Annotated in this window: 72 protein-coding genes and 1 tRNA gene (1 of these 73 cut by a window edge); 12 read left to right on the forward strand and 61 right to left on the reverse strand. The window is 36.7% G+C overall.

Features of this window, described 5'->3' with window-relative positions; all coding sequences use genetic code 11:
- From J7E16_RS00565 to J7E16_RS00615, 11 genes are all read right to left on the reverse strand, one after another.
- On the reverse strand, positions 1 to 978 hold the 5' portion of the coding sequence (locus J7E16_RS00565; protein WP_214887460.1) for an LTA synthase family protein. It extends 912 nt beyond the left edge of the window; only the first 978 of its 1,890 coding nucleotides appear in the window; it begins with the start codon at positions 976 to 978; its stop codon lies off the left edge, out of view.
- 72 nt (positions 979 to 1,050) lie between these two features.
- On the reverse strand, positions 1,051 to 2,172 hold the full coding sequence (locus J7E16_RS00570; protein WP_214887462.1) for a glycosyltransferase: 1,122 nt from the start codon (positions 2,170 to 2,172) through the stop codon (positions 1,051 to 1,053).
- Between the two features lie 19 nt (positions 2,173 to 2,191).
- Positions 2,192 to 3,067: a glycosyltransferase family 2 protein gene (locus J7E16_RS00575; RefSeq protein WP_214887464.1), complete on the reverse strand. Its 876-nt coding sequence runs from the start codon at positions 3,065 to 3,067 to the stop codon at positions 2,192 to 2,194.
- 107 nt (positions 3,068 to 3,174) lie between these two features.
- Positions 3,175 to 3,927 carry a glycosyltransferase family 2 protein gene (locus J7E16_RS00580; RefSeq protein ID WP_214887465.1) on the reverse strand — a complete coding sequence of 251 codons (753 nt, stop codon included), beginning with the start codon at positions 3,925 to 3,927 and terminating at the stop codon, positions 3,175 to 3,177.
- Positions 3,928 to 3,946: 19 nt separating this feature from the next.
- Positions 3,947 to 4,726, reverse strand: a complete 780-nt coding sequence (locus tag J7E16_RS00585) for a glycosyltransferase (protein ID WP_214887467.1) — start codon at positions 4,724 to 4,726, stop codon at positions 3,947 to 3,949.
- A 99-nt stretch (positions 4,727 to 4,825) separates the two neighbouring features.
- A complete protein-coding gene (locus J7E16_RS00590; RefSeq protein ID WP_214887469.1) occupies positions 4,826 to 6,034 on the reverse strand; it encodes a hypothetical protein in 1,209 nt (402 codons plus the stop codon).
- Positions 6,035 to 6,130: 96 nt separating this feature from the next.
- On the reverse strand, positions 6,131 to 7,513 hold the full coding sequence (locus J7E16_RS00595; RefSeq protein ID WP_214887471.1) for a sugar transferase: 1,383 nt from the start codon (positions 7,511 to 7,513) through the stop codon (positions 6,131 to 6,133).
- 95 nt (positions 7,514 to 7,608) lie between these two features.
- On the reverse strand, positions 7,609 to 8,757 hold the full coding sequence (gene wecB / locus J7E16_RS00600) for a non-hydrolyzing UDP-N-acetylglucosamine 2-epimerase (RefSeq protein ID WP_214887473.1): 1,149 nt from the start codon (positions 8,755 to 8,757) through the stop codon (positions 7,609 to 7,611).
- A 32-nt stretch (positions 8,758 to 8,789) separates the two neighbouring features.
- The gene (locus tag J7E16_RS00605; RefSeq protein WP_214887475.1) at positions 8,790 to 9,722 is read right to left on the reverse strand and encodes a glycosyltransferase; all 933 of its coding nucleotides are present in this window, start codon (positions 9,720 to 9,722) and stop codon (positions 8,790 to 8,792) included.
- Between the two features lie 29 nt (positions 9,723 to 9,751).
- Positions 9,752 to 11,173: a lipopolysaccharide biosynthesis protein gene (locus J7E16_RS00610; protein WP_251005993.1), complete on the reverse strand. Its 1,422-nt coding sequence runs from the start codon at positions 11,171 to 11,173 to the stop codon at positions 9,752 to 9,754.
- A gap of 39 nt (positions 11,174 to 11,212) precedes the next feature.
- Positions 11,213 to 12,271 carry a glycosyltransferase gene (locus tag J7E16_RS00615; RefSeq protein WP_214887478.1) on the reverse strand — a complete coding sequence of 353 codons (1,059 nt, stop codon included), beginning with the start codon at positions 12,269 to 12,271 and terminating at the stop codon, positions 11,213 to 11,215.
- 222 nt (positions 12,272 to 12,493) lie between these two features.
- Between J7E16_RS00615 and galE the strand changes: the two genes are divergently transcribed.
- A complete protein-coding gene (gene galE, locus J7E16_RS00620; RefSeq protein WP_214887481.1) occupies positions 12,494 to 13,504 on the forward strand; it encodes a UDP-glucose 4-epimerase GalE in 1,011 nt (336 codons plus the stop codon).
- Between the two features lie 593 nt (positions 13,505 to 14,097).
- Here galE and J7E16_RS00625 read toward each other — a convergent pair.
- The 4 genes from J7E16_RS00625 to map all read right to left on the reverse strand — a co-directional run bounded on the left by J7E16_RS00625 (position 14,098) and on the right by map (position 18,237).
- On the reverse strand, positions 14,098 to 15,030 hold the full coding sequence (locus J7E16_RS00625) for a YihY/virulence factor BrkB family protein (RefSeq protein ID WP_214887483.1): 933 nt from the start codon (positions 15,028 to 15,030) through the stop codon (positions 14,098 to 14,100).
- A gap of 85 nt (positions 15,031 to 15,115) precedes the next feature.
- Positions 15,116 to 16,159, reverse strand: a complete 1,044-nt coding sequence (locus tag J7E16_RS00630) for an acyltransferase (protein WP_214887485.1) — start codon at positions 16,157 to 16,159, stop codon at positions 15,116 to 15,118.
- 146 nt (positions 16,160 to 16,305) lie between these two features.
- Positions 16,306 to 17,316, reverse strand: a complete 1,011-nt coding sequence (locus J7E16_RS00635) for a serine hydrolase (protein ID WP_214887487.1) — start codon at positions 17,314 to 17,316, stop codon at positions 16,306 to 16,308.
- Positions 17,317 to 17,481: 165 nt separating this feature from the next.
- Positions 17,482 to 18,237, reverse strand: a complete 756-nt coding sequence (map, locus tag J7E16_RS00640) for a type I methionyl aminopeptidase (RefSeq protein WP_214887489.1) — start codon at positions 18,235 to 18,237, stop codon at positions 17,482 to 17,484.
- A 271-nt stretch (positions 18,238 to 18,508) separates the two neighbouring features.
- Between map and J7E16_RS00645 the strand changes: the two genes are divergently transcribed.
- The 4 genes from J7E16_RS00645 (at position 18,509) to J7E16_RS00660 (ending at position 21,972) form a co-directional block, all read left to right on the forward strand.
- Positions 18,509 to 19,417, forward strand: a complete 909-nt coding sequence (locus J7E16_RS00645) for an RluA family pseudouridine synthase (RefSeq protein WP_214887491.1) — start codon at positions 18,509 to 18,511, stop codon at positions 19,415 to 19,417.
- Positions 19,418 to 19,497: 80 nt separating this feature from the next.
- Positions 19,498 to 20,238, forward strand: coding sequence for a WecB/TagA/CpsF family glycosyltransferase (locus J7E16_RS00650; protein WP_214887493.1), 741 nt, complete (start codon positions 19,498 to 19,500; stop codon positions 20,236 to 20,238).
- An 84-nt stretch (positions 20,239 to 20,322) separates the two neighbouring features.
- Positions 20,323 to 21,411 (forward strand): glycosyltransferase family 4 protein, encoded by a 1,089-nt coding sequence (locus tag J7E16_RS00655; RefSeq protein ID WP_214887495.1) that lies wholly within the window; start codon positions 20,323 to 20,325, stop codon positions 21,409 to 21,411.
- A 105-nt stretch (positions 21,412 to 21,516) separates the two neighbouring features.
- Positions 21,517 to 21,972, forward strand: a complete 456-nt coding sequence (locus tag J7E16_RS00660; protein WP_214887497.1) for a flavodoxin — start codon at positions 21,517 to 21,519, stop codon at positions 21,970 to 21,972.
- Between the two features lie 877 nt (positions 21,973 to 22,849).
- Here the strand turns inward: J7E16_RS00660 and J7E16_RS00665 are convergent.
- Positions 22,850 to 23,410, reverse strand: coding sequence for a TetR/AcrR family transcriptional regulator (locus tag J7E16_RS00665; RefSeq protein WP_214887499.1), 561 nt, complete (start codon positions 23,408 to 23,410; stop codon positions 22,850 to 22,852).
- Between the two features lie 546 nt (positions 23,411 to 23,956).
- On the opposite strand from J7E16_RS00665, the gene J7E16_RS00670 reads away from it, so the two are divergent.
- Positions 23,957 to 25,195, forward strand: coding sequence for an aminopeptidase (locus J7E16_RS00670; protein ID WP_214887501.1), 1,239 nt, complete (start codon positions 23,957 to 23,959; stop codon positions 25,193 to 25,195).
- Positions 25,196 to 25,321: 126 nt separating this feature from the next.
- On the opposite strand, the gene J7E16_RS00675 is transcribed toward J7E16_RS00670, so the two are convergent.
- Positions 25,322 to 26,203, reverse strand: a complete 882-nt coding sequence (locus J7E16_RS00675; RefSeq protein WP_214887503.1) for a hypothetical protein — start codon at positions 26,201 to 26,203, stop codon at positions 25,322 to 25,324.
- A 320-nt stretch (positions 26,204 to 26,523) separates the two neighbouring features.
- On the opposite strand from J7E16_RS00675, the gene J7E16_RS00680 reads away from it, so the two are divergent.
- Positions 26,524 to 27,156 carry a TetR/AcrR family transcriptional regulator gene (locus J7E16_RS00680; RefSeq protein WP_214887505.1) on the forward strand — a complete coding sequence of 211 codons (633 nt, stop codon included), beginning with the start codon at positions 26,524 to 26,526 and terminating at the stop codon, positions 27,154 to 27,156.
- Positions 27,157 to 27,237: 81 nt separating this feature from the next.
- Positions 27,238 to 27,311 (forward strand) — tRNA-Arg (locus J7E16_RS00685).
- A gap of 120 nt (positions 27,312 to 27,431) precedes the next feature.
- Here the strand turns inward: J7E16_RS00685 and J7E16_RS00690 are convergent.
- The 5 genes from J7E16_RS00690 to J7E16_RS00710 all read right to left on the reverse strand — a co-directional run bounded on the left by J7E16_RS00690 (position 27,432) and on the right by J7E16_RS00710 (position 31,035).
- A complete protein-coding gene (locus J7E16_RS00690) occupies positions 27,432 to 28,685 on the reverse strand; it encodes a hypothetical protein (protein ID WP_214887507.1) in 1,254 nt (417 codons plus the stop codon).
- Between the two features lie 15 nt (positions 28,686 to 28,700).
- A complete protein-coding gene (locus tag J7E16_RS00695; protein WP_214887509.1) occupies positions 28,701 to 29,534 on the reverse strand; it encodes a hypothetical protein in 834 nt (277 codons plus the stop codon).
- Positions 29,531 to 30,220, reverse strand: a complete 690-nt coding sequence (locus J7E16_RS00700; RefSeq protein WP_214887511.1) for an ABC transporter ATP-binding protein — start codon at positions 30,218 to 30,220, stop codon at positions 29,531 to 29,533. The genes J7E16_RS00695 and J7E16_RS00700 overlap by 4 nt, the downstream gene beginning before the upstream one ends.
- A 1-nt stretch (position 30,221) precedes the next feature.
- Positions 30,222 to 30,608 (reverse strand): GntR family transcriptional regulator, encoded by a 387-nt coding sequence (locus tag J7E16_RS00705; RefSeq protein ID WP_214887513.1) that lies wholly within the window; start codon positions 30,606 to 30,608, stop codon positions 30,222 to 30,224.
- Between the two features lie 265 nt (positions 30,609 to 30,873).
- Positions 30,874 to 31,035, reverse strand: a complete 162-nt coding sequence (locus J7E16_RS00710; protein ID WP_214887515.1) for a DUF3188 domain-containing protein — start codon at positions 31,033 to 31,035, stop codon at positions 30,874 to 30,876.
- 316 nt (positions 31,036 to 31,351) lie between these two features.
- Here J7E16_RS00710 and J7E16_RS00715 point away from each other — a divergent pair, with 316 nt between their 5' ends.
- Positions 31,352 to 31,945, forward strand: coding sequence for a hypothetical protein (locus tag J7E16_RS00715; protein WP_214887517.1), 594 nt, complete (start codon positions 31,352 to 31,354; stop codon positions 31,943 to 31,945).
- A gap of 1,799 nt (positions 31,946 to 33,744) precedes the next feature.
- On the opposite strand, the gene J7E16_RS00720 is transcribed toward J7E16_RS00715, so the two are convergent.
- From J7E16_RS00720 to J7E16_RS00785, 14 genes are all read right to left on the reverse strand, one after another.
- Positions 33,745 to 35,082, reverse strand: coding sequence for a DEAD/DEAH box helicase (locus tag J7E16_RS00720; protein ID WP_214887519.1), 1,338 nt, complete (start codon positions 35,080 to 35,082; stop codon positions 33,745 to 33,747).
- A gap of 153 nt (positions 35,083 to 35,235) precedes the next feature.
- Positions 35,236 to 36,240 carry a Gfo/Idh/MocA family protein gene (locus tag J7E16_RS00725; RefSeq protein WP_214887521.1) on the reverse strand — a complete coding sequence of 335 codons (1,005 nt, stop codon included), beginning with the start codon at positions 36,238 to 36,240 and terminating at the stop codon, positions 35,236 to 35,238.
- Between the two features lie 103 nt (positions 36,241 to 36,343).
- Complete coding sequence (locus J7E16_RS00730) at positions 36,344 to 37,810, reverse strand: AcpB/EbpR/MafR family transcriptional regulator (protein ID WP_214887523.1); 1,467 nt, start codon at positions 37,808 to 37,810, stop codon at positions 36,344 to 36,346.
- Positions 37,811 to 38,507: 697 nt separating this feature from the next.
- Positions 38,508 to 39,404 carry an aldo/keto reductase gene (locus tag J7E16_RS00735; protein ID WP_214887525.1) on the reverse strand — a complete coding sequence of 299 codons (897 nt, stop codon included), beginning with the start codon at positions 39,402 to 39,404 and terminating at the stop codon, positions 38,508 to 38,510.
- A 155-nt stretch (positions 39,405 to 39,559) separates the two neighbouring features.
- Positions 39,560 to 40,405, reverse strand: a complete 846-nt coding sequence (locus J7E16_RS00740) for a metallophosphoesterase (RefSeq protein ID WP_214887527.1) — start codon at positions 40,403 to 40,405, stop codon at positions 39,560 to 39,562.
- A 175-nt stretch (positions 40,406 to 40,580) separates the two neighbouring features.
- The gene (locus tag J7E16_RS00745) at positions 40,581 to 41,273 is read right to left on the reverse strand and encodes a hypothetical protein (protein WP_214887529.1); all 693 of its coding nucleotides are present in this window, start codon (positions 41,271 to 41,273) and stop codon (positions 40,581 to 40,583) included.
- Between the two features lie 284 nt (positions 41,274 to 41,557).
- Positions 41,558 to 43,387 carry a hypothetical protein gene (locus J7E16_RS00750; protein WP_214887531.1) on the reverse strand — a complete coding sequence of 610 codons (1,830 nt, stop codon included), beginning with the start codon at positions 43,385 to 43,387 and terminating at the stop codon, positions 41,558 to 41,560.
- 116 nt (positions 43,388 to 43,503) lie between these two features.
- Positions 43,504 to 44,118 carry a TasA family protein gene (locus J7E16_RS00755; RefSeq protein WP_214887532.1) on the reverse strand — a complete coding sequence of 205 codons (615 nt, stop codon included), beginning with the start codon at positions 44,116 to 44,118 and terminating at the stop codon, positions 43,504 to 43,506.
- A gap of 594 nt (positions 44,119 to 44,712) precedes the next feature.
- The gene (locus J7E16_RS00760) at positions 44,713 to 45,219 is read right to left on the reverse strand and encodes a signal peptidase I (protein ID WP_214887534.1); all 507 of its coding nucleotides are present in this window, start codon (positions 45,217 to 45,219) and stop codon (positions 44,713 to 44,715) included.
- Positions 45,220 to 45,315: 96 nt separating this feature from the next.
- Positions 45,316 to 46,443: a carbohydrate kinase gene (locus J7E16_RS00765; protein WP_214887536.1), complete on the reverse strand. Its 1,128-nt coding sequence runs from the start codon at positions 46,441 to 46,443 to the stop codon at positions 45,316 to 45,318.
- A 244-nt stretch (positions 46,444 to 46,687) separates the two neighbouring features.
- Positions 46,688 to 46,939, reverse strand: coding sequence for a hypothetical protein (locus J7E16_RS00770; RefSeq protein WP_214887538.1), 252 nt, complete (start codon positions 46,937 to 46,939; stop codon positions 46,688 to 46,690).
- Between the two features lie 247 nt (positions 46,940 to 47,186).
- Positions 47,187 to 47,855, reverse strand: coding sequence for a P-II family nitrogen regulator (locus tag J7E16_RS00775; RefSeq protein WP_034545539.1), 669 nt, complete (start codon positions 47,853 to 47,855; stop codon positions 47,187 to 47,189).
- Positions 47,848 to 49,338, reverse strand: a complete 1,491-nt coding sequence (locus J7E16_RS00780) for a DUF1538 domain-containing protein (RefSeq protein ID WP_214887541.1) — start codon at positions 49,336 to 49,338, stop codon at positions 47,848 to 47,850. The genes J7E16_RS00775 and J7E16_RS00780 overlap by 8 nt, the downstream gene beginning before the upstream one ends.
- Positions 49,339 to 50,611: 1,273 nt before the next feature.
- On the reverse strand, positions 50,612 to 51,877 hold the full coding sequence (locus tag J7E16_RS00785; RefSeq protein WP_214887544.1) for a mechanosensitive ion channel: 1,266 nt from the start codon (positions 51,875 to 51,877) through the stop codon (positions 50,612 to 50,614).
- Between the two features lie 261 nt (positions 51,878 to 52,138).
- Between J7E16_RS00785 and J7E16_RS00790 the strand changes: the two genes are divergently transcribed.
- Positions 52,139 to 53,452 carry an MATE family efflux transporter gene (locus J7E16_RS00790; protein WP_353049845.1) on the forward strand — a complete coding sequence of 438 codons (1,314 nt, stop codon included), beginning with the start codon at positions 52,139 to 52,141 and terminating at the stop codon, positions 53,450 to 53,452.
- Positions 53,453 to 53,903: 451 nt separating this feature from the next.
- On the opposite strand, the gene J7E16_RS00795 is transcribed toward J7E16_RS00790, so the two are convergent.
- From J7E16_RS00795 to J7E16_RS00810, 4 genes are all read right to left on the reverse strand, one after another.
- Positions 53,904 to 54,773 carry a DegV family protein gene (locus tag J7E16_RS00795; protein ID WP_214887547.1) on the reverse strand — a complete coding sequence of 290 codons (870 nt, stop codon included), beginning with the start codon at positions 54,771 to 54,773 and terminating at the stop codon, positions 53,904 to 53,906.
- 56 nt (positions 54,774 to 54,829) lie between these two features.
- Positions 54,830 to 55,264, reverse strand: a complete 435-nt coding sequence (locus J7E16_RS00800) for a DUF1801 domain-containing protein (protein WP_214887550.1) — start codon at positions 55,262 to 55,264, stop codon at positions 54,830 to 54,832.
- A gap of 38 nt (positions 55,265 to 55,302) precedes the next feature.
- Positions 55,303 to 55,851, reverse strand: coding sequence for a hypothetical protein (locus J7E16_RS00805; RefSeq protein ID WP_214887552.1), 549 nt, complete (start codon positions 55,849 to 55,851; stop codon positions 55,303 to 55,305).
- Between the two features lie 122 nt (positions 55,852 to 55,973).
- Positions 55,974 to 56,396, reverse strand: coding sequence for a VOC family protein (locus J7E16_RS00810; RefSeq protein ID WP_214887555.1), 423 nt, complete (start codon positions 56,394 to 56,396; stop codon positions 55,974 to 55,976).
- A 237-nt stretch (positions 56,397 to 56,633) separates the two neighbouring features.
- Here J7E16_RS00810 and J7E16_RS00815 point away from each other — a divergent pair, with 237 nt between their 5' ends.
- A complete protein-coding gene (locus J7E16_RS00815; protein ID WP_214887558.1) occupies positions 56,634 to 57,479 on the forward strand; it encodes a glycosyltransferase family 8 protein in 846 nt (281 codons plus the stop codon).
- 47 nt (positions 57,480 to 57,526) lie between these two features.
- On the opposite strand, the gene J7E16_RS00820 is transcribed toward J7E16_RS00815, so the two are convergent.
- From J7E16_RS00820 to gatC, 9 genes are all read right to left on the reverse strand, one after another.
- A complete protein-coding gene (locus tag J7E16_RS00820) occupies positions 57,527 to 57,808 on the reverse strand; it encodes a DUF503 domain-containing protein (RefSeq protein ID WP_214887643.1) in 282 nt (93 codons plus the stop codon).
- Positions 57,809 to 58,167: 359 nt separating this feature from the next.
- Complete coding sequence (locus J7E16_RS00825) at positions 58,168 to 58,887, reverse strand: pseudouridine synthase (protein ID WP_214887561.1); 720 nt, start codon at positions 58,885 to 58,887, stop codon at positions 58,168 to 58,170.
- Positions 58,888 to 58,930: 43 nt separating this feature from the next.
- On the reverse strand, positions 58,931 to 60,010 hold the full coding sequence (locus tag J7E16_RS00830; protein ID WP_214887564.1) for a S66 family peptidase: 1,080 nt from the start codon (positions 60,008 to 60,010) through the stop codon (positions 58,931 to 58,933).
- Positions 60,011 to 60,553: 543 nt separating this feature from the next.
- Positions 60,554 to 61,810, reverse strand: coding sequence for a PQQ-dependent sugar dehydrogenase (locus tag J7E16_RS00835; protein ID WP_251005995.1), 1,257 nt, complete (start codon positions 61,808 to 61,810; stop codon positions 60,554 to 60,556).
- A 409-nt stretch (positions 61,811 to 62,219) separates the two neighbouring features.
- Positions 62,220 to 63,596, reverse strand: a complete 1,377-nt coding sequence (rlmD, locus tag J7E16_RS00840; protein ID WP_214887567.1) for a 23S rRNA (uracil(1939)-C(5))-methyltransferase RlmD — start codon at positions 63,594 to 63,596, stop codon at positions 62,220 to 62,222.
- A gap of 425 nt (positions 63,597 to 64,021) precedes the next feature.
- Entirely contained in the window at positions 64,022 to 65,077 is a 1,056-nt protein-coding gene (locus J7E16_RS00845) for a diacylglycerol kinase (RefSeq protein WP_214887570.1), read from the reverse strand.
- 29 nt (positions 65,078 to 65,106) lie between these two features.
- Positions 65,107 to 66,537: an Asp-tRNA(Asn)/Glu-tRNA(Gln) amidotransferase subunit GatB gene (gatB, locus tag J7E16_RS00850; RefSeq protein ID WP_214887573.1), complete on the reverse strand. Its 1,431-nt coding sequence runs from the start codon at positions 66,535 to 66,537 to the stop codon at positions 65,107 to 65,109.
- Between the two features lie 15 nt (positions 66,538 to 66,552).
- On the reverse strand, positions 66,553 to 68,007 hold the full coding sequence (gene gatA, locus J7E16_RS00855; protein WP_214887576.1) for an Asp-tRNA(Asn)/Glu-tRNA(Gln) amidotransferase subunit GatA: 1,455 nt from the start codon (positions 68,005 to 68,007) through the stop codon (positions 66,553 to 66,555).
- 1 nt (position 68,008) lies between these two features.
- Complete coding sequence (gene gatC, locus J7E16_RS00860; RefSeq protein ID WP_214887578.1) at positions 68,009 to 68,314, reverse strand: Asp-tRNA(Asn)/Glu-tRNA(Gln) amidotransferase subunit GatC; 306 nt, start codon at positions 68,312 to 68,314, stop codon at positions 68,009 to 68,011.
- Positions 68,315 to 68,525: 211 nt separating this feature from the next.
- On the opposite strand from gatC, the gene J7E16_RS00865 reads away from it, so the two are divergent.
- Positions 68,526 to 69,266, forward strand: a complete 741-nt coding sequence (locus tag J7E16_RS00865) for an alpha/beta fold hydrolase (protein WP_214887581.1) — start codon at positions 68,526 to 68,528, stop codon at positions 69,264 to 69,266.
- Positions 69,267 to 69,777: 511 nt separating this feature from the next.
- On the opposite strand, the gene J7E16_RS00870 is transcribed toward J7E16_RS00865, so the two are convergent.
- The 12 genes from J7E16_RS00870 to J7E16_RS00925 all read right to left on the reverse strand — a co-directional run bounded on the left by J7E16_RS00870 (position 69,778) and on the right by J7E16_RS00925 (position 88,093).
- Positions 69,778 to 70,203, reverse strand: a complete 426-nt coding sequence (locus tag J7E16_RS00870; protein ID WP_214887584.1) for a PaaI family thioesterase — start codon at positions 70,201 to 70,203, stop codon at positions 69,778 to 69,780.
- Between the two features lie 15 nt (positions 70,204 to 70,218).
- Positions 70,219 to 71,340 carry an acyl-CoA dehydrogenase family protein gene (locus J7E16_RS00875; protein WP_214887587.1) on the reverse strand — a complete coding sequence of 374 codons (1,122 nt, stop codon included), beginning with the start codon at positions 71,338 to 71,340 and terminating at the stop codon, positions 70,219 to 70,221.
- 16 nt (positions 71,341 to 71,356) lie between these two features.
- The gene (locus tag J7E16_RS00880; protein ID WP_214887590.1) at positions 71,357 to 72,268 is read right to left on the reverse strand and encodes a LysR family transcriptional regulator; all 912 of its coding nucleotides are present in this window, start codon (positions 72,266 to 72,268) and stop codon (positions 71,357 to 71,359) included.
- 144 nt (positions 72,269 to 72,412) lie between these two features.
- On the reverse strand, positions 72,413 to 73,600 hold the full coding sequence (locus tag J7E16_RS00885; protein ID WP_214887593.1) for a thiolase family protein: 1,188 nt from the start codon (positions 73,598 to 73,600) through the stop codon (positions 72,413 to 72,415).
- 64 nt (positions 73,601 to 73,664) lie between these two features.
- Complete coding sequence (gene fadB / locus J7E16_RS00890; protein WP_214887596.1) at positions 73,665 to 75,923, reverse strand: 3-hydroxyacyl-CoA dehydrogenase/crotonase FadB; 2,259 nt, start codon at positions 75,921 to 75,923, stop codon at positions 73,665 to 73,667.
- A gap of 38 nt (positions 75,924 to 75,961) precedes the next feature.
- On the reverse strand, positions 75,962 to 77,257 hold the full coding sequence (locus tag J7E16_RS00895) for an acetyl-CoA hydrolase/transferase family protein (RefSeq protein WP_214887598.1): 1,296 nt from the start codon (positions 77,255 to 77,257) through the stop codon (positions 75,962 to 75,964).
- 36 nt (positions 77,258 to 77,293) lie between these two features.
- Positions 77,294 to 78,499 (reverse strand): acyl-CoA dehydrogenase FadE, encoded by a 1,206-nt coding sequence (gene fadE / locus J7E16_RS00900; protein WP_214887649.1) that lies wholly within the window; start codon positions 78,497 to 78,499, stop codon positions 77,294 to 77,296.
- A 339-nt stretch (positions 78,500 to 78,838) separates the two neighbouring features.
- Positions 78,839 to 80,350 (reverse strand): long-chain-fatty-acid--CoA ligase FadD, encoded by a 1,512-nt coding sequence (gene fadD / locus J7E16_RS00905; RefSeq protein ID WP_214887601.1) that lies wholly within the window; start codon positions 80,348 to 80,350, stop codon positions 78,839 to 78,841.
- A gap of 958 nt (positions 80,351 to 81,308) precedes the next feature.
- Positions 81,309 to 82,418, reverse strand: a complete 1,110-nt coding sequence (locus tag J7E16_RS00910) for a CamS family sex pheromone protein (protein ID WP_214887604.1) — start codon at positions 82,416 to 82,418, stop codon at positions 81,309 to 81,311.
- Positions 82,415 to 84,445, reverse strand: a complete 2,031-nt coding sequence (gene ligA / locus J7E16_RS00915; RefSeq protein ID WP_214887607.1) for an NAD-dependent DNA ligase LigA — start codon at positions 84,443 to 84,445, stop codon at positions 82,415 to 82,417. The genes J7E16_RS00910 and ligA overlap by 4 nt, the downstream gene beginning before the upstream one ends.
- 513 nt (positions 84,446 to 84,958) lie before the next feature.
- A complete protein-coding gene (pcrA, locus tag J7E16_RS00920; protein WP_502756786.1) occupies positions 84,959 to 87,175 on the reverse strand; it encodes a DNA helicase PcrA in 2,217 nt (738 codons plus the stop codon).
- A 267-nt stretch (positions 87,176 to 87,442) separates the two neighbouring features.
- Complete coding sequence (locus J7E16_RS00925; RefSeq protein ID WP_214887613.1) at positions 87,443 to 88,093, reverse strand: GntR family transcriptional regulator; 651 nt, start codon at positions 88,091 to 88,093, stop codon at positions 87,443 to 87,445.
- Between the last annotated feature and the right edge of the window lie 236 nt (positions 88,094 to 88,329).

Here is an 88,329-nt window from a genome sequence, read left to right on the forward strand (position 1 = left end):
TATTCCAGTTAATGCCTCAAATTCAGCATTAGCAGTTCCACCCCCAAAACCTTGTGCTAAACTTTGACCGCTCCAACTAACTTTTGAGACCTGTTTATGATTTACGATAGGGTCCGGAGTAACTGAAAGACCTTCAAATGAATTAGGATCAGAAAGACTTTCGTTCATAATATATACTAGATTTACATCATCTAATGATCCTTTACGCGTCGTATTTATTTCTTTCGCTTCATTTTTATATTTATTTGCTAATTCTTGCATTTTTTTTCTTGAATATTCAGGTGGCTCGTTTATTGCTTGCCCGCCTAAATTATATAAGAATCCTGCAACGACACCATTTTTTTCATAATTTTTCACTTGGTTAAATGATATCCATTGGACCTCCGCAAATTTCTCAAAACTTGTTTTTACTATATAATCAGTTTTATTAAATAAGATAAGTGGGATGAATAAAACTAAAGATACAATAAAGGAAATAACTCTTATATAACCTTTATTGATAATATTTGCTTTTTTTACATATGTTGATTTACTTAAGAAAAATAATGAAACTAGAAACGTTATAATGACGAATATAATCGATATTTGCACTATTCTTTCAACTGAAAAAAACAAGAAATTTATATCTTTTAACATAATCACATCTGATGGATAAATTGGCTCAGGTCGATAAAGCATTTTTTGATAATTACCAATACCAAATAAAATCATAAAAAATAAAAATACAAAAGAGCTCCTTATAGTATTTCCTAATAATAATATAAAAGGCCACTGGGCTATCCATAATACAAAAATATTCATAACTGTTAACGTTATATTTCCAAGAACAAAATCCATTAACAATGATATGCTTAAGTTAAACTGTAATAATTGTATGAATATAAAACTTATTGTCGCTACTAAAATGGTCAAAATTATACTCAATAATAATGTTATTGCTTTTTCTTTTTTTTTTTCCCTTAATCTACTTCTCCTCATCTACTTCTTGGCTCCTTTAAAATTAAACATTAAACATCTGTGAATAATTCTAATTTATCAATCACTATTAGGTTATCTTTCTTTTATAAAAGAGATAATTTGATTCATCGATTTCGACATATCACATACTTCAAAAGCATATGCTCTTATTTCTTGTATCACTTCTTCTTTTGTATCGTCTGTTAAGTATACTTTATGATGAAATTCTATAATTTTATTGAAATCAATGCTTGATGAATCACTTGAAAATTCATAATAATAAGGAAATGACGTATCAACTATATCAACTTTACTTCCTGATACAATAGGAATACCTTTCGCAAGATATTCTCGACTTTTTAAAGATGTAGAAAATTCGTTCTTCGTCTTATATCTTCCGAATGAGTCTAAAGCAATATCAGATTTCGAGTAAATACTTTCCAGTTTTCCACCACTTAAGAAACCTTCGAAATGGATATGATCATTCAATTGAAGATCATTTACCATCTTCTCATAGTTTTGTTTCTCTTTTCCTTCACCTACTAAATGGATGTTTATATTTTCAAGGCCATCATTTTTATAATATTGGGATAATCCTAAAATGACTCTTTCGTAGCCTTGCCAAGGCTCCATTGAGGCAACTGCACAAATTGTAATACCCTCTGTTTCAATGGGCTCACGAGGTTCAATTTCTTTCACACGAATTCCATTGGTAAACTGTAATGTCGGTATCTTAAAAATTTCATTTATATTATTTTGAACAGCAATACGATCTATTAAGCCCTGTAATTTTTTTCTATTATATTTATCTTTAATGTATCTTGGATAATCCTTTAGGTTAGCTTTAAGCTCATCATCATATGGATAAGTCGGAATTTCCATTATAATTTTAATTTTAGGATTGCTTTTTTTTATTTTACGTAATACTTTAAGCATAGGATAATTAAGCGCAGTAGGTCGACGTAAGTAGATAAAATCAACTTTCTCAAACTCTTCACTATACTTCCATGTAGGATCAGAATTACCATATGGCAATCTGCAAGTAATAGTATTATACAATTTATGCCACAAATCTTCTTTATTACTCTTCATTACTACAATTTCACAATTAACTCCAGCATCTTTTAATGTCTTTATTTGTGCTATCACTTTTTTATCGATACCATTTAAATTACCATAATCAATATCTCTATAGAAGATAAAAAATCCATTCATTTTATCACCTTTTCTATTTTTATCTATTTCTAAAATCTTTTATTTTGAAGATAACTCTGTTTTCAAAATAAGCAAGCTTAAAAAAATTACTTATTATTTTTTCTTGAAATTTTGTAATCTTATAATAATTTTTTATTAAATAGAATCGACTATCTAAATTCATTTTTTTCTGTTTAATTGCTTTCGGAAATGATTTAGAAATGCTTACAGAGTGCTCATGAATATATGTCTCATTTAATAATAACACAGTTTTTAAATGCTTTTTCCTGAATTTTAATGCAAGAGTTTCTTCCTCACCGTATAGAAAAATTCCATTATCATACATTCCATACTTCATCATATATTCAGCATTTACCATCAATAAAGATCCTGGAACAACATCGACTTCAACTTTTTTCTTGTTTTTAAATTGATTAAGATCATAATACTTCTTGCTAAAGAATTTTATATAAATCATACTTGCTGATAAAGTATAATCTAAAAGGTTTTGCACCTTCCACGCAATCAACGTTTGATTTTCTCCGTTGGGCTTCAAAGCTTTAGGAGCAACTATACATGTTTCTTTATCTTTATTAAGTTGTTCGGCCATTGCTTCAATATTTTTTTCTGTAAAATGAACATCTGGATTAGCAATAATAATATAGCTTGAATGGAACTCATTGTAAGCTTTCCTTATACCCAAGTTATTCCCATAACCATATCCTCCATTTTTATCTGAAAGAAGAACTGTTACTTTACCTGATTCTTTTTTCTTCAACTTCTCATAAGAATTATCTGTAGATAAATTATCTACAATTATAATGTGGTCTAAATTGGAGTAATCTTTTATTTCTTCTATAAGGCTGATTGTTTTATTTGCATCATTGTAATTTAGTATCACACAGCTAATATCCATTATAAATACCTCACTTTTAATATTATTCTATTATCACAAGCTAGTGTTATTTGTCTAAAAATATAACTGTGAAACACTCTTTAAAGTAAGTGCTCCACAGTTACATTTTATAACCTCTTTTTTATAGCATTAAATGTATAGAATGAAAAATAATAAAGAGCTTTAAAAAATGGAAGCTTTTCAATATTGTAGTATGTGTTCCAAGTTCGCTTTAAAGCTTCAATTTTGTTACTTGAAATTGATCCAGCAACTTTACGGTAAGAAGATAGAACTTCATCATAACCATAAGCGTAGTCAATTTTTTTTAGCAATTGTAGCCAAGTAGCCGTATCTTGCCCTTTACGCACCAAAGGCATATAAAAATCTCCAGTAAATTTCTTATCAATTACTACTGTTGAACAAGCAATCGCTGTGTTTTTAAGTAAAGATGAATAGTTTATCTTATTTGGAATGTGGATGTGATTATTTTGAGTAATTCCATCTTCTGCTAGTGTTTCATAAGCCGTATAAGTAAAACCGACCTTTTTGTCTTTCATAAATTTTATTTGTTGATTCAACTTATCTTTTTTCCACATATCATCACTATCAATAAAAGCAACAAATTGACCTTTAGCTGTTTCTAAGCCTTTATTTCTTGCTACAGCAGCTCCTGAATTTTCAGCTAACTTCACATATTTCACACGTTTGTCTTTTTTTTGTATACGAGAAATAATCTCTTTACTGCTATCTGTTGAACAATCATCTACTAAAATCAATTCTAAATTAGTATAAGTTTGGTTCAATACAGATGAGATTGTTTTTTCAATATATTTTTCTGAATTATACACTGGCGTGACAACAGATACTAAATTCTCAATCATTTTTTTCTCCTTAAACATATTATAAATTTTTAAATTCTTTAGCGCCGGTATTCATAATTTTTAATATTTCAAAGATAGTTTTTTCTGATCCATATTCTTTTCTCTTACGAATGGCCAATTGTAAGTTTAATAATAGATGCCATTTTGGTTCTAGCGCTTTAAACAAAGCCCCTTTATCCTTATAAAATTTTTCGTTGTATCCTTTGAACCAACTTGATTCATAGTTATAGACGTCTGCGATTACTGTTTCTTCAGCATATACCTTTAAACCTTTTTTTAAGCACGTCCATAGAAATAAAGTATCTTCTCCGGAGCTGAATTTTGCTCCTCCTCCAAATAAAAGCGAAAAGAAAACATTTTCTCTTATTATTGCATTTCTATAAAAGGAAAAAGTTACCGTTCCATATTTCAAACTATTAAAAAACCTTACTCTCCCAGGTTTTGAAACTCTTTCTACAGTCCGGTCAGGGTAATGCACCCGGACATTGAACACTATAAAATCTGCGTCCTTATATTTTTCATATGCTTTTTCAACAATTTCTTCATAGTTATCTACATAAACCATATCATCATCTGCCATTAAACAAATATCTCCTGTTGCTCTTAGCAAAGCGCTATTTCGACTTTTTCCTACGCCTCTTTCTGGATAAGAATACATTTCAACTCTTTGTTCATTTGAGTACCCAAATTCATCGGTTTGATTAATAATAGTAGCTTTTGTTTGTATATTCATTTTTTTTGCCAATGATAAATCAGTAATTTTTTGATTCATTGTTGATACTAAAACTTCAATATTCATAAATTAAACAGTCCCTCACTAATACTCTACGATTAGTTTACTCATCTAGTTACTAATCAATACAAACTTTATAATAGCATAAAGTTTTTTTTTTTCATATTACAGTCTTATATCACTTTTCTTTTTATAAGCAAAAATAAAAATTAATACTATTAATATATAAAATGGAGCTGCTAGATATCCACCTTTTTGAAAATTTAATGCGATAAATAGGATACCTAATTTATAATTTATTTTAACTAAATACCCGCTAAATAATACTAATCCTAAAAAAGCTGCTACTCCTAAATCTGACAAGAAATATGCATAAACATTCCAAATATCAGGTGTATGACCAATACCGTTTCCACTTATCAAATGATTTGTATTGATATACTGCCAACTTTCTAATAAACGTGCAGAGGCAGAACTATCTTTTCCAGCTAGGATATCTGAAGTACGATCGATCAATGTAACTTGGATAATATCTTTAGTAATAAAAATTAGGATCCCTAAAGCTATTAAAGTTAGTACAATGTAGAAATAATCGAGCTTTTTATGCTTCATATTTTTAAAAGTTTCAACACTGAAGAATTGAAGTACAAGAATTAACATCATAATTCCAATAGAACTATAAGAAAATGTTGAAATTATCGTCAATATTAAAAGTAATAAAAATAATATATTTGTTTTTATATTTTGTTTATTGAATAAATTAACACCTAGAATAATTGTTAAATAATAACCGAGGTATGATGGTTCTGAAAATAAACTTCTTATCCTGTAAAGATTCTCTGAACCTTCAAAAAGATAACTTATAGAATCGGTTCTAGTAAAGTGCCAGAAAAACTCATATGGTAAATTCCCGTTAGTATACAATGCTAAAGAAATATAAAACCCTATCAGACATACAATTAAAGCCGTTATATTCATGCTTTTCATTAATTTTTCTTCTAAACTATGACGATCAATAAAATTATAGAAACTAGTTATAACTACAGCATAAGTAGTTATTTTGAATAAGCCAGCTAATCCTGTTTTCAGAATAAATGCATCATTAATAAAATAATTTTGTAAAATATTAAACACTATAATGGTCAAAACTATAATCAGCCATTTATATTGTTTTGGTCTAATTTTAAAATTATTGCTAAGCACCATCATTAAAAAAAGGGCTCCAAAAAGGTAGTCACTAAAAGAAAAAATGCCTATCATCCAATCTGACAAAACGAATGCTAGGCACATTATCATTATAAAAACATTTTCCCAAACTTGATAGAATGCATAATTAAAATCCACCCATTTTTTTTTCATAGAAAGTTGTTGCATGTTATAACCTACCCTCAATATTTTGTAAATCAAATAGCATAGAAACTAAGCAATGCTTTATTTCCTATGCCATTCTTTTACATTTTGTAATATACTTTATTTCAATATTTTTATATCATTCGGAATTTCTTTATTTTGAATTTCTTCTTCATCTAAACCCGCTGAAGAGATTTTATCAAATAAAATCTTAATTGTTTGTAACATTATTTTCACATCTAATAGCAGTGTGTATTTTTTTATATATAGTAAGTCAAAATTTAATTTGCTATTAAAATCAGTTGCATACTTACCATATACTTGAGCATATCCAGTAATTCCAGCTCTTACATTATGTCTTAAGTAATATGAGGGGTTCTGTTCCATAAATTGTTCTACAAAAAATGGACGCTCAGGACGAGGTCCTACTACAGACATATCCCCTATTAATACATTTATCAGTTGTGGCAACTCGTCAATTCTTAAAGATCTTAAATATTTACCAAGAGGAGTCACCCTACTGTCATTTGATGTAGCCAATACTGGTCCGGATTCTTTTTCAGCCGTGGCACTCATTGTTCTAAATTTAAAAATATTAAATTCTTTTCCATCTTTTGTAATTCTAACTTGTTTATATAACACTGGTCCTGGTGAAGTTACTTTTACTAATAAAGCAGTAATTAACAATATTGGAGAAGTAATCACTATTAGAACAATAGAAAAAAGAATATCAACAATTCTTTTAATTAGTCCATCTTCTGAAGATATTTTAAAATCAGAAATTTCAATAATACTTTCATCTTCAATATTCATTATATTCGGATTAACCAATATAAGATTTTCAAAATTAGTATTTATAAATAATTTTTTATTTTCTTTTATCAATAAATCATATATTTTTATTTTTTCTTCATTATCAATTTTACTAGCTACATAAACTATGTCTACTTTATTAAAATTATCAGCTATATTTTTATAGAAATCAGACAATACTGCTATAGTAACTTTATGTCTTTTGCTTTTTGAATTCTCAAAATTAAAAATAGCAGAAGCAACTTGTTCCTTTGTTCCTACAACCATTACTTTCTTGCTGCCGCTAATTTTTTCATATATTTTATATACTAAGATTCTCCATAAAAATAATACTATTATACTAACTAAGAGATTAATTAATAAAACAGACCTAGGAAAAGCAAACCATCTTCCAAAAAACGTTACTGCCATTATTGCGATTGTCATTATAATTTGAATGATTATGGTTATATACAGAAAATCAGCAGTTGATTTATTATATAAAATATAAACACCAAAAAGTATATTTAACAAGACAAATGCTATCATAATATATACAATCGCATTTCGATATGCTTCAAAATTTCTCATTGGAACACTATTTTCAAATTGGATATAAAAGGATATGAGAATTGAGAAATGAAATAGTATAATATCTATTGTACCTATGAACAGCTTTCTCGTTTTACTAAATCTTTCTCCTTGATTCATAAAAAAACCTCCGTTAATTAACTAAAAATCTTGTTTTATAAATAATACCATATTAATAAACAAAATCCCATATTTGTCTAAGTACTTTATTCTTATTAAATTATTTTAAAATCAGTTGGTTTATTTTTATCATTTCTTAGCATAAATATTAAGGCCTCTATAATTCTTTTACTCGCCATTCCATCGCCATAAGGATTATTAGCTTCAGCCATTTTTTCATGTGCTTCTTTATTTACTAATAAATTAGTCATCTCTTTTATAATCGTTTCAGTTTGGGTACCGACTAATTTAAGAGTGCCTGCTGTTACTCCTTCTGGTCTTTCAGTCGTATCTCTAAGCACTAGAACAGGCACTCCTAATGAAGGAGCTTCTTCTTGGACACCACCAGAATCGGTCATGATCATATAACTTTTAGCCGCTAAATTATGAAAGTCCATCACTTCAAGCGGAGCAATTAAGTGGATTCTAGGGTGTTTCCCTAAAACTTTTTCAGCCATATTTTGAACGATCGGGTTCAAATGAACAGGGTAAATGATTTCAACATCTTGCTGTTGATCGACAACTTGGCGTATCGCTTTGAATACGCGCTCCATTGGTTCGCCTTGATTTTCGCGGCGATGCATGGTTATTAAAACAAGTTTACTTTCAGGATCGATATTTTCAAGAACGGTATGATGATAATCCTTTTTAATTGTCTCTTTAAGAGCATCGATTGCTGTATTTCCGGTAATGAATATTTTTTCTTCAGGGTGATTCTCTTTTAATAAATTCAGTTTACTTTCACTTGTCGGTGCAAAATAGATATCTGCGATGACATCTGTTAATTGGCGATTCACTTCTTCAGGGAAAGGAGAATATTTATCCCACGTGCGTAGCCCTGCTTCAACATGACCTACTTTAATTTGATTATAGTAAGCAGAAATACTTGCCGCAAAGGTAGTCGTCGTATCGCCATGAACTAACACTATATCTGGTTTAGCTTCTTTCATGATTTTATCTAAACCCATCAAAACATTTGATGTGATTTCAGATAATGTTTGATTTTTTTTCATGATATCTAAATCATAATCAGGAACAATATTGAACGTCTGTAATACTTGATCTAACATTTCACGATGTTGAGCTGTAACCGCTACGATAGATTCAAATCGATTCGATTGTTTATTGAGTTCTTTTACCACAGGAGCCATTTTTATAGCTTCTGGCCTCGTACCAAAAATTGTCAGTACTTTTATTTTTTTCATAACCTAAACCTCCAAAACAGATAATCATATTTTTAAACAGATAATTTACCGGTGATTTTTTTTATAGAAAGATAAGCTTTATCTGTTATAGTAATGCCCTTTAAATCTTTTATTTTATTTTCTTTTTCAATTTTGTTGACATTGCTATTTTTCAACCCTGAATATATCGATAGCATTTGTCTTTTGATCAATTTTTTCTGTTCTTTAGAATAAATTTCATTTAGATACAATTTTTCTAGTTCTTTAAAAATAATCAGATAGGAATCAAACGTTTGCTTTAATCTTTCTTGGCTTTGATCCGTCATGATTGAATTTTCACGGTATCTTCTATTGTAGTAAAAAGCATTCGCATAAATCATTGAGCGACTATTTAAAAAAACTTGCGTGGTAAATAATTCATCTTCATGCAAGATGCCTTCATAAAAAGATAGATTATTTTGTTCGATAACTTCTCTTCTTACCATATACAAATATACTGGTGAAGAAAATGTCCGTCGATTCACTGCGAATCGCTCATCTGTATACTTTACTCCTTCTTGTAGCCGATGACTGAAATCATAGTTATTCTGTTTGATTGGTTCATTTAATCCGTCTAAAAAGGCTCTTCCGTTAAAGCGGATAAGATCTGCATAATTTTTTTCCATTAAATCAACCAGATTTCCGATTGCCGTTAAAGCTAAATAATCATCTGAATCCACAAATAGCACATACTTCCCACATGCTGCTCCCAGCCCTGTGTTCCGTGCTCCTGAAAGACCTATATTCACTTGTTCAATCAACTGGACTCTGCTGTCGGATAGATAAGGTCTCACTTTTTGATTGCTTTCATCGGTACTCCCATCATCAATTACGATGATCTGCAGTTCTTGGTAAGTTTGTTTTACAATCGAATCTAAACACTCTTCGATATACCTGTCTACATTGTAAACAGGTACAATTACTGAAACTAAAGGGTCTTGCTGCATGCTTTTCTTCCTCTCCAAACGGGTATTGTTTATTTCTTCTTAATAACTTCGGTTAACAATTTCATTTGCCCTGTAAGGATCAGTCCTATTGCAAATAGAATTACAAAGATGATCCCGTTGATCATAAGGTTTATAAAACTTGAAAACGTGAAGCGCGGGATGATCAAAAAAAACACCACTTGGATCAAGGCCATAATAGCGGGTTTACTTAAGGCTTCTCCAATCTCACTAAAGTTTGATTTAAATAACTTGTACATCAATAAATAATTTGTCTGAATGAAGTTTATCGTAAATGCTAGGATGACCATCCAAGCTACGGATTCGATCCTGCCAGCTAGGATCCCAATCACGATGGCCGTAACAGTGACCACTGCGGATAACACACCAGAAAGCAATAATAAATCGGTTCGATTAGCGGATTGGAAAATAGCTCCAGTACTGCTTAATATCATTTGGATCCAAACCGATAACGCTAAAATTTGGAACGTTACGACACTTCCACCCCATTGATCGCCAAACAAAAATAAAATAATATCACTGGAATGAAAGACTAAAAAGACCGATAACGGCAAGCCAATCGTGGCTAATAGGGTTGTAATTTTTAAATAAACCGATTTTATTTTTGCTAGATTTGTTTCATAGTTAGACATGATCGGTTGGATCACCGGTGAAATGACATTCGTTAAAATTTGATTGGGGTATAACGAGACTTGATAGGCTTTATCATAAAAAGCCAAAGAACTCGTTGAAAGATACCTTCCAATCAATATGTTATCTAAATTCCTTGAAAAATAATTGATAAAATTGAATAGAAATTGATTTTTTGAGAAACTAAAGATTTTTTTCAATGGCTCTTTGTCTATTTTTAAATCAGGCGTTAAATTCGTTTTTAGATAGAAAACAATAAATAATAAGGCTGCTTTGACTGTATTGCTGATGATCAATGAATAATAGCTGAAGCCGTTTATGGCCAGTATGATCGACACCACACCTGCTGCAACATTAGCCAGTACCGTTATCATATTTACCGTACTGAATTTTTTAGCTCTTAACAACATCGATTGAGGCACAACTAGAATCCCATAGAAAAAGACACAAAAAGCTAACACGATACTGATTGGTTTATAAACCTCATTATTATAAAAAGCACTGATTGGATAGCCTAGAAATACAAATACGATTCCTAAAAATAAAGCTAAGTAGAGTGAGAACCCAAAAATGCTGTTGATTTCCTGTTTCGACAATGTTTTATTTTGGATGATTGCTGGACCAATCCCAAAATCAGCTAACATTTGGAAAAAGATCAAAAAGACATTTACCACTGCGACTATTCCATACTCTTCTGGAGTTAATATTCTGGATAGCACTGCAGTGACCAATAACTGGATCACGACATTAGAATATTTCCCTAGTGCACTGTAAAAAATGCCTTTTTTGAATTCATCAGCCATTCCCATAATGCTCCATCAACTCCTTTGTTACTAGATTGACTAACCGAATTTCTTTTTGATCGCTTTAAAACTCTTTTGAAATTTCTTTCCAACTGTCACTCTTAGTTGCATCACTTTTATGGCTGCTGCATATTTTTCATATCTTAAGAGTAGGATCAGAATTTTTACAAATGTATTTTTTTCTTTTTCGGTCTCTATTTCAGAGATAGCTTGTTTGATTTTAGGATTTTCCATTAAAGCTTCAATGTGTTCCTCTTTTTCAGGACCCGTCAGCGGGCAATCTTCCCAAGCTAAATTACTCAATTCTAAGTACAGTGCACCCCAATAGTGTTGGTTCACTAAATCGTGGTACTTTTCTGCTTTTTTCCAATAGACCATCCACTCTTCGAATTGATTAGCAATAGTGTATTCATAAAAAAAGCGTTCTTTACGGTAACGATTGACTGCTGATCCTTCACGAAAAACATAATGGTAATAAGCTTTTGGCTGATAATAAATCGTTGTTGCATCAAATCCTGCTCGTTGATTGAATAGGGCGTCTTGCCCTACTTTTTGATCAGTGAACCGGCAGTCGTGTTGTTTTAAAAAAGCATAGTTGAATAGTTTGTTCCATAAAGCATAAGGAGATAATGCATAATGGTCTCTAAAATTGTCTCTGAATGATTCTTGTTCTAAGCGTCCAATTAACTTAGGCAATTTTTCAGTTGTTGTGACTTTACCTTCTTTATCTACGACTTCATCAAAGTATCCAAATACTACTATATCGGCATTCGATTCTGTTGCTTTGGCAACCGTTTCTTCAATCAGATTTGCTTCAAAGTAATCATCTGGGTCAGCGAAATAGATATACTCCCCAGTTGCTTGATCTAACCCTGCATTTCTGGCAAAACCTGAGCCGGCATTTTTTTGATGGATGACAATAATACGCGAATCTTTTAAGCGGTATTGGTCACATAGTGCACCCGATCCATCAGTTGAACCATCGTCAACTAAAATAATTTCGATGTTTGTATAGGTTTGTTTTAAGGCGCACTGGATCGCTTTCTCCAGTTGCTCAGCAACATTGTAGATAGGCATAATAATTGATACTTTACTCATCGTTATACCCCTTTCACTTTCATTAATGCAATGACTTGCCTATTATAGCATAATCAAATGACTGAAACATTACAGTTTTCTAAAGACTTTTCACCTTTTTGGCCTTGAAGCTTTAACAATTTTTAAACGTGTTTGCGTTGACTTATTTTCATTCAATGAGTAGACTTAACCTTATCAGATAGAATGATTGAAATTAAAAATTCGAAAAAAAGAGGGATGAAAATGGCTATTTTAGTAACTGGTGGCGCTGGATACATCGGCAGTCACACAACTGTAGAATTATTGAATGCCGGACATGATGTTGTCATCGTAGATAATTTTTCAAACAGCAAGCCTGAAGTATTAAATCGAATCAAAGAAATTTCCGGAAAAACGTTCTCTTTTTATGAAGTAGACGTCTTAAATAAACCAGATTTAGAAGCAGTCTTTAAAATCCATGACATAGAAGCAGTCATTCATTTCGCTGGCTACAAAGCTGTTGGTGAATCCGTTAGCCAACCGTTAAAATACTACCACAACAATTTAACCAGTACCTTCGTTCTTGCTGAATTAATGGAAGCTTACAATGTTAAAAAATTAGTTTTCAGTTCTTCTGCTACCGTTTATGGAATGAACAATGTTTCTCCATTGATTGAAGACTTGCCTTTAAGCACAACAAATCCTTACGGCACAACAAAAATGATGATTGAACAGATCTTGCAAGATGTCTATGCTGCAGATCCTTCTTGGAGTATTGCATTGTTGCGTTACTTCAACCCAATCGGTGCGCATGAGAGCGGACGAATCGGAGAAGATCCAAATGGTATCCCAAACAACTTGATGCCTTATATCACGCAAGTAGCTGTAGGCAAACGTGCTCAATTGAGTGTCTTTGGCGGTGACTATGATACTCCAGACGGTACTGGCGTGCGTGACTACATTCATGTAGTCGATTTAGCTAAAGGCCATTTAAAAGCAGTTGAAAAGATCCTTGCTTCAGAAGGTATCGAAGCTTACAATCTTGGAACCGGAAAAGGCTATAGCGTAATAGACGTTGTGACCAATTTTGAAAAAGCTACTGGCAAGAAAGTTCCTTACACGATCATTGATCGACGCCCTGGTGACATTGCCACTTGCTATTCGGATGCATCAAAAGCTGCTCAAGAATTAGGTTGGCGCGCTGAACATACGTTAGAAGATATGTGCCGTGATTCTTGGAAATGGCAAGAAAACAATCCAAACGGATACGAATAAAATAAAATTGAACAAAGGCCTTATTTAAAAAAATTCATGCCCTCTTTTGATGATCTAATTCATCAGGAGTGGGCATGAATTTTTTTGTTTGTTTTTTAGCTATTTTGATTGCCAAGTGCGCTTCACTCTTTCGTGAACTGGCCCTTCATAGAACAGTAGCCTCGAAAAGCAGCATCACACATTCGTACAAGGGCTCTCCACCGAAATGTGAGATAAAAAAAGGTGGTCACTTATTCGTCAATGTTGGTTTCACGTAGGAGTAGCACAAAAAAATGAAGCTATCATCTTTGGTGTTGGCCGATTAGGTACACCACCTGCTAAGAAATTTCTAGAGGAATAGGGTTTGCTTGTAGCCTAAAATGAAGCACTGTGGGCAAATAACGCCCAAGTGTATCATGTTTGTAAGCTGCTAAAGCAGCAACAACCATGACAACTTTCTTTTAGGCTTCAGGCGATCCAATGGCTCTCTACAAGCAAACCCGTTATTCCGGAAGAAATTTCTCTTTAAAGCACAAACAACCGAAAAAGATTCACTCTCCCATTGGGAAAGTGAATCTTTTTGTGCAGCTTATTCTTATCTTAGTCTTTTTTCTTTACCGCCTGAAGATAGTTTTTGCTTTAGCTCGGATATAGTTTCCGATACGTGACGGAGCAGCTTCATTGAGCGTACCAGTTTGATAGACTTCAATAGCGGCATTGATCACCGCACCCGCAGTCATCAATGCTCCAATGACCTGTAGCCAAATCAACATGATCATAAACGTTCCGATCGTTCCGTAACTTTGTGCACCAACAGCAAAATATTCAACGTATACCGCAAATCCTTGAGAAACCAGCATCCAGCCAATAGTTGAGAACGCTGCTCCAGGCAAAACACTCTTGAAAGCTATTTTTGCATGAGGGACAAAGAAATACATCACACAAAAAATAATAAATAGTACGATCATAGTGACCGGCCATCTCAAACTTTGAAATGTCTCACCGATTGTTGCAGGTAGGTCAATGATTGGGGTAATATACTCCAATATCAATTGTCCAAACCCAAAAATAATTACGATTGCCATGATGCTAAAAATCATCAGTGTCGTTAAAATCAGTGAAAATAATCTGATGATCACGATATTTCTTCTAGGCTCTGCACCATAAGCTTTATTCATGCTCACTTGCATCGCAGTCATTCCTCGACTAGCTGACCATAAAGCTCCAATCGCCGCAATAGACAAGATCCCTCCGCTGCTGCGTGTAAACCAACTCTTTAATAACTCTTCTACTTGATCAAAAAAATAACTTGGCACAGCTTTTTCAATGTACGGTAATAACTCCGTTGCATCTAAACTTAAGTATGGCAATACATTCCCAATCACAACAATAATCGGAAAAATGGATAATAAAAAATAATAACTGATGATTGCTCCTGAATTCCAAACTTCAGCTTTCCGGTATTTCTGGATCAAAATGATACTAAATTTCTTTACTTCTTCTTTTTTATTTAATTCTGACTTATCCAATTGATCATCTTTTGACATATTCAAACCCCTTTTTCAAAACCAATCATTATTATACCGATTTAAATCAAAAAAATAAAACACTTATTTAATAAAAATAAGTGTTTTATAGAATAAATCGTTTGATGAATGGCAACTGAGCTATCCCTTTAATACAGATGTAACTGATACAAAAAACTAATAGCGTCAAAATTGGTACAGAGAGGAATGGAGTACTAAACAAAGTGGTTGCTCCTGCCTCCCATAAAAGGAAAATAATCAGCACATGCACCAAATAAATCCCAAATGAATAAGCAGAGAGGTCTAATAGTATCCGTTTGAATTTAGCTGAAACATGTTTTGGCTTTAATTTTTCTTTTGCCAATAGAAAAGCAGCTATACTCATCAAGAACACATTTGGTGTCAAGTATTCGTAAGGAACATCGTAATGTTTCCCTTGTCTTAACGACTCCAAACTCGTCATTACGATGGTACTTATCAACCCGGCTGCTCCTAGCAAATAAATGGCTCTCTTCACCCATTTGCTTAAATCATAGTGTGCTAGAAAATAACCCGCGAAGAAATAACCGACATAACCAAAAGTGATATCCAAGTTGATGCCTCTTTCAGCAAAGGTCACCGTTGAACTGACGGGAAATTCATGGTAAGTTGGCAGGATAAATCCGATATAAAAACAAAAAGCAATCAGATAAAAGATCATTTTTTTATCCTCAGCGATCTTTCGCAAAAAAGGGATCATGACATAAATTTCAATCATCCGAAAAAGAAACCACAAATGAAAATGCCCTTCTTTAAATGCTTCAAACATTACTCCCCATACTTCCGAATCGAAGGTTCGGTATTCATTCCAAGTGAAAATGACAGCATATAAAGCTGACCAAAAAATAAAAGCCGTTACCAGTCGAAAAACATTTTTTTTGTAGAATTTTCTAATTGAAAAAGTTTTTTTCGGATCTAAAAAAAAGATTCCGCTCATCATAAAAAATAGCGGTACGCTCATACGAGCAAAACTATCGAAGATATTCAGTGTTTGCCATTGGTAAGAATCGATTGCATACAAATCAAAATCACGTGAGATAATATGAATAGCAATCACTAAAAAAGTGGCTGCAACCCGTAGAATATCAGCGTAAATAACTCTTTCTTTCATAGTTACAGCTCCTTTTCTTTATCCAGTATACCAAAAAATCCAAAAAAAATTCGAAAACAACTAACCTTTCGCAGTTGTTTTCGAATTTATCCAACTTTTTTAATTTTTAAAATCTGTTAATCTCAAATACTCTATGAGTCATCTTATTATTGCGCAGATAGATAATCCATGATAGATTGACCCATTTCAATAAAAAATGGTGTGGCTTCGTCATATGCATAGGTCCAACCATCGCTCATCACAACGACTATATAGTCTTGCCCATCTGAGTCTGTAATGATACCCGCATCATGGGAGACACTGTCTAGAACTCCTGTTTTATGGGCAAAACTGACCTCGTCGGATAAGCCGGTATTGAGCGCATAAACCAACTGTTGATCAACCAATAACCCCATAAAGTAATCGCTTGATGTTTTTGACAGTAAAGTGCCATCCATTAAACGGTTCAATAAGTCAGCGACATTGCTAGGCGTCGTTTGTAGCGTTCCTCTTAAAATGACGCCATTTTCATTAGACGTATTAAACGTTGTTTCAGTAAATCCATTTTCTTGAGCAAACTTTTCGATCACATCCCAACCAAGCCTATTTGCAAGAGCTATCGCTGTTTGATTTGAAGACACGGTTATGGTTTCTCTCAAATAATCATCGATCGTAGCCATAGTCTGATCATTGATCGTTGTGTCCAGTGATAAATTACCTTTATCTACTTCTGTTAGTACTGCATATGTAACATATAACTTGTATAAGCTGGCGCTTGTAAACACAGTATCTGCATTTACTTCTATTTTCTCATCGGTTGCTTTATTGAGTAGAACCAGTCCAATATTGCCTGGGTAACTAGCATTCATTTCTAAAGTTTTATCCATTAAGGCTTGTCCTGCCTCCGTCGTTTCATCTGTTTTTTCAACTTCTTCTTCTTTTTCGGTAACTTCAACATCTGTGCCTTTTTCAGATTCCGTTTCTACTTCCTCGGTTGCTGTATTCGTTTTCATTTCCTCTTCTTCTTCTTTATTAGCGGTAGTGATCCATACTAGCGTTAGGATAAAAACACCTATAATGGCGAGCACGATTTTTACTTTCTTTTTCAACCGTCTTCTTCTCTTCCTTTGCTTAACAATTACCACTCCAGTCAATGTCCATTTTGGTTTGTACCTCATTCAGTATCTCTTTAAGTTAGTTAAGTATAGTTAACAACGGTATTTATTGATAGTGTAATTAAACAATCCTTATCTTTTATTAATTCTCAACTTTACATCTTAGATAACTAAAGAGCCCTAACTGAACTTCGGATAAAGTTCAGTTAAGGCTCCTTAGTTTTAAAATTAATTTTTTTGCTCGGTCAAAATTCTTGGACCATTTTTAGTGATTGCTAATGTATGTTCGAATTGACAGCTGATGCCGCCATCTTTGGTGCGAGCTGTCCAGCCGTTGCCATCCATTTTAGATTTCCAAGTTCCGGTATTGACCATTGGTTCGATCGTGATCACCATACCTTCTTTTAAACGAAGACCTTTACCAGCTTCTCCGTAATGAGGGACTGATGGTGCTTCATGCATCGTGGGTCCAATACCGTGTCCAATAAATTCGCGGACTACTGAAAAACCTTCTCCTTCAACGTACATTTGGATAGCATGACCGATATCGCCAATACGGTTTCCAACTTGTGCTTGTTCGATACCTAAGTAAAGAGCTTTTTTAGTAACTTCCATCAATTTTTCTGTTTCAGGAGTTCCTTCGCCAACAATATAGCTCCAACAAGAATCAGACATAGCGCCTTTTAAGTTAACGACCATATCGACTTTAATCAAGTCACCATTTTTCAAAACTTTTTTCTTGCTTGGGAAGCCATGACAAATTTCATCGTTGACGCTGACGCAAGTGGCATATTCGTATCCTTCGAACCCAATTTGTTCGGCAATACCGCCGTGGTCTTCGATATATTTCTGTGCAAATGCGTTAATTTCCCAGCTCGTAATACCTGGTTTAATAATATCTCTTAAAGCAACATGAACATTGGCCAATAACGCGCCTGATTCTTCCATTGCATCAATTTCGCGTTGTGATTTTAGTGTAATCAATTTCTGTTCCTCTTTTCTATTGAATCGTGCAAGTTTATTTTTTTCTCTCCGGTCTATTATAAGCTTTATTTTTAAAATTGTGAACCATTCTGGCGAATCTTTAACCTGTATCCCCTTTTTTCTATCATTGGTTGAACAAAATCGCTCATTTTTTGATTGATTAATTCTTTAAAGGGCTTTCTATTTGAAAGTTTCTTACTTTAGGGTTATTTTTGTCCCTTTTTCCGTTATACTCTACTAAAAGAACAATTAATGAGAGCGAGTGGTTTTAATGGCTAAAAAAATAACTTATACACCTAAAAAAAATACTAATAATCAGCTCTATACCGTGACTGAACCAATGGAATTATTGCCTTTCCTAATAAGCATCATGCCACATACAAGCCGTAATTCGGTAAAGTCGATTTTAACAAGAGGTCAAGTGACTGTTGATGGAAAATTAATCAAGAAACACAATCAACCTTTACTGCCGGGTCAAGTTATCGCGATCCAATCCAATAAAGCGGCAATTAAGGAAACAGCTCTTGTTGGGATGACGATCATTTATGAAGATGATGCTATTATTGTCATCGATAAAGAAGCCGGATTATTATCGATTGCTGCTAAGTTTGCTCAAGAATTGACTGCACACCGCCAATTGATCAATTATGTCAAAAAAGAAGATCATAATAATCGTATCTACGTGGTCCATCGTTTAGACCGTGATACTTCTGGTGTAATGGTTTTTGCAAAAACCGAACAGATCAAACAAGACATGCAAGAAAATTGGAAAGACATCGTCAAAGAACGGATCTACACAGTTTTAGTTGAAGGCGTAGTTGCTGAGGAAGAAGGCACGATCAAAACGTGGTTGACTGAAAGTAAAGCGATGAAAGTCCATTCAGCTACTTATGATAACGGCGGAAAATTGGCGATCACTCACTATAAAAAAATCCGTAACAATGAAGATTTCACCTTATTAGAAGCCCGTTTAGAAACTGGCCGTAAAAATCAAATCCGGGTCCACATGGAAACACTTGGTCACCCCGTTGCAGGCGATAAAAAATATGGTGCAACTTCTAATCCATTAAAACGCTTAGGCTTGCACGCGACTACTTTAGCTTTGATACACCCGACCAGCAAAGAATTGGTCCGGTTCCATTCTAAAGTACCAAAAGTATTCTTGATGCATTCAAAATAAGCTTTATCTCTTCTATAGTTCAATGGTATGATAACTAAAATGTTTAGTTTAGTAAAAGGGTTTAAGGATGGTTGGCAATTATGGAGCATAAAAAAGTATCAGTATTAGGAGTAGCTTTTGACAATCAAACAAAAGAAACATTCCTTGAAGAATTAATAAAGCGAGTTGATCACAACCAAAAATCGTTTGTGGTTACCGCTAATCCGGAAATCGTTATGTACGCAAAAAAAAATCCTGCTTATATGTCGCTTATAAATAAAGCAGACTACGTTATTGCTGATGGGATCGGCATTATAAAAGGATCAAAAATGTTAGGAACTCCAATCGTTGAACGTGTCGCAGGGTATGACTTGATGTTGGCTTTGCTTGAAGAAGCTAACGTTAAGGGCAGTCGCGTTTATCTTTTGGGCGCTAAAGAAGAAGTTTTACAAAGTACGGTTGCTAAAGTTCAAAAGTTCTACCCTTCAATCGATCTTGTTGGAGCAAGAAACGGCTACTTTGATTTGTCTGACACTTCGATCATTGAATCCGTTCAAGCAACGCAACCTGACATGGTCTTTGTCGCTATCGGTTATCCGAGACAAGAACAATGGATCCATCAGTACTTATCTACCGCTTCAAAAGGCTTATTAATGGGCGTAGGCGGCAGTTTCGACGTACTTTCTGGAAAATCAAAACGCGCACCAAAAATCTTTATCCAATTGAATAGTGAATGGTTGTATCGTTTGATCAAACAACCGCTTAGATTTAAACGGATGATGGCACTGCCTCAATTCCTAAGAGAAGTAAACCACGAAAAAAAGCACATCTATAAAAAATAAGTCAAAAAGGCTGAACAGATTCTGTTCAGTTTTTTTGACAGCTTTTTATCAGAATAAACGATCGACAAAGGAGGTCAATTAATTATGAAAGTGTTGCACATCAATGCCGGTTTAGAAGATGGCGGCGGAAAAAATCATATTCTCTCGCTGCTCTCACAATTTGATCCAACAACGGCTGAGCTTTTAGTGATGGAAGACGGCATTATTGCGGAAGAAGCTAAAAAATTAGGGATCCAGGTACATACTCTTAAACAACAGTCGCGGTATGACCTCTCTATTTTGAAACGTTTAGCTCAATTCATCAATGACCATGCATTTGATATCGTCCACACGCATGGGGCACGTGCGAATTTTATTTTCTCGATGATCCGTAGAAAAGTCGCTGCACGTTGGCTCATCACCGTTCATAGCGATCCTACATTTGATTTTATGGACAGAGGCATAAAAGGCACGTTGTTCACCAAACTTAATTTAGCTAGTTTAAAAAAGGCGGACCACTTAATCGTGGTGACCGATAGCTTGATGCAGCCGCTGCTTGAATTAGGCATCATCCCAAAAAAAATGACGATCATTTACAATGGCCTCCAATTCGAACCGAATACAGCTAAAACTTATGCTAAGAATGACCGCTTCACTTTAACTTGCATCGCTCGTTTGCATCCGATCAAAGGACATGACCTTTTACTAGAAAGTCTGCACGCTGCTCATTTCAATGATTTCAGGCTAAACTTGGTCGGAGATGGAGATTTAAAGGCTTCGCTTGAAAAAAAAGCCCAGCAGTTAAATATGCAAAAGAACGTTCATTTTTTAGGCTTTTTGAACAAACCGCAAGTAGAAGAAACCATTGCTCATTCAGATATCACTATTTTAGCATCGTATAATGAAGGCTTTCCAATGGTATTACTGGAATCAGCCAATCAAAAAGTTCCTTTCATTGCCACCGATGTCGGCGATATTGCTCTCTTAGTGCCTGATGAAAGCTATGGTTGGTGTGTGCCTGCTAAATCGGTTGAGTCATTAACAGGTGCACTCAATGAAGCCTATACTGCATGGGAGAATAACACCTTAGCACTTAAAGGTGAACGTTTGTATCAGTTGGCTTCCAAACAGTTCTCTCTTGAGCGTTTTTATCAACAGACTCTGGCTCTTTATGAAACGTTATCCCGCTCTTAACCGAATTTTAAGTGGCTAAACAAATTTCTTTCATTGCAGAACCGGTGTTTCCTTTGGTATACTTTGCTGAGGAAGCACACAAGCGTAGAAAAGGATGCGATAAAAATGGCGAAAGCTTTGATTGTCTTTGCAAGTTTGACTGGTAATACAGAAGAATGTGCCGAAATTGTAAAAGAGGCCTTAGAAAATTTAGGCGTGGATGTTGAAATGGTTGAAAGCATGCAGGCTGAACCAGAAGACTTTCTAGAGGTCGATATGTGCATTATCGGAACGTATACTTATGGGAACGATGCTAATTTACCAGATGAATTCGTCGATTTCTATGAAGAACTGAGTGAAATTGATTTAACGGGAAAAGTTTATGGTGCCTTCGGTTCAGGAGATCATTTCTATGATAAATTTTGTCAATCTGTAGATGATTTTGCTGATAAATTAGCTTCAATCGGTGCTGTTAAAGGTGCCGAAAGTGTCAAAGTAGATCTAGATGCCAATGAAGAAGACAAGTTGAATTTAGAAGCTTTCGCAAAAGCTTTAGTCGACAAAACAGCTGCTTTATCTTAATAATAGATCAAAAAAATCCCTGCTCGCCTAAACTTAAATGGTGATGGGGGTTTTTTTAGTCTATAATTTTTAGTGTTAATAAATTAGTTTGATCACTCACCCAAAATTTCAGGCGGAATAGGAGTTGCTTGTAGCCATGTAAAGAATTCAATGCGAATTACAGAGCTTTAACGCTTTAGCGATTAAGCTTTGTTTGAGGCTTGAAAGCTTGAAGACACGATCTTAGGCTTCAGGTGCTTCCATGGCTCTCCACAAGCAAACCCGTTATTCCAGAAGAAATTTTTTTAAAACACCAATACCATTTTTGATGCTAGTCGATTAGTCTCATCACTCACCCATAATTTATGGCGGAATTGGAGTTGCTTGTAGCCATGTAAAGAATTCAATGCGAATTACAGAGTTTTAACGCTTCAGCGATTAAGCTCTATTTGAGGCTTGAAAGCTTGAAGACACAATCTTAGGCTTCAGGCGCTTCCATGGCTCTCCACATGCAAACCCGTTGTTCCAGAAGAAATTTTTTTAGAAACACAGACACCATTTTTTGATGCTAGTCGATTAGTCTCATCACTCACCCAAAATTTCAGGCGGAATAGGAGTTGCTTGTAGCCATGTAAAGAATTCAATGCGAATTACAGAGCTTTAATGCTTCAGCGACTAAGCTTTGTTTGAGGCTTGAAAGCCTGTAAGACTTCACTCTAGGCTTCAGGCGCTTCCATGGCTCTCCACAAGCAAATCCGTTATTCCAGAAGAAATTTATTTAGAAAACCGACACCATTTATTAAACAATCGATATATAAAACAAAATAAGGATCTTTTTAATCAGTTTCCTGATAGAAAAGATCCTTATTCTCGGCTGGTCATGCCCAAACCTCTTTCCCTAGTTAACCATATAACCAGGTACTGATCGTTGTAAAGCTTGCTTAATATAATCAGTACCATCTTTTTCGTTGAACTTCAAGAAACCTTGGGCTACCAATACTGCTGTACCATGGACAGTGATCCAGATATTTTTAAAGAGTTTTATTTGTTCAGCTTCTGTCAACTCTTTGGTTCCATCATTTTGCTTGAATAGTTCCATCATCTTATTAAGTGAAATATTATGCATCTGATCTGTATCCATTTGTGATTCAAAGAAAAGTGCTTTAAAGAAGACCGGCTCATCCTTTGAAAAATGGATATAATTTAAACACATATTAATCAATGGTTCTTCTGTGCGTTCTTTTTCATAAATAGTCTCATCGATATAGGTCTTTACTTTCACGACAAGTTCTTGCTTTAAGTCATCCATGCTCTTAAATTCTAAATAAATGGGCTGGGTCGAGCAATCCATTTTTTTAGCAATATTACGTGCTGTAAAACCTTCAAATCCTTCAGTTTTAACAACTTGGTAGGCTGTTTCCAGAATTTGTGATTTTAAAATTGTTTTTTTTCTAGCCATCTCGATTCACCTCTTTGTTATCATTTACCATTAATTAAGGGCAATTGTCCGCTTATCCCTGAATTTCCTATTTTTCTAGACCCAATAATTTTTGACCATGGTATTTACGAGTAGCTGACTAGTATCACCTAGAACTTGAATTTAGTGCAAAACAGCATTCGCTTTTATTTCAATTTAAAAAAACAACACTGTACCTATTCTATCCGGATTCTCTCTCCAATAACCCTTAATATATTCTATCACTATTGTGATTAAAAGAGAACTAATTTGTTCTATTTTATAAAAACACTTGTGTATTAAATGTTTAGCAAATTAAATTGGTACACCTATTTTTCCCAAATTTAAAAGCGAGTACAACACACGAACATTTTTTTTTGTCAATTTTTTTTTGAATTTCTTTTAAAAAAGTCAGGTGAAATTGTTTCTCACTCTTTCATATGTTATTATTGTTTAGTAAGAGTTTGAGACAAAACGAACTGAAAGAGCTACTTACAGCTCTCATTTTTTTGTTTCAGCCTCATTTCGTATCTCTAGGAGGAAAAAAAGATGGTATTGCCAAAATTTGAAGAAAATTTACAAAAATATGCTCATTTATTAGTTAAATCGGGTATAAATGTTACAAAAGGACACACAGTTGTCTTACAAATCGATGTCGATCAAGCACCATTGGCTCGTTTGATCACAAAAGAAGCTTATGCATTAGGTGCAACAGAAGTTATTGTGAAATGGGCCGATGATATCGTGAACCGCGAACAATTTATCGGAACACCTCAAGAACGTTTAACCGATATCCCACAATACAAAATCGATGAATCATTAGACCAAATCGCTAAAGGAGCTAGCCGTATCAGTGTTCGTTCTTCTGATCCTGATGCACTATCTGGCGTAGACAGCGGCAAGATCGCTGCGTATCAATCTGCTGCTGGTAAAGCATTGAGCGAACAACGCAAAGCTACTCAAGCTAATAAAGTGAGTTGGACTGTTGCTGCAGCTGCCGGTGCTAAATGGGCTGCCAAAGTATTCCCGACGCTAGCAACTGAAGAAGAACAAATTGATGCATTATGGGATGCTATCTTTAAAGCTGTCAACCTATACGATGCTGATCCTGTTGCATCTTGGGCTAAAAAAGATATTACCCTGAATGACAAAGCTGAAGAATTAAATAAAGAACAATTTGTTGCATTGCACTACACTGCTCCTGGTACTGATTTAACCGTTGGGCTGCCAGAAGGTCACCTTTGGGAAGGCGCCGGTAGCGACAACGTCCGTGGCGAACGTTTCATGGCAAATATGCCAACTGAAGAAGTCTTCACCGCTCCTGATGCAAATCGTGTTGATGGTGTCGTTCGCAGCACTAAACCGTTAAGCTATGCTGGGAATACTATTTTAAATATGGAATTTACGTTTAAAGACGGAAAAGTTGTAAATGTTACAGCTGAACAAGGTGAAGATGTCTTGAAGAACTTGATTGCTACAGACGATGGGGCTGCACGTTTAGGTGAAGTTGCCTTAGTTCCAGATCCTTCTCCTATTTCTCAATCCGGTATCGTCTTCTACAACACCTTATTCGACGAAAATGCTTCAAACCACTTAGCTTTAGGTTCTGCTTATGCCTTTAACTTAGTTGGCGGAACAGAAATGACTGAAGAAGAATTACAAGCAGCTGGTTTAAACCGCTCAACTGTCCATGTCGACTTCATGATCGGTTCTGACCAAATGGATGTCGATGGTATTCGCAAAGACGGCAGCACGACTCCAGTGTTCCGTAATGGCGATTGGGCTTAATCCTTTAGGCTGAAAAAATGATCAGATTTGGATTTTTCTAATCTATACTCGTAGTTTTTACTACCACTAAAGCAAAAAATAACGACTCTGCAACTAGCTGAGTCGTTATTTTTTTTGCTTATTTGTTTACTCATTATTTATCAAACGAACGATTTTACCTCGAACGCGTTTTTCTTTTATTAGAACTTGTGTGATTTTAAAAGTGACTTGGTCGCCTTCTCTTACTGTTAGATGGAGTGGTATAGAGCAGAGTGCATCCAAATTTGGTGCGATCCTAACAAAGATGCCCCATTTTTTAATATTTCTAACGGTTCCTAAAACAACTTGATCAGGTTCTAAATTCGCTAATGAAACAGATACTTCATTTTTATATTTTTTAAGCGGTTCTACGCGCAAATTTTTATTATCAGTAATACGATTAAACCTAACTTCTATCGAATCTCCAATAGCTAAAATATCGCTTATCGTTGTATGATCTTCAGCGAAATCTTTATTGAGCATCTGGACAGAAGTATTTCCGATAACAAAATAAGCCCCATAGCGTAAATTTTTGGTTAATTTAGCCTGAAAATTTTTTCCCTCTTCTAGTTGCTTATGTAGTTTATCAAATTCTCTTTCTTTTATCTTTTTAGCCGAACCCAACAACCTACCTTTTGTTTCATTTACTTCAATCAACTGAAATTGAATCGTTTCGCCTACAAAACGCATTAAAGGCAATTGTTGAGCTTTAGACTCCAGCTCCTCCCGCACAATAAAAACGGGCAATCCCTTTACTTCTAATATCACACTATCGCTGGCTAATTCTTCATCATATTGAGACGATAGAACCGTGCCTGTTAATTCAATTTCTTTGTTGATCATTTCATAAAATACGTTATAGTCTATTTTTGATTTTACTTCGTGATCAAGAAAAAAGTCCCCACTTTCTTCCAAAACAGTAACATCCATTGGGACTACATCTTTATTTTGGACCCTGATCCATTTTTTCACTAATTTCCTTATTCCCATATCTTCCTTCCCACTCCTTAGAAATACTGACCAATATGTTCTTATAATCCAATTATAGCACATGTTTTTTAATTCTTACGTACTTTTTTGGATCCTTTTCTTTTTTTTAGCTCTTTCACCAGAAAAAATATGAACAAATACTGACATATAAGCGAATTGTCACTAAATGTCCACTTGTTATTTTAGCAAAACTTGTCTTTTCAATCTTCTTTTACTGTATACTACTAGTTATAAATATTTATTTCTTACTTTTTAAAATTTCACTCACTATACATGGCTATTAATCTATTCAACTTATTCTGATACGAGGAGGAAACTTTATGCAACAAGAAGAGGTAATCGATATACGCATTATGCGAAGTAAAAAAGCCATATCTGATGCTCTCGTTGAATTAATAAAAGAGAATGATTTCAAAACGATTTCGATTACAGAAATTGTCAATCAAGCTGGAGTGAATCGAGGAACTTTTTATAAACACTATGCTTATAAAGAAGATATTCTAAAGGAAATACAAGATGATTGTTTAGATAATTTTGCTATTATGCTGAAAAATAACTATCAGGAAGTCTGCTACTCTAACTTAAAGACGGTTCCCTTATCGGATGTTTTTTTCACTTTTATTTACGATTACCGTAATTATTTTCATTTTGCCGTTCATAATGCTGGTTTTTTAAACTTCCACTTGCAATTTTCTGCAGTTCTAAAAGAATTTTTGATAGCTAACTTTTTTCCAACTGCCCGCTACTCACTAGAATCGCAAAATCTTTTAGGCGCATATATTGCAAATGGTATATACGGCTACTTAGTAGAATGGGATGAAAAAAATTACGCTTCTTCACCTGTCGAAATGGCTCAGCAGCTGACCAATATTTTTCTTTTGGATCGCAGCGTGTTTAGTTTACCTATCCCGGAGCTCTTAGCGGATAAGGAAACGGTTGAAGAGGCTCATTAAATTGCAGTTCTCTATCTAATTTAAATTTTTACAGGTAGACATTTATTTTAAACTATGAGAAAATAGGACCTGTGTTGAAAAGGTCCTATAGCTCAGGTGGATAGAGCAAACGTTTCCTAAACGTTAGGTCGGGAGTTCAAATCTCTCTAGGATCATCTTGTCAGGGATCGATCACCATCTGACTCCAAAATGATAGTTAAAAAAAGAAGAACAGCACTCCTTTCCATTTTACGAATGGGAAAGAAGCCGCTCTTCTTTTTTACTGTCTGCTATTATTATTGAAATAAAATGCCGTAAACTCCAAGCTCATCTCTTTTAACTGATTTGCCGGCTTTCTCATCTATTGCACCTTCAAGAACAAGTTCTCCAGATCGACTATCAAAAGCCATGATCTGCATATCTTTGTCTAGTGCATTAGAACTGCTTACAAAGAAAGCAAGACCCTCATTTATTTGCATAGTCATACCCTCTTTTAAAGCTTTTCTTTGGGTCTTTGATAATGCAATGGATTCAACTTCAACCAGTTCTTTTTGGTTCAACTGATACGCATAAATCGATAGACTAGTCTCATTGATTTTATATGTATACAAAGCCGTATTTTCAAGCGGTAGCGTATTTTCTAGTCCTTGTCTGCCGACTTCTTTTGAAATATCAATCAAAAATTGTTCTCCTGTTTCTACATTGACCCCTATCAGACCATATACGGGCGGTGCTATTTCTTGATTTCCTTGATTCATTTCCATTTCGGTCTGTGTATCCTCAAGCACTACACGATAAACTAAAAATTTCGCTGAAGCGATATCCGTTGCTTCATTGATCAATTCAACATATTGGATCTGCTTACCTGTTACATCTACTAGATCCAATTGGATTTTTTCATCTTTTTCAATTTTTTCATTTGGTAGATCGATCGAATACAAATGCTGCTCATCTTGCATGTCGTCGTTATTTGATGTGTAACCATTTGTCACGATGATCAGTTTATTGTTTGCTACTTGAACATCTTCGACATAGATAGATACGTATTCGGTTGTTTTTGGAAAATCAACTGAATATGAAAGAACTTCCTCAGTCTTTTTATTTAATACTTCGATCTTGAATTCAGACTCTTCAGTAACAGATGAAAAGTTATTCGTCGTTATCTCTGCGTAAGCTAAAATCGATTCATCTTCAAAAAAATTGGTTAAAAAATGATTTTTCCCTCGCATAAAGCTGCGGTACTCTTTTTGTAGCTGAGCCATTTTTTTATTGGCACTCACACTGCCTTGCAGTTGGTTTTGATAAGGCTGATCCGAGTAATAGGTCGTTCCCTCTGTTGTGATTTCCAGATCCGTTCCTATCCCAAATAAATTATTTTCATAATAATACCCTTCTATCGTCATATCCTCAATCAGTTCTTGATTACCCTTTTTTTCTGAAATCGTAAATTCCGGCTTTATCTCTGCCGCAAAAATAGGTTGCATATAATAAATCCCAATCGTCAAAACGACTAATACTGCTATAACACTCAATTTCCCATAACGTTTCATCTTCTTTGCCTCCTTTTAAACCGTTACTCTTTTATGCAACAAGTAGTGACTTACCCAGCCGCTGATTGCTATTACGAGTATTCCTAGAACCACCTCTATAATAAGGATCTCACCTGGATATAGCCAATCAAAGCCGAAGAACTCTCTGGCAATGACTGGTGATCCAAACAGGAGAAACAAGCTTCCTCCAAAAAGCAGTCCCATTATCAGCCCTTTAAAATGAAAACTTCTTTCGAATAACACGGCCGCGAAACTTAAGAAAAGTAATAGGAACCCAATACCATAATAGCTGACGAATGATGCAAATGATTTCGGTAAAAGAATCGAAAGATACATCGATACTTCACTTATTTGTCGAACCGACAGATCCAGTCTAAACTCACTTGCAACAAGTACTTCTAATAATTGACTTTCAATCAGCAATAAAATGAGTTGTATCGAAACAAGTCCAAAGACCATCAAGGCGATCGTCGTTAATTTGGACCAAAAAATGGTCATACGGGAAGTTGGCAGCATCAATAAACGGTAGATAAACGTATTCTTCCCCATCCACTCGATGTACCAGATAAAGAAACTATAAAATAATATCGCCGTTATACAGATAACGATTGGCAAGTAAAACCAGACATTATTGACGACTTCGAACATGCTTATTTCACCCGTTTCACTTAGAAACTGTTCTTTAGGGATCTTATTTTGATAGAGAGCTTCATTCAATTGGCTTATGTATTTCCTGGATGCTGCAAAAACGGCAATCACCTGCGATACGATCGTCATCCCGATCAATGCAGCATATAATTTTGCACAGCGGTTAAATTCAAAATTCACTAGTTTCAAGTACGTTTTCATGGCTGGAACACCTCTCTCATCACGTCAACAACTGATTTCCCTTCCTCTTCACGAACTTGCTCTGCATTAAATTCCCGCAAGACTAGTCCCTCATCGATCAGCACGACTTTATCGATCAAATGTTCAATATCATTGATTTCATGCGTCGTAATGATCACGCCGCGATCTTCAATCAAGTGGCTAGTAAAAACAGCCGCAATTTGTTCGCGACTAAATATATCGATACCTGAAAAAGGTTCATCCATCAACAAATAATCGACATCTAAAGCTAGCCCCAACATCAAATTTACCTTGGCTGTATTTCCCTTCGAAAGCGAAGAGATCTTTTCCTCTTTTGATAGTTTGAAAAAGCCCAATAATTCATCTGCCCGTTTTTGATTCCATGTTTGATAAAAATCGTTCATAAATTGCATAGCCTGTTCGATCCTGAATTCTGGCAGCATCGTCATCGTATCGGGAATGAGGGTGATTTTGTCATAACTATTTTTACTGATTTTTTCACCATCAATCAAAATCTCTCCGCTATTCATGGGAGTCAGGTTCATGATCGCGTTCAATATCGTGGTTTTCCCACCACCGTTGATGCCGATAATACAAGTGATCTCGCCCTTATCAGCCGTAAATGAAATACCTTTTAGAACCTTTTTCCGACCAAATTTTTTCGTTAACCCTTTTACTTGGATCATTTTACTCCTCCTTCTCTTCTACAACTCCACCAACATACTTTTCTTTGATCAATCCAATGACTTTATCAAGCGGAACTCGGATCGGACGTATGGCCGAAATAAACGAGGAGATCGCTTCTTCTAGCAATTCATCTTGAACAGCACCCAAAATAGTTGAATTTCTTGTGATCTTACTGGGTAAATTGCTCTCGGTATGGATCAAGCCTTGTTCCTCCATCTCTTTATAAGCCCGCTGAGCAGTATTGGGATTGATCTTCAATTGATTAGCCAGTTCCCGTCTAGATGGAACTTCTTGACCAGGCTCTAATACTCCTGCCGCAATCTCTTCTTTAAAATGACGCACGACTTGCTCATAAAGCGGATCGCGTTTATTGAAATTTACGTTCATAACAGCCTCCTGTTTCTCTGTATTTTCCTCTGACTGTATTAACTGTTTAATACGCACTATAAAAAAAAAGTCGTATAAACTATTTGGTACACTTCTTCTGTATTATATGATTCATACACTTTGCTGTCAATAAGTTTTCAATATTTAAAGCGTTTACCTTTTTACTAAAAGTGAACGCTCTAAACTGCTGTGATCATCATTCCTGCTTATAAACCATCACCTATATCAAATAGACATGAAGTCCACAAGCCTTTTACGTGGGTGGTCAATCGCTTTTTTTTTCTCCCTTATTGTATAAAGTAAAACCTAAAATAATCAGCAAAATACCGATTCCTAAAATGAGTATACGGCGCTCTTCAAAATCGGTAAGACCTAATATAACGACAACAAATCCAATGGCTATCGTAAATAATCCGTTTTTTATCATACTCGCTCATCCTCACTTTTTATGATCAAGATTTAGACAAAAACTTCATTTTCATTTCTTCTCATACTCATTTTCATCAAAATGAAAACGTGTGTCAACTTTTTACACTTATTTTGCCTTTAATTGTAGAATAAACCTTCTCATTTTAATTTGCTGTATGCTGTTATCCAAAAAAACGTCCACTAGATGCAGCTAATCGCAAGGTTTTATGCTTTTTATCCATTAGCGCATATCTAGCGCATATCGCTTTGTTTCTGCAATGAATCTTGGTACACTAACATTAGAGAATTTGACCAACATGAAATGAGGTAACTTAATGAATAATTTAAAGGTAGGCAGTTATTCTATTTTAACGCGCCCATTCGTTAGCCTTACTTTTTTGATAATTTTTTTTATTGTTACTGGCTGTGGCAAAAATGAACTCTCCGTGAATACTGATAGTTCTTTTTCAGATCAAAGAGAATCGACTTCTTCCCATCCAACCGCTATCGTAGCTACACCAATCGAAGCAAACAATCTAAAAAGAGATGACGGGATCATCACATTTGATGATTTTAAAGGATACTGGGCTACTTTTGACTCAAAAGAAATAGAACCGTTCCAATCCGATATCGGCAAATATACCGTTGCGATAACCGATAATGCTTTTGTTCCTGGAGAATGGGGAACCTCACTAGGTAGCAGTGACATTCTTGATCACACTATCGAAGGATCAAAACTAACCTTAAAACTTTACACACCCGATTCGAACCTTGAAAACACTGATGAAATCTACTTGTTAGAACTTGAGCTTATAAAAAAAGACAGCTTGTTTGTCTTAAAAGCCAAAAATGGATCCGTTGTTTTCTATCCCGTTACGTCACAAGAATTTTTTGACGCCGGTTGGAAAATCCCAAGTGATAATCTCTGATTTAGACGTGCAAAAAAAATCTCTCATTACCTTTCGCTTACGAAAGCCAATGAGAGATTTTTTTTACTTGTTCACTCCTACGTGTAACCCGTTTTGGCGTAGGAGTATGGGTCTTTGTTTGCTTCACTCCCACGTCAGAGTCGCTTTGACGAAGGAGTAGCACTATATTTGAGTGTCACTCCTTCGTCGAACGACGCTTCACGAAGGAGTGACGCCAAATTCTTGTTCTACTTCGTCATCAAACTTCATTTCCAAACTTCATGAAGTGCCAATTTGTCTTAACTGCTTTTGGACTTGTAAGATTCCTTGTTTACTTGTTCACTCTTACGTGTAACCCGTTTTGACGTAGCAGTGTGGATCTTTGTTTGCTCCACTTCTACTTCAGAGCCGCTTTGACGTAGGAGTAGCGCTATATTTGTGTGTCACTCCTTCGTCGAACGACGCTTCACGAAGGAGTGACGCAAAATTCTTGTTCTACTTCGTCATCAAACTTCATTTCCAGACTTCATGGAGTGCCAATTTGTCTTAACTGCATTTTAGACTTGTAAGATTCCTTTTTTACTTGTTCACTCCTACGTGTAACCCGTTTTGGCGTAGGAGTATGGGTCTTTGTTTGCTTCACTCCCACGTCAGAGTCGCTTTGACGAAGGAGTAGCACTATATTTGAGTGTCACTCCTTCGTCGAACGACGCTTCACGAAGGAGTGACGCCAAATTCTTGTTCTACTTCGTCATCAAACTTCATTTCCAAACTTCATGAAGTGCCAATTTGTCTTAACTGCATTTTGGACTTGTAAGATTCCTTTTTTCCTTTCACTTACGAAAGGTAATGGGGCCTTTTTTACTTGTTCACTCCTACGTGTAACCCATTTTGACGTAGCAGTGTGGATCTTTGTTTGCTTCGCTTCTACGTCAGAGCCGCTTTGACGTAGGAGTAGCGCTATATTTGTGTGTCACTCCTTCGTCGAACGACGCTTCACGAATGAGTGACGCCAAATTCTTGTTCTACTTCGTCATCAAACTTCATTTCTAGGCTTCATGAAGTGCCATTTTGTCTTAAATGCTTTGGAATAAGTACTAAAATTAGCATTTGAAGGAAAAAAATGATGAGGCTAGGACATAGGTCCAAGCCTCTTTGCCTATCCAACTAATGATTCTAAAGGTACTCCTAAAAGTAGACTCGTCGCTAGAAAATAAGACTACGATTGACTACCATACCTTTAACTCTTTTTATCAAAAAATTAGATGAAATTAGTTTAATCACTTACCTAAAATTTCTGTCGGAATAGGGTTTGCTTGTAGCCATGTAAAGAATTCAATGCGAATTATAGAGCTTTAACGCTTTAGCGATTAAGCTCTATTTGAGGCTTGAAAGCCCTGAAGACTTTCTTTTAGGCTTCAGGCGTTTCCATGGCTCTCCACAAGCAAACCCGTTATTCCAGAAGAAATTTATTTTAGAACATAAACACCACTTATCAACCAATTGATATGATAATAGATTGGTCTGATTACTCACCTGAAGTTTCAGTCGGAATAGGGTTTGCTTGTATCCGAAAATGAAGCACTGTGGGCAAATACCGCCCAAGTGCATCATGTTTGTAAGCTACTAAAGCAGCAACAACTATGACAACTTTTCTTTTAGGCTTCAGGTGTTTCCATGGCTCTCCACAAGCAAACCCGTTATTCCAGAAGAAATTTATTTTAGAACACCAGCACTATTTTTAAACAATCGATATGTACAGAAAAGGGGTCTGTTCATCAGTTTCCTGATAGCAGACCCCTTTTCTTATTCTCAGCTGGTTATGTACCAGCCTCTTCATTTTTCGTTTGGTTTGTCTCTTTATTTTTTGTTTTTCTGCGTGCACCTTTATTTTTGTCCACTTTTTTGCGGTGCTTTTTCTTTTTGAAAACCGGTTCGACGATTTCCGGTTTCGGTTTCGCTGCAGCTGGTTTGATAGTCTTTTTCACTTTGACCGGTGCTTTTACAGCTTCAACTCTCTCCGGCTGTTCTTCAGCTACCGGAAGTTCTTTCACAATTTCGCCACCGTGTAAATAAACGCGGCTTAATTTGATTTCCAACGACGAGATCAATTTCTTGAATTCTCTTAATTCTCGTTCATTCACTAACGTTAAAACAGTCCCTGTTTTACCCATACGAGCAGTGCGGCCTGAGCGATGAATGTAGCTTTCTTTCGTCAAAGGGACATCATATTGGATCACATACGGTAAGCCTTGAATGTCTAATCCTCTAGACCCGACATCCGTTGTTAACAATAATTTAATTTTGCCATCGCGAAACTGTTGTAAAGCTTGTTTGCGTTCGGTCTTATATTTTTCACCATGTAAGACGGCTACTGAGATTCCTTCATAGGTTAGTTTTTCAAAAGCTAATGTCAAATTAGCAACATTGTTGACAAAAACCAATCCTCTGAAATCCTTCATATGTGTCAAACGTCTAAGCGTCTCGACACGTTTACGCGTCGGTGTTTCGATATATGCGTGCAGCACTTCGCCTTTAGAACGATCATCCTCTGTGGCATCGATCCATTCTGGGTCCACATTGAACCATTTGTTTAAATCTTCCATCAATTCATTGCTGGTAGCCGAAAAGAAGCCCATTTGGCGTTGTCCTGGCATTTTATTGACTAATTTTCTGACGGTTGCCAATTGCTCTTGTTGCAACAATTGATCTGCTTCGTCCAAAATAACTGTTTTTACGGCATGTAATTTTAATTTCTTGGTTTCAGAAATTTCAAAGATACGTCCTGGAGTCCCAACGATGATCTCTGGTTTTTCTTTCAATTTATCCAGTTGGCGTTTTAAGTTTGCCCCACCGATGATGGTTTGAGCGTTTAACCCAAGTTGGCTTGCCCACTCTTGGACTACTTCTCCGACTTGAATTGATAATTCTTGTGAAGGCGTCAAGATAACAACTTGTAAACCTGCTTTAGGTTCAACTTGTTCAAGGGTTGGAAGAGTATAGGCCACTGTTTTACCCGTTCCCGTTGGTGAGATCCCTACTACGTCTTTTCCGGTTTTTAAAGGTTCATACACTTTTTCTTGAATAGCAGAAGGTTCTTTATATGCTAATGTTTCCCAATATTGTTTAAATGCGGGTAAACTATTTTCTATCATCATTTAATCCTCGTTTCTTTTGTGTTGCTGTCAACCTCTATCATATCAAAATTATTCGCTTTCGGCTAACTTTTCTGTTATCCACCGTCCTTATTTTGATAGAAAAATGAAAAAAGCTCGAATTAACTATTCGAGCTTCTCCTCATTCGTATTATTTTATCGTTTGTCTGCCGCAAAAACGATGCCGGCATCTTTACGTAGATTGGTCATCAATTGGTTCACTTGTTGGCTCAAAGTCAGCCATTCTTTGTACTCTTTTTGCTTATTAATGTCTTCAGGGAAGTTGATCACATCGGCAAAATCTTTCGCTTCATCCATCATTGGATTTTCAGACGTTTTTTTCGCGATGCTTTCTTTCAATTTTGTTCTGCAATCGATAACGTCAATCGTTGTGATCGATTCAATACTGTCCATTGACAAGGTTTTATTCAAGCCATAAATTTCAGCTGGCAAGAAGGAATTAACGATTTTACCGGTTAATATCGTTACGTCAAATTCTTTGTAGCGTAAGATGATCGTCCCTTTTCCATCTACGCCTGTTGCGATCTTAGTACAGAAATAATGACTTGTTTCCGGAACGCCAAACCACGCAAGGGCTGCATACAATGGATAGACCCCTAAATCGGCTAGAGCTCCTCCAGAAAAGTCTAATGAGAAGATGTTTGGCTCTTCACCTCTTAAAACGGCATCGTAACGAGAAGAATATTTCATATAAGTGAAGGTTGCCCCTTGCATATTTTCAAGTGATTTCACTTCTTCTTTGACGATTTTAAAGTTTTCTTCATGCACATGACGAGCAGCTTCAAATAAAAACACCTTATTTTCTTCAGCTACTCTTGCTGCATCGACCCATTCGCGTGGGTTAGAAAAAATCGGTTTTTCGACTATTACGTGTTTGCCAGCTTCCATCAAAGTGATTGCTTGTTCGTAATGCATGCTATTTGGAGAAGCGATATAAACAACATCAATATCTGAATTTGTTGCAAAGGCTTCTAAACTAGTCTCAAATACCGTTGCTTGGTACGGAACGCCAAAAGACTTGGCTTTTTCGATCGATCTTGAATACACTCCTACTAGTTGATACTCTTGTGTAGCGATTGCTGCATCCACAAATTGATTCGTGATCCAATTTGTTCCAATAATTCCTAAGTTTAATACCATTTTCAACCCCACCTAATTATCCGTTCACACTTTTAGTGCAACCGTTTTTTTATTTTATCATACCATATTTCTTTTCTTAATTGAAATCAGAGCACGCATTGATTCAATTGCTGCCTTCCTCTTTGCTTTTCTTGATCTCAGTTAGAACATTTCGAATCATTTTCCAATTTCGTTCATTTGGCGCATACTCAATACCGATAACAGGAACTTCATTTAGTGGATTCTTCCGGATCTCTTCTACTTGAGTGTCTGTTACCACAATTTCTATTTCTGAATCCTTGAATTTTTTATCCGTCTCGCTAAAGCAATGTAATTCATTAGGAAAATAGCTCTCTAAAATATCTGCTAAAAAAAATTCATGAGCCTTACCAAATTGAGAGATAATCAACACATTTGTTTTTTCTTGTAAGTACAAGATCTGAGCTGTCAACCCTTCCCAATAAACGATCAAAAGATACAAGAGCTCGATAAATTCTTGTTTTGATTCCATTATCCACCTACTGTTAGATCTACTTTCCACTTCTTCAAAAACTAATTCTATAAACGGATGGTACATGCTATCAATATTCACCAACGTATTCTTAGTGTGATTGATCAGAAAAAAATTGCTTCCTTGAAATTCTCTATTGTAGACGATATGATGAAAAATATTTCGTTGCACAACGTCTTTATTTGGCAGCACAAAAGAATATTTCTCAGAAAAATCTGTTAAAAATTGGCCAATGTATTGAAAAATAGCCAGTAATTCTTTTGACAATTGGTTGAGTTGAGGCTCAGGATTCAGATGTTGATCAGTAAAATAAAAGCCCATAAATTCGACTTCTGACTTTTGAATAGTCAGCGGTATATCTTTCAAGAGATCTTCAATAATTGCTAGAACCGTCTGACTCACTTTAATAGGAGCTGTATATTCCTGCAGTATGTATCCTTTGCTGATACGTTCGAGGCAAATAAGCAAGCAGATAGCTATTTTATTTTCCACGATATGTGATAGAGTTAAGTCTGTTTTTTTTTCAAGTTCTTGTATCATACATCTGGCTTCAGTGAATTCAACATGTTGGTTTCCAGCCATTTTAGTCCCATATTTTTCCCAGAAAAAAATACTGTAGAAATACCTAATCTGTTTCTCTGACCCTATTATCCTCATAGGTTTTTTTTGAATGGTCAAATTATATTCTTCAAGAAATAAATTGATTTGTTTGATACTGCGGATAATAGAAGATGTGCTGGTAAATAATTTTTCAGCGTAATCTTCAATAGATTCCAATTTTTCTTGGTACAAGCATTCTAATAGTTGATAGTTTACGTTATCAGCTAAAATTTCTTGATAAATACTTTCCATTTGAAAATAAGCTGGTAAAATCAATTTTACTCCATGGTGATTAGATGTGATCAGTTTAATGGAATTGCTGGAGAAAGTGTTGTAATAGAAAATGTCTGCTTTAACAGTGCGGACAGAGCAATTTAACCACAACGCGATCTCCTCAACTATCCACCATTCATCACTGCCATTTAATAATTCCAGTAATTCTAGACGCCTTAATGAACTTGAATCCATTAATAATCTCATAGTGATCCTCCTTCCCGCATCCTTATTTTTACTTATTCGACCTAAGCGAAGCAGAACTATTTTTCGCTAAACAAAGAATCGTCTATACCGCTAGACGATTCTTTCGAGGACGTATAAATACGGTTTTTGGTACGGGGATCCAACTCTACCACAACTTGGCATGGGGTATTGTGAGTAGATGAGGATGATGTATAGTTGGATATTATGATTAGATAAATTTAAAAAACCATCCGTAAAGATAAGTTTGCCAGACAAATCGTGGGTATACGTGATCGTTTTCAGTAGGGATAAATTAAAAACATATGGGGTATAGGTATACTTTTTTGTCCTTAAAAGTCAGTGTACGAGCTAGGAGAGGGACAGAGGTAGTAAGGCAAATGACAGTTAAATGATAAACATTTGTTCCTATTCTTCACGGCTTCACTCCTTTTTTATTATGTAAAATAACTATATCATTTTTTAATCAAATTTTCATTTCATAATCTGCACTACAACAGGCAAATTATGATCAAAATGAATGATTAAACAATAAAGTATATATAAACATTTGTCATTTTTATTTTTTCTAAAAAAAGCCAATAGATAATTGGTGCTTTAAAAACACTTTATCCATTGGCAATTGAGAGATCAGTTAGTTATAAAGTCCCATTTATTCATTAATATACCTATTTTATTTATAAATTTCAGTATTTAATAGTCATTTTTTATTTGCTCCATGCTTTTTCTCTCTATGATTGCGTCCTCTCATAACTTCAGAACGAATCAAACTGTTAGGATTTCGATCTCTATTCTGCTTATCTAGCTTGTTGATTGTATCCATGTCTTCATTTGATAGCTTAAAATCAAATACTTCGATATTTTCTTGAATACGGTCTTTGTTGCTGGATTTTGGAATTGGAATGACATCTCGTTGGGTATCCCAGCGTAATGCTACTTGTGATGCTGTCTTGCCATATTTTTCGCCAATCGTTGTCAAATGGCGTTCTTTGCTGATATTGCCTCTTTTCAATGGACTGTGAGCCATGCTTACAATATTTTCAGAATCACAAAAGTCATTTAAGTCTTCATTTGGATTTCCAGGATAAATTTCAAATTGATTGATTGCTGGACGTACTTTTGCTTCTTTTAACAATTCAGCTAAATCGCCTCTGCTAAAATTACATACTCCAATCGATTTAGCTCTGCCAGATTCATAAATAGCTTCTAACGCTCTCCACGTATCTAAATTCACTGCATCGTCTTTATCAGGCCAATGGATCATCAATAGATCTACATAAGGTTGATTCAATCGTTTTAAACTTGCTTCAAAAGCTTGAGTAGCCTTATCAAATCCAGCATCCGTTTTCCAAATTTTGGTAACTAAAAAGATTTCATCACGAGAAATACCTGAACTGATAGCACGATTGACCCCGCGCCCAATATCTTCTTCATTATCATACTGTGAAGCTGTATCGATTAGTCGGTAACCTTTCATAATTGCTGAAAAAACGACATCTTCAGCCTCTTTTCCTGTCATTCCGCTTGTTCCTAATCCAATTCCCGGAATCGTGTACCCATTGTTTAACGCCATTCTGTCTAATAAGCTTTCTACCATAGTTATCCGCCTCCCAAACTTTGTTACCTTCAGTTTAAACAAGAGCGTCTCAAACTTCAAAAGAAAACACTTACAAAATAAAAAAAAGTGACTAAACACAAAATACTGGCTTTGTGTTTAGTCACTTCCCCTTTTGATTGCTTATTTTTAATTTCTTAATGCAGGACGATAACGACTATTTCTGGTCGATTATTGATACGAAGTGGGAAAGTCGAATTCCCGATACCACGGCTGACCATCATCCGGTAAGCCGGCATTTCAGGGTCATAATAGATTCCGTTAGTAAATGTTGGAAACTTCCCTTGTCCTGGCGAGAACAAGCCGCCTAAGAAAGGTAATCTCACTTGTCCTCCATGAGCATGCCCGCTAAGCGTGAGGGCAGGTACACGTGTTAGATCCATTAAGTACTCTTCGAATAATTCTGGACGGTGGGCTAATAAAATACGCGGCTTTGTCCGCAAAGATTCTTCTATCATTACACCTCTTAAAATAGGCTTTGGTGTTACACTAAAATCTTCTTTTTCCGACAAACCCATCACAACTATCCCAGCTTCACCAATCGGTAACCAATCCGCTTCATCGATCAATACTCTTACACCTACAGAAGTTAATGTTGCTTCCCATTTTTGTAGATGCCCTGAATTTAGATCATGATTGCCGGTCACTGCAAAGGTTGGAGCGATCTCAACTAGTGAGCGACCCAAGAATCCTAATTCTTCTTGCGGAAAATCATCTCGCACATCGATCAAATCACCGGTCAATGCGATCATATCCGGTTTTTCTTTTGCTACTTTTTCAATCAATTTTTTTACCGATACGCCTTGACGCGGCAAATGCAAATCACTCAATTGAACTATTTTTGCTCCGCTTAAACTTTCCCCTGTAAATGGGATTTTTATTTCAATTTGTGTTCGTTCTAGTTGGGTGTTTTGTAAATATAAATAAAGAATAATGACACATACAATTGCTACCACAACACCAACTATTGTCCATCCTGACATGCTTATTCCTCCTTGACTATGCTAAACATATTTGTCTTACCTGATTTATTCACTACAATAAGCTTTTCTTATTGTATCATAGTTTTTTAAGTAAAACGGTTACATTAGATGGTTTGTTCAAAAAAAAAACAAAAAATCCGATTCTTTTTTTATAAAAGAACCGGATTTTTTTGTTTTAGTTGGTATAAATCATTTTTGTGCTTTCTAATGTGTCTGCTTTTACTGATTCAAAGAAATAATCTTCTTTGCCACTTTTGATTTCAAGATTGATAGCTTGGATTTCCTTCTCTGCATTATGGATCATTAACAATTCTATCAGCCCTTTTGACTGAGTCAAGATTTCATTAACCGTTAATCCTTCTTCAATAGTCAGTTTGATTGTAAGAAGACCGCTTACCAAGTCAAAATTATTTTTACTAACGTCCCATCTTTTTGATAGCGTTGATTTAGAAATCGCATTCACGTTATAATAAAAATTTGTCATTCTTATACCTTCACTTGTGGTTTCAACTTTATGTTCCAATTTATTTTCAGTGTTTGATTCTTCAGTTTGTATAGTGTAACCACTGTAAGTTAGAATGGTCACCTCTCGATTTTCGGCTTTTTTTAAAGCATTCGCTTGTTCCATTAACTCTTTTTCTGTACTGCCAGGATCAGCAATAGCTACAATAGGTTTTTTATTGTCCATCTGTTCTGATGAAAAGTGAGTTTGATAGGCATTAGTCAATCCATCTATTGCTTTAACAGAAACAGGTTGGAACAGATAGCCAGATAAGAATGCGGTAAATCCTAATAGTACAATTAAACTTAAACGAAGGTATCTTGTATTCCTTCTTTTTATGTGAGTTTGAACTGTTGGATTTATCATAAAAAACACCGCTCCCTATTATTCAATTAAAATTAATTATTATACAGTATATTTATTATCCTCATTAATAATATAACGTTTGGAAATAAATATTGTATAAAAATTTAATTTTTGATTTAAGGTCCTAATATTTATAAGCTAAGTATAAACTATTATTTCATTATATTCTATCTTATACTTATATAATCGGCATAAAGTTTTATTTGTTAAGGCTTATTTCAAAAGAAATATAAAAAAAGAGAACTAGACTGTTAGTCTAGTTCCCTCATATGTGATTCGTCTGTCTATTCATTGTTGATTGGTTCTACAGGTGCAGATTGATCTGTTTTTTTTATTGATTCAGCTGCACTTTCAACTGAAGATGAATCAACGGTTTCTTTGGTTTCTTCTACTACCTCAGCTTCATCGGTCACTTGCTCAGCATCAGACTCTTCAATAGAAGAGTCAACAGCTTGTTCATCCGGAGTCGCTTTATCTATTGCTGAATCTGGGACTTCTACACTTTTTTCTGAACCTATTGCTTGTTCAGTAGGTTCCTCTGTCTCTTCAACTATCATAAGCGCGCTCATCGATTTTATACTTGTAGATTGAGTTGTAGCTGCATTAGTTGAAGATGAGGTTCCATTTTTTAATGTTCTGGAAATGACTAGCGTATTTCCCGCATCACCTAAAATCTTTACGTTTAAGACAGCAGTATCTAATGTTTCATTGGAATTTAACCATAGAGAGAATGTCTTATTTGAATTTAATAAGGAAGAAATCTGTCCTGATTTCTCACCTATTACTTCAAGTTCAATATTTTCTTTAGTCAATTGAACATCTTTGAAGTCACCAGGCTTTACATACTGAGGTGAAGTTGTATAAAAATTTTTAAAAGATAATAACTTCTTATCCGTTGTTAATTTAATTGGTAACTGAGCATAATTTGCACCTGAAACCAGTACATCTGTATCTGAACTTAAAACTAATCGAGTAGCAAAATATTGATCATAAGTGTGTGAATTATCATAATAACCATATTTTTCTGCTTCATACATACCATATTTTTGAATTTCGATATTTAAATTTAGTTCATATCTATCCTTATTTTCATAAGCAAGAGAATCCTCTGGTTTATCTGGATTATAAGAATAACTATCTTCTAATTTGAAAGTAAGAATCATACCATGATGTTCTTCATCCAGTTCCATAGATTCGTATTTGATAGCTGTATTCCCTGTAGACAGTTTAGAAATATTAAACATTTGCTTGATCTCTTTTGTACCATTTTTTTTAATAATCTGTTTTGTTAGAGGTTCATTACTTGGTAACTGAATATATACCACAGCTTTGTTTAAATTCTTAATGTATCTTTTATTTGGGTTAGTCATATTATTTGTTTCACTGAAAAGCATTTTCATCTTTTCTACACTGTAAGTATAGTTCCCATGTCCCGCTTTAACAAATGTACTTATATCCGGCCAATAGCTTTTTTCTTCAATGACTTTAGGAACTAGCGTAACTGTATTCGCTAATGTTTCCTCATCTGAAAACAGCTCGGCATTTGCATCAGCTGCATTAGATTGGATCAATCTGAATGTAACTGTAACTTTTAATTCCTCACCCTTTTTTGGACTGCTACTTTTATATCTGATTGTAACGGGTACTTTACCAATCGAACTAGGCTCAATGATGACTGCACTGCCACTGGTATTCTTAGCAAAAGTAAAACTGTTTGTGTTTAGGAATGCTGCACTTGCCATTACTTCTTTTGCTACAGTACCAAAATTTACGATAACCGACATATCTTTTATTTCTTCAACAGTCAATAAGGTACCATTATCTTTTGTTACATCGATCTTGTAAGCTAATTTACCAGATAGACTGCCGTCATTTGCAAGGGTACTTGAAGCCATTAAAACGGAATCTCCTTCAGTAAAATTCACAGCATTACTGATAGTGGTATTTTCCGAAGCAAGACTTACCGTTCCGAGTTTGAGCTGGATTCCCATATTGATATTGGTCGTATCACTAAACATGGCATGGGCCTTTAGGGAAGGAGAAAACACAAAAAAAGCCAAACAAATTAAACTGAATTTTGTTAATGCAATCAATCTCGTTTTTAGCTTCTTCATAGTTATACTCCTCCTCTATTTTTATTATGTAATAAAAAATTTTGAAACAAAACGATTAGCTGACTTTACTAACCGCTTGTTCCAAAAATTATATTTTATAGTTAATTGTTTTTAATTTATTTTGCGTTTGTTTGAACAGCCTTAACAGAAATAGCTTGTTCCAAGTAATTTACAGTTTCTTTATTAGCATTGTTATATGAAATACTATCTTTAGCATCAAGATCGACTTTTATTGTTACTTTAAATGTTTTGCTTGAATCTTCTCCATCTTTGGCATCTAAAATGAATTCATTTTCTAAATTTTCAATAGAAACTGTAAATGCTCCATCATCTACACTATCATTTTCAAGTACTGAAAGATCATATTTCGTTGTGCTCAAGTTTACTTTGGATTCAAGCGAACCAATATTTGTAATAGTATAGCTTCTTGTAAAAGAATCTCCAGGGCGTACGTTGGTATATTTTTGACCAGTAGTATCGCTAGTACTACTATCTAAATCTAAATTATCTTCAGCACGAGTATCCATACCTTCTATTGGTGTATATTCCCAATTGGCATCATTCGATGTTGTTATGTCTACATTTCCTAATGACAATTGGATATCACCTTGTACAGTTGCACTGTCTGAGAAATATGCCCGAGTTCCGTATGCTGCAACACTGATGATCAGTAATGCCCCTAGTAGTAATGGTAATTTTTTTCTTCTGTTGTTTGTTGATGTTTTTTTCATTTTATATTCTCCTCCATCGCATTTTATTTAGTTTTTTTGTTTCGGCTTGTGTAACTATAATCCCGGGATAAAGATAAGTCAAATAAGATAGTTTTTATACAAAACTATAAATATTCATCTTACAAGATATAACTTTTGTTTAGATTCACTTGTTTTATTTTTTCATTTGATAATCAAACTAATGGCATTATAATGGGCTTTATTAAGTATTTGTTATAAAATTGTATGAGAGATCATCTGATTTCAAACAATAAAACAACATTTGTTTAAAATGAAAAAACATAAAATGAATATTAAGTGTATAAAAAAACCGTTTTCATGGATATAGCCAATTTAAATTGTCTATTTATTAAAAAAAAGGTGCTATTTGTAATAAATATAAATAACGTTTCATTTTTTTATGATTTTCATTTATTTTAATGGCTGATTTTTTTGCTATAACGCCATTAAAATGCCTAAAAAAAACAAAAAAAAATAGAAGGCGGATGATTTTATCCACTTTCTATTCGATAAATTCGTTTTATACTGTATAAAAATTCTTTTTATTTTTTTTTAAAAATCGATTGGAAATGCTTTTAATAAACAGTTGTTCATTTAAATACTGCTCTTTTCTTCCTCTTTTGTGACGGGATTAATATACAGATGAATTAAATAGATACCCATGAGAGCAACAACGATAGCAAAAGCAATCGGTTTTTGTAAAAAAGTAACAATGTATCCAAAATAAGGAATCAGAATTTTTTGAGTCCCGATGTAGGCATCTTCTGTTACGAAACCTTGATCTTGGATGTTATTTGCGTCCCCTTTTGTTACTAAGCCTTCAACCGTTTTATTGATCACTCTATGTGTGACAAGTTCTTGATTGTATTGAAACGTGATCACATCTTCTTTTTCAACATCAGTATAGGGTTCGGTTCTAACGATGATAAAATCACCGACTGCTATTTCTGGTTCCATACTGCCGCTCACAACCGTATATCCTTTGTATCCGAGTAATCCGCTACTGTCAGGTGCCGAGAAGAAGCTGATCCCAGCGATGAACACAAAAACAGAAACGGCCACAACTACTAGCATTGATCCAAAATATTTCACTATTTTCATGTTTCATTTCCTCACTATCTTTCTATTTGCTTTAAAGATAGCATATTATTCAAATGAAATCTATCTTATATTTCGATTTCCATCAAACAAAAATCACTACTTATTTATAAACTTTTCTTTTGATAAATATCCATTATACTCACTTTGCAATTGGTTCTTAGATAGATTAGGTCGAACAACATAAAGCGATTGAGAAGTATGGAAAGCATTTGTTAGCCCTAAACCAATACTTTCGTAAATCGACTTATCTTGCAGATAGCTATGAACTAAGCCAGCGCAAAAAGCTTCATTCATGCCCCAATTGTACTGATCATTTTGTTCACTTGAATAATTAAAAATCGAAACTTCACCTTTTTGATTTCCAAACGCCATTTTAGTACTGCCTTTAGAAATGAAGACATTTTCTAGTCCTTTATCTAACCATTTTTTGACAGCCTCTTTTAAATCTTCGTCCGTTTCGATAGTCATATCAAAATGAGCTTCTGTTTCATTGTGTTTTGTGATCAAGACATTTATTCCACCTAAAAAACAAGGAAGATTCGCTAGTTTTTGAACTGAAACGGTCAGTAAAGTAATCGGTATATTGTATTTGATCGCAAAACCACTTAAAAATTCAATCGTTTCTTTAGGACAATTCAAGTCGATGATCATGTATTTTGCTCGCTTTAATACAGAAAGGTGCTTATTGATCCATTCAAGCGTCATTTTATCAAAAATATCCATTTCTGCTAAACCTAAAACCATTTCGCCTGTAGAATCGATCACTTCCATGAATGTGCCAGTAGCACACCCTTCTATTTTATCGACCGCTTTGATATTCATAAAATGTTCCGAATGCTTTTCAATGATCGTCGATTCAACATCATTGCCAACTACCGAAAACAACTTTACTTTTTCTTCTAGTCGCCCTAAGTTTTCAGCTATATTACGCGCTACGCCTCCAGCATTTTTACGAGAATGCACATTGTTTGACGTTCCTTGGATCAATGTATCTTTTATCAAGTAGCGGCGATCAACATTCGCTCCGCCAATACAGATGATTGGTTCTTCTTCCGTTAACACATACGCTTTTCCTAACAAATAATCTTTTTTGACAAGTCCTGAAATAAGATTCGCTGTAGCTGAACGGGATAAGCCAATATCATCCGCCAATTCTTGTTGTGCTATAAAAGGATTTTCACGAATGATTTCTAGAATTTTCTTTTCTTTTTCGTTAAGGCTCATCGTCAGTTCCCTCTTCCCTGTTGTAACTCATTAACCAACTCGTTATCATACCGATCAACGTTTTGAACTTGAGAGCTGATTTCCATTGTATCGTTTTAATCTAAATGATTATGCTGTAAATAATGAAACAAGACATCATTAACCCAGATTGCATTCTGTTTTCATTGTGGCTAGTTCCAAAAAATGAAACACTGTAACTCTGTTTTTCTAGTAGCTGTTTAACAAAAAAACAATTGTTGCTTTGCTATTTTCCAGTAATACTGTCTATGATTTTATTTTTTAATAGCTTTTTATAAAATTCGTTTGCCAATTGCCTCACTGTTGTTCGAGCTTTTCTCACTTTCAAGTAAGGAACTGTTAAATTTGTAAGGTTATTTTCATCGTAATCAGCTTCTCCTTTTATTCTTTGATGCGCACAAAGTGAACTCGTAGTATCTATTTTTTTTGACAAGCAAATTCCATTACGAAATAAACCATTTTTTACTAAATCATTCACTAGATACTTATCATCTTAACCTAACCAGTACGTAATTTCAATTTACACCGCTTATTTAGGCTTTAAACCGCAAATCAGTTTTTAGGCTGCCTTAAAGGGACAAACGGTTCTTGAATTGGTTCTTGAATTGGCTTTTATTCGCCCACTGTACGATCAAAGTACTGGACAAATAAAAAAATCCCCATAGGACCTTAGTCCTTTTGGGGATTTCCTCTTTTAATAAGTTTAATAAAAAATTTGGGATCTTTTAAAATAAGCCTCTTGTATTGGTTACGTCCATTGTGAAGAGTACGCCGTTTCCAGGTTGTTCAATTTTCAGGGCATTGCTTATCGATGCTACTACTGCATCTGTCGTTTGTTGTTCGGTAAGGATCATCACAACTTCTTTTTCTGGTTCGATATTCATTGAGAAAAGTCGGCTTGTTTCGTGGCTGCCAGAACCACGGGCATTGATAACTGTTCCTCCTTGCGATCCAGCTGCAACGGCAGCATCGATCACTTCTTCTGCTTGGCCACGATCAACGATCGTAAATATAGCTTGGTGCATACTATCCTCAACCTTTCTGCCGTGAGCATCTTTATCATAGACGCAGTTACGGTTTCCCAATAAATTTGCAATTGGGATCGTAAATGCGATCCCACGATTTCTTTTTTTTAATTGTAATTTTTCAGTTAAATCATTTAAGGCTGTTTCGGCTACTTCTTTGCGTGCGGCCATGATCAGAACTTCTTTTCTGACATCCTCTAGACCAAAAAATTTTAACGCTGAATTAGAAGCTGTTCCTAAACCGCGAAAAACGGTTCCGCCTGAAACACCACTCTTTTTAGCAATTTGCAATGCTTTACTTCCGGTCCCACTATTAACGACTAAGAATAGCACGTCATAATCGACACCTTGAATAACCGTATTACTCATTCGCGTGGAATCCTCCCTTACGAGATTTAATTTTAAATAGTATACCAAGTATTTCTAATGTAATGATGGGCATCATAGCCACCATTGCGATCATGCCAAATCCATCTAGTAAAACATTTGCGCCTTCGATCGATTCAGCTGCACCTTGTACAAACGCTAAAATGAAGGTTGCAGTCATGGGGCCGGAAGCTACGCCACCAGCATCAAATGACATCCCGACAAACATCTTAGGCGTGACATACATTAATCCGATAGCCAAAATGTAGCCCGGTAAAAGGAAATGCCATAATTGCAAGCTTGGAACCAAAATTCGAATCATCGACAAAAGGACTGCTAATCCAACACCGATCGATAGTGCTGTCAGAACAACTTTTCTTGTAACGTAACCATTTGTGACATCCTCGATTTGATTTGTTAAAACATAAACAGCCGGTTCGGCTAAAATAGTTACGATCCCTAGTACGAAAGCAACGATCAAGACATAAAAAGTGTTGTCCAATGCTGCTACAGTATATCCTACCACACTTCCAACATCCATGAAACCAGCATTTACTCCAACTAAGAAGATAACTAAACCAAAGAAAACATAAAAAATACCTTTCATGATTTTAACTAATTTCTTTTTCGATAATTTCAAAAAGAAGACTTGATAAAGTAAGAAAATAGATACGATTGGAACTAAAGCGACCAAAATTTCGGTCATAATAATAGGAAAATAATGAATAAATGGTGCTATGATGGAATCTGATCCAGACGTATCTACTGATAAACTTCCTGCAAGTTCATCCTGACCGCCAAAGATATTCATCATCATAACTGCGATAATGGCTCCTGAAGAAGAAATAGCTACTAATCCAAAGCTATCTTTTTCAGATGCCTTGCCGTCTTTTTTCAAGGTTGATACACCTAATGCTAAAGCCAACATAAAAGGTACGGTCAACGCACCTGTAGTCGCTCCAGAAGCATCAAATGCAATAGCTAAAAATTCATTTGATGTAAATAACGCTAATATAAAGATGACACTATAAATTCCTGTTAATAATTTGTACAAAGGAATATTAAACACGATCCGCAACAGACCAATCGTCATCATCACCGCGATCCCAATAGAAACATAAAGCAATATGCTCATATTGCTGATAGCTCCTCCAGTCACATCTGCGATCTGGTTGGCTAATATATGCAGGTCCGGTTCCGCTATTGAGATAAAGAACCCCAGCACGATGCCGGCAACAGCGACGATCCAAACTTTGTTACTCTTGGCCATTCCTTTTCCTAAATTGGTCCCGATCGGGCTGATTCCTATATCAGTCCCAAATAAAAAGATAGCTAATCCAACAACAATAAATAATGCACCTAGTAAGAAACGCGATAACAGATTGGTTTCAAGCGGCGCTATAGTGAAATGTAAGATCAAAACGATCACCACGATCGGTAAAACAGAGAGCGAAACTTCTTTTAATTTTTCCGTAAGTATATTCAAATATACGACACATCCCTTATATTTTCAGTAACCTAAGCCTTTACTTGATTGAGAATTGCTGAAGAAAACAAAAAGATAATTGCTTTAGAACAAACGACTTTATTGTTTGAGCATTCAATGATCAATTAGTTTAATAGGAAAAGTTTTTTGCTTTCATCAACTATCCATGCAAGTACCCACTTTACTACTCACATTAAGTCTACCATAAATTTGACTAAAAATAAAATCTGTCTTGATACACGTCTATCTTATAGCTGTTTTTCAGTTCTATTTTTATTAGTGTGATAAATTAATTAAAGTTCTATTGGAATAGGAGTTGCTTGTAGCCCTATCAAGAATTCAAATAAAATGGTCCACTATTTTGAGTTACTCGAACTAATGCTCGTTCAGGCTACTCATTTACAATTCAGCTTCTCAGTTACTCGAACTAGCGCTCGTTCTGGCTACTCAAATGCAAATCAGCTTCTCAGTTACCCGAACTAGCGCTCGTTCTGGCTACTCAATTGAAAATCAAGTCCTCAGTTACCCGAACTAGCGCTCGTTCCGGCTACTCATTTACAATTCAGCTTCTCAGTTACTCGAACTAGCGCTCGTTCTGGCTACTTGCTCTTAACAAGGTACGTTTAATACACGCCCTACTCATCTATTACCTGTTTAACTTATCCATAGCGAGGAATTAACACTAATTTTGGTGGCAATAGATTAGATCAGTTGGATCACTCACTCGAAATTTCAGGCGGAATAGGGTTGCTTGTAGCCATGTACAGAATTCAATGCGAATTATAGAGCTTTAACGCTTCAGCGATTAAACTCTATTTGAGGCTTGAAAGCCTGGAAGACTTCCTTTTAGGCTTCAGGCGTTTCCATGGCTCTCCACAAGCGACCCGTTATTCCAGAAGAAATTTCTTTTGGAACACCAATACGATTTATTGAACAATCAATATGAGACTATAATTTTTTTGGTAATAGATTAGTTTAGTCACTTACTCGAAATTTCAGGCGGAATAGGGGTTGCTTGTAGCCATGTAATGAATTCAATGCGAATTATAGAGCTTTAATGCTTTAGCGATTAAGCTCTATTTGAGGCTTGAAAGCCTGAAGACTTCCTCTTAGGCTTCAGGCTTTTCCATGGCTCTCCACAAGCAAACCCGTTATTCCAGAAGAAATTTCTTTTGGAACACCAACATCATTGGATATAGAGGCATTTTTTCTGTAGAAAAAAATAAAGCCGAACTTCTTTATTAGAAGTTCAACTTTATGAAAAGTATGTCTGTTATAGCGTTGGACCTTGGTCGTTTGGTGATTTACTTTCTTTGTCCATCTTCTTATCTAATTCAGCTAATTGATTCTTAGCGAAGTCACGTCCGCCAATACCAAACGCAATTGCGAAGGCAACAGACAATGCACCTAAGATCAAGATAAAGGCCAAATTAACAATACTTGTAGCAAATTTCAATTGATCTAAAGCCATGAAGACAGATAGAACGATCAGAATATATTTCAAACTTTCACCGGCAAATTTATTCCCAGTTGATTTTGTAACAAATCCTCCTAAGATTGATCCACCTACAACACCGACTCCTAAGATGATCAATGCACTAATAACAAGTGGCAAGTACGCGATCATTGCAGAACCAATCGTGTTTAAGACTTCTAAGTTCAAGACGTTTAAAGCTTCAACTGTGAAGAAAACACCAATAACAACAGCTACGATTTGTCCAATAATTTTAGCGATGTCGAAATTCATATTTCCTGAATTTTTAATAAATTTAGTTAAATTATTGATACCTGTGCTTGAAAGTAAATCAGTTAAAAGTTCACCCACAAATTTAGCAATAGCGACACCAACTGCTAATAAAATGACTGCTACGATAACATTTGGAATAGCAGCTAACACTTGGTTTAGTACGCCGACGATCGGACGAGAGATCGTTTGGATGTTCAATGTTTCTAAAGCGATCGTTACGATTGGAATCAAGATGATGATATACACAATGTTTCCTAATACTTTAGCCATTGTAGTCTTTTGGCCAGCAGAAGGTGCTGCATCTAATGCTGATTTAGAAGTTGTAAGTTTAGAGACCCATTTGTCAACATCTAACGTCAATGCCAAGTTGTAGACAAGATTTTTAACAAAGCGAGCCACAATTATTCCAATAGCCATGATAACAATAGCTGCGAACATGTTAGGGAAAAAGTTCAGAGCCGTATCAAACATATTAGAAATTGGTCGAGCAACCGCATCTAATCCCAACATACCCAAGATACCTGGTAAGAATAATAACCAAACTAAGAAATATAGGACTTGTGATAGAGAATCGATAGTCGTTTCGGCTTGTTCTTGCGAATTCGTTACACCCCATTTTGTTAATAATTTGCCAAATCCGGCTACTTTAAGCCCTTTTTGAACAGCTTTCTTAACTATTGTAGCGACGATCCATGCTAAAACTAATAGTAGAATAGCTCCTAATAGTGTTGGCAGAAAATTAACGAATGAATTTAACCCTGAGCTAACTGAATCTGTTACAGTATCGGTCATAATTAACATCTCCTCTTCTTTATAATGAGTATCTTTACATTAACTAGTATAGCTGATGTAATTTTTTTAACAAAATAATACGCATTATTAAATAGCTGATTTCTATAAAGATTTTTCCGGAAATCTTGTTTTAACAGTATTTAAAGGGCTCTTATCATTGACTTAAAATGCTATCATTGTTATATTTTAACGAGGCTTTAAACATATTATTTAAAAAGAAGGTGCATCATCATCAAGAAAAATCGACTCGAGACCGACTCTATTCCAAAACTATTAGTCGAATTCTCGATACCGGCAATTATCGGAATGCTGGTCAATGCGATCTACAACGTTGTCGACCGGATATTTATTGGGAATGATCCGGTATTAGGTTCTCTAGGCTTAGCAGCCGTGTCTATTACATTCCCTGTAACATTGGTCTTGCTGGCATTTGCCTTAATGGTAGGTATTGGAGGATCCACACGTTTTTCCATTAGTTTAGGTAAAAAGGAAACGGAAAAAGCTAAGTTCTTTTTAGGAAACGGTGTAATGTTAGCTATTATTGCTGGACTGCTTTTTATGATTTTAGGAAACATTTTTATCGAACCTATCCTGCAAGCTCTTGGTGCCAGCAGTGATGTTCTTCCATTCGCTACTGATTATCTGAGTGTCATTTTATATGGAGCTGTTTTTCAAAGTGTCGCCATGTCATTGAATAATTTTTCAAGAGCAGACGGAAATCCGCGTAATTCCATGATCAGTATGATGATCGGTGCCGGATTCAATATCATTTTTGATTACATCTTTATTATTCAAATGGGCTTGGGCATGAAAGGTGCTGCTTACGCTACGATCGGCGGTCAATTTCTGTCTATGGTCTGGCAACTTGCCTATTTCTTAGGGCCTAGAGCCAATGTCCAGTTAGCTATTCAAAATATGAAACTACGAGCAGCCTACGTTAAAGATATTTTAACGACTGGAATACCAGCATTTTTACTACAAATTGCAAATAGTGTTCTGAATATTGTGATCAATGCAAGTTTAGTTATTTATGGCGGAGACATTGCCATATCAGTTGCGGGTATCATAACGAGTGCGACCACCCTTATTATCATGATGGTTGCTGGATTGATCCAGGGCCTCCAGCCGATCATCAGTTACAATACTGGAGCAGATCGACCCGATCGTGTAAAACAAGCGTTGAAAATAGCCACCGTCATTGGCGGGATCATTAGTACAACTGGTTTCTTGATCTTTCAGTTCTTCCCTGAATTTGTTATAACCTTATTTAACCAAGAACCAGCTGTTGTTTCTTTAGGGGTAGAAGCCATTCGCATATGGACCGCAGCTTTCCCACTAGTCGGTATCCAAATCGTTTGGGCCAGCTACTTTCAAGCAGTCGGAAAAGTACGCTTGGCCAGCTTTTTAAACTTAGCTCGCCAAATCATCTTTTTGATTCCATTAATTCTGATCTTGTCACCTATTTTTGAACTCAATGGCATCTATGCAGCTGTCCCAATTGCTGAAGCATTAGCCTTTGTCGTGACATTCGTCTTTTTGAAGAGTCAGTTCAAAACTTCGCAACACCCGCTTTAATCACTAATTTATAGCATCAAAAAGGAAGAGGTCGAGACTTTTGTCTCAACCTCTTCCTTTTTTGTAGTTGAATAGCATGACTATCTGGTCTCACTCATTCGTGAAACGCCCTTATACCGAAGAGTGGCATCAAAAACTAGTCTCACTCTTCGCTCAAGACAAGGTACACGAATGTGTTGAGCGACTATTTGGCGCCACTCATTCGTGAAACGCCCTTACACCGAAGAGTGACTCCCAAAACTGATCTCACTCTTCGCTCAAGACAGGGTGCACGAATGTGTTGAGCAACTATCTGGCGTCACTCCGTCGTGAAACGACCTTACACAGAAGAGTCGCGCCCCAAACTGATCTCACTCTTCGCTCAATATAAGGTGCACGAATGTGTTGAGCGACTATTTAGCGTCACTCCGTCGTGAAACGACCTTATACCGAAGAGTGGCATCTTTTTCCTCTAGTTTTGATACCATTCTGGGCGTTCGTCAAAGTAAAAGACTCCAACACCGCCAATTCCGATGTGTGTTCCTAGTACTGACCCTAATCTAAACAATTGCGTTTGGCATTCTGGCAATTCTTCTTTTATCATGGCTTCAATTTTTCTGGCTGTTTCTTCATCATCGCCATGGCTGATGCCGATAGTTTGGTCCTTAAAATTTTCTGCACCTTTTTTTACATCATCAATCAATTTTTTATAAAGTTTCTTCTGTCCGCGAACGAGTTTGCTCAATTGGATAAAACCATCTTCGACCGTTAAGTAAGGTTTTATATTCAAAGCTGTTCCTACGTATCCCGTCGTTTTATTGACACGCCCGCCTTTAACAAGCCATTTCAAATCTCTTAAGGTAAATTTATAATAAACATGCTCAATGTTCCACTCCATTTGGTGAACGATCTCGTCAAATGACTTTCCTGCTTCAATCATTTTCAATGCTTGCAAAGCGATAAGAGCTGCGCCGCCAGATCCACCTCTTGAATCAATCAAGGCGATCTTTCGCTCAGGATATTTTTCTTTGTACTCTTCAATGACTTGATGAGCAAATTGATAAGTTCCAGACATTTCTGATGAAAAAGACATGTAAATCATGTCTTCATTTTCTTGGATAGATTTATCCAAGACTTTTGTCAAAGATCCATAAGAAATTTGAGAAGTCGTTGGCACGACCCCTGAGCGCATCGCTTCGTAAACAGCGTCTACTGTGATTTCTTCACCATCCAAATACGTTTTATTATCCAAAGTTATGCTGAGCGGAATCACCTCGAAATCATACTGCTGCTCCATTTCTAAGTTCCGATCACAGGTTGTATCAATCATTAATTTTGTCAATTTATTCTCACCTTACCTACGTGTATTTACTAAATCAAACCTTCTCAACTTTGCGATCAGCCCTTTTTTGACTCAGTATAAGTTTCTTTCACAAAATTCATGCTATCTTGCGTTAATTCTTTTAATATAGCTAGATCGATATCAGAATTTTTTTTGATATACAAACAGCCTTTCCCCATTTTATGCTTGCCAAGTCGGTTTAACTTTTCTGCTCTTTTTTCATTATCCGGTTGAGAAAGATAAATGCTGAATTGCGCTTTTCTTGGAGAAAATCCAATTAGAGCTGCATCTCCCTCATGTCCGCTTGCGTATTTGTAATGATAACTCCCGAAACCAATAATATCCGTGCCCCACATCTTAGGTTCATGGCCCGTCGTTTGACTGAATAATTGGATCAATTGATGTGTATCTTGCCGTTTATTTTCGTCTTTGATTTCTTCTACAAATTTTGCGACATTTTCGGTTGTTTCTTGTGTTTTATTCTTAACCATCCCTAGATCCTCCTCTGCCAAATCCGTTCCGTTAATGATCAGTGTCTCATTCCAATCAATGCGGTCGCTTCTTCCATGGTCAATGATTGAGGGAAATACTTATTCCACACCGAAACCAATTGTTTTAAATCATATGTACCATAAATTTTTCGAGCATTTTCCAACTGTCTTAAGAAAAGAGCAGGATTTTTTAGTTTTTCTCTTTTATTAATAGCAGAGATGAGTTCATTTGGAATGACAAGTGTCACTTCATCTTTTACTTGAAAAGCGAACAGGTAGCCTGATTCAATACTTGACTGAACAACGGCAAGTGTTTCAGCAGAGGTTTCTAACAATACACCACTGTCTAAATCAGCAAGAACTTGTGCTGCCTTTGGACCCAATTGCGCAAAATAATGCGTTGCCTTTTCGATGATGACCGGTTTTAACTGGTCAACAATTTCAGCTTTTGTAGCACTCTTTCGGATCGGTGTATGCTGGTTTTCAGCAATTTGAAACAATTGATTTTTCTTGTAAGCTAACAGTCCTTTTTCTAAATCACTATATGGTGTCCCTTTGATCAGTGGCACATTATGTATCTCTATCATTTATCTAACCTCCTATCTTTTCACTATCATTTAATTTCATTTTACCGTATTTTATCTCATTCGTAAAATCAGTAAAAAAGACATAAAAGTAAACAGCTCTTTTTATGTCTTTGGATCGGCCATTAATTTGCCATTGCACTCATATCCATGTACATGATCTCCCACAGATGTCCGTCTAGATCTTTGATCCGGCGGTAATACATCATCGCTTCCTCTTCTTCACTCAATGCCGTCGTCTTGTCTTGGGCACCATGTTCGATGGCTTTATTTACGAGTTCGTCTACTTCCTCTTTTGACTCAACCTGCAAAGCAAGAATTACTTCATTTTCCTTTGAAATATCTGCTATCTGCTGGTGGGTAAAACTAGCAAAGAATTCTTCCGTTAGCAACATGACAAAAATCGACTCGTTCATGACCAAGCTTGCGCCCTTATCATCCGTGAACTCTTCATTAGATTCGAAACCAAGTGCTTTAAAGAATGCAATCGACCGGCTCAAATCCTTTACTGGCAAATTCACATAAATTGAACTTACTTTGACCGTCATTTCCTACACCTCCTTTATAGACAAATTTTCTTATTCAAAATCATTATACTCGCAATCCTGCTTTTTAACTAAACAGTTGGCTTGCCTATTTTTTAGCATTTCACGGGGTTCTTTTATGATAAGGTAGGCGTTTTGTTTGATTATTTGATAGTAAAAGATTATGCTTAACTCACCTATTACACAATCAACAAGCACAACAGAACAATTACGTTCAGTGCTTAAAAGGAGATAACCAATATGAATGATCCAGATATTACAATCGTTTCAGCTGCAAATGATGGCTTTGTCCCACATTTAGCTACATTAATTTTATCGATTTTAAAAACAAAAAAAGTTGAAACGAAAATAAACTTTTATGTGATTGATGACGCCATTTCTTTGGTTTCTAAAGATGCTTTAAATCGAATGGTAAATGAATACAATGCTTCTATCAGTTATTTGCAAATTGATACACTCAAATTTGAAGATATGGTGGAAAGCGATCGGATCCCTAAAACGGCTTACTTCAGGATTGCGATCCCTAATTACCTTAAACATACGGATATCAAACGGGCGATCTATTTAGACTGTGACATTATTGCTAAAGAGGATATTGAAACCATTTGGAACCTCGACTTGGGCGATAAATTATTGGCAGCCGTTGAAGACGCTGGTTTCCATCAACGTCTAGACGCTATGGAAATTGAAGCTGATTCCGATATTTACTTTAATTCTGGTATGATGGTCATCGATATTGAAAAATGGCGTGCTGAAAGAATATCCGAACAAGTGTTAAAATTCGCTACTGAAAATTCAGATGAGTTAAAATTTCACGATCAAGATGCCCTAAATGCTATCCTGCATGATCGTTGGTTGATGATCCATCCGCGTTGGAATGCGCAAGCTTACATCATTACCAAAGAAAAAAAACATCCGACAAAAATTGGGAACTTAGAGTACACAGAGGCTCGCAACGAACCCGCTTTGATCCACTTCAGCGGTCATGTTAAACCGTGGCATAGTGAATCAGATCACCCTTTTCGCGATGACTACTTAACTATCCGAGCAGAAACACCTTTTCCAATGGAAGAAGCATCAAACTAAATAAGAAGGACCATAGGAAGCTAAACTCCTCTGGTCCTTCTTTTTAGTTACAGTTCTAGTCGTTCAATAGAGTGAATCTCGACTTCTCCATTATCTTCGATCTCTTGGATCACTTGATCTAAAATTTGCTGGCTTAATTTACGATCATTGCTTACTACAGCGATCCCCAGCACACCCTGATTCAGGGTATCATGTGCTTCAACCTCAGCAATACTGACATTGAACTTATTTTGGGTTTTTTTAATAATGCTTTTCACCACACTGCGCTTATCTTTTAAAGAATACGCATGATAAATGAGAAACGATACTTTCATACCTAAAATAATCATATTCAATCTCCTCCAAACGCATTTTCATTCCGATATCAAGTGATGCTAGTCAAACGGCAGCTACTGTTCGGACTCGTTTGACTAATAAACTGAAACACTACTGCAATTTGAGCTCGTTCGGCTAATAGAATTGGCTGCATTAGTCAAAAGTTTATCGCTATGTGAGCTCATTTGACTAATAAACTGGCTGCATTAGTCAAACTACCGCCACTATTCAGGCCCGTTTGACTAATAAACTGACTACATTAGTTAAACCGCCGCCGCTATTCAAGCCCATTTGACTAATAAAGCTGCCTAGCACGCTCAAACAACGTCTAAGGCTAAATTCAAACTCATTTATTCGATTCCAGCAAAAAAAATCATTTGAAATAAGGTTTCAATGCCGTTAGCTCATCTATATGCAACGCACGGTATGAGCCAATTGGCAACGTTTCGTCTAGCTGCAATGGTCCCATTGAAAGGCGTTTAAGATAAACGACTTTTTTTCCAACAGATAAGAACATCTTTTTCACTTGATGAAATTTGCCTTCGCTGATTTCCAGTAATACTCTGCTTTCAGTAGCGCTATAACTGAGAATCGTCAACTTAGCTGGTTTGCATTTGATACCTCCGTCAAAGACGATACCCGCTGCAAATGCTGTTAAGTCCTCGCTCGTGACTCTTTCGTTGACTACAGCTTCATAACACTTCGTCACTTCTTTTTTAGGGATCAACAATTGATAACCCAACTGTCCGTTATTTGTCAGCAAGAGCAGTCCTTCTGTATCTTTGTCCAGACGCCCTACCGGAAATAACCCAGGCACCCGTTGCGATGGATCGATCAAATCGATCACCGTCTGATTCGACGCGTCGGATACAGCACTGACCACGCCGGCTGGTTTATGCAGCATAAAATAGACATGCGGCTGGTAGTGGATCCGCGTACCTGAGACGGTAACTTCCTGCAACTCTGGATCCACATTAAGATTATCCACTGCTATCGTCTGGCCATTAACTTTTATTTGCTTGCTCTTTATCAACCGTTTGACCGTACGACGCGAGCCGAATCCTGTCTCAAACAATAACTTATCTAACCGCATTCGCTTGCTCCTTCGTTTAGTGATTATTTATCTATTCCTGTCTTTATGACTTTTTAAAACAAGATTCATCTAGCAAAATTATTTTTTCATCAAGATTCACTGTTGCTTTTATTCCATATGGTAAAGCACATCTTGGATAAGCATGACCAAAATTAACATTATACAAAATTGGCAATGCACTATCTTCTATCACTTTTAAATAAATCTCTTCATACTCTTCATAGTAAACCTCATCTTGTGGTTTTCCAATTATTAATCCGTTAATTACTGAAAAAATCCCTATTTTTTTTAGCGCACTCAGTTCTTTTTTTAGTACATCGGGCGTTGGTTTCTCTTCACAGGTTTCTAAAAATAAGATTTTACCTTCCCATTCGCTTAATGAGGGAAAGAGTTGGTATTTTTCACAAATCTCTGTTTGATCTGAATACTGTCCTCCAGTTAATATATCGTAGAAACTTTCTAAACAACCACCAAGTAACGGACCAGAAACTACTCCAGTTCCTTGCAAAACTTCATAACCATATTTTTCATCATGATACTTACGGTTTCCCCCTAAAGCCCGTTCGGAAAAATCACTGCGTTCTTCATACCAAAAAGGACTTGAACGAATTTCTTGTTGCTCGTAACCTTCAAAATAGCCTTGTAGTGTCTCCTTTGTATAAGGCACTAATTCTTCAGCCAGTTCGGCGATATCTGTAATAAAACTGGGTCCATAAAAGGAAACCATCCCTAATTTGTAGAACATCAAATGATTGATCGTAGTATCAGAAAACCCTGTAAACAGCTTAGGATTTTCTTTTACATTATGTATGAATTTTTCATCTTCTAATAAATAAGGCAGTAACCGATACGTATCGTCACCCCCAATGGCTGTTATTATTCCTTTAATCGTTGTATCTTGAAAAGCCTCTTTTAGATCCTGTGCTCTTGCCTCAGGATGATTTTTCAGATATTCAGTCCCTTTAAGTGTATTCGTCATAAATACGGGTTCTAACCCCAATTCTCTTAATCTCTTTTTGCCCAGATTAAGTTGGTGTAAACATGATTCTTCACCTAATATTCCACTTGAAAGACTCACTATAGCTACTTTATCTCCAGTTTTTAATGCCTGTGATTTTCTCATAATTTCCCTCCTGTTTTTAACCACCTATAAATAATTTTTTTAATAGATTTAATTAATATACCAAGTTATAACTCCAATAATACCGAATATCACTATGCTAATTAGTATTATGGAAATAAGTTGTTCGATTTTTTTAGACATATAACTTCTCCTTTTCACCTAATTTTCATTTCATATAAAGTCTTGTGATCCAGCTTTAAGGTAAAAATCCAGAATAAACTTTTTAAATAAATAACAATTTTCTAAAGTATGCTCATTTAAAAATTATATGTATGAAGGACAATTATTGAAAAATTAGTAATTACTCATAGTATACGCTATTTTCGTTATCGTTTACACTTCATTCAACACCGGTAGTTATTTTTTATAATTATTTTTTTAAATGTACTCTTAATAAGCAAAAACATCTATACAAGAAAAATAGTTACTTAAAAAACTACCAGATTCAATTGCGCTAACTTTTTTATATCGAATAAAAAAGTTAGCGGTAAAAATCAGACCATCTTGTCTAATTTTTACCACTAACTTTTTAGTTTACTTTCATTATTCTTCCACCAGTTTATACAATTTGCCATTGAAGTCTACGATGATCAGTTCGCCTTGTTCATCGACACCAAAAGACGAAATCATCAATTCGGTATCCGCTAATTCAACATTTTCTACTTGCTGGTCTTCGTCGAGCCACAAGCCCCAAATCTTCCCAGTAATAAAGTCGCCATAAAGATAGACGCCGTCTAAACTTGGATTTTCTTCGCCATAGTAGGTATAGCCACCCGTTATGGACTGGCCTAATGAATGATCATATTCCCAAATAGGTGCCTCGAGTTCAGTCATATCGGCTTCATCTAAGACTCGATGCTCTAGCGTCCCTTCCATGATGTTCCACCCATAGTTGCCGCCTTTTTCGATCAAATTGATTTCTTCCATCGCATTCTGTCCCACATCAGCTGCAATAAGCAAATCACGTTTTTCATCAAAACTAAATTTCCATGGATTCCTGAGACCATAGGCAAAGATTTCTTCGACATATCCCTTTGTGTTGTCGCTATAAGGATTGTCCTCAGTAATACCGTAATTTTTATCCCCATCAACCGCGTTAATATCGATCCTTAACAATTTGCCATAGATTTTGGTCAGGTCTTGTGCATTCCCTTGCGGATCACCGCCTGATCCTCCATCACCGGTCGCAATATACAAATAGCCATCTGGACCAAATGCAAGATGTCCACCATTATGATTCGCATACGGTTGAGGAAATTCTATCAAGATTTCTTCACTAGCCAGATCTACCTCAGCTACATTTGTTGGATCTGTTGTGAACCGTGAGATCACTGTCGTTTCCTTCGTTGTGTAGTTGACATAAAAATAGCCGTTTTCTTCAAATTCTGGATCAAAAGCTAATCCCAATAAGCCTTTTTCTTGCCCGTTAAAATCGATTTTTGTGCTTAGATCAACAACTACCTTGGCTTCAGTTGCTTCCTCTTCATTTTCAAAAACTTTTATTTTACCGGTTCGCTCAACGACAAAGACTTGGTTTGTGCCATCATCAGCGGTCGTATAATGTAGCGGTTGATCAAAAGTAAGATTCGGGTATGCTTCAACTAGTTCATGATCAAGGGGCTCGAAAGCTTTTGTTTCAGTTGTTTGGCTGCTTTGTTTGCTGGAATCAGAGGCCTCTTCGGATGAGCTTGTTCCGGTTGAGCTTGTTCCGGATGAAGCAACTTGACTAGTGTCTTCTGTTGGAGCACAAGCACCTAAAAGGACAACGGCACTTAACAAATAAACGCTCAGGTATTCCATACTAAGCAACTCCTTTCAATTTAAAGCAAGGGGCATAATTTTCTTCAGTTTACCAAGCTTATCCTTCTATCTGCAACTAACAAGTCTTAGGAAAAACGACCAATTTTCCTTTCACGAATGAGTGGTGTCTATTTCAGGCTTTACTTCTACGTGGAACCACTTTTGACGAATGAGTGACAACTTATTTCGTCATCACTCATTCGTCTAAAGCTACTTCACGAAACAGTGACACAGCTTTTCTGCTCTACTTCGTCGTGTAAGGCCTTTTCACGAAGGAGTGGCTCTCCACAATCAAACCCGACGATTCCAGAAGCAATTTTATTTTGAAATATCCACACCAAAAGTCATATAGCCCAAATAAAAAAAAGCAACCCATTCTATGAATGGGTTGCTCCTATTTTCTCTATGATTAGTCGCGGACTAATAATGTAACACTTTCCACGTGCGTTGTTTGAGGGAAAAGATCTACTGGTTGAACTTTCTTAACCGTATATCCGCCTTCTGTTAACAATGCTAAGTCACGTGATAACGTAGCTGGGTTACAGCTTACGTAAATCATTTTTGTAGGTTTTATTGCAATAACGGCATCTGTAAATTCTTTTTCAAGTCCTTTACGAGGAGGGTCAACAACTAATAAATCAGCTGTACGGTCTTCTTCAGCCCAGGCAACCATAACTTCTTCAGCCGCGCCTGCTTCAAATGTTACATTATCAATGTTGTTCAATTCAGCATTTGCTTTAGCGTTTTCGACTGCTGGTTCGATTACTTCGATACCATAAACGTGTTTAGCATTTTTAGCTAATGTCAACGTGATCGTTCCGATCCCACTGTATGCATCAATAACGGTTTCTTCGCCTGTTAATTCAGCAAAGTCTAAAACAGTTTGATACAATTTTTCAGTTTGAAGCGGATTGACTTGATAGAATGAACGATGAGAAATTTCAAATGTGTTGCCTAATAATGTATCTTTAAATTTGTCTTCACCATATAAAACAATTGAGTCTTCACCTAAAATAACGTTTGTGTGTTTAGGATTGACATTTTGCACGATGCTGACAACTTCTGGAATAGCTTCAAGAATATCTGGAATGATTTTACTTGTTGGGAATAATTTAGCTGTTCTTGTCACTAAAACGATCATGATTTCACCAGTGTAATACCCACGGCGAACGATGATGTGACGCAAGTTCCCAATGTTTTCATTTTCATTATACGGTTTAACGCCGTAAACGCGCATGATATCGCGGACCGCAATGATTGCTTCGTCGATTTTAGGATCTTGAATGTAGAAGTTTTCCATTGGGATCACTTCATGGCTGTTTTTACGGAAAAAGCCAGTCGTTAATTTGTCATCGATTTTACGTACCGGAATTTGAGCTTTGTTACGGTATCCTGATGGATTAGCCATTCCGATCGTATCATATACGGGTACATCTGGTAATTTTGCGATACGTTGCAAGCTATTAATAACTTGTTGTTTTTTAAAGTCTAATTGTGCTGGGTATCTCATATGTTGCAAAGGTGTGATACCTACGCGTGTGTAATTTTCATCTTGGATCACTACACGGTCTTCACTTGAGTTCAAACGGTTCATAACTTTTGCATAACCAAAAGATTTTCCCGTTTTGTGGATCTTAACTTCTACTTGTTCGCCTGGTAAGGCATTTTCAATAAAGAGTGAATAACCTTTGATTCTGGCTACTCCAAAACCCTCATGTGTTAAATCTTCAATTTTCACAGTATGTTTTTCATTTTTTTGTACTGGTACTACTTTATCTGCTTTCATAAAAAAGCTCCCTTCGATGACCTTATTTTCATGTCTCTTGTTTATCCGATTGTGTTTATTCTAGAACGTGTTCCAAAAAGAAGAGGCCATTTCGCTGCACAAATCAAGCTCGCTAGTCTATGACCAGAGCGCGTGATTCCATCAGCTAATGCGGTTCTATACTCTTTTTGTCACACTCCCTTTGTCAGTTAGTACGCCAGATATTTGATACTTTCTATCATCCACTTAACTGGGAGTGTTCCTGACTCGACCGGCTAAACGGGATGGGATTAAAAATACGTTGTTATCTAATGATTCTAATCTACACTATTCGTGATGACCTTTTTGGTTAACTGAAATTATTTCTTCCAATTCTCAAAAATATGAAAATGGAGTACTGACTCGTAATTATACAAGAAAACTTGTCTTAATTCAAAGTTTTTTCATTATTTCTCATAAGCTTCTTTTGTTGAAGAGTGAATTTCGCCATCTCCGTTGATATCGCTGTTAGTCAAGCCTTCAACTTCCTTGATAAAGGCATCTTCTAACACTTCAGATGTTTCATCTTTATGGTCAACAGCTTTTTGAAGATCATCTGTAGAGGCAATGATTTCAATGTGTTGATGTAAGTTTGTGAATACCACCGGTGCGTTACCGCCATATTCGCCATCCAAGTTGATCATCATTTTTGATGCATTGCCTGGACGCGCAATAATTTTACTTGTTTTCTTATATAAAATATTTGGATTGGTAATGTGCTTTCCGCCATTTAAGACTTGTGCCACTAAACGCAACACATCAGGCAAGTTAGATGTTTTCACGATGATCAATGTGAATTTGCCATCATCTAATAAAGCATCTGGAGCGATTTGTTCGAAACCACCAATTGAATTGGTAAGAGCCACTAAAAACATCGTTGCTTCGCCTTCAAAGGTCCCATCATCGTATTCGATGTGCATAGGGATCGGTTTGATCCGCGGCAGTATTTCGGCCCCTTTGACAAAGTAAGCTAAATAACCAAAGATTGTTTTCAGTTGTGATGGAACATCATACGTTAATTCGGTCATCATCCCACCGCCGCCAATATTGATGAAATAAGACAAGTCTTTCCCCATAACGGCTTCACCAACATCCATAAAGAATGACTGTTTTTTATGGATGATTTTTGCTGCTTCTACTAAGTTATTTCGCGGAATGTGTAAAGCCCTAGCGTAATCATTCGTTGTTCCAGCAGGGATGATAGCCAGTTTTGGTCTTTTTTTCAAACCAGCCATTCCATTTACGACTTCATTGATCGTGCCATCTCCGCCCGCTGCTACAATCAAATCAAAGCCTGCTCTTGCTGCTCTTTCAGCTTCGTTTTGTGCAGATTTGGGTTCAGGTGTGGTCGCATAAGCACTTGTTTCGTATCCTGCTTCTTCGTAAACTTGGAAGATCTCGACTAGATGTTTTTTTACTATTTCACGACCCGAAGTAGGATTAAAGATTACTCTTGCTCGCATAAAACTTCTCCTTTGCTTTCACTCCGATATCAGCGTTTGCTTAATTCATCATTTAATAGTTTATTTACAACTCCTGGATTAGCTTGTCCCTTTGTCGCTTTCATGATTTGCCCGACTAAGAAGCCAACTGCACGGTCTTTTCCATTTTTAAAGTCTTCGATCGATTGTGCATTTTTATCTAATATCTCATTGATGATCGGCAATAATTTCGCTGGATCGCTTAGTTGGATCCAACCATTTGCTTCAACGACTTCTTGAGCATTTCCACCAGTTGTGATCAATTCGCGGAATACTTTTTTAGCTATTTTAGAACTGATTGTTCCATCGGCGATCAAATTGATCATACCGGCTAAGTTTTCAGTTGTTAATTTGGTTTCGTGCAACTCTAATTTTTCACTGTTCAAGTACGCTGAAACTTCACCCATCAACCAATTTGAAGCTTGTTTTGCATCTGCTCCGTTTGCTAAAGTACCTTCAAAGAAATCAGACATTTCTTTTGTCGCAGTTAAGACCATTGCATCGTATTCTGGCAGATCCAGCTCACTGATGTAGCGAATGCGACGATCTTTTGGCATTTCTGGGATCGTTGCTTTTACACGTTCGACCCATTTTTCATCAATGACGATATTTGGCAGATCAGGTTCTGGGAAATATCGGTAATCGCTTGATCCTTCTTTGACACGCATCAAAACAGTATCGCCTGTTGCTTCATCGTAACGTCTTGTCTCTTGTTGGATGACTCCACCAGACAACAGGATCTTTTCTTGACGTTTTTCTTCAAAAGCTAGACCACGACGGACAAAGTTAAAGGAATTCAAGTTTTTCAATTCCGTTTTAGTCCCAAATTGCTCTTGCCCGATTGGACGGATAGAGATATTGGCATCACAACGCATTGAGCCTTCTTCCATTTTCACATCACTTACGCCTGTGTACTGAATAATTTGCTTGATGGCTTCTAAATACGCATACGCTTCTTCTGGCGAGCGCATATCAGCTTCAGATACGATCTCGACTAGTGGTGTTCCTTGACGATTTAAATCGACATATGAATAGCCATCTGTTCCATGGATATTTTTCCCAGCATCTTCTTCTAAATGCAGACGTTCGATGCGGATCTTCTTTTTCTTGCCTTCTACTTCGATCTCGATCCAACCATTATAGCCAATTGGTTGGTCAAATTGTGAGATTTGATACGCCTTTGGATTGTCTGGGTAAAAATAGTTTTTTCGATCGAATTTGGTATCTTCTGCGATCTCACAATTCAAGGCTAAAGCCGCTTTCATGCCAAACTCGATTGCCCCTTTATTGATAACGGGTAAAACACCTGGGTATCCCCAGTCAATGACATTTGTATTTGTGTTCGGTTCTGCACCAAAATGAGCTGGAGCAGGTGAGAACATTTTTGAGTCGGTTTTTAATTCTACGTGGACTTCTAGTCCGATTACTGTTTCAAAGTTCATATCGATTCTCTCCTCCTACACATTCGGTTTTTCTTTATGAAATTCAGTAGCTTGTTCAAAAGCATAAGCTGCTTGATAAATCGTTTGTTCGTCGAAATGGTTTCCAATCAATTGCAGACCGACTGGTAGCTCATTTGAAAAACCACATGGGATAGAGATAGCTGGTACACCTGCTAAATTAACCGGTACAGTCAAAATATCGCTTAGGTACATTGCGATTGGATCATCGATTTGTTCACCGATGCCAAATGCAGTCGTTGGTGTTGTTGGCCCTAAGATCAAATCAAATTCTTTGAATACTTTGTCGAAGTCTAGTCTGATCAATGTTCTTGTTTGGCCAGCTTTTTTAAAGTGAGCATCATAAAAACCTGAACTCAACGAGAATGTCCCAAGCATGATCCGACGTTTCACTTCCATCCCAAAGCCTTCTGTACGTGATTTTATGAAAACTTCATCAAGCGTTTTTGCTTCTGTTGAACGGTAACCATAACGGACCCCGTCAAAGCGTTGTAAGTTTGAAGAAGCTTCAGATGAAGCAATGATATAGTAAGCCGGCACACCAAATTTTGAGTGTGGCAAGCTGACTTCTTCAACGATAGCCCCTAATGATTTGAATGTATCGATTGCTTTAAGAACAGCTTCTTTCACGCCTGGTTCTAAGCCTTTCTCATTCAAATATTCTGTTGGGACACCGATTTTCATTCCCTTAACACCTGCTTCAATACCAGCAGTGAAATCTGGAACGTCGCCTTCATAACTCATCGAGTCATTCGCATCATGTCCGCTGATAGCATTTAAAACTAAAGCATTATCTTTAACGGTGCGTGTCAATGGTCCGATTTGGTCTAAGCTTGATCCAAAAGCAATCAAACCGAAACGCGATACGCGGCCATAAGTCGGTTTCATACCAACGATTCCGTTAAAAGCTGCCGGTTGACGGATCGATCCGCCCGTGTCCGTGCCTAAAGATACTGGGATTTGACCGGCTGCCACTGCTGCTGCAGATCCACCTGAAGAACCACCAGGAACTTTATCCAGATTCCATGGGTTATGTGTTTTATGATAATAAGATGTTTCAGTACTTCCGCCCATAGCAAATTCATCCATGTTTAGTTTCCCAACAGTGATCATGTTTGCTTCTTTTAATTTTTTCGTAACTGTTGCATCATAAATAGGAACAAAATCTTCCAAAATTTTACTACCTGCTGTTGTAAGTGTGCCATTTGTTACAATGTTGTCTTTGATCCCAATCGGTATACCTGAAAGAACATTCGTTGGGTCAATGCCTGCTGCGTCAATTTCACGTGCTTGTTCAAGAGCTTCTGCTTCAGTCAATGTAATAAAAGCACCAATTTTTTCTTCGGTCTCGTTGATGCGAGCAAATACAGCTTTTACTACTTCTTGAGCCGTTACTTCTTTTTTGACAAGCAAATCATGCAACTCTTCTATTGTGTAGTTTGTTATATTCATATTATGCTCCTGCCTCCCCGTTGTCCATTATTGCAGGCACTTTGATAAAGCCATCTTTTTCTGATTTTACATTTGTAAACAGCAATGCACGATCTGTTCCTGGAACTGCTTTGTCCTCGCGCATAACGTTGTATGTACGCAAGCCATGGATCATTACCGGTACATTTTCAGTATCTAATTCTTCTAATTGTTCCACCATATGGATGATCGCATCCATTTGTTCTGTGAAATGGGCAATGCCTTCATCACTAATTTCTAGTTTTGCTAATTTGGCGACGTGTTTTACGTCCTCTTCAGTAATAGCCATCAGTTTGTTCACTCGCTTTCTTGGATAAATTATCTTAGTTCAAACTCCCTTACTATGATACCATAAACCACTTATATGCAGTATCTTAATTCTACCTTAAATTTGCTTTTGCTTGTCTAGTAATCGTACGATGCTTAAAAAACACTGCTAAATCTGTTAATTCTTTCACTTAGTGACCCCTTTTTGATATGATAGTATCGAGGTGGAAAAAGTGAAAATAATCATTCGAAAAAGAACATTAGGAACCATACCGTTACTAGAGGTGGTATCGAGCGAGCAGCGCAATGTTCTGCTGCCATTGATAATTTATTACCATGGCTGGCAGTCATCAAAAGAACTGAATTTGACTCAAGCTCGTTATCTAGCACAAAAAGGATTTCGGGTATTATTACCTGATGCCATGAATCATGGCGAACGCAAGCAACCTGTTTCAAGAATTCCTGCTTTAACCTTTTGGCAAAGCATTCAAACAAATCTGTTCGAATTTTCGTTTATCATCGATCATTTTCAAAAAATTGGGCTCGTTGGTGACGTGATTGGAGTCGGCGGAACGTCTATGGGCGGGATCACGACCTGCGCTTTGATGACCCATCATCCGGAAATCAAAGCAGCAGCCTGCTTGATGGGTTCGCCCAAATTAGTAGCTTATCAGGAACGCCTTGTGCAATATGCCCGCAAATCAAACCGTTACTTACCTCAGGTGCAGGATGAACTGTTGAATTGGATCCCAAATTATGATTTGTCGCTGCACCCTGAAACATTGGAAGGCCGGTCACTATTCATTTGGCATGGGAAACAAGACGAAGTTGTCCCTTATCAAGACGTTGCTGATTTTGCAGAAGAACACAAAGAACTGCCAAATATTTTCTTCACCGACGAAAATGAAGGGCATTTGGTAAAAACAAATACGATGCGACAAGTAACAGCCTTTTTTGTAACCGAAGTACTGTAAAAAAGGGCTCGACGAATTCTGTTGAATGAGTGGCGCTCAAAAAAGGTGCCACTCATTCGTCAAACCGCCCAGCTCGTAAGAGTTTAGCTCAAAAACAGTGCTACTCATTCGTGAAACCACCGTTGACGTAGGAGTGGCCAAAAACAGTGCCACTCATTCGTGAAACAACCCAGCTCGTAGCAGTTCAGGCCAAAAATGACGCTACTCCTTCGTCAAACCATCGTTGACGTAGGAGTTCAGCTCAAAAATGACGCCACTCATTCATGAAACCACCCAGCTCGTAGCAGTTTAGGCCAAAAACAGTGCCACTCATTCGTGAAACCACCGTTGACGTAGGAGTAGCTCAAAATAATTCTTTTTTTTTCGTCAAATCAGGTTTCATCTAAAATTTTTGGCACCTGTTTTAGCTACTCCGCTACTACTAGAAATTGTAAATCAAAAAGAAGGGGCTAGAACAGTTTAACTGTCCTAGCCCCTTCTTTATTTTCGAATAATTATATAACTTGCGTATTCATCCTTTGAACATGGCATCTTCTATTTTAACGGGAACCCAGGTACCAATTGCCTTAGCGATCAGTTTCCCAGTTTCTTTGTCTGTTACGGAACATTCAACGATGATCAATTGTTTTCCTGGTTTGATTACTTCAGCTGTGGCGATGACCTCATCTGCAACAGCTGGACGAAGAAAATGCATCGTTAATTCTGAAGTCACGACTTGGTAATTTTCAGGTACCATAGTAACAGCAGCTGCTCCCCCAGCCGAATCTGCCAATGACGTGATGACTCCTCCATGGAAATAGCCTAGATGTTGCGTCAACCAATCTTCTTTCTTCAAGGAGAGGACGGCTTTACCTGATTCTATCTTTTCCAACTTCCCACCAAGTGCGGTTAAAAAGGATTGCTTTTCATTTTTTCGTTCTTCATAAAATTGATTCATAAAAGCACTCCTCCTTTAGTTTTTTAATTTTTTCCATTGTTTACTGATTTTTTTTAAATGAAAATCAGGTGTTTCACCTATATTTTTTACCGACTCGGAAATACTCTTGAAATTTCTTAACACATGATCAGGCGCAAGTGTGGCGGACCCAAAAATACCGAGAACACCATCAATGATCTCATGGGACACTTCCATCACTTTATACTTTAATTGAGTCACTTGGATCGTCGAAGGCTGAGTCTGAAGGTTGATGGCTGAAAAGTATTGCTCAGTGACCTCTAATTCGATTTTGTATTGAGCAAATTGCTGTTGGATATATGGTGCATCCATGAAGCGTTGCCCGAAGCGATTTATTTCTAACGCATGATTGAGCCCTTGATCAAAGACGCTCCGGGTAATGCCCAATAATTGTGCGGCTACTAAGAGGTTCCACAAGTCGAGGACTTGATTGAACACCTCATGATTGTTTTGCAAACTACCCAAAAATTGTTCTTCCCCTACAGCTAGTTCGTTGATCGTCAAAGTGGCCGTGCGTAAGGAACTTGCACTTTTTTTATTTTCACTATAATGGACTGTGATACCTAGTGTATTTTTTTCTAATAAAAAAAGGCCAAATTGATTTTTTTCTTGCGATGGGAGTGCAATTTTTGCCAACAAAAGGAAAAGGTCAGATTCTTGGGTGCAGGCAACACCTTCTTTTCCTCCGCTGATCACCCATCCGTTTTTCGTTTCACGCGCAACCGTTTGCATTTTCCTTAGTTCAAAACCCGCTTCTAATTCTTTACTCGCAAATGTTGCGAATAGATCTTCCTCTACTAATTTATCTAGATATTTTTCTTTTTGTTCTTCGGTAGCAGAAAATTTCAAAGCCAAGATCCCAAACAAAATTTTACTTAAAAAATAATAGGATAAAGAAGGAAAGTATTGCGAAAGCGTGTAGATAAATTCGCACAATGCTGGAATATTTTGTTCCGTTATCTTTTTTTCGGCAATTTCTTTGTATAATCCTTTTTCTTTAAAATAATTTTCCCACTTTTTAAAATCCTCATAAGTATATGGGCGATCGATCGTATTTTTCCGTATTTCCTGCCCCAAGTCTCCTTGAAGAGCTTGCGTGAATGATTCAATGATATCCATGTTCCTCACTCCTGTCCTAGTCTGGGAATTCCTTTGTAAAAGAATCGTAGACAAACTTTTCGATGCTGTTGTATTTCTTTTTTACCGGAAAGCACAAGACAGTCGTATAGATGATGGGATCATTGAAGTGCTTTTCAACCACTCCTATGTTATCTAAGTAATTGTAATACTTTTTAAAATTGGCTGAGGGCAGTAACGCAATCAGATTGGTACGCGTTGTAGATTCGACCATGTAGTCCCAAGAATCGGACGTGATCAATACTTTTGTTTGGGATTTCATTTTTTTCAACTTATCCATCACCAACGTATTAGTCGCAAAACCTTTATTGAATGTCGCTACGTACTGGTTGTCTAACATTTTCCAATTCAATTTTTCTTCTTTGGTCAATGGATGATTTGGGTGCATGAAAGCTGTTACTTCAGTCAACGCCAATATGTGTTTTTCAAACTTGTCTTTATGCAATTTAGTCGGATCGTCTAGCACAGCCGCATGAATGCGATTCTCGTTCAGCATATTTACTAGTTCTTCGTTATTTGCTTCGACGATATCGATCTTGATCCCTGGGTTTTTCATCATAAAGGTCGGAATAAACTTGGTGAAAAAAAGCCGCAGAATAATCGTCGAGATCCCTACTCTGATCGTTCCTTGTTGGATTTGTGCTTCTTGCTCTAACATTTCATGAAGATCTTGATGTTTGTCAACTATTTCTAACGCCTTCTCGTACAATTTTTCACCACTTGGTGTCAAACCAGTCAAACGACCATTCTTGCGATGAAAAAGTTGTAAGTTCTCCTCTTTTTCAAAATTGATGATGAACTGGCTTAGTGCTGATTGGGTCACATGGATATTTTGTGCGGCCAATGTCAGATTTAAATTTGCATCGACTATGGCAATAAAATAATTAAGTTGAGCAATGTCTAACTTCATATTTTCCTCCTCACAAAAATTCAGATAAAAGTGAGTACACTAATCACTTGTACAACTCAATTATACACCAAATCAAATACTCCCACATTATTAATTCCTAATTAATGTGGGAGTAAGGCTTTCAAATTCTTTTCTATACCAGTTTTATCTTAAATATTCAAAAACGCCTGCTGCTCCCATACCCATTCCGATACACATGGTGACCATACCGTATTTGGTTTCAGGACGCTTCGCCATTTCGCCCAGCAGTTTAGCTGTCAAGATGGCTCCAGTTGCTCCTAATGGATGACCTAAAGCGATACCTCCTCCGTTGACATTTACGATGTCACGGTTCATGCCCAGTTCATTCATAGAAGCGATAGCTTGCGCCGCAAATGCTTCATTGAATTCGATCAAGTCCATGTCATCTAGTTTCAATCCAGCCAATTTTAGTGCCTTAGGAACGGCATATACTGGTCCGATACCCATGAATTTAGGATCGACACCGGCAACGTTAAAGGAAACGAAACGAGCAATCGGTTTGATTCCCAATTCTTTCACCTTATCACCAGACATTAGGATAACAAATCCAGCTCCATCACTAACTTGAGAAGAAGTCCCAGCTGTTACGCTGCCGTCTGCTTTAAAGACAGTACGCAATTTACCTAAAACATCTAGCGTTGTGTTTGGACGGATCCCTTCATCTTGATCAAACATTTCTGTCGTAACTTCCACTTTGTCACCTGTCGTTTTCACACGATGGATCTCTACTGGAATGATCTCGTCTTTAAAACGGCCTTCTGTTTGGGCAATATGTGCTTTTTGGTGACTTTCAACACCAAATTGGTCTTGCTCTTTTCTTGAGATATTGTATTTTTCAGCCACATTTTCTGCTGTCATTCCCATTGGAACAGCGATTTTAGGCCCATTTTCTTGTAAGTATGGGCTATTTGACGGTTCGCTTCCACCCATTTGAGTAGAACTCATGAACTCGATACCACCTGCTGCCAGTACTTCTGCTTGGCCTGCTATAATAGCGTTGGCGGCAGTAGCGATCGTTTGAAGTCCTGAAGAACAGAAGCGGTTTACCGTTTGACCAGCCACTGTTTCAGGAAGTCCACTTCTAAGCGCGATAGCACGTGCAATATTGTTTCCTTGGAGACCTTCTGGAGTTGAACACCCTACAATGACATCTTCAATAAGAGTAGGGTCAAAATCGCCTTCAACTCTGTTAATAACACCTTTTAACACTTGAGCAGCGATGTCTTCGGGTCTATCATAAAAATAAGCTCCGTCTTTCTTTCCTTTCGCTACAGCTGACCTTCCATATGCTACGATGTAAGCTTCTTGCATTATATCCAAATCCTTTCTGCTTACTGTGGAGAAATCCTGATTTGGCTTTCCCCGCAGTATCATATTAATTTCTCAATGGTTTCTTTTTCTCTAACATGTGTACAATGCGTTCATATGTTTTTTCATTCTTACTCAATTTGACGAAATTATCTTCTGAAAGTTTTTGCATCCATTTTTGATTAACTTTGGTGCCCAGAGGAACATTTCCGCCTGCCAATACATCTGCGATAGCATTGGTAACGACACCATCATATTTAGAAGCAAAGTGTCCATCGACCATAGCATCGACTTGAGCTGCTGCGATCGCTTTGAAGTTTGTTCCAAGTACTTCGTATTCAACTAAGTTATTTGGAATGTAATTATAGGCAGCTTTCAATCGCAAGGTTTGCAATGCTGCTTCAAATACAAGTTCTTCATTTTGAATGATCATGTCTGTTTCTTTCAAGAATCCGATTTGTTGTGCTTCATAAGCACTCATCGTCACGTGACCTGTTGAGACTTTCGTTAAAATATCGGCCAATTGACGTATCTTATCAGCTCTTGATACATCTTGACGATACACACGATCAGCCAGTTCAGCTAAACCGCCTCCCCCAGGGATCAATCCAACGCCCGCTTCTACTAGACCGATATACGTTTCAGCCGCAGCTACTACATAAGGTGAGGCCATCACTAATTCTGCACCGCCACCAAGCGCTCTGCCTTTTGCAGCTGTCACGATCGGTTTAGAAGCAAACTTCATCCGTCTGACGGCTTCGTGGAACAATTCTGACCCTTTACGTGTTTCTGTGTCGACCAGTTCCTGATCGATAGCCATCTTCATGTAGTAAAGATTGGCCCCAACACTAAAGTTTGGTCCATCTGAGTAAAGCAATAATCCTTTATAATCTTCTTTTTCCAGTACATCGACTGCTTTGACAATATCTGCTTCAAATCCAACAGTGATCGTATTATTTGGCGTTCTCATCGCTAACATCAAGAAGTTGTCTTGAGTTGCAAATAATTCTGAATCCTCTTTTTTCCAGACTTGTTTGTGTGCGAAATCTTCTGGTTTAGATGCTGGACTAATGCTCTGGCCTTCTTGATAGAATGGTTCGTTACGTTCCTTGATCCATTCAGGCAATTCGCCCAATTCTTTTTCCATTCTTGCTTTAACTTTATCTAAGCCCATCATATCCCATAGTTGGAATGGTCCAACAGACCAGTTGTAACCCCAAACCATAGCTCGATCTATATTGATGTACTCATTTGTTGCTTTAGGTACATTGATAGCTGAGTAATACATTAGATTGCGCAGCGTTTCCCATAAGAAAATACCTACTTCATCTTCAGATTCAAAGATAGTCGTTAAGTTTTTCTTCAAATCACGACTAAATTCTTTTAAAATAGCCAGTTCGACGGGTTTAGGTTCAACATACGTTTCAGTTTTTACATCAAATACTAAGCGTTTTCTGCCGTCTTTTTTGTAAAATCCCTGCTTGGTTTTGTCTCCCAGATTGCCCAAAGCAACCATTTTTTCAACCAGTTTCGGCATTTTGAAATACTCGGTTTCTTCTGGATTGGACATCATTGTTTTTGTCACAAAGTAGCCAATATCGATTCCAACCATATCCAGTAATCTGAATGTACCTGTCTTAGGCCGTCCAATGATTTTACCGGTAATAGCATCTACTTCTGTGATTGATAAACCAAGTTGTTCTGCACGGTATGCAGTATCGGAAGCTGAATACGTTCCGATTCGATTCGCAACGAATCCGCTGACATCATTGGCGTCAACAGCACCTTTGCCTAATACGGTCGAAACAAATGTTTTCAAATCCTCAGTCACAACTGGATCAGTTGCTTCATGAGGGATGATTTCCACTAATTTCATGTAGCGTGGCGGATTAAAGAAATGCACGCCTACAAATCTTGCCTTTGCTTCTTCCGGAAGTGGTTTAGCAATAGCACCGATCGGGATACTGGAAGTATTGGAAGCAAGAATCGCATCTTTCCTCGCAATAGCAGCCACTTTTAGCCACAAATCGTGTTTGATCGCTAATTTTTCGGTGACGGCCTCAATAAAGATATCGGAATCGTCGCCTTCTTTTAAATCATCTTCAAAGTTGCCATACGTCAAATTTTTATTCCAATCAGCATTATACAGCATGCTCTTTTTGGGATGTGTGATTCTATCGTATGCACCTTTACTTAGTTTATTTTTATCCTCTTTATCTAAAACGATATCTAATAGTTTTACTTTTAGACCTGCATTGACCAACAAGGCAGCAATTTGAGCTCCCATTGTTCCTGCACCTAATACTGTTGCTTTTTTTATATTCATTTCTATACCTCCAAAAACTAAAGTTAATGACATTGGCATTATTTTTTGATGTAGCCTGCCTTGATTGCTTGTTCTCTCAATTCTTCTCTGAAAGCTGGATCTGCGATTGAAATCATTTCTTCTACACGGTCTTCAATGCTTCTGTTGAACATATCAGCTATTCCATGCTCAGTCACAAGGTACTGAACGTCAGCCCGTGGAACCGTTACTGGAGTTGCTTTAGGGAAGGAGAACACAATATTAGAGGTCACTTCGCCTGTTTTTTCATTTTTGTTTGTTGAAGGTAAGCAGATAAAACTTTGACCACCTTTAGATTTAGTTGCTCCGCGTACAAAGTCATTGGCTCCTCCAACAGAACTGATAAATCGTGTACCTGCTCCTTCTGAAACCACTTGTCCAGTCAAATCAGCCATCAAACAGCCATTAACGGAAACAAAGTTATCAATTTGAGCAATTCGTGACGGATCATTTACAATGTGCAGCGGCTCGATACTAATCTGACCATTCTCACCACTGAAGTCGTATAATTTGCGTGTTCCCATCGCGAAACCGCCTCGTATCGTTCCAGAAATCACACCTTTTCCTGTCAAGTACACCATCGATTCTGTGATCATTTCGGTATGCACAGATAAGTCTTTTTTACTATCTAGTCCATAACTGACAGCATTTGCCAAGCCTCCGAAACCGATTTGGATAGTAGATCCGTCTCTTACTTGAGGAACGATCCACTCAGCAATTTTTTTATCGATATTGCTAGAAGGCGTCTCTGGAACTTCAAGCAGCTGTTCATCTTGTTCAACAATAATATCCACATCATCAATATGAATTTTATTGTGGGTCCCATTAACTTCTGGAACATTTTTGTTGACTTGAATAATGACTCTTCCGGCTACCTTGCTGCCGACATCGCCGATAGTGACACCCATAGGTCCGAAGTTGAAGTATCCATCTGCATCCATTTCAGAAACAGTCGAGACAAAAGTCGTCGGTTTTATGCGTTGCTCAATCAACAGTTTCAAATTAGAAAAGTTGACGGGATCGATTGAAAATGTCCCATATGAAACCAATTGACGTTCCAGTGGTCCCATGAAGAAAGAATGGTATCTGATCCTCTCAGCAACTTCTGGATTAGTGAAGAAATCAAACGGGTGGATAACAAATGCTGAAAATAATTTGACATTTTCGTATTCTTTATATCGTTTAGTTATAGCAGTGATCAGTGAGATCGGCATAGAAGCAACCGGATTAGACAAAATCACCTCATTACTTTGAATTTTCGAAGCAGCTTCAGTCAGGCTTTTTAATTTGGATTGATATTGATCTTTAAAAGTCATCCCTTACACCTTCCAATCTATTTTATGTTGTTTTGATTAAACGAAAGCAGATATACCAGTCAATTTACGTCCCATGATCAACGCGTTCATTTCATGAGTACCTTCATAAGAATAAATAGCTTCTGCGTCACAAAAGAATCGTGCGACATTTCTTTCAAGCGTGATCCCGTTCCCACCACAGACTTCACGTCCAAGTGCAGCTGTTTCTCTTAAGCGTAAAGAGTTGTTCATCTTAGCAAGAGAAGCATTGATCTCACTAAATTCGCCTCTTTCTTGTAATTCAGCTAAACGAGCACTTAAAGCTAATGCATTTACCGCATTTGCTTGCATTCTTGCTAATTTTTCTTGAACTAGTTGGAAACTTGCAATCGGTTTACCAAATTGAACGCGATTTGTTGTATATTCAAGAGCTGCTTCTAAAGATCCTGCCATCATTCCTGCTCCAGCATAAGCTACTCCAGCACGTGTTGCATACAGTACTTTCGCAACATCCTTGAATCCGTTGATTTTTTGTAAACGATTGCTTTCAAGCACTTCCACATTGTCCAAATGAATGTTTCCATTTTGAACGATCCTTAAAGCGATTTTGTCATCGATATCATCTACACTTAACCCTTTTTGTCCTTTTTCTACGATGAAACATTTTACGTTGTTATCTTCTACATCTCTAGCATATACTGGAATCAAATCAGCTGAACTAGCTCCACCGATCCAACGTTTTTCACCATTAATGATCCATTTGTCTCCTTCACGACGTGCAGTAGTTGATAATCCTGCAGCTGTATCGGATCCATGTTCTGGTTCAGTTAAGGCAAAACACGTTTGCAATTCAAAATTTTGCAGTTTTGGCAGCCATCTCATTTGTTGTTCTGGGCTGCCGCCTAATAAGAAGGAGAAGTAACCAAGTCCTGCATGTACTCCAAAGAATGTTGCGATCGAAGCATCGAACTTGTACAGATCATATGCCAAGAATAAGAAGTAAGTATTTCGCCACATAAATTGGTTCGGTTGATTTTCAAACAGTGCAGGATCACTTATTAATCCTGTTTTTGCTACATGTTTAAATTCTTCAAACGGAAATTCTCCTCTTTTCCAGTAATCATTGACGACTGGTTTCAGATGTTCGTTTACTGCTTTACGTACACGTTGCAATACAATAATTTCTCCATCTGTTAGATTTTCTGAAAATTTCAAGATATCTTCTGGATACATTTCCTTCAATACTTGTTCTCTATTTTCCAATGTTGATCCTTGTTTTTTATCTTCCATGCTTAATACTTGCTCTCTATTTTCCATCCCTGACACTCCTTATTTTTTATTGTATAAGCGCTTACATTCTTATTATAGAAGCCATCCCATCATTTTTCTAATTACAATTTGTAATACTAAACATTACCTTTTTTAATGAGTCCCTGAAAAAGCACTCTTATCAAGTCTTTGAGCCATCAACTCAAGAGAATTCGATCAAATGATCTATTAAAAAATGAACAAAATTTTGCAAAAAAAAGAAGCGTCCAAAGATTCTGGATCATCCTTTAACAATTGGATGATTCTCTTCTTTGACGCTCAAGATTTTTTTGTTTAGTGGTTTATTTCTACAACCGATAGTTCATTCAAAAGTCGACTGATCTCTCTCTTATCGATTTTACCCACCGAATTCACTGGAAATTTGTCCAAAAACAGGTACTGCTTAGGTGTTTTATACCCAGCTAAGTTGTCATATGCATGCTGCTCTAACGCTGTTATGTTTGATCTGTCACCATCATAGATAAGGGCCGCCCCTACAGATTGTCCATATCTTGGGTGTTCATAACCAACTACTACGGCGTTTTTCACACAAGGATCGTCATTCAAAACTTTTTCTACTTCAGATGGGAAAACATTTTCTCCACCGGTGATAATCATTTCTTTTTTTCGGTCAACAATATAGAAAAGTCCTTTTTCATCCTTTTTAGCCAAGTCGCCTGTCCTGACATACGCACCCAAAAAGGCCTTTTTTGTTTCTTCTGGATTGTTCCAATATCCATCAAACGTATGTTGTCCAGCTATCAACAATTCGCCTACTTGCCCCTGTTCAACTTCTTTATCATTCTCGTCCACTATTTTTGCCTCAACAAAGAAGCTTGGATAGCCGATACTGAATGGATGCTGCAAAGCGTTATCACCCGTTAATTTAAAATTATTGGGACCTGCTTCTGTCAGCCCGTATGAATTGATCAGTGGAATGTTTTCTTTCACAAAATAATTTACCACTTCTTTGAGAGGCGGAGATCCTCCAGCGACGAATGTATGCACACTCTCTAAGTTGTCTTTGCTGAATTTTTCCGTGCTGATCAACCCATAATACATAGTCGGCACCATGAAAAGCATCGTAGGTTTATATTGTTTGATCAACTCATTCGTATGAGCACCATCAAAAAAGCGATCGATGATGACTTTTCCGCCAATCAGTAATAATGGGATAATGATACCGGAAAGACCAGCTATATGAAACATCGGAGCACTGGCAATCGTGACATCTTCATGTGTAATATTCCAACTCATGATCGTATTCATAGAGTTGTTGACCATACCGTTGTGCGTAATGATGGCCCCTTTTGGATCGCCAGTCGTTCCAGTAGTATAAATCAGCATGACCGGTGTATCCAACTCTAAGGATTCAGATTGAAATTCTACATGATTCGGACTTTCACATATCTCATTGTACTCTTCACTATCGACATCCAGTGATAACAATGAACCATCTACAAAGGACAGACGTTCGCTGATTTGACTAGAATGCAAAATGAGTTTGGGTGCTGCGTTTTCTATGACTCTTTTTATTTCAATTGGTTTTAGTCGCCAATTCAACGGAATAAAAATGGCTCCTAACTTTATACTTGCAAGCAAAACATCAAAGTAACTAAGATCATTTGGCGCATAAAGTGCGACTCTATCCCCTTTTACCACACCTTGTTGTTTAAGATAATGGGCTAAGTTCTCAGCGCGGATATTGATCTCTTTGTAAGTCCACTCTATTTTTTTTAACGGATCTACCAAACCTACTCTTTCAGGTGTCAATAACGAACGTACTTTTATCCAATCTAAATTCACTTTTATCCCTCCACAAAACATCTAATTTTGTGTAAGCGCTTATATACATATTTATCATAACAGTATTTTTTTTATTTGTCTAATAGTATTCATTTTTTCATCACTATCTTAAGATTTCTGAAGGAATAGGGTTGCTTGTAACCGAGTAAAGAATTCAATGCGAATTAAGGAGCGTTAACGCTTCTTTTGAGGCTTGAAAGCTTGAAGACTTTCTTTTAGGCTTCAAGTGGTTCCACGGTTCCACAAGCAAACCCGTTGTTCCGGAAGAAATTTGATTTTAGACAGCAACACTATTTACTAAACCATCTGAGTTTATAATTTTTAGTGTTGATAGATTAATTAAATTACTTTCCATCAATTTCTGAAGGAATAGGGTTGCTTGTTAGCCGTGTAAAGAATTCAATGCGAATTAAAGGGCGTTAACGCTTCAGCGGTTACGCCCTTTTTGAGGCTTGAAAGCTTGAAGACTTTCTTTTAGGCTTCAAGTGGTTCCACGGTTCCACAAGCAAACCCGTTGTTCCGAAAGAAATTTGATTTTAGACAGCAACACTATTTATTGAGCAATCTAAATTTTCCAATCAACTTTAACTAATTATTCAATTATACAAAAAAAGCATTAGGACAATTGCCCCAATACCTTTACTAAACAAATTTTTATTTCAACTTCATTCTGGCTTATCTTATTTCTCGAGAAGATAAACGAGACACTCCGCATCCTTTTTTAGTTGAGCTTCACTTCCCAGACACTGGGCTATTATTAAGATTTGACGCAATGCGCGGGATGCTCTTGCTTTCAATTCTTAATAATCGCTGCGTGTCTAAACGGGAAGTTCAGCATCTTTTTTTAGTTGAGCTGCATTCGACAGGCTCTCGGAAAAAACATAATTTTTACGAGGATGGAACATCCTCTACAAAATTCTTTGTTTTTCTGTCGAGCCTAAACGTCGAACTCCGCATCCTAATCAAATATGTGTGTGTAGAATTTTGTTTCTCCTGCTTCGCGGGCTAGGAAGGCTTCGGTTCCATTTATTGAGTCTATCGTGATCTCAATCGGAACATTCGGCACTAGAAACGATGAAGCTTTTTCAGAGACATGTTGCGTAAAAGCAATTATTTCACTTTCGCCATAAAATTGCGTGCTGACTGATATTTTCATATTCACGATTTGGTCATCTGTGTAGAGTGCTTCTGCGGTTACGCCGCTTAAATTTGGAAAGAATTTCTCGATTTCAGCTTTGAAATTTTGAAAACTGGACAGCTCATTACTTTCCTCTCCACTCGTTGGAAAAATAACTTTCTTCTGATTGATTGATTTCCAATCTTGGAAACTAGTTGAACCATTTTCACTGACCGCTTCTGAAATATAGGTACCGCCAGCCAAATTATCTTCTGTCGACTGCTCAAAGATACCAATTACGATTGGGATGTCTCCAACACCTTCAGTTTCACGTAACTGTTGCACAATTTTATCAGCCATTTTTTTACCTTCTGCTAATAATTCCTCTTGTGAAATTTTTGTTTCATATTTTGATCCATATTCTTTTTTTGTGTAATAATCTACACTATTCATTGCTAAACCGATCGATATCCCACCTAGTTCAAATCCATCACCCTTTTGGACCATATAATCTTGCTCCAATAATGAATCTAAATAAATCGGATTCCGCTCATCTGGTTCAAGCTTTCCGTTGTCTTCTGGATTTAAACCTGTTGGATTTTCTTCACTTACACGGCCTAACCATTTACTCGTTGTTGCATTATCAACATATTGGCCTTCTTGAAAGAAATAAGAATCCGTTGAAAAGTGTCCTTGCGATAGATCCATTAAACCTGTCTCGAAAGCCTTAAAATTAACGTTGGAGTTCAATCCTAAGGTTATCCCTCTATTCAAACTTGTTTGATAAGCACCATCGGTAATGATCGCACTATAATAATCATTTGATAATTGGCTTGTAGTTTCAGTTTCTTTGTTAACTGTTTCGGTTTTTTTTGTATCCGGATCTCCTGTTTGACAAGCACTTAGCAGAAATACACAAGCAATCATCAAGGCAATTATGTTTTTGTTCATTGTACTTTTTCCTCTCCTTCTAATGTTTCCAACAACTGGTCTTCATCCCAAACAGAAATATTTAACGCTTCAGCTTTTGCTAATTTGCTGCCAGCTTCTTCACCCGCAACTACGAAATCTGTTTTCTTAGAAACGCTCCCGGTAACATTCCCCCCAAGGTTTTCAATACGTTCCTTTGCTTCCTCACGGGTAAAGTGTGTCAGTTTCCCAGTCAATACAATGGTTTTACCATTAAAATAAGAATTGCCAGTCGCGACTTCTTCCTTTTTCTTTCCTAAATAAGTCATGTTGACTTGACTGTTTTTCAATTCCTGGATCAAATCACTTACTTCTGGCAAACTAAAATAGGCTACTACACTTTCAGCAATGATTTCTCCGATACCTTCAATCGAAATGATCGTTTCTTTTTCAGCTTGTTGCACAGCTTCCATCGTTTCAAAGCGTTCTGCGATCAATTTGGCCGCTTTAGCTCCGACATGACGGATACCTAGACCAAATAATAACCTTTCAAGTGAATTGGTGCGACTTGCATCAATCGCTGTCAATAAATTAGTAGCTGATTTTTCTTTGATTTTATCTAACGTGACAAGTTGGTCAAACGTTAATGTATAAAGATCCGCAACGTCATGAACCATGTCTTTCTCAAACATTTGCTGCAAGACTTTGATCCCTAAGCCATCAATATTCATCGCATTTCGAGAAACAAAATGGGATAGACCTTCAGTAATTTGAGCCGGACATTTTGGGTTCATGCAGCGTAAAGCTACTTCTTCTTCTAAATGGATCAACTCGCTGTCACAAGCTGGGCAATGGGTAGGAATCTCATAAGGTTGACTTTCTTGTGGTCTTTCATCTAAAACGACACGAGTGACCTCTGGAATGATGTCTCCTGCTTTATGAACGACAACTGTATCAAGCAGACGGATATCACGCTCATGGATCAAATCTTCATTATGGAGACTTGCTCGTTGGACCGTAGTACCTGCTAGTTGAACCGGATCCATGATAGCCGTTGGTGTCACAACTCCTGTTCGGCCAACTGACCATTCTATGTCACGTATAATTGTATGAGCTTCTTCTGCTGGAAATTTATAGGCTATAGCCCATCTAGGCGCTTTGACCGTAAACCCAACTTCTTCTTGGACCTCAAATTCATTTACTTTGATCACGATTCCGTCTATTTCATACGGTAAATCGGTTCTTTTTTCTTGGAATTCTTGTGTATAAGCCCAAACTTCTTCGATTGTTTGGAACACTCTGCGGTCATGGTTAGTACGAATACCTAATTCATCCAATTGGCGGAGTGCATCTTCCTGGCTGACGGCAGTCATTTCACCAAAATCACCGATCGTATATAAAAAGGTATTTAGATTTCGTTTAGCTGTTTCTTTTGGATTTAAATTGCGCAATCCGCCAGCTGCCGCATTACGCGGATTGGCAAAGATTGCTTCTCCATTTTCTTCTCGTTCTTGATTCAATTTGATGAATGAAGCTTTAGGCATGTAACATTCGCCCCGTACCTCAATAGAATAAGGATTTTTCAAGCGCAAAGGAACTGACTTAACAGTACGAATATTTTGCGTTACATTTTCGCCAACAGTCCCATCTCCACGTGTTGCTGCACGAACAAGTTTTCCATCCTCATACTTTAATGACACTGCCAGACCATCTATTTTTAGTTCACAGATATAACTGAACGGTTTGTCCGTCAGTTTTTTGATGCGTCGGTCAAAATCAATTAAGTCACTTTCGTCAAATGCATTACCTAAACTGAGCATAGGTACTTCATGAATTACTTTTTCAAACCCGGGCAAAATCGTTCCACCAATACGTTGTGTCGGAGAATCGCTACTGACTAAGTTCGGAAATGCTTCTTCCAGAGCTGCTAATTCATGGTACAGCTTATCGTATTCTGCGTCGGCGACAGATGGTGCATCCTTCACATAATATTCATAACTGTATTGATCTAATAATGTTCGCAAGTCGAAAACCCGCTGTTTCGCAGATTCAAAATCTTGTGTAGACATGCCCTTAATTCCTTTCGTACTTTAGATTTTATAGGAAAACTACTAGTTACTATTTTAATAAAATTGCAAACGGGACAAACTACCCCTTTATTGCCAGTTCTTTGTCCACTATCACCGCGAACGGGACAAACTAACCCTTTATTGCCTGTTCTTTGTCCAATATCCTCGCAAACGAGACAAACTACCCCTTTATTTCCAGTTCTTTGTCCAATATCCCCGCCAACGAGACAAACTAGCCGTTTATTACAAGTTCTTTGTCCAAAAAGTGTCGAGCCTAAGCGTCGTTTTCCGCATCCTTTAGTTGAGCTGTAAACGACAGGCTCTCGGAAAAAACATGATCTCTACGAGGATGAAACATCCTCTGCGAGATTCTTTGTTTTTCTGTCGAGCCTAAGCGTCGTTTTCCGCATCCTGTTTTTAGTTGAGCTGCACTTCCCAGTCACTGGGCTATTTTAAGAATTGACGCAATGCGCGGGATGCTCTTGCTCTCAATTCTTGAAAATCGCTGCGTGCCTAATCGGGAAGTTCCGCATCCTGTTTTTTGATTGGGGCAAATGCTGCTAATAGTCGTTTGATTCCTTGTTCTTTAAAGGCTACATCGAGTTGGAGGTCGTTTGCTGTACCGGTAACTTTGACCACTGTACCAACACCCCATTTTTTATGAATGGCTTTGTCGCCAACTTCCCAACCTAATTTGTCAGCACCGCTTGATATCTTGTCTACTACTGGTGCTTTATAGGCTTGACTAGTTGCTCGAGTTGCTTGATTGCGCTGCATAGAGCTAGTTGCTGTACGGCTAAATGGCGTATTCATTGTTTGTTGATTGCCTGATTCTATGACTTCATCGTCGATCTCATTTATAAAACGTGAAGCCGAATTGCTTTGTGTACGGCCATATAAAACGCGTGAGTAAGCATTTGTGATGTACAATTTTTTCTCAGCTCGCGTGATCCCGACATATGCTAGACGGCGTTCTTCTTCTAGTTGATCTTCTTCCATCATCGCACGGGACAACGGGAAGATCCCTTCTTCTAATCCAATCAGGAAAACGATTGGGAATTCTAGTCCTTTAGCTGCGTGAAGCGTCATTAAAGTTACTTCACTTTGAGGTTCTTCTTCTAGATTATCTAGATCCGAGACCAATGCCAAATCGGTTAAGAACGTCAAGAGTGTTTTATCTTCAGTACTCTCTTTTTCAAATTGTTGTGTCACAGTCAAAAATTCTTGAATATTTTCTAAGCGCGTTTCAGATTCAAGTGTCCGTTCTAATTCTAGCGCTTTTTGATAACCGCTGCGTTTCAACACTTCTTCGACTAACTCTGTTACGGGAAGATATTCTTGCATTTGGCGTAATTCTTTCATCATGAAGCCAAATCCTTCGAGTTCACTCGCAGCTTTACCGGTAATCGGTGTGATCGAAACATTTAAGGCTGTTTCTAAAAGTGACCATTCGTATTGGTTGGAAGACGTCCTCAGTTTTTCAATCGTCCCAGGACCAATTCCTCGTTTAGGTACATTGACTACTCGTTCAAAACTCATATTGTCATCAGGATTGGCAATTAAACGCAGATACGCTAGCACATCTCTGATTTCTTTACGGTCATAGAACTTGTGTCCGCCAACCATTTTATAAGGAATGTTTGACTTCAACAGACTTTCCTCAATGATCCGCGATTGAGCATTGGTCCGGTAAAGAACTGCAAAATCACCATAATCGTAGTTCTTTTCTTTCATTTCTTCTTGGATCTTAGAGATGACGTAACGCGATTCATCGCCTTCAGACTGTCCACGATAATATGTGATTTTTTCGCCATCCTGATTATCCGTCCAAAGCTTTTTAACTTTTCGCTTAGTATTATTACCAATTACATCATTCGCTGCTTGTAAAATCAGTTTAGTGGAACGGTAATTTTGTTCTAGCAAAACGATGGTCGTATCTGGATAATCTTTTTCAAAATTCAAGATATTTTCCATGTTCGCCCCACGCCAGCCGTAGATACTTTGGTCAGCATCTCCAACAACACACAAGTTTTTAAACCGTTCAGCCAGCATGTTGACTAAAGTGTATTGTGCTTCATTCGTATCTTGGTATTCATCCACGTGAATGTAATGGAATTTATTTTGGTAATAATCTAATATTTCAGGGTTTTCTTTGAACAAGCGAATAGCCAACATGATCAAATCATCAAAATCGACTGCTTGATTGCGGCGCAATTCCTTTTGGTAATCATCGTAACAATCAGCAACGATTTTTTCAAAAAAGCTTCCTGCTCTTTTACGGTAATCAGCTGGTGTATCCAATTCGTTTTTTGCGTTGCTGATTTCACCTAAGATCGCTCTAGGATTGTATTTTTTAGGATCGATATTTCGTTCTTTTAAAATTCGTTTCATCAATGTTTGTTGTTCACTAGGATCGCTGATAGTAAATGCGCGTGTGTAGCCGATACGGTCGATGTCACGGCGTAAAATACGAACGCACATTGAGTGAAAAGTAGAGACCCAAACATCATTTCCGCCTTCCTTTAAAAGACGAACGACCCGTTCTTTCATTTCTTTAGCCGCTTTATTCGTAAATGTGATGGCTAAAATATTCCATGGGTTAACATTTTTTTCTTCGATCAAATAGGCAATGCGGTGTGTTAAAACGCGTGTCTTACCACTTCCCGCACCCGCCATGATTAAAAGCGGCCCTTGTGTGCAGACAACTGCCTCTTGTTGTTTTGGATTCATTCCATTTAATAAATCATCTCGTAATACCAAATTTTACATCCTCTCTCTTATAGCACCCTATATTTTTACTCTAAAAATAGGATGTGGACTTCACTAGTCTAGCAAAACTTCTTTAAATTTTGCATAATTTCTCAATGATAATATTACCATAAATAAAGCCTCTTCGAGCAGTAAATGAACAGTTTTAAATGAAGTTTGTCAAAAAGAAAAAAAGATCCTCAAAAAAAGAATCTTTTTTCTTGATATCCTATTCAGGTCACAGTTGTTTTAAATGCCTTGGATCGCGATCAGACTAAGCTGATTGATTAAAATACGCACTTCTTTTCTGGCTAAGGCGTAATCATTGCTTTTCAAAAAAAGGACTATTTGGTTAAAATGCTTTATTTTCGTTGCTTGACTAAGTTTCAGATACTCTTTGATTTCTTCATTTGTTTGTTCTCTTATACTCCTAAATGTATCCAAAAATAAAGATGTCGTATAGTTATTTTTTGTGTAACGAAATAGGCCTTTCAAGTAGTCGAATTCAATGGTTAAAAAAGCTTCTATCTCTTTTGGATCTGTCATCTGGTTGATTTGATCGATCGTATTTTCTAAACGATCCGTGTTAAATTGAATTTCTCTGATCTGTAAAAAATGCAAATGATCGATCATGACTAACTCCATAAACTCTAACTGTTCCTGAAATCCTTGCAGTGAGATCTGTGTTTCTTGAATTCTTATGCCCTTATTTGGTTCAATTACTATATACCCTTCTTCTTCTAATCGCAAAAAAGCTTGTCGAATCGGTGTCCGGCTGATACCTAGTTTCTTAGATAAACCAATTTCTGTAATATGTGTTTGTGGCAACCATTGTTTAGTTGAAATTTGATTTATACTGTATTGGTACACTCTATCTTCTAATTTTTTTGGTTTAGACACTCACACTCACCTGCCTAATTAATTATTTTCCGTCTATACCAAAAGAACAAAACAAGTTTATCATAGTTAACATACATATGTTGATTATAGTTTTTATTTTACTTTACTTCAAGTCTAATGATTTGTTGTCTGTGTCAAGTTTTTCTCGGTCGTCCTATTATCCTGCTAGTTTAGGCGTTCTACTTTTGTACACTCGTCTACTACCGCACGGCTTCGCCGTTTGCTGGCCCATCCGT

It is taken from the genome of Carnobacterium sp. ISL-102 (assembly GCF_018612935.1).
Classification (GTDB): Bacteria; Bacillota; Bacilli; order Lactobacillales; family Carnobacteriaceae; genus Carnobacterium_B; species Carnobacterium_B alterfunditum.

What these genes read in the sequence shown, in the direction of transcription:
- J7E16_RS00570 (WP_214887462.1), bottom strand. Translation starts at nt 2,172, where the DNA reads ATGAATGGATTTTTTATCTTCTATAGAGATATTGATTATGGTAATTTA.
- J7E16_RS00575 (WP_214887464.1), bottom strand. Translation starts at nt 3,067, where the DNA reads ATGGATATTAGCTGTGTGATACTAAATTACAATGATGCAAATAAAACA.
- J7E16_RS00580 (WP_214887465.1), bottom strand. Translation starts at nt 3,927, where the DNA reads ATGATTGAGAATTTAGTATCTGTTGTCACGCCAGTGTATAATTCAGAA.
- J7E16_RS00585 (WP_214887467.1), bottom strand. Translation starts at nt 4,726, where the DNA reads ATGAATATTGAAGTTTTAGTATCAACAATGAATCAAAAAATTACTGAT.
- J7E16_RS00590 (WP_214887469.1), bottom strand. Translation starts at nt 6,034, where the DNA reads ATGCAACAACTTTCTATGAAAAAAAAATGGGTGGATTTTAATTATGCA.
- J7E16_RS00595 (WP_214887471.1), bottom strand. Translation starts at nt 7,513, where the DNA reads ATGAATCAAGGAGAAAGATTTAGTAAAACGAGAAAGCTGTTCATAGGT.
- wecB (WP_214887473.1), bottom strand. Translation starts at nt 8,757, where the DNA reads ATGAAAAAAATAAAAGTACTGACAATTTTTGGTACGAGGCCAGAAGCT.
- J7E16_RS00605 (WP_214887475.1), bottom strand. Translation starts at nt 9,722, where the DNA reads ATGCAGCAAGACCCTTTAGTTTCAGTAATTGTACCTGTTTACAATGTA.
- J7E16_RS00610 (WP_251005993.1), bottom strand. Translation starts at nt 11,173, where the DNA reads ATGGCTGATGAATTCAAAAAAGGCATTTTTTACAGTGCACTAGGGAAA.
- J7E16_RS00615 (WP_214887478.1), bottom strand. Translation starts at nt 12,271, where the DNA reads ATGAGTAAAGTATCAATTATTATGCCTATCTACAATGTTGCTGAGCAA.
- galE (WP_214887481.1), top strand. Translation starts at nt 12,494, where the DNA reads ATGGCTATTTTAGTAACTGGTGGCGCTGGATACATCGGCAGTCACACA.
- J7E16_RS00625 (WP_214887483.1), bottom strand. Translation starts at nt 15,030, where the DNA reads ATGTCAAAAGATGATCAATTGGATAAGTCAGAATTAAATAAAAAAGAA.
- J7E16_RS00630 (WP_214887485.1), bottom strand. Translation starts at nt 16,159, where the DNA reads ATGAAAGAAAGAGTTATTTACGCTGATATTCTACGGGTTGCAGCCACT.
- J7E16_RS00635 (WP_214887487.1), bottom strand. Translation starts at nt 17,316, where the DNA reads ATGAGGTACAAACCAAAATGGACATTGACTGGAGTGGTAATTGTTAAG.
- J7E16_RS00645 (WP_214887491.1), top strand. Translation starts at nt 18,509, where the DNA reads ATGGCTAAAAAAATAACTTATACACCTAAAAAAAATACTAATAATCAG.
- J7E16_RS00650 (WP_214887493.1), top strand. Translation starts at nt 19,498, where the DNA reads ATGGAGCATAAAAAAGTATCAGTATTAGGAGTAGCTTTTGACAATCAA.
- J7E16_RS00655 (WP_214887495.1), top strand. Translation starts at nt 20,323, where the DNA reads ATGAAAGTGTTGCACATCAATGCCGGTTTAGAAGATGGCGGCGGAAAA.
- J7E16_RS00660 (WP_214887497.1), top strand. Translation starts at nt 21,517, where the DNA reads ATGGCGAAAGCTTTGATTGTCTTTGCAAGTTTGACTGGTAATACAGAA.
- J7E16_RS00665 (WP_214887499.1), bottom strand. Translation starts at nt 23,410, where the DNA reads ATGGCTAGAAAAAAAACAATTTTAAAATCACAAATTCTGGAAACAGCC.
- J7E16_RS00670 (WP_214887501.1), top strand. Translation starts at nt 23,957, where the DNA reads ATGGTATTGCCAAAATTTGAAGAAAATTTACAAAAATATGCTCATTTA.
- J7E16_RS00675 (WP_214887503.1), bottom strand. Translation starts at nt 26,203, where the DNA reads ATGGGAATAAGGAAATTAGTGAAAAAATGGATCAGGGTCCAAAATAAA.
- J7E16_RS00680 (WP_214887505.1), top strand. Translation starts at nt 26,524, where the DNA reads ATGCAACAAGAAGAGGTAATCGATATACGCATTATGCGAAGTAAAAAA.
- J7E16_RS00690 (WP_214887507.1), bottom strand. Translation starts at nt 28,685, where the DNA reads ATGAAACGTTATGGGAAATTGAGTGTTATAGCAGTATTAGTCGTTTTG.
- J7E16_RS00695 (WP_214887509.1), bottom strand. Translation starts at nt 29,534, where the DNA reads ATGAAAACGTACTTGAAACTAGTGAATTTTGAATTTAACCGCTGTGCA.
- J7E16_RS00700 (WP_214887511.1), bottom strand. Translation starts at nt 30,220, where the DNA reads ATGATCCAAGTAAAAGGGTTAACGAAAAAATTTGGTCGGAAAAAGGTT.
- J7E16_RS00705 (WP_214887513.1), bottom strand. Translation starts at nt 30,608, where the DNA reads ATGAACGTAAATTTCAATAAACGCGATCCGCTTTATGAGCAAGTCGTG.
- J7E16_RS00710 (WP_214887515.1), bottom strand. Translation starts at nt 31,035, where the DNA reads ATGATAAAAAACGGATTATTTACGATAGCCATTGGATTTGTTGTCGTT.
- J7E16_RS00715 (WP_214887517.1), top strand. Translation starts at nt 31,352, where the DNA reads ATGAATAATTTAAAGGTAGGCAGTTATTCTATTTTAACGCGCCCATTC.
- J7E16_RS00720 (WP_214887519.1), bottom strand. Translation starts at nt 35,082, where the DNA reads ATGATGATAGAAAATAGTTTACCCGCATTTAAACAATATTGGGAAACA.
- J7E16_RS00725 (WP_214887521.1), bottom strand. Translation starts at nt 36,240, where the DNA reads ATGGTATTAAACTTAGGAATTATTGGAACAAATTGGATCACGAATCAA.
- J7E16_RS00730 (WP_214887523.1), bottom strand. Translation starts at nt 37,810, where the DNA reads ATGAGATTATTAATGGATTCAAGTTCATTAAGGCGTCTAGAATTACTG.
- J7E16_RS00735 (WP_214887525.1), bottom strand. Translation starts at nt 39,404, where the DNA reads ATGGTAGAAAGCTTATTAGACAGAATGGCGTTAAACAATGGGTACACG.
- J7E16_RS00740 (WP_214887527.1), bottom strand. Translation starts at nt 40,405, where the DNA reads ATGTCAGGATGGACAATAGTTGGTGTTGTGGTAGCAATTGTATGTGTC.
- J7E16_RS00745 (WP_214887529.1), bottom strand. Translation starts at nt 41,273, where the DNA reads ATGATAAATCCAACAGTTCAAACTCACATAAAAAGAAGGAATACAAGA.
- J7E16_RS00750 (WP_214887531.1), bottom strand. Translation starts at nt 43,387, where the DNA reads ATGAAGAAGCTAAAAACGAGATTGATTGCATTAACAAAATTCAGTTTA.
- J7E16_RS00755 (WP_214887532.1), bottom strand. Translation starts at nt 44,118, where the DNA reads ATGAAAAAAACATCAACAAACAACAGAAGAAAAAAATTACCATTACTA.
- J7E16_RS00760 (WP_214887534.1), bottom strand. Translation starts at nt 45,219, where the DNA reads ATGAAAATAGTGAAATATTTTGGATCAATGCTAGTAGTTGTGGCCGTT.
- J7E16_RS00765 (WP_214887536.1), bottom strand. Translation starts at nt 46,443, where the DNA reads ATGAGCCTTAACGAAAAAGAAAAGAAAATTCTAGAAATCATTCGTGAA.
- J7E16_RS00775 (WP_034545539.1), bottom strand. Translation starts at nt 47,855, where the DNA reads ATGAGTAATACGGTTATTCAAGGTGTCGATTATGACGTGCTATTCTTA.
- J7E16_RS00785 (WP_214887544.1), bottom strand. Translation starts at nt 51,877, where the DNA reads ATGACCGATACTGTAACAGATTCAGTTAGCTCAGGGTTAAATTCATTC.
- J7E16_RS00800 (WP_214887550.1), bottom strand. Translation starts at nt 55,264, where the DNA reads ATGGTTAAGAATAAAACACAAGAAACAACCGAAAATGTCGCAAAATTT.
- J7E16_RS00805 (WP_214887552.1), bottom strand. Translation starts at nt 55,851, where the DNA reads ATGATAGAGATACATAATGTGCCACTGATCAAAGGGACACCATATAGT.
- J7E16_RS00810 (WP_214887555.1), bottom strand. Translation starts at nt 56,396, where the DNA reads ATGACGGTCAAAGTAAGTTCAATTTATGTGAATTTGCCAGTAAAGGAT.
- J7E16_RS00815 (WP_214887558.1), top strand. Translation starts at nt 56,634, where the DNA reads ATGAATGATCCAGATATTACAATCGTTTCAGCTGCAAATGATGGCTTT.
- J7E16_RS00820 (WP_214887643.1), bottom strand. Translation starts at nt 57,808, where the DNA reads ATGATTATTTTAGGTATGAAAGTATCGTTTCTCATTTATCATGCGTAT.
- J7E16_RS00825 (WP_214887561.1), bottom strand. Translation starts at nt 58,887, where the DNA reads ATGCGGTTAGATAAGTTATTGTTTGAGACAGGATTCGGCTCGCGTCGT.
- J7E16_RS00830 (WP_214887564.1), bottom strand. Translation starts at nt 60,010, where the DNA reads ATGAGAAAATCACAGGCATTAAAAACTGGAGATAAAGTAGCTATAGTG.
- J7E16_RS00835 (WP_251005995.1), bottom strand. Translation starts at nt 61,810, where the DNA reads ATGGAATACCTGAGCGTTTATTTGTTAAGTGCCGTTGTCCTTTTAGGT.
- rlmD (WP_214887567.1), bottom strand. Translation starts at nt 63,596, where the DNA reads ATGAAAGCAGATAAAGTAGTACCAGTACAAAAAAATGAAAAACATACT.
- J7E16_RS00845 (WP_214887570.1), bottom strand. Translation starts at nt 65,077, where the DNA reads ATGCGAGCAAGAGTAATCTTTAATCCTACTTCGGGTCGTGAAATAGTA.
- gatB (WP_214887573.1), bottom strand. Translation starts at nt 66,537, where the DNA reads ATGAACTTTGAAACAGTAATCGGACTAGAAGTCCACGTAGAATTAAAA.
- gatA (WP_214887576.1), bottom strand. Translation starts at nt 68,007, where the DNA reads ATGAATATAACAAACTACACAATAGAAGAGTTGCATGATTTGCTTGTC.
- gatC (WP_214887578.1), bottom strand. Translation starts at nt 68,314, where the DNA reads ATGGCTATTACTGAAGAGGACGTAAAACACGTCGCCAAATTAGCAAAA.
- J7E16_RS00870 (WP_214887584.1), bottom strand. Translation starts at nt 70,203, where the DNA reads ATGAATCAATTTTATGAAGAACGAAAAAATGAAAAGCAATCCTTTTTA.
- J7E16_RS00875 (WP_214887587.1), bottom strand. Translation starts at nt 71,340, where the DNA reads ATGGATATCATTGAATCATTCACGCAAGCTCTTCAAGGAGACTTGGGG.
- J7E16_RS00880 (WP_214887590.1), bottom strand. Translation starts at nt 72,268, where the DNA reads ATGAAGTTAGACATTGCTCAACTTAATTATTTTATTGCCATAGTCGAT.
- J7E16_RS00885 (WP_214887593.1), bottom strand. Translation starts at nt 73,600, where the DNA reads ATGCAAGAAGCTTACATCGTAGCATATGGAAGGTCAGCTGTAGCGAAA.
- fadB (WP_214887596.1), bottom strand. Translation starts at nt 75,923, where the DNA reads ATGAATATAAAAAAAGCAACAGTATTAGGTGCAGGAACAATGGGAGCT.
- J7E16_RS00895 (WP_214887598.1), bottom strand. Translation starts at nt 77,257, where the DNA reads ATGACTTTTAAAGATCAATATCAATCCAAATTAAAAAGCCTGACTGAA.
- J7E16_RS00910 (WP_214887604.1), bottom strand. Translation starts at nt 82,418, where the DNA reads ATGAACAAAAACATAATTGCCTTGATGATTGCTTGTGTATTTCTGCTA.
- ligA (WP_214887607.1), bottom strand. Translation starts at nt 84,445, where the DNA reads ATGTCTACACAAGATTTTGAATCTGCGAAACAGCGGGTTTTCGACTTG.
- pcrA (WP_502756786.1), bottom strand. Translation starts at nt 87,175, where the DNA reads ATGAATCCAAAACAACAAGAGGCAGTTGTCTGCACACAAGGGCCGCTT.